General features: G+C 70.2%; 85 protein-coding genes, 2 tRNA genes, 1 pseudogene and 1 riboswitch (1 of these 89 cut by a window edge). Of the genes and pseudogenes, 29 read left to right on the plus strand and 59 right to left on the minus strand.

Translation table 11 applies throughout. The features are described from left to right. On the plus strand, positions 1 to 61 hold the final stretch of the coding sequence (locus tag BL254_RS02510; protein ID WP_076842404.1) for a hypothetical protein. Its footprint begins 3,494 nt before the window's first position; the window shows 61 of its 3,555 coding nt (coding positions 3,495-3,555); its start codon lies beyond the left edge, outside the window; it ends in the stop codon at positions 59 to 61. Between the two features lie 64 nt (positions 62 to 125). On the opposite strand, the gene BL254_RS02515 is transcribed toward BL254_RS02510, so the two are convergent. The 9 genes from BL254_RS02515 to BL254_RS25620 form a co-directional block, all read right to left on the minus strand. Next, complete coding sequence (locus BL254_RS02515; protein WP_139342147.1) at positions 126 to 1,895, minus strand: VWA domain-containing protein; 1,770 nt, start codon at positions 1,893 to 1,895, stop codon at positions 126 to 128. Between the two features lie 107 nt (positions 1,896 to 2,002). After that, on the minus strand, positions 2,003 to 4,432 hold the full coding sequence (locus BL254_RS02520) for a hypothetical protein (protein ID WP_139342148.1): 2,430 nt from the start codon (positions 4,430 to 4,432) through the stop codon (positions 2,003 to 2,005). Positions 4,433 to 4,485: 53 nt separating this feature from the next. Beyond that, positions 4,486 to 5,559, minus strand: a complete 1,074-nt coding sequence (locus BL254_RS02525) for a hypothetical protein (protein WP_047222128.1) — start codon at positions 5,557 to 5,559, stop codon at positions 4,486 to 4,488. Positions 5,560 to 5,888: 329 nt separating this feature from the next. After that, the gene (locus BL254_RS02530) at positions 5,889 to 7,619 is read right to left on the minus strand and encodes a PP2C family serine/threonine-protein phosphatase (protein WP_076842407.1); all 1,731 of its coding nucleotides are present in this window, start codon (positions 7,617 to 7,619) and stop codon (positions 5,889 to 5,891) included. Between the two features lie 503 nt (positions 7,620 to 8,122). After that, positions 8,123 to 9,394, minus strand: a complete 1,272-nt coding sequence (locus BL254_RS02535) for an XRE family transcriptional regulator (RefSeq protein WP_139342149.1) — start codon at positions 9,392 to 9,394, stop codon at positions 8,123 to 8,125. A 925-nt stretch (positions 9,395 to 10,319) separates the two neighbouring features. Further along, a complete protein-coding gene (locus BL254_RS02540) occupies positions 10,320 to 12,020 on the minus strand; it encodes a metallophosphoesterase family protein (protein ID WP_076842409.1) in 1,701 nt (566 codons plus the stop codon). Positions 12,021 to 12,279: 259 nt separating this feature from the next. Continuing rightward, on the minus strand, positions 12,280 to 14,784 hold the full coding sequence (locus tag BL254_RS02545) for an ATP-dependent Clp protease ATP-binding subunit (protein WP_076842461.1): 2,505 nt from the start codon (positions 14,782 to 14,784) through the stop codon (positions 12,280 to 12,282). Between the two features lie 659 nt (positions 14,785 to 15,443). Beyond that, the gene (locus BL254_RS02550; RefSeq protein WP_052914397.1) at positions 15,444 to 16,481 is read right to left on the minus strand and encodes a ferric iron reductase; all 1,038 of its coding nucleotides are present in this window, start codon (positions 16,479 to 16,481) and stop codon (positions 15,444 to 15,446) included. Then, entirely contained in the window at positions 16,478 to 16,858 is a 381-nt protein-coding gene (locus tag BL254_RS25620) for a hypothetical protein (RefSeq protein WP_047222126.1), read from the minus strand. Before BL254_RS25620 ends, BL254_RS02550 begins: the two co-directional genes overlap by 4 nt. Before the next feature lie 57 nt (positions 16,859 to 16,915). On the opposite strand from BL254_RS25620, the gene BL254_RS02560 reads away from it, so the two are divergent. The 8 genes from BL254_RS02560 to BL254_RS02595 all read left to right on the plus strand — a co-directional run bounded on the left by BL254_RS02560 (position 16,916) and on the right by BL254_RS02595 (position 30,184). Then, a complete protein-coding gene (locus tag BL254_RS02560) occupies positions 16,916 to 18,823 on the plus strand; it encodes a pyridoxal-dependent decarboxylase (RefSeq protein WP_083730780.1) in 1,908 nt (635 codons plus the stop codon). A 120-nt stretch (positions 18,824 to 18,943) separates the two neighbouring features. Continuing rightward, positions 18,944 to 20,431: an ethanolamine ammonia-lyase subunit EutB gene (gene eutB / locus BL254_RS02565; protein WP_076842410.1), complete on the plus strand. Its 1,488-nt coding sequence runs from the start codon at positions 18,944 to 18,946 to the stop codon at positions 20,429 to 20,431. A 984-nt stretch (positions 20,432 to 21,415) separates the two neighbouring features. After that, positions 21,416 to 22,714: a glycosyltransferase family 2 protein gene (locus BL254_RS02570; RefSeq protein ID WP_047222125.1), complete on the plus strand. Its 1,299-nt coding sequence runs from the start codon at positions 21,416 to 21,418 to the stop codon at positions 22,712 to 22,714. Further along, positions 22,711 to 24,681 carry a galactose oxidase-like domain-containing protein gene (locus BL254_RS02575; RefSeq protein WP_083730781.1) on the plus strand — a complete coding sequence of 657 codons (1,971 nt, stop codon included), beginning with the start codon at positions 22,711 to 22,713 and terminating at the stop codon, positions 24,679 to 24,681. The genes BL254_RS02570 and BL254_RS02575 overlap by 4 nt, the downstream gene beginning before the upstream one ends. Next, a complete protein-coding gene (locus BL254_RS02580) occupies positions 24,678 to 25,118 on the plus strand; it encodes a hypothetical protein (protein ID WP_076842411.1) in 441 nt (146 codons plus the stop codon). The genes BL254_RS02575 and BL254_RS02580 overlap by 4 nt, the downstream gene beginning before the upstream one ends. A 274-nt stretch (positions 25,119 to 25,392) precedes the next feature. Then, on the plus strand, positions 25,393 to 26,037 hold the full coding sequence (locus BL254_RS02585; protein ID WP_083730799.1) for an SCO family protein: 645 nt from the start codon (positions 25,393 to 25,395) through the stop codon (positions 26,035 to 26,037). A 167-nt stretch (positions 26,038 to 26,204) separates the two neighbouring features. Then, positions 26,205 to 28,343: a glycosyltransferase family 2 protein gene (locus BL254_RS02590; RefSeq protein WP_235433359.1), complete on the plus strand. Its 2,139-nt coding sequence runs from the start codon at positions 26,205 to 26,207 to the stop codon at positions 28,341 to 28,343. After that, complete coding sequence (locus BL254_RS02595; RefSeq protein WP_076842412.1) at positions 28,340 to 30,184, plus strand: glycosyltransferase family 39 protein; 1,845 nt, start codon at positions 28,340 to 28,342, stop codon at positions 30,182 to 30,184. Before BL254_RS02590 ends, BL254_RS02595 begins: the two co-directional genes overlap by 4 nt. Positions 30,185 to 30,243: 59 nt before the next feature. Here the strand turns inward: BL254_RS02595 and BL254_RS02600 are convergent, their stop codons facing one another. The 7 genes from BL254_RS02600 to BL254_RS02630 form a co-directional block, all read right to left on the minus strand. Continuing rightward, complete coding sequence (locus BL254_RS02600) at positions 30,244 to 30,447, minus strand: hypothetical protein (RefSeq protein WP_139342150.1); 204 nt, start codon at positions 30,445 to 30,447, stop codon at positions 30,244 to 30,246. 45 nt (positions 30,448 to 30,492) lie between these two features. Continuing rightward, complete coding sequence (locus BL254_RS02605) at positions 30,493 to 31,245, minus strand: type III pantothenate kinase (protein ID WP_047222122.1); 753 nt, start codon at positions 31,243 to 31,245, stop codon at positions 30,493 to 30,495. Then, positions 31,245 to 32,504 (minus strand): carboxylating nicotinate-nucleotide diphosphorylase, encoded by a 1,260-nt coding sequence (gene nadC, locus BL254_RS02610; RefSeq protein ID WP_254857736.1) that lies wholly within the window; start codon positions 32,502 to 32,504, stop codon positions 31,245 to 31,247. The genes BL254_RS02605 and nadC overlap by 1 nt, the downstream gene beginning before the upstream one ends. 10 nt (positions 32,505 to 32,514) lie before the next feature. Next, positions 32,515 to 34,338, minus strand: coding sequence for an L-aspartate oxidase (locus tag BL254_RS02615; RefSeq protein WP_076842413.1), 1,824 nt, complete (start codon positions 34,336 to 34,338; stop codon positions 32,515 to 32,517). Beyond that, complete coding sequence (panD, locus tag BL254_RS02620) at positions 34,335 to 34,862, minus strand: aspartate 1-decarboxylase (protein WP_013875492.1); 528 nt, start codon at positions 34,860 to 34,862, stop codon at positions 34,335 to 34,337. Before panD ends, BL254_RS02615 begins: the two co-directional genes overlap by 4 nt. A gap of 2 nt (positions 34,863 to 34,864) precedes the next feature. After that, the gene (gene panC, locus BL254_RS02625) at positions 34,865 to 35,764 is read right to left on the minus strand and encodes a pantoate--beta-alanine ligase (RefSeq protein ID WP_047222119.1); all 900 of its coding nucleotides are present in this window, start codon (positions 35,762 to 35,764) and stop codon (positions 34,865 to 34,867) included. A gap of 242 nt (positions 35,765 to 36,006) precedes the next feature. Next, complete coding sequence (locus BL254_RS02630) at positions 36,007 to 36,927, minus strand: phosphoribosylaminoimidazolesuccinocarboxamide synthase (protein ID WP_047222118.1); 921 nt, start codon at positions 36,925 to 36,927, stop codon at positions 36,007 to 36,009. A gap of 191 nt (positions 36,928 to 37,118) precedes the next feature. Between BL254_RS02630 and purB the strand changes: the two genes are divergently transcribed. Beyond that, positions 37,119 to 38,588, plus strand: a complete 1,470-nt coding sequence (gene purB, locus BL254_RS02635) for an adenylosuccinate lyase (protein ID WP_076842414.1) — start codon at positions 37,119 to 37,121, stop codon at positions 38,586 to 38,588. Between the two features lie 214 nt (positions 38,589 to 38,802). On the opposite strand, the gene purE is transcribed toward purB, so the two are convergent. From purE to BL254_RS02650, 3 genes are all read right to left on the minus strand, one after another. Continuing rightward, the gene (gene purE, locus BL254_RS02640; protein ID WP_047222116.1) at positions 38,803 to 39,330 is read right to left on the minus strand and encodes a 5-(carboxyamino)imidazole ribonucleotide mutase; all 528 of its coding nucleotides are present in this window, start codon (positions 39,328 to 39,330) and stop codon (positions 38,803 to 38,805) included. A 296-nt stretch (positions 39,331 to 39,626) separates the two neighbouring features. Then, positions 39,627 to 40,928, minus strand: coding sequence for a phosphoribosylamine--glycine ligase (gene purD / locus BL254_RS02645; protein WP_047222115.1), 1,302 nt, complete (start codon positions 40,926 to 40,928; stop codon positions 39,627 to 39,629). Between the two features lie 542 nt (positions 40,929 to 41,470). Further along, entirely contained in the window at positions 41,471 to 42,961 is a 1,491-nt protein-coding gene (locus BL254_RS02650) for a hypothetical protein (protein ID WP_076842415.1), read from the minus strand. 218 nt (positions 42,962 to 43,179) lie between these two features. Here BL254_RS02650 and BL254_RS02655 point away from each other — a divergent pair, with 218 nt between their 5' ends. Continuing rightward, positions 43,180 to 44,463, plus strand: coding sequence for an adenylosuccinate synthase (locus BL254_RS02655; RefSeq protein ID WP_047222112.1), 1,284 nt, complete (start codon positions 43,180 to 43,182; stop codon positions 44,461 to 44,463). A 1,284-nt stretch (positions 44,464 to 45,747) separates the two neighbouring features. Continuing rightward, on the plus strand, positions 45,748 to 47,133 hold the full coding sequence (locus tag BL254_RS02660; protein ID WP_047222110.1) for an aminotransferase class V-fold PLP-dependent enzyme: 1,386 nt from the start codon (positions 45,748 to 45,750) through the stop codon (positions 47,131 to 47,133). 385 nt (positions 47,134 to 47,518) lie between these two features. Here BL254_RS02660 and BL254_RS02665 read toward each other — a convergent pair. The 3 genes from BL254_RS02665 to BL254_RS02675 form a co-directional block, all read right to left on the minus strand. After that, positions 47,519 to 47,608, minus strand: a tRNA-Ser gene (locus BL254_RS02665). A 228-nt stretch (positions 47,609 to 47,836) separates the two neighbouring features. Then, a complete protein-coding gene (gene tadA, locus BL254_RS02670) occupies positions 47,837 to 48,328 on the minus strand; it encodes a tRNA adenosine(34) deaminase TadA (protein WP_076842416.1) in 492 nt (163 codons plus the stop codon). Between the two features lies 1 nt (position 48,329). Beyond that, positions 48,330 to 48,815, minus strand: coding sequence for a tRNA adenosine deaminase-associated protein (locus BL254_RS02675; RefSeq protein WP_047222109.1), 486 nt, complete (start codon positions 48,813 to 48,815; stop codon positions 48,330 to 48,332). Between the two features lie 533 nt (positions 48,816 to 49,348). On the opposite strand from BL254_RS02675, the gene BL254_RS02680 reads away from it, so the two are divergent. Together BL254_RS02680 and BL254_RS02685 are read left to right on the plus strand one after the other, a co-directional pair. Next, positions 49,349 to 50,614, plus strand: a complete 1,266-nt coding sequence (locus BL254_RS02680) for a Mur ligase family protein (RefSeq protein ID WP_047222108.1) — start codon at positions 49,349 to 49,351, stop codon at positions 50,612 to 50,614. Between the two features lie 43 nt (positions 50,615 to 50,657). After that, positions 50,658 to 51,404, plus strand: a complete 747-nt coding sequence (locus tag BL254_RS02685) for a type 1 glutamine amidotransferase (protein ID WP_047222107.1) — start codon at positions 50,658 to 50,660, stop codon at positions 51,402 to 51,404. A 131-nt stretch (positions 51,405 to 51,535) separates the two neighbouring features. Here the strand turns inward: BL254_RS02685 and BL254_RS02690 are convergent, their stop codons facing one another. Further along, positions 51,536 to 52,063 (minus strand): MarR family winged helix-turn-helix transcriptional regulator, encoded by a 528-nt coding sequence (locus BL254_RS02690; RefSeq protein WP_047222106.1) that lies wholly within the window; start codon positions 52,061 to 52,063, stop codon positions 51,536 to 51,538. A 256-nt stretch (positions 52,064 to 52,319) separates the two neighbouring features. Between BL254_RS02690 and BL254_RS02695 the strand changes: the two genes are divergently transcribed. Continuing rightward, positions 52,320 to 52,970: a PHB depolymerase family esterase gene (locus BL254_RS02695; protein WP_338052697.1), complete on the plus strand. Its 651-nt coding sequence runs from the start codon at positions 52,320 to 52,322 to the stop codon at positions 52,968 to 52,970. 415 nt (positions 52,971 to 53,385) lie between these two features. Here BL254_RS02695 and BL254_RS02700 read toward each other — a convergent pair whose 3' ends face one another. Continuing rightward, the gene (locus BL254_RS02700; RefSeq protein WP_076842417.1) at positions 53,386 to 54,357 is read right to left on the minus strand and encodes a C40 family peptidase; all 972 of its coding nucleotides are present in this window, start codon (positions 54,355 to 54,357) and stop codon (positions 53,386 to 53,388) included. 188 nt (positions 54,358 to 54,545) lie between these two features. Further along, positions 54,546 to 54,716: riboswitch (cyclic di-AMP (ydaO/yuaA leader) on the minus strand. A 651-nt stretch (positions 54,717 to 55,367) separates the two neighbouring features. On the opposite strand from BL254_RS02700, the gene BL254_RS02705 reads away from it, so the two are divergent. After that, positions 55,368 to 56,525, plus strand: a complete 1,158-nt coding sequence (locus BL254_RS02705) for a 4-hydroxybenzoate 3-monooxygenase (RefSeq protein WP_052914383.1) — start codon at positions 55,368 to 55,370, stop codon at positions 56,523 to 56,525. A gap of 9 nt (positions 56,526 to 56,534) precedes the next feature. Here BL254_RS02705 and BL254_RS02710 read toward each other — a convergent pair whose 3' ends face one another. Continuing rightward, entirely contained in the window at positions 56,535 to 56,909 is a 375-nt protein-coding gene (locus BL254_RS02710; RefSeq protein ID WP_047222103.1) for a hypothetical protein, read from the minus strand. A 600-nt stretch (positions 56,910 to 57,509) separates the two neighbouring features. Next, positions 57,510 to 58,727: a magnesium/cobalt transporter CorA gene (gene corA, locus BL254_RS02715; RefSeq protein ID WP_254857739.1), complete on the minus strand. Its 1,218-nt coding sequence runs from the start codon at positions 58,725 to 58,727 to the stop codon at positions 57,510 to 57,512. 471 nt (positions 58,728 to 59,198) lie between these two features. On the opposite strand from corA, the gene BL254_RS02720 reads away from it, so the two are divergent. After that, a complete protein-coding gene (locus tag BL254_RS02720; protein ID WP_076842419.1) occupies positions 59,199 to 60,032 on the plus strand; it encodes a hemerythrin domain-containing protein in 834 nt (277 codons plus the stop codon). Between the two features lie 142 nt (positions 60,033 to 60,174). On the opposite strand, the gene BL254_RS02725 is transcribed toward BL254_RS02720, so the two are convergent. The 7 genes from BL254_RS02725 to BL254_RS02760 form a co-directional block, all read right to left on the minus strand. Beyond that, positions 60,175 to 61,179, minus strand: coding sequence for a beta-ketoacyl-ACP synthase III (locus BL254_RS02725; RefSeq protein ID WP_047222102.1), 1,005 nt, complete (start codon positions 61,177 to 61,179; stop codon positions 60,175 to 60,177). 465 nt (positions 61,180 to 61,644) lie between these two features. After that, positions 61,645 to 62,907, minus strand: a complete 1,263-nt coding sequence (locus BL254_RS02730; protein ID WP_217699220.1) for a DNA polymerase III subunit delta' — start codon at positions 62,905 to 62,907, stop codon at positions 61,645 to 61,647. A 72-nt stretch (positions 62,908 to 62,979) separates the two neighbouring features. Continuing rightward, positions 62,980 to 65,760: a dTMP kinase gene (gene tmk / locus BL254_RS02740; protein WP_254857741.1), complete on the minus strand. Its 2,781-nt coding sequence runs from the start codon at positions 65,758 to 65,760 to the stop codon at positions 62,980 to 62,982. Then, a complete protein-coding gene (topA, locus tag BL254_RS02745; RefSeq protein WP_076842421.1) occupies positions 65,760 to 68,786 on the minus strand; it encodes a type I DNA topoisomerase in 3,027 nt (1,008 codons plus the stop codon). Before topA ends, tmk begins: the two co-directional genes overlap by 1 nt. Before the next feature lie 734 nt (positions 68,787 to 69,520). Next, the gene (locus BL254_RS02750) at positions 69,521 to 71,896 is read right to left on the minus strand and encodes a sodium-translocating pyrophosphatase (protein WP_076842422.1); all 2,376 of its coding nucleotides are present in this window, start codon (positions 71,894 to 71,896) and stop codon (positions 69,521 to 69,523) included. Between the two features lie 639 nt (positions 71,897 to 72,535). Further along, positions 72,536 to 73,234 (minus strand): ATP-binding protein, encoded by a 699-nt coding sequence (locus BL254_RS28915; protein ID WP_047222100.1) that lies wholly within the window; start codon positions 73,232 to 73,234, stop codon positions 72,536 to 72,538. 170 nt (positions 73,235 to 73,404) lie between these two features. Further along, positions 73,405 to 73,746: an anti-sigma factor antagonist gene (locus BL254_RS02760; RefSeq protein WP_076842423.1), complete on the minus strand. Its 342-nt coding sequence runs from the start codon at positions 73,744 to 73,746 to the stop codon at positions 73,405 to 73,407. Positions 73,747 to 74,006: 260 nt separating this feature from the next. Here BL254_RS02760 and BL254_RS02765 point away from each other — a divergent pair, with 260 nt between their 5' ends. Continuing rightward, positions 74,007 to 76,688 carry a DEAD/DEAH box helicase gene (locus BL254_RS02765; protein ID WP_083730784.1) on the plus strand — a complete coding sequence of 894 codons (2,682 nt, stop codon included), beginning with the start codon at positions 74,007 to 74,009 and terminating at the stop codon, positions 76,686 to 76,688. 90 nt (positions 76,689 to 76,778) lie between these two features. Beyond that, on the plus strand, positions 76,779 to 76,901 hold the full coding sequence (locus tag BL254_RS28920) for a hypothetical protein (RefSeq protein WP_256386218.1): 123 nt from the start codon (positions 76,779 to 76,781) through the stop codon (positions 76,899 to 76,901). On the opposite strand, the pseudogene BL254_RS29225 reads toward BL254_RS28920, so the two are convergent. The 8 genes and pseudogenes from BL254_RS29225 to BL254_RS02805 form a co-directional block, all read right to left on the minus strand. Beyond that, positions 76,869 to 77,246 (minus strand): annotated as a pseudogene (locus BL254_RS29225) (Rv3654c family TadE-like protein); the annotation flags it as partial. The gene BL254_RS28920 and the pseudogene BL254_RS29225 sit on opposite strands and share 33 nt — an antisense overlap. A gap of 22 nt (positions 77,247 to 77,268) precedes the next feature. Next, positions 77,269 to 77,706, minus strand: coding sequence for a TadE family type IV pilus minor pilin (locus tag BL254_RS02775; RefSeq protein ID WP_052914380.1), 438 nt, complete (start codon positions 77,704 to 77,706; stop codon positions 77,269 to 77,271). Between the two features lie 16 nt (positions 77,707 to 77,722). Next, positions 77,723 to 78,037, minus strand: a complete 315-nt coding sequence (locus BL254_RS28925; RefSeq protein ID WP_371389861.1) for a DUF4244 domain-containing protein — start codon at positions 78,035 to 78,037, stop codon at positions 77,723 to 77,725. A 346-nt stretch (positions 78,038 to 78,383) separates the two neighbouring features. Then, positions 78,384 to 79,094: a type II secretion system F family protein gene (locus tag BL254_RS02785; RefSeq protein WP_175648270.1), complete on the minus strand. Its 711-nt coding sequence runs from the start codon at positions 79,092 to 79,094 to the stop codon at positions 78,384 to 78,386. A 335-nt stretch (positions 79,095 to 79,429) separates the two neighbouring features. Then, positions 79,430 to 80,236, minus strand: coding sequence for a type II secretion system F family protein (locus tag BL254_RS02790; RefSeq protein ID WP_139342152.1), 807 nt, complete (start codon positions 80,234 to 80,236; stop codon positions 79,430 to 79,432). Positions 80,237 to 80,460: 224 nt separating this feature from the next. Beyond that, positions 80,461 to 81,873: a TadA family conjugal transfer-associated ATPase gene (locus BL254_RS02795; RefSeq protein WP_076842426.1), complete on the minus strand. Its 1,413-nt coding sequence runs from the start codon at positions 81,871 to 81,873 to the stop codon at positions 80,461 to 80,463. Next, positions 81,870 to 82,985 carry a septum site-determining protein Ssd gene (ssd, locus tag BL254_RS02800; protein ID WP_047222097.1) on the minus strand — a complete coding sequence of 372 codons (1,116 nt, stop codon included), beginning with the start codon at positions 82,983 to 82,985 and terminating at the stop codon, positions 81,870 to 81,872. Before ssd ends, BL254_RS02795 begins: the two co-directional genes overlap by 4 nt. Positions 82,986 to 83,514: 529 nt before the next feature. Next, the gene (locus tag BL254_RS02805; RefSeq protein WP_076842427.1) at positions 83,515 to 84,696 is read right to left on the minus strand and encodes a hypothetical protein; all 1,182 of its coding nucleotides are present in this window, start codon (positions 84,694 to 84,696) and stop codon (positions 83,515 to 83,517) included. A gap of 589 nt (positions 84,697 to 85,285) precedes the next feature. Between BL254_RS02805 and BL254_RS02810 the strand changes: the two genes are divergently transcribed. Beyond that, positions 85,286 to 85,780, plus strand: a complete 495-nt coding sequence (locus BL254_RS02810; RefSeq protein ID WP_047222094.1) for a phage holin family protein — start codon at positions 85,286 to 85,288, stop codon at positions 85,778 to 85,780. A gap of 178 nt (positions 85,781 to 85,958) precedes the next feature. Next, positions 85,959 to 86,873 (plus strand): alpha/beta fold hydrolase, encoded by a 915-nt coding sequence (locus BL254_RS02815; protein WP_047222093.1) that lies wholly within the window; start codon positions 85,959 to 85,961, stop codon positions 86,871 to 86,873. A 63-nt stretch (positions 86,874 to 86,936) separates the two neighbouring features. On the opposite strand, the gene BL254_RS02820 is transcribed toward BL254_RS02815, so the two are convergent. The 4 genes from BL254_RS02820 to nth all read right to left on the minus strand — a co-directional run bounded on the left by BL254_RS02820 (position 86,937) and on the right by nth (position 90,622). Next, the gene (locus tag BL254_RS02820; protein WP_076842428.1) at positions 86,937 to 88,121 is read right to left on the minus strand and encodes a MarP family serine protease; all 1,185 of its coding nucleotides are present in this window, start codon (positions 88,119 to 88,121) and stop codon (positions 86,937 to 86,939) included. A 20-nt stretch (positions 88,122 to 88,141) separates the two neighbouring features. Further along, positions 88,142 to 88,636 carry a cupredoxin domain-containing protein gene (locus tag BL254_RS02825; protein ID WP_047222091.1) on the minus strand — a complete coding sequence of 165 codons (495 nt, stop codon included), beginning with the start codon at positions 88,634 to 88,636 and terminating at the stop codon, positions 88,142 to 88,144. A 307-nt stretch (positions 88,637 to 88,943) separates the two neighbouring features. Then, positions 88,944 to 89,900 carry an NUDIX domain-containing protein gene (locus BL254_RS02830; RefSeq protein WP_235433353.1) on the minus strand — a complete coding sequence of 319 codons (957 nt, stop codon included), beginning with the start codon at positions 89,898 to 89,900 and terminating at the stop codon, positions 88,944 to 88,946. After that, positions 89,897 to 90,622, minus strand: a complete 726-nt coding sequence (nth, locus tag BL254_RS02835; RefSeq protein WP_043607334.1) for an endonuclease III — start codon at positions 90,620 to 90,622, stop codon at positions 89,897 to 89,899. The genes BL254_RS02830 and nth overlap by 4 nt, the downstream gene beginning before the upstream one ends. Before the next feature lie 131 nt (positions 90,623 to 90,753). Between nth and BL254_RS02840 the strand changes: the two genes are divergently transcribed. Together BL254_RS02840 and BL254_RS02845 are read left to right on the plus strand one after the other, a co-directional pair. Then, positions 90,754 to 90,990, plus strand: coding sequence for a hypothetical protein (locus BL254_RS02840; RefSeq protein ID WP_076842429.1), 237 nt, complete (start codon positions 90,754 to 90,756; stop codon positions 90,988 to 90,990). Positions 90,991 to 91,259: 269 nt separating this feature from the next. Further along, positions 91,260 to 91,949 (plus strand): Crp/Fnr family transcriptional regulator, encoded by a 690-nt coding sequence (locus BL254_RS02845; RefSeq protein ID WP_076842430.1) that lies wholly within the window; start codon positions 91,260 to 91,262, stop codon positions 91,947 to 91,949. Positions 91,950 to 92,365: 416 nt separating this feature from the next. On the opposite strand, the gene BL254_RS02850 is transcribed toward BL254_RS02845, so the two are convergent. The 4 genes from BL254_RS02850 to BL254_RS25635 form a co-directional block, all read right to left on the minus strand. After that, a complete protein-coding gene (locus BL254_RS02850) occupies positions 92,366 to 96,268 on the minus strand; it encodes a tetratricopeptide repeat protein (RefSeq protein WP_076842431.1) in 3,903 nt (1,300 codons plus the stop codon). Between the two features lie 400 nt (positions 96,269 to 96,668). Further along, positions 96,669 to 97,559, minus strand: a complete 891-nt coding sequence (locus BL254_RS02855; protein WP_047222090.1) for an MBL fold metallo-hydrolase — start codon at positions 97,557 to 97,559, stop codon at positions 96,669 to 96,671. Between the two features lie 369 nt (positions 97,560 to 97,928). Beyond that, positions 97,929 to 98,426, minus strand: a complete 498-nt coding sequence (locus BL254_RS02860) for a RidA family protein (protein WP_047222089.1) — start codon at positions 98,424 to 98,426, stop codon at positions 97,929 to 97,931. After that, entirely contained in the window at positions 98,423 to 98,590 is a 168-nt protein-coding gene (locus BL254_RS25635) for a DUF4177 domain-containing protein (RefSeq protein WP_085948571.1), read from the minus strand. Before BL254_RS25635 ends, BL254_RS02860 begins: the two co-directional genes overlap by 4 nt. A gap of 322 nt (positions 98,591 to 98,912) precedes the next feature. Between BL254_RS25635 and BL254_RS02865 the strand changes: the two genes are divergently transcribed. Next, positions 98,913 to 99,935 carry an ArsA family ATPase gene (locus tag BL254_RS02865; RefSeq protein WP_175648271.1) on the plus strand — a complete coding sequence of 341 codons (1,023 nt, stop codon included), beginning with the start codon at positions 98,913 to 98,915 and terminating at the stop codon, positions 99,933 to 99,935. Next, positions 99,932 to 101,182: an ArsA-related P-loop ATPase gene (locus BL254_RS02870; RefSeq protein WP_083730787.1), complete on the plus strand. Its 1,251-nt coding sequence runs from the start codon at positions 99,932 to 99,934 to the stop codon at positions 101,180 to 101,182. The genes BL254_RS02865 and BL254_RS02870 overlap by 4 nt, the downstream gene beginning before the upstream one ends. Before the next feature lie 451 nt (positions 101,183 to 101,633). Here the strand turns inward: BL254_RS02870 and BL254_RS02875 are convergent, their stop codons facing one another. Further along, a complete protein-coding gene (locus BL254_RS02875) occupies positions 101,634 to 101,990 on the minus strand; it encodes a WhiB family transcriptional regulator (RefSeq protein WP_013875441.1) in 357 nt (118 codons plus the stop codon). A gap of 449 nt (positions 101,991 to 102,439) precedes the next feature. On the opposite strand from BL254_RS02875, the gene BL254_RS02880 reads away from it, so the two are divergent. After that, positions 102,440 to 104,842, plus strand: a complete 2,403-nt coding sequence (locus BL254_RS02880) for a transglycosylase domain-containing protein (protein WP_254857746.1) — start codon at positions 102,440 to 102,442, stop codon at positions 104,840 to 104,842. 124 nt (positions 104,843 to 104,966) lie between these two features. On the opposite strand, the gene BL254_RS02885 is transcribed toward BL254_RS02880, so the two are convergent. Next, positions 104,967 to 105,440, minus strand: a complete 474-nt coding sequence (locus tag BL254_RS02885; protein ID WP_047222087.1) for a GatB/YqeY domain-containing protein — start codon at positions 105,438 to 105,440, stop codon at positions 104,967 to 104,969. 138 nt (positions 105,441 to 105,578) lie between these two features. Here BL254_RS02885 and BL254_RS02890 point away from each other — a divergent pair, with 138 nt between their 5' ends. Together BL254_RS02890 and BL254_RS02895 are read left to right on the plus strand one after the other, a co-directional pair. Beyond that, positions 105,579 to 106,541, plus strand: a complete 963-nt coding sequence (locus tag BL254_RS02890) for a metallophosphoesterase (protein ID WP_076842433.1) — start codon at positions 105,579 to 105,581, stop codon at positions 106,539 to 106,541. A 168-nt stretch (positions 106,542 to 106,709) separates the two neighbouring features. Beyond that, positions 106,710 to 106,783: transfer RNA gene (locus BL254_RS02895), tRNA-Pro, on the plus strand. A gap of 143 nt (positions 106,784 to 106,926) precedes the next feature. Here the strand turns inward: BL254_RS02895 and BL254_RS26755 are convergent. The 6 genes from BL254_RS26755 to BL254_RS02920 form a co-directional block, all read right to left on the minus strand. Then, positions 106,927 to 107,079 (minus strand): hypothetical protein, encoded by a 153-nt coding sequence (locus BL254_RS26755; protein WP_157180407.1) that lies wholly within the window; start codon positions 107,077 to 107,079, stop codon positions 106,927 to 106,929. After that, positions 107,076 to 107,273, minus strand: coding sequence for a hypothetical protein (locus tag BL254_RS02900; protein ID WP_047222085.1), 198 nt, complete (start codon positions 107,271 to 107,273; stop codon positions 107,076 to 107,078). The genes BL254_RS26755 and BL254_RS02900 overlap by 4 nt, the downstream gene beginning before the upstream one ends. Further along, positions 107,270 to 107,872 (minus strand): Panacea domain-containing protein, encoded by a 603-nt coding sequence (locus BL254_RS02905; protein ID WP_052914370.1) that lies wholly within the window; start codon positions 107,870 to 107,872, stop codon positions 107,270 to 107,272. The genes BL254_RS02900 and BL254_RS02905 overlap by 4 nt, the downstream gene beginning before the upstream one ends. Before the next feature lie 320 nt (positions 107,873 to 108,192). Next, positions 108,193 to 109,149, minus strand: coding sequence for an aldo/keto reductase (locus BL254_RS02910; RefSeq protein ID WP_235433350.1), 957 nt, complete (start codon positions 109,147 to 109,149; stop codon positions 108,193 to 108,195). 182 nt (positions 109,150 to 109,331) lie between these two features. After that, complete coding sequence (locus BL254_RS02915) at positions 109,332 to 110,684, minus strand: NtaA/DmoA family FMN-dependent monooxygenase (RefSeq protein ID WP_175648272.1); 1,353 nt, start codon at positions 110,682 to 110,684, stop codon at positions 109,332 to 109,334. 416 nt (positions 110,685 to 111,100) lie between these two features. After that, positions 111,101 to 111,322 (minus strand): hypothetical protein, encoded by a 222-nt coding sequence (locus tag BL254_RS02920; RefSeq protein WP_047222084.1) that lies wholly within the window; start codon positions 111,320 to 111,322, stop codon positions 111,101 to 111,103. Between the two features lie 390 nt (positions 111,323 to 111,712). Here BL254_RS02920 and BL254_RS02925 point away from each other — a divergent pair, with 390 nt between their 5' ends. Continuing rightward, a complete protein-coding gene (locus BL254_RS02925; RefSeq protein ID WP_235433349.1) occupies positions 111,713 to 112,978 on the plus strand; it encodes a class I SAM-dependent methyltransferase in 1,266 nt (421 codons plus the stop codon). Between the two features lie 98 nt (positions 112,979 to 113,076). Here BL254_RS02925 and BL254_RS02930 read toward each other — a convergent pair whose 3' ends face one another. Together BL254_RS02930 and BL254_RS02935 are read right to left on the minus strand one after the other, a co-directional pair. Beyond that, positions 113,077 to 113,889: an SAM-dependent methyltransferase gene (locus tag BL254_RS02930; protein ID WP_047222082.1), complete on the minus strand. Its 813-nt coding sequence runs from the start codon at positions 113,887 to 113,889 to the stop codon at positions 113,077 to 113,079. A gap of 249 nt (positions 113,890 to 114,138) precedes the next feature. Beyond that, positions 114,139 to 115,005: a helix-turn-helix transcriptional regulator gene (locus tag BL254_RS02935; protein WP_076842435.1), complete on the minus strand. Its 867-nt coding sequence runs from the start codon at positions 115,003 to 115,005 to the stop codon at positions 114,139 to 114,141. Positions 115,006 to 115,343 lie beyond the last annotated feature (338 nt).

Below are 115,343 nucleotides of genomic sequence, written 5' to 3' on the forward strand. Positions count from 1 at the left end.
GGACGTCCCCAACAGGCTGCCCGCCAGCGCCGAGGCGAACGACATCCCGGTGGCCGAATGACCGGAACCACACCAGCTGTTTCCCCGGAGACAACAAATGATCTTACGGGCCTGCTCGACGCGCCTTACCACTGGGTGGGGGGCGTCCTGGAGCTGCCGCCCGTGCGGTCGCGGGGGCCTCGACGGCCGCGGAGGAATCTGGGGAACCTGGCGAACGGTCCGGCCTCCCGCTGCCGGCCCTCCGCGTGGGTACTCCCCGCGTGGGTGCCCTCCGGGTAGGTGAAGGTGACGTTCCCGACGATCCGGGACTGGCCCGGGGAGAACCGGACCCGGGGCAGCCTGCCGCTGACCTGCCGTGGCCGGTAACGCACCAGGATGTCGGTCCGAGGGGGTTCGGCGTCCGTCCGCGCGCGCCGGCCACGCACCGATCCGGTGCCGGGAGCGTCGATCCGGTGCCGCGTGCTGATCTGTGCCTTCCGCCCGGACAGCTCCACCTGGACGACCTGGCCGTTCGGCCATTCCACCAACAGAACGCCGGCCAGCCTCGGGCACCACCACAGTCGTCCGAGGATGGCCGTGAGGATGACCGCAGCCACCAGCAGGAGGAGCCGGAGCACCCCCCACAGGTTCCAGCCGTCCGGGTTCGAGCCGTGCAGCACGGTGCTCTCGTMGGCGAAACGCACCCGAAGCGGTAGCTTGAAGTCCTGGTCGGCCACGTCCCGCCACGGCGAGTCGATGGTCGCGCCCAGCCGAAGCTCACCTGTGACGACCTGTGACCTGCGCAGCCAGCCGGCGGAGTGCTGCTGCCAGGTCAGTATGACCGGAATGGTGACGCTCTGCCCCGGTGGCAGGATTATCCGATCTGGGACGCCATCCGCTCGCACGTCCGGACGCGAAGGCGTGATCGAGACATCGGTGAGCTCCACTGGGAGCCACTTCGCCCGCGACGTCAGCTTCACCTGCGTGACCAGATGGGACGCGCCCGGGTTCACATCGGCCAGCCGCGGTTCCCAGGAGACCGTGACCTGCTCCTGCGTGTCGGGCGTGAGCAGGCCGGCGGCGGTGAGCCTGCGGGAGCCCTCCTTGGCACGGTCCAGATAGGCGCGCAGCTGGTCCGGGGGCAGCGCGAGCACCTTGGTGGCGGGCAGCGCCCACTTGAGCAGGCTGGCGCCGGCCATCGCCTGATCATTGTTACGCAGAGCGATGCCGTGGCCATGGACCCTTGCAAGGTCAAGCCGTTGCCGTGTGTGGTCCCGGAGCGCCTGCCACGGCTGGTCGTTACTTTCCGGGTCCGGGAAATCGCTGCTGCGCGGCGGGTTGTGGGCGCCGTCGGTCAGCAGGAAGACCGCGGAGACGGGGGACGCGTCGCGCCGGTCGAGTTCGTTGACCGCATCCCTGATGGCGGCGCCGATGTCGGTGGCTCCCCCGTTGGGGACGAGGGGCAGCTGGTCGATGGCACTRCCCGCGTCGGCCGCGGAACCGGAGTAGAGCAGGGCCGGAACGGCGTCGAAACCGATCAGGATGAAACGGTCGGCGGGCGTGAGGCCGGCGACATAACCTCGCAGGAAGTCACGCACCTGGTCGAAGAGCGCGCCATCCTGCATCGACGCCGACGTGTCGACGAGCACGACATAGTCGGCCGCCACGTCGTTGAGGCGCAGCGCGGTCATGACGGCGTTCAGATCCACCTGCGGGATGCCCAGCTCTGCCTGCGGGGCGCCCGGTGCCGGTGCCTGCGGGGGCGTGGCCGGCGCCGCCGCGACCACGGCCGCTGCCGCCCTCCCATCACCGGCACCGACGGCAAGAGCAACGGTGAGCATCACGGCGACGGCAAGCGCGGCGGCAGCGGTGGGCCGGCGCGTGGGCGCGGTCGACGGCGCCGTGGCATGCAGCATGATCACATCGGATTCGCCCGGGCCCCACGGCGGCAGGTGGTGACGACTCGTGTCGGCGTGTCCGGTCCGCTGTTTCCGCTCCGCCGTTTCCTGATCGGCACAGGTGATCATCTACGATCCCGACCGGTTCGAAAGCCGAGTCTCGGACGCCGTCGGGCCGTTCTGTCCAGGCCGCTGTCCCTGAGCAGGTCTGGACAGTTGCGTTGGATCCAGGTAAGCCAGGCTGCCGCCGAGGTGAGCGTGGTGAGATCCGGCTGGCTGTCGAGAAGTTCCCGGACGGCCTGCGCGGCGGCGATCTGCCCGCTGTTGAGGGTGACGGCGGCCGGTCCGCCGTCGACGTCGTCGCATATCTCGACGACGTCGAGGAGCAGCCCGAGCAGCGGCTCGACCGAATGTGGTGACCGTGGCCAGCCGGTGTGCTCGATGTATGTCACCAGTCGTAGAACAACCTGTTCGGGCAGCTGCCTGTTTCGCCGGCCGCCGAGAGTTTCTCTTCTGTGTAGTTCCGCGAATTTTTCACTGAAGGAGCTGACGTAGGCCTCGGCGGACGCCGTGGATCCCGCCACCCGTAGGTACGGCGGCCTGTGCGGTTGTACGTTGAACATCAGCAGGAGCAGATCCGCGGCGGCCCTGTGAGCAGCCTTGTGGGCGGCATCATGGGCGGTATCGTGAACGGCCCCGTGCTCGTCCGCTTCCAGCGGGTCCCCGGTGGCTCGGTCCAGCGCTCTGATCCACGCAGGGCGGTCCTTCCGCCACAGCAGCCGAGGTGCCGTGCGCAGCAGCCAGGGCARCATGTACGGCAGAAGTCCGCGGGTCGGCTCGGGGCCCGCCCAGCAGGCCAGTTGCAGCAGCGTGAGGACGTACGTGTGYCCCTGCTTGTCGTGCTCGTCGGCCATGGGGATGGTCTTGGGGCCCGGTGTGCCGTCGAGGGCATCGCGAAACGGCCGCAGGACGCCCCGTAGCGGGCTGGAGGTCTCCAGCCATCCCAGCAGGACCCGGACCGGCTTGTCCGTCGTCTCCTCGCTGGATTCGGTCAACTGCCGGATCAGCTCGAGCGGCAGCCGCGTGAACACGTTACGTGTGATCGTCGCCAGTAGCTGTTCGTCGGTGCTGGCGGTCGCGGATCCGGTGAGCAACCGGCCACTGAGGAACCGTTCCACCACGAGGGACGCCGCCGTGGTGTACCGCTGCTGCTCGGACGCCTGGAAGGGCCCCGGGATGTCGGTCAGCGGTTCGGCTCGGCGGGTCTTCTGCCGACGCCTGGGCCGGTGAAGTTCGTTCCGGGCCGCACCGGCGTCCAGCAGGGCCGCGAGTACCTGGCCCGCGAAGCCGCGGTCGTCGGCCAGGTCCAGCAGCCGGTTCAGCGTCGCGAGGTCCGCGGGGCCCGCCCACAGATGCTCCCGGCCGAGAGCGCGCACGGTGTCCGCCAGCCATCCGTCCAGTTCCTCCACGTCCGGATCCACGGCCATCCACTGTGGCCAGACAGCTCTGACCGTCTCCACGTCCTCCGTGTCCGCTGCCTGGAGCAGGAGCCGCACGGCTTCGAGCCGGAGATTCAGATCAGACTGGCTGATCTTGCCCGCCCGTAGCAGCTCGCGTACTTCTTCGGCCCGTGCCGTACCGTCGTGGATGGCCTGGGCGATATGGACTCGTGAGTCCAGCCTGCCGAGGCGGCGTATGGCGTGTTCCGGATCGTTCGTCCGGTGTGGTTCSACCGCCGAGGCGAGATGTTCGACGATCTCGCTGACCGTCCTGCCGCTTTTCTTCATGGTCGTAAGCAGGTCGAAGTAGTCGGCGCACCTGCCGTCGAGGGGCGGGGCGGGGGAGAGCGGTCTGCCCGGGGACGGCCAGTGGACGGCTGCGTGCCCTGGCCGGGGGCGGTTCGTGAACGCCAGCCTGATCCGGTGGGTGCTCCCGCCGTCCGCCCAGGTGCTGGCGACCAGTTTCGACCGCTGGCCGTAGGGGAGCAGCGCGGCCACCGCGTCGAGGAAGCGCAGCCGCAGCATCGTCCGCTCGTTGGGGCTGCCGGTCGGGCCGCCACACACCGACACCCGGTGCGCGAGCAGCAGGGCGGCGGTGGTCGCGACCAACTGGAAGCCGAACCGCTCGATGTGCTCCGCCAGTTCGTCGGGATCCAGCGGGGTGAGAGCGATCCGTAACGGTTCGTCGCCGTCGTTACGTTTAGCGATATTTGCCTTGCTGAGCGTGGAATGCAGCGTCGCATAGGACACCGGAGTTCCCGCCAGATCGGGGAAGGGCACGCAGAGGTAGCTGGTCGTCGCGATCAGCCTGCGCGCGCCGTCACGCTGGTCGGACCAGGTGCGCTCCGCGATCCCGAGCACGCTGCTCCCGCCCCGAGGCGCATAGCTCACCGTCACCCACGGCAGGGCATCGGGCAGCGCCTCCCTGATCGATCCCGATGACGGGGTGCCCGGTGTGAAGCGCYGCAGGATCTCGTCGAAGCCGGCTCGGGAGAAGAAACCGCCGCTCGACCGCAGCACGGCGTAGTCGCTGTCGCTGTCCGGCTCTTTTCCCATCAGCGCCCAACCAGCCGGAACGGTCGGGCCCGGGTCGCGCGGTGCCCGGTTCGTCATGTTCGGGGAAGGGACTGGCGGATCTGTTTCTCCAGCCACAGGAACGGCTCCAGCACGTTGATGGGCGTGACCTGGCCGCGAATACGGAGATCACCGTCCGGAGTCGTCTCGACGTTGGTGAAGTCGCGTCTCTGGAAAACGCCGGTGGCACCGATGTAGAAGCCGACGGCCGAGCTCACGAAATAGTTCACCCGCTGGGTGTGGAAGTACTGCTCGATGCTTCTCATGACGAGCAGGGAGGAGGCACCGTTCGGGCCGCTGCACAGCTTCCGGAAGAACTCACCGGCGAGGTCGTCCGGGACCGTCGGGGTCATGGCGCGGTCGTCCCCGGTCAGCACGACCCCGTAGTTGTGTGCCTTCCGGAAGACCGCCGGGTCGTCGAACTTCGTGACACAGACGGCGAGATGGTGCGGGAGCCGCCCGTCCCGCAGCCGGCCCGTCTCGTAGGACCGGCGGGCCAGTTGCTCCAGCGTCCGCTGGAAGTACTCGTAGGAATCCCGCTCGCGGAAGGGGTCGAAGAGGTAGACGATCCCGTCGCATGTCGCCAGGTGATCGAGAAGACCTTTTGTCTGGTTCTGTGGATCGGCCGTGTCGAACTTGGGCCCGGGCTCGTCAAAGATGTCCAGCTCGTCCTCGTCCTCCGCGAAGAGGGACGCCGCCGGGCCGGCCAGGTCGTTCGGCGTCCGGGTGCTCGCGAACATGTCGCCGCTGACGTCGAGCAGCTGCACCTCGAAGACTGCCTGGCCGGACGTGGCGTGGCCGGGCCTGCGCCACCATGTCCTACCGGTCCCGCCGCGGGTGGGCCGGACGAAACGCCACCGCAGTTCGTGGACGTCGTTTGCCGATGTCGCGTTCGGGAAGATCCGGTCCCGGTTCATGTGGCTGGTACTGGTACTGAGAAAGTCCGAGGCGGCGTCGTCGACGCCGGTGATGAGCCAGCCGTCGTCGTTCGACTGGTTGACGATGGCGATCTGCAGCGCGGCCAGGAAAGTGGTCTTACCGCTCTGCGGAGCGCCCCACAGGCCGATGCGTGTGGCATGCGGCGTCGGTTGTTTCTCCGTTGTCGTCATCGGGGGCGTCCACAATGGATCCGGTTCTCCACGAGCATGTCGCTGGTGCTCATGGAGACTGCTGGCGACCTGTTGTTGATAATTGGATGCTCCCGCATCATGACCACCGCAAGCCCCGCGTCTCGGCGGGATTCGGCGAGACAGCCGACCCGATTACCACCCGACCGATGACCAGATGACCATATGATCAAAAATCGAGCCCGATATCCACAGTACCGATTACCCGTTGGACACGGTCGAGTTTACCGCTGGGCCACGAATCAGGGCAGCTGCGGCAGAAGCCGGTCGGGGCGGGCAGGTCCGCGTGGACCGGRCAGGACGCGGGCCGGTCAGCGCCCGGAGGTGTCGTCGGCGACCAGGTCGGCGACGACGATGGTGGTGTCGTCGCGGGCGCCGGCGATCATGGCCGCGTCCACCAGGGCGTCCGCGGCCCGCTCCGGGCTCAGACTGCCCAGCTCCATCAACAGGCCGTCCAGCTGCTCGGGCGTCATGACCTTGGTGATCCCGTCACTGGCAAGGACGACCCGGTCGCCGGCCCGCACGGGCTCCTCCAGCAGGTCCAGCTCGACCTCCTCGTTGAGGCCGATCGCGTTGAGCAGTGGCCCGTTCTTGATGGCGTGCGGTGTGGTGAGCCGGCGCGGCCGGCCGCGGCCGGGCTGCAGCCACACGGAGCTGTCCCCCACGTGCGCGACGAAAAGGGTCCGGCCGGTGTCCTGTTGGCGGCCCAGCACGACGACGTCGAGGGTGCAGGCCATGCCGTGCCAGGAGGGCTCCTCCAGGGGCTTCTCCCGGACCGTCCGGTTGGCCCGCTCAAGCGCCCCCCGCAGTCCGTCGCGCGGGTCGGCGGCATACTGTGGGCGAAAGCTCGCCACCGTGGTCACCGCCAGGGTGGACGCGATCTGCCCGGCCGCTTCGCCGCCGACTCCGTCGGCGACCGCGAGCAGGCCGTCGACGACGACAAAGGCGTCCTCGTTGGGGCCGCCGCGCTTACCGCGCCTGGTCCGGCCGGCCGCGGCCAGCCGCAGTGGTGCCGACGTGGAGACGTCCGGTTCGTTCGCGACCAGTTGCTCGCCCCCGGGAGCGGACGGGGGGCCTGGCGGGGGGATCGGCGCGGTCGGGGGAAGCGTCCAACCGCCCCCCGCTGGCGTGCCGCGGTCGTCCCGCGGGGTGTCGGACCCGCCATCATGGGGGCCGGCCGCGCCTGGACGGTCGTCGGAGTATCTCCCGGCCTGCGTACCGGCCGAGCTTCCGGCACCGGCGCCAGGTGGGGAGCCGGGCGCGCGGTGCCCCGCGGTGCCGGCGGGCGGGTCCCCGTCCTGGGTGGGTCCACCGGCGGCGAGCTGATCAGCCGCCGGCCTGGCCCGGCCGCTCTCCGGAGCCGGGATGACCGGTGGTGGCGGGCCGACCAACGGTGGCATCCACCCGGTGGCGTCCGGGCCGCGGGACTGCTGCCGGCGGTCGCTCTCGACCCGGACGGTGGTGTCGGCGGTGGCGTTGACCAGCGGGGTCACCCGGGTGGTGGCGGCCGGGTCGACGGAGCTGTCGGGCCGGGTCCCGGAGACCGGCGTGCGGTACGGCGGTGGCGTGGGGTACGCGGTGGTCGGGGCCTCGGCGGGCGAAGCTCTGACGGATGCCGAGGGAACCGGCACGGCGGGTGGCGCCGGGGGAGCCGGTGCCGTGGGAACCGGCTCGGTGGGAGCGGCGGCGTCGCCCGGGAGCGTGGGGCCGTCGACCTGGGCGGGGGCGGCTGGTGGGCTGGTGCTGGCGCGGGGCGGCGGGCCGGCCGGGCCGCCCGGATCGGCTCCACCGGCCTGTTCCCGCGCCGCGGCCGGCCGCCGCAGCGTCGCGAGAATGCCCTGGCGTTGGCGCCGGCGCCGGCGTTGTGGCGGCCGCCGCACGGGCACCGCCGCGTCGGAGGAGGAGCGCCGCGACCGTGACCGTGACCCTGAGCCGGCGCCGGGACCGGGGCGGTCCTGGTTGCGGCTGGATAGCACGATGAAGAGGATGGCGCCGATCAGGAGCACCACGATCAGCGTGATGGGTACCACCGGACTGTCCATGGCCTCCGTCCCCCACGTGCGGGTGTTCCGATCACGCTAGCGGACGTCGACGTCGGCGTCCGCTGTACCCACTCAATGACATCCATGCAGATCAGCCGATGGATGTGTCGTGATATCGACAGCCGTGCCCGCCGTGGCCCGGTCCGTCCTGACCCATGGTGTCGAAAACGCGCCGCAACGGCCACGCCCACCTCGCCTGTGAAGCCTCGTCGCTGACGCCCTCGGCCTCGATACCTCGCGGATACCTCGCGCGGATACGCTCGCGGATACCTCGCGGTCACGGGCTTTTCGGTCACGGGCCTTTCGCCTGTGAGGCCCACTCGGCCACGCGGCCCGCGGCACCCACGGTCGCGCTGCCACGAGGTGGTGGGCATCCCGTTCCCGATGGCCGGCGGCGGGCCTGCCGCCAGCGGCACATGTGACCGGTGCCGGGACCTGGCCGACAACGGGGCTCATGACCGTCGGCCTGGTCCGGGGCCATGAGCCGAGACCATGGCCGACGGTCAGGGCCCCGCCGCGGCCGTGTTCCCGGCGCGCAGGGCGGCACGGGCACGGTCGGTGAGTGCCGTCGCGCCCGGATACCCGGCCATCTCGATCGCGTCGCACAGCGTCAGCGCGTCCACCCTGGCGTTCTCGGAGGCCGTCCGGGCGGCGAGTTCTATCACCTGATAGCCCAGGCACACGGCCTGTTCGACGTTCCCCGCGTCGACTTCGGCGACACCGAGCCACGCGCTGTGGTGCACCAGTTCCCGCGGGTAGGCGGCGGCGTCGAGCTGATYGACCGAACGACTGAGGTACTCGACGGCCGCCGCGACGTCACCGGCGCACAGCAGCGCCTTGCCGGCGTAGTAATCGATCACCGAACGGGAGCACCAGTAGATGTACTCCGGGTCCGCGGCCGGGTCGGCCCGCTCGATCTGGACCAGTGCCTCGGCGATCTCGGCGTGTACCGACCGGACGTCGCCGAGCTGGGCGTACGCGACGGCCAGACAGCCGGCGACGATGGCCCGCTCGGTGGCGGTGAGGGTGTCCGCGGCGCCCGCGCGGGCCGTGCGCAGCAGGGTGACGGCGTCGGCGGGGTCGCCGAAACGTACCGCCTGCTCCGCCATGCAACGCAGGATGTTGGCGCCGATCGCCGGCCGCCCGGCCTCATGGGCGGCGCGTAACGCGACCAGCCAGTACCGCTGGGCCGCCTGGTGCCGGCCGCTGTCGAACGCCGCCCAGCCGGCGAGCCGCGCGAGCTCCGCGGCGACGGCGTACAGCCGGCCGTGCTGCCGCTGGTTGTACGCGCCGGTCCGCAGCAGGCGGACGATCACTCGTAGTTCCGACACGGCGAGCCCGTGGACGTTCTCCCCGCCGAGCAGGTCGTCCATCCGCCGCAGCGAGTCGATGCGCTGCTCGAACTCGGTGACGAGGGTGTCGCGGACCTGCCGGCCGCCCAGCACCGCGACGGGGAGTTGGGCCGGGTCGGCGACGAGCCACTGGTGGGCGGCGGCGGTGAGCACCGCGCCGCCGAGGCCGGGGAGGTCGGAAAGGCCGGGAAGTACCCAGGGCTCCACCTGGCTGGTGGCTTCCTCCAACGCGGCGGCCAGCCCGTCCGCGGCCCACAGGCGTTGCGGGGCCCACCGCCGCGCGGGGCCGGCGGTCGCGGCGGACCTGCCGGACACGAAGCCGGTGGTAGCGGTGGCGGCGGTGGACGCCGCGTGTCGAGGCCGCCGGGACGCCCGTTCCCGGCCCGCGCATGACCACGTGGGTACACCGCTGGGTTCTCTCAACGCCCGGCCTCCTCAAGCGTCGATGCGGGGAAGCGTCTTCCTTCATCCGCCCGGACGGCCCGGCGGGTGACAATGACTGGCCCGACGGGAGCCGGCACATCAGTATTTCGTCCGGACAGAATCACCGGATGCTTGCCGCGCGTGCAGCGTACGACAGGCCCCGTGGCGGAACAAGTACTGCGGATTGCGCCGGCCGCCGGCTATCCTCTGGCCGCGCAATAAAGTCAACGGTCGATCGGGTGTTGATGCTGTTGAGGTTTGTGGTTGTTGTTTTTCGATGGCCGCCGGTGCGGCGTGGACCGCTGGCCGCCGGTTGTYCGATCGTTCGGGACGGTCCTGTCGAACTGTCCCGAACGATCGCGCCCACAGCCTTCCGAGGACTGTCCCAGAGTGTCGTGACCTGCGGGTCTCGGGTGGGGTCGCCATCATCTGACGACGGGGTGGACGGGCGGGTGGACCGGCGGTCGCATCCCGGCGATGACGATCGTCCATGACCATGGATTCGGCCAGATGGCCGATCCGTTGGTGTTACGGAGTGATTTCCGGCGGTAGGGGTAAAGCGCGCGTCCAGGGCGGCGTACGATCAGGACCGCCTCGGCGCCCAGCCGGCAGCGGTCATGAACGTACCGCGGGCACAGACCAGGAGAAATCCAGCCGGTAATTCCGGACGTGCCGGACGAAAGTGTCCGCCGGGCGATCGTTTCGTGAACGATTCACCGCGCGGACGCCGTGCGGCGCGGAGGCCGACAGCGCCCGCCATCGGGGTCCGCCATCAGCGTCCGTCATCGGGGTCCATCAATCAAGGTCCGTCATCGTCCGTCAGACGGGCATCGTGTCCCTCGGACGCGACACCGGCCCTCGGACGCGACACCGGCCCGTGGCCGGCGCGCCTGCCGCGCGTATGTCCGCGCTGGTCCCTGTCGGCCTACGGTTGCGGTGTACACACCGGCGTGAACGGGTCACCCAAGGGGGCGGGAGGGTTTCCGCCCGCGTGCCCGCGGCCGGTGTCGGTGGCCCTGTCGGTGGCCCTGCCAGCGGYCCCGCCAGTGGCTCGGCCGGTGCCGGCCGAGCAGGGCCTGACCAGCGTGAACGTGTCGAAGGGCAGGGGGGTGGAGGTCGTGTGGTCGTACACGGTCACCCGGATGCGGGTCAGACCCGCCTCCACACCCGGATCGACCTCGAAGCCCGCGAACGCGTACGGGTGCTCCGGCGCTCGCAGGGCCAGCCACGGCGCCGGCTCAAGGGCGTGGACCGAGCGGAACCGGGTGGGATCGGACTCCCGCGGCTCCACGCCGACGATCACCCGGCCGGCGGGCGGATCGAGCAGTTTGCCGGCCGACGGCGACGATGAACCCCCCGTGCCCAGGACCATGTGAACCGTCCCGTGCGAGGTGTCCACGACCTCGGTGCCGATGCCGCTGACAGCCCCGCCGCCTCGTTCCTCGCCACCGCTGCCAGCGCTGCTGCCACTGCYGCCCGCCCGCTGCCGTAGCCCGTCCGCCGCGCCATCCCCGTCGAGGTGGCTGTCGGGGCCACCCGTGGCCGAGACGGGCTGCGGGGTGAGCATCGCTGATCCTTCGACCACCCCGCGCAGCGGATGCGTCCGCTCGTAGTGGTGCTCGTGCCCGCACAGGACGAGATCGACACCGAACGCGTCGAACAGCGRCAGCCACTGCTCCCGGATACCGAGATCGGCGCCGTTGTGCTGCGCCGCGCTGGACACCGCCGTCTGGTGCATGCAGACGATGATCCAGTCGATGTCCGGGTCGGCGCGTGCCTGGCGTAGCGTGCGTTCGAGCCAGGCCCGTTGCCGCCCGCCGCTGTAACCGCGGATGTACACCGTGCCGGCGTCCTGATAGCAGATGTCGTCGTTCTGCAGGACGACGAAGCGTACGTTCGCGACGGTGAAGGCGTACCACAGGCCCAGCAGGTCCGTCAGCGGCGCCGTCAGCGGGTCGTTCGTGCCCGTTCCGTCAGGCTCCACGGTGTTGCCGGGCAGCAGGAAGCGGCTCTGGTAGGCGGCCAGGCCCAGCGGCCCGTTCCCGCGTTCGATCTCGTGGTTGCCGGCGGCGGGCATCCACGGGTGGTGCTGCGCGGAGGGACCGATCATGTTGAACCAGTCGGACCACGCCCGCGGTGGGTTGCGCCGCTGGTTCGCGTACGACAGGTCACCGACGATCAGGGTGAACAGCGAGCCGACCCGGTCGACGCCGGTCACGGCGTTCCTGGACGCCGGCGTGCCGAACGGGTCGTAGGACTCCGAGGTGCCGTGATCGCCGAAACAGGTGAAGGTGAACGGCACCCGGCCGCGTGGCGCGGTCCGCAGGGTGCCGCCGCCGGTGCGGCTGATCCGGTCGTGGATCACCTCGTAGAGGTAACGGGAGTCCGGCTCCAGCCCGGTGAGCAGAGCATGATGGTTGATCACATCCTCGCCGGTGACGGCGTCGGTGTAGACGCGGGTGACGGCGTGCACCTCGCGGTCGAGCCTGCCGGGCGTGCTGCCGAACCGCACCCGGGGGCGGCGCACCATCCGCGGCGTCGTCCATGACACGGCCATCGACACGGTCGGGTCCGGCCCGAACGTCAGATGGAGGTGTTCGACGGGCGTACCCGCACGCAGGGCCAACGGATCTCCTCACTGCCGGCCGTGACCACCTGGCCGGACCGTCGTGGACCGCTTGGGACCACTTTGGGACTATTTTGGACCGTTTACATGGACTCCAGAATGCGTTGGATGATTCGGGACGGTCCCGGACTGCGGAGGAGCGGCTTCGCGGGTGCTCCGCCACGGTGCTGGAGGGCAACCGCTTCGCCATGGCGAAGGGGCGGCCCCGCCGCAGCGGAACCGCCCCTTCGTGGCGGACCTGTCGCCCTACCGCTCGCCTCTACTCGCTGGACTTGGCCAGGTCGATCGGAGGGGCGTCGGGGACCTGGGTGGGCTTCGGTTCGCCGCGGAAGACGAACTTCGCCGCCTCGCCCTCGCCCTCGACGTCGCCGACCACGATCTCACCGGGCTTGAGCGTCCCGTACAGGATCTTCTCGGACAGGACGTCCTCGATCTCCCGCTGGATCGTCCGGCGCAGCGGCCGAGCGCCGAGCACCGGGTCGTAGCCCTTCTTGGCCAGCAGCGCCTTCGCCGCCGGGGTGAGCTCGAGCGCCATGTCCTTGTTCTTCAACTGGACGTCCACCCGGGCCAGCATGAGGTCGACGATCTGGATGATCTCGGCCTCGGACAGCTGGTGGAAGACGATGATGTCGTCGATCCGGTTGAGGAACTCGGGCCGGAAGTGCTGCTTGAGCTCGTCCTGGACCTTCGCCTTCATCCGCTCGTAGTCGATGGCGCCCTGACCGGTCGCGAACCCGATGCCCGGGCCCTTGGAGATGTCGCGGGTGCCCAGGTTCGAGGTCATGATCAGAACGGTGTTCTTGAAGTCGACCAGCCGGCCCTGGGAGTCGGTCAGCCGGCCGTCCTCCAGGATCTGCAGGAGGGTGTTGAACACGTCCGGGTGCGCCTTCTCGACCTCGTCGAACAGCACGACCGAGAACGGCTTGCGCCGGACCCGTTCGGTGAGCTGGCCGCCCTCCTCGTAGCCGACGTAGCCGGGCGGGGAGCCCACCAGCCGGGAGACGGTGTGCTTCTCCATGTACTCGGACATGTCGAGCTGGATCAGCGCGTCCTCGTCACCGAAGAGGAACTCCGCCAGCGTCTTGGACAGCTCGGTCTTACCGACACCGGACGGGCCGGCGAAGATGAACGAACCGCCGGGACGCTTCGGGTCCTTCAGACCCGCCCGGGTACGCCGGATCGCCTGGGAGACAGCCCTGATCGCCTGCTCCTGGCCGATGACGCGGCGGTGCAGCTCGTCCTCCATGCGCAGCAGCCGGGCGGTCTCCTCCTCGGTGAGCTTGAACACCGGGATGCCGGTCCAGATCGCCAGGACCTCGGCGATCTCCTCGTCGCCGACCTCGGCGACGACGTCCATGTCGCCGGCCTTCCACTCCTTCTCCCGCTTGGCCTTCTCCGCCAGCAGGGTCTTCTCCCGGTCACGCAGGGAGGCGGCCTTCTCGAAGTCCTGCGCGTCGATCGCGGACTCCTTGTCCCGGCGGACGTTGGCGATGCGCTCGTCGAACTCGCGCAGGTCCGGCGGAGCGGTCATCCGGCGGATGCGCATCCGCGAACCGGCCTCGTCGATGAGGTCGATCGCCTTGTCCGGCAGGAAGCGGTCGGAGATGTAGCGGTCGGCCAGGGACGCGGCCGCGACCAGGGCACCGTCGGTGATCGACACGCGGTGGTGCGCCTCGTAGCGGTCCCGCAGGCCCTTGAGGATCTCGATGGTGTGCGCCACCGACGGCTCCGCGACCTGGATCGGCTGGAACCGCCGCTCGAGCGCGGCGTCCTTCTCCAGGTGCTTGCGGTACTCGTCCAGGGTGGTGGCACCGATCGTCTGCAGCTCGCCGCGGGCCAGCATCGGCTTGAGGATGGACGCGGCGTCGATCGCGCCCTCGGCGGCACCCGCGCCGACGAGCGTGTGCAGCTCGTCGATGAACAGGATGATGTCGCCGCGGGTACGGATCTCCTTGAGGACCTTCTTCAGCCGCTCCTCGAAGTCACCGCGGTAGCGGGACCCGGCGACCAGCGCGCCGAGGTCGAGCGTGTACAGCTGCTTGTCCTTGAGGGTCTCGGGCACCTCGCCCTTGACGATCGCCTGGGCCAGCCCCTCGACCACGGCGGTCTTGCCGACGCCGGGCTCCCCGATCAGGACCGGGTTGTTCTTGGTCCGGCGCGACAGCACCTGCATGACGCGCTCGATCTCCTTCTCGCGCCCGATCACCGGGTCGAGCTTGGACTCGCGCGCGGCCGCGGTGAGGTTGCGGCCGAACTGGTCGAGCACGAGCGAGGTGGACGGAGTGCCCTCCGACGGCGCGCCCGCCGTCGCCGGGTCGCCCTTGCCCTGGTAGCCGGACAGCAGCTGGATGACCTGCTGGCGGACCCGGTTGAGGTCGGCGCCGAGCTTGACCAGGACCTGGGCGGCGACGCCCTCGCCCTCCCGGATCAGCCCGAGCAGGATGTGCTCGGTCCCGATGTAGTTGTGGYCGAGCTGCAGGGCCTCCCGCAGGGACAGCTCCAGCACCTTCTTGGCGCGCGGAGTGAACGGGATGTGCCCGCTCGGGGCCTGTTGCCCCTGCCCGATGATCTCCTCGACCTGTGACCGAACACCCTCGAGGGAGATGCCCAGGGACTCCAGCGCCTTGGCGGCRACACCCTCGCCCTCGTGGATCAGCCCGAGCAGGATGTGTTCGGTCCCGATGTAGTTGTGGTTGAGCATCCTGGCTTCTTCCTGTGCCAGGACGACGACCCGACGTGCCCGGTCGGTGAATCTCTCGAACATGTGCGCTCCTTCGAGCGGTGCGACCGACCACACGGCAGCCGGTATCCGCATGCTAGCTCCGCCGAGGCATGACCCCACGCATCGAACGGAAACCTACCCGCCGGCCCCGCCCTCTTCGTCGTGGACGGCGGACCGACCTGGGTGACCGGTCCACCAGCGAAGACGCCTGAAACAACGGTGGCGGACCGGAGGGGATTCCGTCCCGCTGTTCCGCCGAGAGCAGAACGAAATCTCGTGGTCACCGGGGGAGGTGTCCACCCGGCAGGGGTGAGCGGGCAGCCCCCCGGCCAAYGTTGGCCAACTCCAGCCAACCCAGCCAACCCAGCCAACGTCAGCGGGCGGTGGCTGGCGGCCACCGGGAGGTGGCCCGCCCCACGGTCCTGGCTGCCCGCTCGGATGGTCGCGAAAAGCAATCGCTATAGCGCTCCGGCGTCCAACTGCCGCGCAGGGAATGGAATATTACTCAGGGTAATCGTGCAATCGGTAAGCTATATCATTTGGTGATGCCGTACGGTCGCTGTCTCCCGACGGAATGACAGGGGCGCGCCGGTCGCACCGGGCCGACCAAAGCCGAATGATCATGTTGTCGTCCCGGGTGGACGGACCTACGTGTAACCATGTAATTACTCATGGTATCGAGGGTGCGGATCTGCCGGTGTTTATCCGACCGCCAACCCGTCATCGCCCTGCGTGTCTATCCACTCGCGCAGGCGCACCTCGCGTTCCGAATCGGGTGTGAACGGGCACGTGGTGCAGTACTGCGAGCTCATCCGGTGGGCGAGGCAGCACGAACCCCGACGCATCGCCGTCTGCCGGCGGCCGCGGTGGACGAACTCGAACCACGCCGGACGGGCCCGCATCGGCGGGCTGGCGAGAGCGAAGAAGGCGTCGGCCTCCGCCCGCCCGATGTCCGGATCCCGGGTCGTCCGCTCGGTCAGCAGGAACGTTCGGCCGCACTGCCCGGCCACCATGCCCCACAACGCGGACGGGCCCAGGCGCGCCCGCGCCCGCAGGGCCGTGACCAGCGGCTCGAAGTGCCCGACCAGAGCGGCCGCCAGCCGTTGCCGCAGGACGTCCCGGTCGGCGACCATGTCGATTGCCCGGTCGGCCGTCGGGCCGGTTGCCAGGTCGGTCGCCGCGGCGGCCCGCCGGCCGGCCAGCGGGGTGTGCCGGCGATCGTCCACCGCCGGTGGGGTCGCCGCGGACAGGGCCGGGTCGTCCGCGAGCACGGTCACACGGTCGGAATGAAAAGCCGTGACGTCGAACCACCCGCCGGGCGCGGCGTGCAGGGACATGCCAGCCGCGCACACGTCCGGTACCCGGCTGTGCAGCATGTACGCGGCAATGGCGAACCCGGCCACGCCACCGGCGTAGGCGCTGAGGAAATGGGTGGCCGCGACATCCCGGCTGTACCCGTAGGTGTCGGACATCGTCCGCAGCTCCCGGTCGAGCGCGCCGTCGGCCAGCAGGTCGGCGCAGTACAGCCACCCGGCGGCGTCACGTCCCGGACGACCGATGCGCCCCGACTGCCCGTCGAGCACCCTGGCGGCGGCTTCCAGCGTTTCCGCCAGCGGCGGGCGTGCCTGCGTCGGTACGGTTCGCGACGGCTGGCAGCCCGGTATCCGCCACAGGTGCTCCTCGGCCAGTGGCCACGGGTACTTCTCGGCCAGCGGAGCGTGCCGGTGGCAGGTCCTCACCGGGAGCGTCCGGTGAGCGCCGGCACGGCCACGACGCCGTGTCGGTACGACAGGTCCGGGATGCCGGACTTTATAATGATCATATTTTGGACGGGTGGAACCGGTTCCGACGACGGGTGGACGGTGGACGGGTGGAGGGTGAATGCCGCGGGTTCCCGACCGGGCCGGCTGACCGGCGCCGCACAGGCCCGCCGATGGTCGCCGGGGACGCCACCGAGGACACGGCTGCCGGCGGCACGGCCGTTCGCGGGGCGTCCGCTGGTGCCGCGGTGGCGCGCGGTGCCGCCGGTGCGGGCGTGGCCACGGGTGTGGTTGGGGATCGCGTCGGGGACGGGGATCGCGGTGGGTTTCGCCGGTCCGTCGTTGGAATGGCGCATGTTCTTAGGTAAGCCTAAGTTCATGCGTAGCGTCAACTCGCCGGCGGTGACAGTGGGATGTGTCGCTCCGGCGCAGTTGTGTCACAGCCACGGGACTCCCGGGCACGTGCGGCGCCCCCGGGCCGGTCACCCTGCCGGAGCTGTCCGGGCGGCACGGTGACCGTCCCGCCCGGGGGCGGTCGTCCATCCGCCGCGCGGGCCGACGCCCTGCCAGCCGATGCCGGCCAGGCCGCCGCCGCGCCGGCTGATGCGGCGCCGGCCGGCGCCAACCGGGCGGATGTCGGGTTGGCGGATGTCGGGTTGGCGGATGTCGGGTTGGCAGATGACGGGTTGGCAGGTGGGGCTGGTGGGATCGACCGGCTGCGGTCGCTGCTGGCCGTCGCGCTGGACGGGCTCGCAGCCGGGGCGGCGGCCCGCGGCGGCCCCCTGCCGGCCGGCGGCCCGGCGGATGTGGCCGGCTGGGCCCACGACGCGCTGACGGGTCGGGCCGGCCACGATCATGCCTCGCCCGCCTCCGGGGCCCAGGAGCGTCCCGCCCCGACCCCCTGGACGCTTCCCGCCGAGGGGGTCGGAGCGCCCACCGCTCTGTCCGGGCTCACCCGCATGTTCGCGCGGGGGGCGGCCGATCCGGCCGATCCGGCCTGCGCGGCCCACCTGCACTGCCCGCCGCTCGCCGTCGCCGTCGCCGCCGACCTCGTGGTCTCGGCGCTGAACCCGTCCCTGGACTCGTGGGACCAGGCGCCCGCGGCCACCGCGTTGGAGACCGAGGTCGTCGCCGCGCTCGCCGGGCTGGTCGGGTTCGATCCCGCCGTTGCCACCGGCGCGATCACCACCGGTGGCACGGCGTCCAACCTCACCGCACTGATGCTGGCCCGCGACACCCTTCGCGCGCCGGGCACGGCTCCGTCGGGCCCGCTTCCGTCGGGTACAGCTCCATCGGGTACGGCTCCATCGGGCGCGTCCGCGGCGGCCACCGGCGTGCCGGGCCGTCCGGCCGTGCGGGTGTTCTGCTCGTCCGCCGCGCACTTCTCGATCGGACGGGCCGCGGCGGTGCTCGGTCTGGATCCGGACGCGGTGGTGCCGGTCGCGACCGACGGCGCGCACCGGCTCGACCCGTCCGCTCTGGACGCCGCGGTCTCGCGCGCCCGGCGCGACGCCGACCGTGCCGGGCGCCGGTTGGCCCCGGTGGTCGTCGCGACCGCCGGCACGACCGACATGGGCGCGATCGACCCGCTGCGGGCGGTGGCCGAAGTGGCCCGCGCGCACGGCGCCTGGGTGCACGTGGACGCAGCCTACGGCGGTGGGGCGCTGCTGTCGGACCGGCTCGCCCCCCTGCTCGACGGGATCGCCGAGGCGGACTCGGTCGCCCTCGACCTGCACAAGCTGGGCTGGCAGCCGATAGCGGCCGGGGTCCTGCTCACCCGGGACGCGGGTGGCTGGGTGGCGCTGGAGGACGAGGTCGCCTACCTCAACGCGGCCGACGACACGCTGGCAGGCTATCCGAGCCTGCTCGGGCGCTCGCTGCGCACCAGTCGGCGCGCCGACGCCTTCAAGATCGCTGTGACGCTCCGGGCGCTGGGACGCCACGGGCTCGGCCGGCTGGTGGACGCCTGCCACGACCTGGCCCGCTACGCCGCCGCGCGGATCAGCGCCCATCCGCGTCTGGAGTTGGCCGCGCCGGTGACCCTGAGCACGGTCGTCTTCCGCTATCTGCCAGTAGCTGCCACCGCCGGTGGCGCTGCCGCCGGCCCCGCCGCCGGTAGCGTCGACGCCGACGGGATCAACGCCCGGTTGCGGCGACGGCTGCTGGACTCCGGCCGGGCCGTCGTGGGACGCACCGAGTTCGGAGCGGACCGTTCGGTCCACCTCAAGCTGACTCTGCTGAACCCGGCTGCCACGACGAGTGACGTCGATGCTCTGCTGAGTGCTGTGATCGAGGCCGGTGACGCTGAAGATCGGGGCTGATGTCACGCGCCGTCAGCGCTTCGGCGTACGGCAGTCGTCGTCGACCATCAGCGGTCGTGCGATGCTCCCGAAGCCGGGAGTGGTGGCCGCAACCCGGGGCCGGCATAGAGAGGGTGGACCGTGGGTTTCCATTCGGTCGTGCATGGTGAGCGGTACGTGTTCGCGGATCTGGTGGAACTGCTCGCCAGGGCGGGTGAGGAGAAATCCGGCGACCGGATGGCGGGCCTCGCGGCGTACTCGGCGGCCGAACGGCTGGCGGCCAAGCAGGCGCTCGCCGACGTCCGGTTGTCGGAGATCGTCGCGACACCGCTGATCGACGACGCCGTCACCGACCTGATCGCCGGAGTCCATGACGCGGAGTGCTTCGGCCCCCTGTCGTCCCTGACCGTCGGTGAGTTCCGCGATCTGGTACTGCGGCCGGACTTTCCCGTGCGGTGGCATTCCGGGCTGGCCGGCGGAATAACGCCGGAAGTGGCCGCGGCGGTCGCCAGAATCATGAGTGACAGGGAACTGGTCATTGCCGCGAAACCGCTGCGGACGGTCACCCGTTGCCGAAGCACCATGGGTGAGACCGGTGTGTTCGGCGTGCATGTCCGCCTGAACCATCCGTTGGACGACCTTGAGGGCATCCTGCTGCCGGCGTTGGACGGCCTGATGTCCGGCCGCGGCGACGCCGTGCTCGAGGTGGACACGTCCATGGAGTCGGCCGCGCAGGTGGAGCGGGCCCTGCGTGGGCTCGGCTCGCTCGTCAGGCAGCTCGAGGTACCGACCCAGACCTGCGTTCTCGGGCGGCTCGTCACCCAGCTCGCCGCCATGGATGCGGGTGCGCCCCTCGACCTGCTGTTCAGTCGGCTCGGGGGGACGGAAAGCGCGAACCGGGCCTTCGGGGTGGACCTGGGCCTGCTGGACGCCGGCCGGCGGGCCGTTCTCGAGCATCACCGTGACCGGGCCGGTGACTTCGTCGGCGACCAGGTGACGTATTTCGCGGTCGGGCAGGGCAGCGCGTTCCCGGTGGAGGCACATCACGGCCTGGACCAGCTCACGATTTCCGCCCGGGCATACGGGGTCGCCCGCGCCTTCGATCCTTTTCTGGTGAATTCCGTRGTCGGATTCGGCGGGATGGACCATCTGTCCGACTCTCGACAGGTCATCCGGGCCGGGCTGGAGGATCACTTTGTCGGCAAACTGCTGGGCCTGCCGATGGGCTGCGACGTCTTCTGTGCCGGGCGGGCCGACGACGGCCGGAACACCGGTGACGATCTGCTGATGCTGCTGGCCGCCGCCGGCTGCAACCACGCGGCGGGCGTACCCCCCGGCCATCCCGTGCCCAGGCAGGCGACCGGGCCCGGCCAGGTGGCCGGCCGGGGGGTGACGGGCATCGACGACGCGATCGGGGTGCGGGACCTCTTCGGGCTGCGCCCGGCCCCGGAGTTCGCCGCCTGGCTGGCCGACCGTGGCCTGGCCAGCGGGCATGGCCTGCCCGAGCCGGCCGGTTCGCCGCGGCGCGCCGGCCGGCTCGGCGCGCCGCCGGAGCGCTGGCTCGTCGATCCGGTCAAGCCGATGGCGGCGTTCCTCGAGGACGGTCTGGACTGGGCAAGGCTGTCGTAAATCCGTCATACCGTTGCGCATACCGTTGTGTATGGCGTTGTGCGTGGTGTCGTCTTCCCGCGGGTGTTCCAGGGCGGCCGAGCCCGGTGGACGTCCGGAACAGGCACGGCGAACGTCTACGAAGGGTCTGATGGCGCCTGTTGTGGCACGGTTCATAGCTTGTAATCGGTGCGTGATTATGAGAAACAAGGCCGATTACTGTCGGTAGTTTCCGCACGTCGACTAATAACCGAGAGTAGTTCCGGTGATTTTTACAGCGCGTTCGCCGCTGCTGGGAGCCATCCGATACGCACGTGTCACATCGGCGGCCGCCCCAGGTCTCGATCGTCTCCTGGTACGTTCGCTGCACACCGATCACGATTTGCGTCACCGGAGTGGATCCCGGGGGTTGTATTCCTAGTTCGTTTCGCCGTCGTCGTGCCGTGACCGAACCGACGGGCTGAAGTTCCGCGGGCCTGGCCCACCGTGTTCCGAGCCGCGGTAGTCGGCATGCTTTCCACGTGGGCCGGGCCCGCGTGACCAGTTTTCTTCCGTACCGGTGCGCACGGCGGATTCTTCCGGCCGGCGGAAAGCTCGGGTCCGGGAGAAAAACAATAATCGCGTCATTCTCGGTTCTCCGCCGTTCCGGGTGTCCCGGATCTGCCGAGCCGCCTGGACCGCCCGGAGCCGCCGAGCCGCCCGGACCAGCCGGATCGGCCTTCCGGAGATCCGGGCGGGACCCCGAGCACGAAAAAGAGCACGATCGCACGTTCTTCGGCCGCCCGGACTGCCGGCGGCCACCGAGCGGGCGGAAAAATAGGACCGCGCACTCCGCGGCCGACCGGACAGCAGCTGTCAGGAATTTGTCATGAATCTGTCAGGAATCTGTCGGAAAGAGCCGCGCCAACATTTCATACGCCGTACCGGGAACACCGGTCACGGCAACTCGTGTACGCGGTGGCCGGCCGCGGTGGCCGGCCACCGCGAACCAGGGGAGATCAGCGGATGAGTGTGCCTGACGAGCGTGTCTTCGATGCCTACCTGGCAGACCTGGTGCCACGGCCGCGAGCTTCCTCGGCGGTGCTTTCGACCACGTCCACCACATCCTTTCCCGGTTACCGGCCGGACGAGCAGATGGTCGTCTCGGTCGTGGTGCCGACCCGGAACGAGGCAGCGAACATCGAGCCGCTGCTGCGCCGCCTCGACGCCGCGCTGGCCGGCCTGCCCAGCGAGGTCATCTTCGTGGACGACTCGGACGACGACACGCCTGAGATCGCCATGGGGCTCCGCCGTTCCGTCCGGATGCGGATCCGGGTCCATCACCGGCCCGCGCCTTACCGGACGGGTGGCCTCGGGGGAGCCGTCACCGAAGGCATCCGGCTGTGCCGTGCCGACTATGCCGTCGTCCTCGACGGCGACCTCCAGCATCCGCCCGAGGTCGTTCCCGAACTGCTTGCCGCGGCCGTCAGCGGCGACGTCGACGTCGTCGTCGGCAGCCGGTACGTCACCGGGGGAAGTGCCTCGGGACTTGCCAACGGAGCGCGCCGGCTGGTGTCCTCCAGCGCGAACCTGCTGTCCCGGCTCGTCTTCCCGCTGCGGCTGCGTGGCGTCTCGGACGTGATGAGCGGCTTCTTCCTCGTTCGGGTCGCCGCTCTGGATCTGGACCGGCTCCGCCCGGACGGCTACAAGATTCTGCTCGAGCTGCTGGTGCGGACCGGCCGGCTGCGTGTCGTCGAGGTCGGCTACGTCTTCGGTGAACGGCACGCCGGCGAGTCGAACGCGTCGGTGTCGGAGGGCGTCCGGTTCGCCCGGCGGCTGTTCTCGCTGCGGGTGCCGAGGGCGGCGAGATTCGCCTTGGTGGGCGCCTCCGGAACGCTGCCCAACATTGCCGGGACCGCTCTCCTGCACCATGTCGGAATGCATTACATAGCAGCCGCCGTGCTCGCCACACAGCTCGCCATCCTCTGGAACTTCATCGGCTGCGACCTGCTGGTCTGGGAGCGCGGGAACCAGTCCAGGGCCCGTCGCTACCTGCCTTTCGCGGTGCTGAACAACCTTGACCTCGTCATCCGGCTGCCGCTGCTCGGGCTGTTCGTCGACCGGTGGCACACAAGCGTTCCGGTGGCCACGTTCGTGACGCTGGCGGTCGCTGTTTCCGTTCGTTACGTGCTGGTCGACAGGATGATCTACAGCGAGCGGCAGCGGCCGGCCCGCAGGCATTCCCGGTACGGCCGCGGCGCGGTCGCCAGCGCGATGGGAGCCGGGGCAGCGGGGAGCGGGGCGATGGGGGAGGCCGAGGCGTGACCGGATCCGAAAAACGGCGGCGGATCGGCCGGCGTCGTGCGCTCGCCGCGCTGCTCGCCACCGCCGCCGTCCAACTGGTTGCCGTCGTTGTCGTCACCCCGGAGTCAGCAAGGRCCATCACCTGCGCACCTGAGGAATGGGCCGGCGACTACTTCGCCAACCCGACACTGACGGGGGSGCCGGCCGACTCACGGTGCGACGGCAACATCGGTTTCGACTGGGGGGAGACCGGCCCGGGGATCGGCGGCATCGGTGGGGCGGGATATTCCGTCCGCTGGACCAGGAACGCCCTGTTCCAGGCAGGGGAGTATTCGTTCACGGCCACGGCCGACGACGGCATCCGGGTCTATCTCGACGACGTCCTCGTCATCGACGAGTGGCGGGACCAGGGGGCGAGCACTTTCGCGGCGACCAGGCCCGTTGCCGCCGGAACGCACAAGGTGACCGTCGAGTACTACCAGGGTGTCGGCGGCGGGCTGGTGCGCGCCAGCTACACCGGTGGTGGGGATCCCGGGCCGGTACCTCCGCCGCCACCGGGTGGCTGCACGGGCGACTGCCAGGGCTCCTGGCAGGTCCTGCCCTACGAGTCGCCGGTGCGCTCGGTGCACGCCACCGTGCTGCACACCGGGAACGTGCTGCTCGTCGCCGGCTCCGGCAACGACGGGGCCGCGGCGGCGAACAACCAGTTCGTCTCGAAAGTGTGGAACCCGTCGACCGGTGAGTTCGCCGACGTGCCCACCCAGGAGGACCTGTTCTGCGCCGGGCACACCCAGCTCCCCGACGGGCGGATTCTGCTCGCCGGCGGGACGTTGGAATACCCGACGCCGACCAGCAACTACAAGGGCCTGGCGATCAGCTACATCTTCGACCCGATGACGAACACCTATACAAAGATCGGTGACATGCCGGGCGGTGGGCACTGGTACCCCTCCCTGGTGAACCTCGGCGACGGTTCGGTGTTCGCCACCGGCGGGCTCAACGAGAACGGCTCCGGAAACGTCGCCGTCGAGATGTTCGACTCCCGGAAGAGCCAGTGGAAGCCCTTCAACGAGGTGCCGCAGACGTACTTCTACTGGGGTCTCTACCCGAACATGGTGCTGATGGCGGACGGCCGGCTCTTCTATGCCGGGACGCACACCTTCGGTAACGCGCTGCCGAACACCTCGGGGTCGGAGATCTACGACATCGCCACCGGGACGATCACAGATGTCCCGGGTCTGCGGGACATCGACTTCCGGGATCAGGGCGCGACGGTGCTGCTGCCGCCGGCGCAGGCCCAGAAGGTGGCCGACTTCGGCGGTGGGAACACCTACAGCGACCTCGACCCGACCAGCCACACGGACATCATCGACCTGCGCCAGCAGGATCCGCAGTGGACGGCAGGGCCGGACCTGCCGGCGGCCAAGATGTATGTCAGCGCCGTCATTCTTCCCGACGGGAAGGTGTTCGAGACCGGCGGGGCGAAGCACAACTATCCCGAGTACGCCGTGCACGAGGCGTCGATGTACGACCCGGTCACCAACACGTTCACGCCGATGCCGGCAGATCCGCTGGCGCGGATGTACCACTCGGAGTCCTTCCTCCTCCCGGACGGCCGGGTGGCGTCGATCGGGAACAACCCGGCGACCGGGGCATTCGACCTGGGTATCTCGGTCTACTCCCCCTGGTACATGTCGAGGCCGCGGCCGGCCATCACCGCCGCCGCCGAGCAGTTCGACCTCGGGTCGACGCAGAACCTGACCGTGAGCGGGAACATCGGCCGGGTCACGCTGATCCGTCCGGCGTCGGTGACCCATCAGTCGGACCCGAACCAGCGCAGCGTCGACCTGCCGACAACCGGCACCGGGACGAACATCAGCGTGACCGTCCCGAGTAATCCGAACATCATTCCTGCCGGTTACTACATGATGTTCGCCCAGGATACGAACGGAGTTCCATCCGTGGCGAAGTGGGTGCATGTCGGATGACCCGACGGAAAATCCTTCTCAGCGCGGTGACGGCGGTGTGTGTCACGGTCGGCCTGCTGGTCGGCCTGCTGGTCGGCCTGCGGGCGACCGGTGTCTTCGGCCCGTCGGCCGGCGACAGCGGGGGCACCCGGCCGGTCGCGGCCGAAAACACGCTCGGGGCTGGCAACCGGGATCTCAGCGGCCGGATCCAGCCGCACGGAAACGGCCGACCGTCGCCCGCGACGCTGTGGGTGGACGGCTGCGACCACAACTATGTGAAGGCTAGCGACAACATGAACGTCTGCGTCCCGAAGATCGCCCCCGGTGGTGTTCCGGTCGACTGCGAATTCCTGCGGAAATCCGGCTTCGGGGCGTTGAAGGTGACAGGAACGGACAGCAAGAACCTGGCCGGCACCGGCGGCAACGCCCCGCGTGGCACGACGGTCTGCGCCGACTAGACCCCGCCGGTTCTCCCGGATTCCCGGGATTCCTGGCGGCCAGCCGAGCCGGTCCGCCGGGAATCCCGGGCACGGAAAACCCGTCGTCACGCCGTCCGCACCCGAGGTAACGGTCGGAAACGGGACATGGACCACGGTGCCACGGGTCCGTGGCCAGTGGCACAGCCCTGCCGTTTCGATCCGGTCAGCTGTTCAGAAAGGCCAGGAACATGCCCCCCTGCGATGCACCGGTCGGGCCGACGCCGTGAGGCGGGCCCTGGGCGGAACCGCCGTCATGGCCCTGCTCTGTCTGGCCGGCAGCGCCGGCTGCGCCACGAGCGAGCCCGCACACCCGGCCGACGGCCCGCCGGTACGGCCGTCGGCGGCTGTCGCCACGGCCACCGGCGGCTGGCACGGCACCGTCCCGAAGGTCTCCCGCTCCCGGCCGTCGTTCACCCTGACGGACACCGCCGGGCACAGTTTCGACTTCGCGCGGCAGACCGCCGGCCGAGCCACCCTGCTCTTCTTCGGCTACACGAACTGCCCGGACGTCTGCCCGACGACCATGGCCGACATCGCCGCCGCCAAACGGCTGGCCAGCAGCGATGCCGGGTCGGCGCTCACGGTCGTCTTCGTGACCACGGATCCCGGGCGGGACAGCGCCGAGGCGCTCCGGCGCTGGCTCGGCCAGTTCGACTCCTCGTTCATCGGGCTCACCGGCTCGCCGGCGCAGATCGACGCCGCGCAACAGGCCGTGGGCATACCGCTCGCGCAGACGCAGCAGGCGCCCGGCGGCCAGTACGACGTGGCGCACGCGGCCCAGGTCGCCGCCTACGGCGTCGACGACGTCCAACACGTTCTTTATTTCGCCAGTTCCACGGTTGCCGACTACGCGGCCGATCTGCCGAGGTTGGTGACTGCTTCGGGAGAACGCCCGTGAGAACAGCGGGCCGCCGTGCCCGGTCCTCATGCCCGGTCCCGGGCCATTGCCACCCGGTCGATGCCGGCCGTTCGTACCGACCACTCAGGTAGGGATCAGTGAACCTCAATCAGGCGCTGGCCGCGCCACCGTCGCTTCACGCTTTCCTGACGAGGATGCCAGGGCAGTTGCGTTTCATCACGGCCGGTGGGACGAGTATTGCCGCACGGGTCGCGCTGATGGCTTTCGTCGGCTGTTTCTTCGGGGCCTGGGGACGGGCCGGATACGGATTTTCGGTGGTCGCCGCGACGGGCCTGCTGTGGGGCCTGGACCGTGGCTTCACCTGGCGTGGACACGATGGCGGCCGGCTCAGGAGCGCCATAGCTCGGGTCTCGACCGAATCGGTCGGCTGGCTGCTGTTCACCGCGCTGACGGAGCTGGCGGCGAACTCCTCGCCAACGGGGCAGGCCGGCCCACGTAACCTGTTGGCCGCCGCGGTCTGCGCCCTGGTGGTGGTTTCCGCTCACCTGCTGGTGTGTTCCTGGTTCGTCTTCGGCTCCACCCTGACAGCCGCGTCCGTCCGTGTGCTGCACGGTGTTCTTCTGCTGCCCGCGTGGCCGTTGTTCGTCGAGACGGCACAGGCGCTGTATCGCGGCCGTGGCAACGTGGCGATCGGTATCTGGACGGTGGTGTCGCTGTCGATGCTGCTGATCGCCGGTCTGACGCTGGTGCGGGCCCAGTACGGCTGGCAGCTGCCCGACCGGGTCGACCACGTCGACCTGGAGGACCAGGCGTCCCCCGGATACACCTTCTCGCTGATCGTGCCCGCCCGTCAGGAGCCCGTTCTCGGGCGCACGCTGACCCAGCTGCTCGCCGGTGACTATCCGCCGCATCTTTTCGAACTGGTCGTCGTCGTATCGGACGACGAGCTCGACCGGGAGACCCGCGAGGTGGCACAGGAGTTCGCCGGCCGATACCCCAACGTACGGATCGTCACACCCAGCGGTGCGCAGCGGAGCAAACCGCTCTCCCTCGAGGACGCGCGAAAGCACTGCCACGGCGAGCTGATAGGAATCGTCGACGCGGAGTCCCTGATCGCCCGCGGCCTGCTCGGCTACGTCAACACCCTGGCCGTGCGTCACCCGGAAACCGGGATCTTTCAGGGCGGTGTCCAGCTGATGAACGTTCGCGGCCCCCGCTGGCAGCGGCCGGAATCCGCCGGGATGCTGCGCGCGCTGGTCGACTGGGCCGACAGCGGGACGTCGTGGTGGCGGGCGCGTAACTGCCTGGAGTACTACATCTGGTTCATGTCTCGGCTGCGCTACCAGGCGAAGGCGCGTTTCATCCCGCTCGGCGGCAACACCGTGTTCGTCCGGCGCGAGGTTCTCGACCGGCTCGGTGGTTGGGACGTCTCCTGCCTGACGGAGGACTGCGACCTCGGTGTGCGCGCCTCGGTGGCCGGCGTCACCACCACGGTTTTCTACCATCCCGAGCTGACCACCCAGGAGGAGACGCCGGAAAGCCTGAAGAAACTCGTGGTGCAGCGCACCCGTTGGATGATGGGTTTCATCCAGGTCTTCCGGAAGGGCGACTGGCGCCGGCTGCCGGGCTGGCGGCAGCGGGTGCTCGCCGCCGAGATGCTGTTGATGCCGTTCTTCCAGGCCATGGCCGGCCTGGTCCTGCCGACCTCCATACTGCTCACGTTCTTCCTGAGCGCCCCGGTGGGTATTGTGATCATATTCTGGCTGCCRCTCCTCGCGATGCTGATGCTGACGCTCACCGAGGAGGCCGCCTTCCGGGAGTTCGCCGACGCATACCGGATCAGGGTGACTCCGCTGGACAGCGCCCGGCTGATAGCCAGCGCGCCGGTCTACCAGCTCGTGCTGTCGCTGGCGGCACTGCGGGCCGTTGTGCGGCTGTTCCAGAGAAAACTCGAATGGGAGAAGACGACGCATGTCGGCGCCCACCACGTGGTGATACCGAGCCAGGCCCGGCCGGCGCTGCGAAACCACCGCGATCCTGTTTTCACGCCCGGGACACCTGTCGCCTCCGTGTTCCCTGCCGCCGCTGAAGCGTTCACCGGTTCCGAGATGCTTGCCGGCTCCAGGATTCCTGCCGGATCCGGGGTCGCCACCACTTCCGGGGTTTCCACCGGACTGGCGAAGCCGATCGGAGAGCTTCGCAAGCCGATCGGGGAGGTTCGGCAACCGGTCCGGCAGCTCCGGGAGGCCCAGGTCCCTGAGCAACTGACGGGACAGCGGCGCGGCGACCGCGTCTTCACGCCGCCCGGGGTCCAGTTCCCCGAACCGTTCGAGGGGGTTCTGTGACCACCAGCACGCTCCCGCTTCTCGACCGCGGCGCAGGCACTGGCACCGCACCGGCCGACAACCGGCGTGGCCGCCGGTTCGGCGGATTCACCGACTCGGTCGCGACCGTCCGCGACCGGATGACAGCCTGGCTGTTGGCGCACTGGCAGAGCATCAYCATCCTCGCCGTGCTCATCGTCGTCTGCGGGCTCGTACACGGCATCAACCAGGACGGCTGGCCCGGCCGTGTCAACGACGACGAGGGCACCTACACGGCGCAGGCATACGCCATGGAGTACTGGGGTCAAATCGCCCACTACACCTACTGGTACGACCATCCTTTCGGCGGCTGGCTGCTCATCGCCGTCTACACGACGCTCACACACGCGTTCGAGCGGGCACCGACAGCGGTGGCCGCCGCCCGCGAGTGCATGTTCGTCGTCCATCTGGTGAGCTGTGCGCTGCTTTATCTGCTGGCCCGCCGGCTGGCACTGCGACGGGTGTTCTCGGCCGCCGCGGTCCTGTTGTTCTCCCTGGCACCGCTCGCGGTCTGGTACCAGCGGATGGCCTTCCTCGACAACATCGCCGTGATGTGGGTGCTGGCGGCGCTGGTCTGCGCGGCATCCCCCCGGCGCAGCGCCGGCGCGGCGATCTGGGCCGGTGTCTTCATGGCCTTCGCCTTCTGGTCGAAGGAGACGACCCTCATTCTCCTGCCGGCCGTCTACCTGCTGCTCCGGCAGAACCGTGACCGGCGGAACTGGCGGTTCGTACGCCAGAACTTCCTCGGTTTCCTCACTGTGATCTGTGGCCTCTACGTCCTCTACGCCGTCATCAAGAACGAGCTGTTCGAGGGCGCCGGTCACGTCTCGCTGATCGGCGCGACCAAGTGGCAGCTGTTCGACCGGCCGGCGAGCGGAAGCCTGTTGAACGCGGACAGCAGCACCCGCAGCATGGCGAACCTGTGGCTGGACATCGACCCCTATCTGCTGTGCGCGGGCGTTGTCGCCGCGTTCCCGGCGCTTTTCGTCAGGCGTCTGCGGGTGGTCGCGATACTGCTGCTGATCCAGCTCGCCTTCATGTTCCGGAACGGATACATGCCATACGCGTACGTGACGGCGATGCTGCCGTTCGCGGCGCTGTGTGTGGCGGGCATGCTCGACGYGCTGCTGCCGTACTACCGGCCACCGACCGCCGACGCCGCGCGTGGCCGCTCCGGGGACATGGCTGGCAGCGCGCTCCACGACCCGCCGCGTGATCCGGCGCCTGCCGCGGAAACGCGCTCGCTGTCCCTCCGGCCCCCGATATCGGCCCTGACTCTGGCATCAGCCCCGACGTCGGCTTCGTTCGCGGCCCCGCTCCCGGTCGCGGCCGAGCCTGCCGTGCTCGGTACCTGGATACGCCTGGTGGCGGTGGCCAGCATCGTGACGGCGGGGCTGCTGACGCTCCCGGAGCACTGGGCACCGAAGCTGCACACAGCACTGACCGCCGACGACAGCGCGCCGAGCCGGGACGCGGCACGCTGGTACATCGAGAACATCCCGGACGGCAACATCGTCGTCACCGACGACAACATATGGACGGACCTGGAGCTGGCCGGCAAGAAGCCCGAGCCGGTCTGGTTCTACAAGCTGGACCTCGACCCGGCCGTCCGCGAAAAACTGAAGAACGGCTGGCAGGACGTCGACTACTTCATTCTCGGCGACCTGACCCCCGTCATCCTGAACGACCTCCCCATGGTCGCCGAKGGTCTGCGGAACTCGATAGTCGTGAAATCCTTCGGCGACCACGGCGAGATCGCGGTCCGCAAGGTGATCAGACCCGGTTGCCCGGCAACCCCCACAACCACTGTCCCGGGCTGCTGAACAGTTCCGGTCACAGGCAGCGCCCCGTGCGCTGGCGGGTGGCCCCGGCCGGGTCGACATCAGCCGGGGCCACCCCGCCCACGGATCGACTTCGCGATCGCGAGCACGCGCGGCCGACCGGTCCCGCTCAGGCCGAACCCGAGGCCGTGACGGTAGATCTCCGGAATCCAGTACTGGTCGTTCTCACGAAACAGGACCCCGCTGGTCTCCAGCAGCCTGGCGTCAGCGGGGCTCGAATCCACGGTCTCGAGTGTGAATGACATCTTGCGGGAGTCCTCAGACAGCTCTCGCAAGTCCTCGGTCATCTCTTATGTGTTCTTTTCGAAGATGAGGCGTAGGCCGATGAGGGTCAGGTGGGGTTCGTGGTGCTGGAGGGTTTCGCTCTCGCGGATGACGAGGGAGGCGAGCCCGCCGGTGGCGATGACCACGGGGTCGGCGTCCAACTCGTTGCTGATGCGGCGTACCAGGCCGTCCACCTGGCCCACCACGCCGTAGATCATGCCGGACTGGAGGCACTCGACCGTGTTCTTTCCGATCACCGATCGTGGTGGTATGAGCTCGACGTTGCGCAGTTGCGCCGCCCGCGACGCAAGCGCGTCCAGGGCTATCTCGATACCCGGGGCGAACGCGCCGCCGAGGAACTCGCCGCGGCTGGAGACCACGTCCAGGTTCGTGGACGTCCCGAAGTCGACGATGATCGCTGGGCCGCCGTAGAGGTGGTGGGCGGCCAGCGCGTTCACGATCCGGTCCGCGCCGGCCTCCTTGGGGTTGTCGATGAGGATCGGCACCCCTGTTCTGGTGCCCGGCTCCACCACGACGGCGGGCACCTTGCGGAACGCGCGCACCACCATGCGCCGGATCTCCCGCAGGGCCGCCGGCACGGTCGAGCACACCGAGATGCCGTCGACGTCGTAGTCCAGGAGCAGGCCGCGGAACAGCAGCGACAGCTCGTCCGCGGTCGAGTGCGGGTTGGTGCGTACCCGCCAGGAATCCACCAGGTCCTCGCCGTCGAAGACACCGAGGACGGTGTTGGTGTTGCCGATGTCGATCGTGAGCAGCATCAGGACGCCCCCGATCCGGTGCCCGCCGCGGGCGCGACGTCCGCGGCGGCGGCCGTGCCCGTGCCCGTGCCCAGGCCCGCATCAAAGTGCGGGGAGAGGGCGAGGTCGAGGCCCAGGTCCAGCGCGGACGCCGAGTGGGTCAGCGCTCCGATCGCCAGATAGTCGACGCCGGTCTCGGCCACGCGGCGGGCCACGTCGAGGGTCAGCCCGCCGCTGGCCTCCAGCTCGACGCCGTTCGGACGGGYGATCGCGACCGATTCGCGCAGCTCGTCCAGGCTCATGTTGTCGCAGAGGATCAGGTCCGCGCCGGCTGTCACGGCCTCGGTGACCTGGGTCACCGTGTCGCACTCGACCTCGACCGGCAGGCCGGGGAACCTCGCCCGCACCGCGGCGAACGCCGCCGTCACCCCGCCCGCGGCGACCACGTGGTTGTCCTTCACCAGCGCCGCGTCCGCCAGCGACATCCGGTGGTTGCGCCCACCTCCACAGCGCACCGCGTACTTCTCCAGCGCGCGCAGCCCGGGCAGGGTCTTGCGGGTGTCCCGGATCGCCGCCCCCGTACCGTCCACCGCGTCGACCCACCGCCGGGTCGCCGTGGCCACCCCGGAGAGGTGGCACAGCAGGTTCAGCGCCGTGCGTTCGGCGGTGAGCAGGGCGCGGACCGGGCCCGCGACGGTCAGGACGGCGTCCCCGGGGCTCACCTGGTCACCGTCCGAAGCGACGATCTCGATGTCCAGACCGCCGGTCCAGCCGCTCTCCGCGTCCGCGTGCTCGTCAGTGGCCGCATCCCCACGGTGGACGTCCGACGGATCCCGCGTCGGGCGGACGCCTGTGGGCTCGTGCCGTGCCGGGTACCGGTCGGCGAGGACCACCTCGAAGACGGCTGCGGCCACCGGCAGGCCGGCGACGACTCCCCGGGCCCGCGCGACGACCGCTCCCCGGCCAGCCAGGTCGGGCGGCACGGTCGCGACCGACGTCGTGTCGACCGAGTCCGGATCATAACTACTCACTGTACGGACCGCGGCATCCGCCGTGGCGTCCAGGAGTGCCACCGGATCCGCTGGGAGCGCGGGCAGATCCTCGGCGACGGCGCCGCGGATGAGCGTGACGAGCGCGTCCGGATCGAGCCCGGCTGACACCAGTGCGCCGCGGGTCTCCTGCGACAGCGGTGACAACGACGGTGACGGCGGTGACAACGGCGGCTGCGACGGCGACGGCGACGGCGGCTGCGACAGCGGCGGCGGGGACGGCAGTGGCATCAGGCTGGCATCAGGACCGGCCCGAGGCGTGCCCGGCGGTTGCCGGGTGGCCCGGAAGAGGCGGAGCCTCCGCGACGTCCAACGGCTCGTATGTCACTGAGAGCTCACCTTCCGCGTCCAACTGGGTGAGGATGTGGCCACGCCAGCGTGCGTCGTCAGTGGTACCGAAATCTTCCCGCCAGTGCGAGCCACGGGTTTCCTGACGCATTGTGGCAGCCGCGACCAGCGCGGTGGCGACGGTCCGCAGGTTGGTCATCTCCCAGGCATCCGGGCCGGCGGTGACCGTACCACCGACCCGTGGGTCCCCGAGGGCGGCCAGCGTCTTCGCGGTCGCCCGCAGGCTCTGCTCGCTGCGCAGCACCCCGGCGCCATCGGCCATGGCACGGGCCAGGTCGGCGCGGGCCGCCGGGTCGGCAAGCCCGGCCGAGCCGTGTCCCACCACCGGGTTCACCGGCTTCGTCGGGCTGGGCAGCCCCCGGGCGAGATCGGTGCCGATGCGGGCGGCGAAGACCAGCCCCTCCAGCAGGCTGTTGGACGCCAGCCGGTTCGCTCCGTGCACGCCCGTGCACGCGACCTCGCCGCACGCGTACAGCCCGGGGACGCTGGTACGCCCCCAGACGTCGGTGCGCACACCGCCGCTGGCGTAGTGCGCCGCCGGGGCGACCGGGATCGGCTCGCGGACCGGGTCCACACCGGCGGCCCGGCAGCGGGCCGTGATCGTCGGGAAGCGCCGCAGCAGGGTGGAACTGCCCAGGCCGCGGGCGTCGAGGTAGAGGTGGTCGACGCCCTGGGCGGCCATCACCCGGGACATCTGCTTGGCGACGACGTCCCGCGGGGCCAGATCGGCGAGCGGGTGGACGCCGTCCATCACCCGGTGCCCGGCGGCGTCCACCAGAAGGGCGCCCTCACCGCGCATGGCCTCACTGACCAGCGGCTGCTGGCCGGAGCCGGGCGGCGCACCGGACGGCCCGCCGCCACCGCCGCCGGCCGGTCTGGCCGCGCCGGCCGCCGGGCCCGCCCCCGCCCCCGGTCGCGTGGCCGCTTCCGTTGACGGCGGGACCAGCCACAGCGCGGTCGGATGGAACTGGACGAACTCCAGGTCGGTGACGACCGCGCCGGCGCGCAGCGCCAGCGCCACACCGTCCCCGGTGGACACCGGCGGGTTCGTGGTGGCGGCGAAGACCTGCCCCATCCCGCCGGTGGCGAGGATCACCGCGCGGGCGGCGACCGCGCCCACCCCGTCCTTGCTGCCCTCGCCCAGGACGTGCAGGGTGACCCCGGCGGTGTTGCCGTCGGCGTCCAGCAGCAGGTCGAGGACGAGCGCGTGCTCGATCACCTCGACGCCCGGGTCCGTGCGCACCGCCGCGATGAGAGCCCGTTCGACCTCCAGGCCGGTGGCGTCGCCGCCCGCGTGCACGATCCGGTTGCGCAGGTGGCCGCCCTCGCGGGTCAGCGCGAACCCGCCGGTGGAGCCGTCCCGGTCGAACGCGGCGCCCAGCTCGGCCAGCTCCCGCACCCGCGCCGGCCCCTCGGTGACCAGGATCCGCACGGCGTCGACGTCGCACAGCCCGACCCCGGCTGTCAGGGTGTCGGCCAGGTGATCCTCGGGGGAGTCCTCCGGGGCGAGCGCCGCGGCGATGCCGCCCTGCGCCCAACGGGTCGACCCCTCGTCCAGGCGTGCCTTCGTGACCAGCAGGACCCGGCCGGCGGGCACGGCCGCGCGGGCGTGCAGGACGGCGCTGAGCCCCGCGATCCCCGACCCGATCACCACGATGTCGGCGTCGAGTGCCCAGCCTGGTCGGGATGCCCCGAGCCGGCAGGGCAGGAAGATCATGAACGGATCCGCGTGCCGACCGTGGCCGTCCGCCCGCCGTCCGGCTCGTGCCGGGGCGCCCTCCGCTCGGCTCTTGCCCCGTCGGCGGACAGCGGCGGGACCGACAGCGGCTGGACGATGTCCCCGCGCAGGCTGGACGGGTCGTCCGGGATCGCCGCCGCCGGATCCTGGCCGCGGGCGACGATCCGGTTGGCGGCGTCCACGAACAGCACCCGCGGGGTGAACCGGCGGGCCTCGGCGTCGGCCATGACCGCGTACGCCAGGATGATCACAAGATCTCCGGGGTGGACGAGCCGGGCTGCCGCGCCGTTGATCCCGATGATCCCGCTGCCGGGCGGACCCGCGATCGCGTAGGTCTCCAGCCGGGCACCGTTGTCGATGTCGACGATCGTGACCTGCTCGCCGGGGAGCAGGTCCGCGTCCGCCATCAGGTCGGCGTCGATCGTGACGGAGCCGACGTAGTGCAGATCGGCCTGGGTGACCGTGGCGCGGTGGATCTTCGATTTGAGCATGGTCCGGAACACGGTCAGCCGTCCTCCCCGGGCAGCGTGAGCTCGATGTTGTCGATCAGCCGGGTGGTGCCCACCCGGGCCGCGACCAGCAGTAGCGCCTGGCCGATACGTACCGGTGCCAGATCGTCGGGACTTGCCAGCCTCAGGTAGTCCACCCTGACGCCCGGCTCGGCGGCGAGCACCTCGCTGGCGGCGGCCAGCACCACGTCCGCGCCTTCGTCGGCGACGCTCACCCCGACGGCGAGCGCCCGCGGCAGCGCGAGCGCGCTGCCGCGCTGGTGGGTGGTCAGGTAGGCGTTGCGGCTGGACAGCGCCAGCCCGTCCGGGGCCCGTACCGTCGACACCGCGACGATCTCGGTTGGGAAGGCCAGGTCGTGCACCATCCGCCGGACGAGGACGATCTGCTGGGCGTCCTTCTTGCCGAAGAAGGCCAGGTGCGGCCGGGTCAGGTGAAGCAGGGTCGCGACGATCGTGAGGACGCCGTCGAAGTGCCCGGGGCGGCTGGCACCTTCCARTATCTCGCCGAGCGGGCCGGCGCTGACCCGGACGAGCGGCGGGGTTTCGTGCACGATCGGCGGGGCGAAGACGATGTCCACGCCTTCGCGGCCGCACAGCCGCAGGTCGGCGTCGAGCGTCCGGGGGTAGCGGGAGAGGTCCTCCCGGGGGCCGAACTGCAACGGGTTCACGAAGATCGTTACGATCAGCTGGTCCGCGCGGGCCCGGGCGGTGCGGATCAGCTCGGCATGCCCGGCATGCAACGCGCCCATCGTCATGACGACAGCTCGTGTAGCATTCGCTGCTAAGGGTGACGCATCGAGCAGCGAATCGAGTTCTGCGCGGCTCTGGGCCAGCTCCGGCTCCCCGTCGTCGGGCGATCGGGGGCGTGGCGAAGCCGCGGTTGCGGATGTGGCCATCAATGTCGTTCCAGTCCTCGTAGGGGTACCGGACGTCGCGCGCCAGCCTAACCCGAACGCGATCGCGCGTGCACGCCTGTCACGTACCGCACATGTGTCAGCGGCTGGCGGTCGCGTCCGTCGGCCACCGGCGGAAGGTTCCGACTGACGGCGGCGCGACCCGGAGGGCTGAGAGTACGCCTCCCGGGCCCGAGACGCCGGGCCCGGGACGGACGTTCTGAAACGCCTGCCCGAGACGACGCCTACCGGGCCTGCGCGGCGGCGACGTAGCCGGCGAAGGAGGTGCCGGTGAGGCGTTCGTACGCCTCGACGTAGCGGGCCCGGGTGGCCTCGACCACCTCCGGCGGAAGCTGTGGGCCGGGAGCGGTCCGATCCCAGCCGGTGGACGCCAGGTAGTCGCGGATGAACTGCTTGTCATAGGACGGCTGGGAGCCGCCGGGCCGCCACTGGTCGGCGGGCCAGAACCGGGACGAGTCCGGGGTCAGCACCTCGTCGCCCAGCCGCAGGACGCCGTCGGCGTCGTGGCCGAACTCGAACTTGGTGTCGGCGACGATGATGCCGCGTTCGGCGGCCACGGCGACCGCCCGCTCAAAGATCGCCAGGGTGAGTTTCTCCAGCTCGGCGGCAACCTCGGAGCCCACCTGGGAGGCGGCCTGCGCCCGGCTGATGTTCTCGTCGTGCTCGCCGATCGGCGCCTTCGTCGACGGGGTGTAGATCGTCGCGGGCAGCCGGCTGCCGTCGACGAGGCCGGCGGGCAGCGCGTGGCCGCTGACCTCGCCGGTGCGCTGGTAGTCCTTCAGCCCGCTGCCGGTGAGGTAGCCGCGGGCGACGCACTCGATCGGCACCATGGCCAGCCGCCGGCACAGCATCGACCGGCCGCGCAGCTGCTCGGTGTAGGGGGCGAGCTCGTCGGGGTACTCGGCCACGTCGGTGCTGATCACATGGGACGGTACGAGATCCGCGAGCTGGTCGAACCACCACAGCGACAGGCCGGTGAGGACGGCGCCCTTGTCCGGTATCTCGGTGGGCAGGACCACGTCGAAGGCGGAGATCCGGTCGCTGGCGACCAGGAGCACCGCGTCGTCACCGACCGCGAACATCTCGCGTACCTTGCCCGACCCCAGGTGGGTCAGCCCGGCGAACTCCTCGTGCGTCAGTGGCATGCCTCGACCGTATGCGATGCGCCGGGCCTCTTCGCAGGCAATCAGGACGTCCCAGTCGGTGACGCGGCATAGTGGCCGGTGGCCGGATGCTCCCGTCCCGACGGGATGTTCGGGCCGGTGACGCGACGTCACGGCAGGGTAGGGTTTCCGGGCCGGGGATTCGGGCGCGGTTGTCGGGCACGATGGCCGGTATGGCAACCGAGCACGCGGCCCCCGTACCTCCCACCGCCCCCGAGCCCCCCGAGGTTCCCGACGTCCTGGCCACCCGTTACGCCTCGGCGGAGATCCGGCGGCTGTGGTCGCCGGAGAGCAAGGTGGTCGCGGAGCGCAGGCTGTGGCTGGCGGTGCTGCGCGCCCAGCGGGATCTCGGCCTGGAGCTGCCCGCCGGCGTGATCGAGGACTACGAGCGGGTCCTCACCGAGGTGGACCTGGCCTCGATAGCCCGGCGGGAGCGGCTGCGGCGCCACGACGTCAAGGCCCGCATCGAGGAGTTCAACGCCCTCGCCGGCCACGAGCACGTGCACAAGGGCATGACGTCACGCGATCTCACCGAGAACGTCGAACAGCTGCAGGTGCGCAGCTCACTCGCGCTGATCCGGGGGCGCATGGTCGCGGCGCTGGCCCGGCTGGCCCGGCTGGCCGCCGAGCACGACTCGCTGGTGATCACCGGGCRCAGCCACAACGTCCCCGCTCAGGCAACCACGCTCGGTAAGCGGTTTGCCTCCGCCGGGCAGGAGCTGCTGGCCGCCTTCGAGCGGGTCGAGGACACCCTGGAGCGCTACCCGCTGCGCGGGATCAAGGGCCCGGTCGGGACCGGTCAGGACATGCTCGACCTGCTCGGCGGGGACGAAGCCAGGTTCGCCGAGCTGGAGCGGCGGATCGCCGGCTTCCTCGGCTTCAGCCGGGTGCTGACCAGCGTGGGYCAGGTCTACCCGCGGTCGCTCGACTTCGAGATCGTCACCGCGCTGGTCCAGGCTGTGGCCGGGCCGGCGAGCCTCGCCACGACCATCCGGCTGATGGCCGGCCACGAGCTGGCCACCGAGGGTTTCGCCGCCGGCCAGGTCGGCTCGAGCGCGATGCCGCACAAGATGAACACCCGGTCCTGTGAGCGGGTCGGCGGCCTGTCGGTGGTGCTGCGCGGCTTCGCCGCCATGACCGGCGAGCTCGCCGGGAACCAGTGGAATGAGGGGGATGTGTCCTGCTCGGTCGTGCGCAGGGTGGCGCTGCCCGGCGCGTTCTTCGCCGCCGACGGACTGTACGAGACGTTCCTGACCGTCCTGGACGACTTCGGGGCCTACCCGGCTGTGATCGCCCGGGAGCTGGACCGCAACCTGCCGTTCCTGGCCACGACGAAGATCCTGATGGCCGCCGTGCGCCGGGGCGTCGGGCGGGAGAGAGCCCACGAGGTCATCCGGGAGCACGCGGTCGCGGTCGCCCTCGCCCTGCGGGAGAAGGGGGCGGAGCACAACGACCTGCTGGCCCGGCTGGCCAGCGACGACCGGCTGGGCCTGGACACGGCCGAGCTGTCGTCGGTACTGGCCGAGCCGCTGACGTTCACCGGAGCGGCCCGGGCGCAGGTCGTGGCCTTCTGCGCCCAGGTGGACGGCATCGTCAGCCGCTACCCGGACGCCGCCGCCTACACCCCCGAGCCGATCCTGTGACGGCTGCCGGTGGGACGCCCGCCGGCAGGGACGCGCCGGGCGGGTGAGACGCGCCCGCCCGGCGGGAACCGTCTGACCGGAGCCCGTCCGAAATGATCATCTGATGTGGCGGGCGAACACGGCCGCCTGCCCGGCGCAGGCCATCTGGCAGGGGTACGCCGGGCAGGCGGGTTACGCCGAGGTGCCGGGGACTCGCCGGGAGGTGGCCGGTCGGTCAGCGGTCGGGGGCCAGCGCCTCCTCGAGGCCCGCGGCGGCGGCCTTCTCGAAGTCGTCCTTGAACGCCGTGAGCAGAGCCCGCAGCCCGGGGTCGCTCAGGGCGAGGATCTGGGTGGCCAGCACGGCGGCGTTCGTGGAGTTGTTCAGCCCCACCGTGGCGACCGGCACCCCCGGCGGCATCTGCACGATGGCGAGCAGGGAGTCCATGCCGTCCAGCGCCCCACCCGTGATCGGGACGCCGATCACGGGCAGTGTGGTGAGCGCGGCAACGGATCCGGGCAGGGCGGCGGCGAGCCCGGCGCCGGCGATGACGACCGCGATGCCGCGGGCGGCCAGCTCGCCCACGTATTCCGCGAGGGTGCGGGGGGCGCGGTGGGCCGACACCGACACCTGCTCGTAGGGGACGCCGAAGCGCTCCAGAGTCGCGCCGGCCTTGCTCATCGTCTGGGCGTCCGAGGGGGAGCCGTAGACGATGGCCACCTTTGGTGACCGTGCGTTCGGGTCGTTCCGAGAAATCTCGCTCATACCTGCCTGCTCACTCACCTTCTGAACGACTGGCTGATCGTAGGTGGACGACTGGCGGACCGGCCGCTGGAGCCCGGAGGGGCATCACCCACCCGGGGTCCTACGGCCGTCCCCGGACGGGCGGACACACCGGACGGGGCGGATGCCGGCGACGCGGGCGTCAGCGGTTGCGCCCCCGTGGCTCCCATGGTTCTCCTTGGCCCCCATGGCCGGGATCCGGAATTCGCGCGGATCCGGATCTCCCGCATCCGCCGCGTCTTCCGGATCCCACGGCCCGACTGTGCTGATCTGTCTGGTCAGGAACCTCGCTCCGCCGACCCGCTGGCCCCGCCGCCGGGTGCGGCCTGCCAGGTCGGGACGCCGATGCGGGTCAGGTCGCCGATGTCGGTCCGGTAGTGTGCTCCGGCCAGCGACAGACGGCTGATCGCCTCGTAGGCCGAACCTCTCGCGGCCTCAAGATGTGACCCGATTGCCGTTACGCACAGTACACGTCCACCGGACGACACGATCCTGCCGTCGGCGTCCCGGCGGGTGCCCGCATGCAGGACGTCCACGCCGGTGAGGGCCTGCGCGGCGGCGAGACCACTGATCGGATCACCGACTTTTGGTGACTGCGGGTAGCCGGAAGCGGCAACGACCACCGTGACCGCCGCGCCGGAGCGCCACGCCGGCGCCCGGCGGCCCGACAGCACGTCCGTCAGCGGYGTGGCCAGCAGCGCCAGGATCGCCTGCACCTCGGGGTCGCCGAACCGGACGTTGAACTCCACGACCCGCACCCCGCGGGAGGTCAGCGCGAGACCGGCGTAGAGCAGGCCGGAGAACGGCGTGCCGCGGCGGGCCATCTCGTCCACCACGGGTCTGACCACTGTGTCGACGACCTCGGGGACGAGCCCGGGTGGCACCCACGGCAGCGGCGCGTAGGCACCCATCCCGCCGGTGTTCGGCCCGGTGTCGCCGTCCCCGACCCGTTTGTGGTCCTGCGCGGGCAGCAGCGGCACGACCGTGCCGGCCTCCGTGACGATCGCGAACAGCGAGACCTCGGGGCCGTCCAGGTACTCCTCGATCACGACTCGGTCGTCCTCCCGGCGCAGGCAGGACCGCACGGCCGCCACCGCCTCCGCCCGGTCGGTCGTCACGGTGACGCCCTTGCCGGCGGCCAGCCCGTCGTACTTGACGACGTAGGGCGGGCCGAACTCGTCGAGGTCGGCCAGGGCCGGCTCGATCTCGGTGTGGTCGCGGGCGGCCGCGGTCGGGACGCCCGCGGCGCGCATCACGTCCTTGGCGAACGCCTTGCTGCCCTCCAGGCGCGCAGCCGCGGCGGACGGCCCGAAGCAGGTCAGCCCGCGGGCCCGCAGCTCGTCGGCTGCACCGGCGACCAGGGGAACCTCCGGCCCGATGATGGTCAGATCGGCCTGGACTGTCTGCGCGAGGGCCGCGACGGCGTCCGGGTCGCCGACGTCAAGCGGACGTGGCTCGGCGAGGTCCGCGGTGCCGGCGTTGCCCGGGGCGCAGACGATCGAGCTCACGGCCGGGTCGCGCGACAGCGCCCGGCACAGGGCATGCTCCCGGCCACCGGAGCCGACGACGAGTACCTTCACCGTGTCACCCGTTACCCACTGCCACCGCCGGGCCGGTCACCGTCGCTGAACGAACCATCACCACTGGACGAGCGGCTGCCGCTGAACCAGCCACTGCCGCTGAACGGGCGGCTGTCGCTGAACGGGCGGCTACCGTCGGAGCGGCCGTTGCCGCGGGACGAACTGCCGCTGGACGAACTGCCGCTGGAGCGGTCGCCGCGGCCAGAGCGGCCGTTGCCATCTGTCGGACTGCCACCTGCCCGACCGGTGGTCGGCGGCCGGCCGCGCCCCGGCTGGYTGTGCGCGCGGTCACGGGCCCTGCGTGGGAACCGGTATGGGAGGGCACGCGGTACAGGGTAGCGCTCACCGCGATCAACTTTCCGGTCAGGCCCGGCCCGGCCGCGGACGTGCTCACGGTGTGATACCTGGAAGCGATCTGGATGGAATCGAACACGGTTCGTGACTGACGTCCGGACGCTTGTCGGGGCCCGCACGGACGGTGGTGTGTCCTGACCGGCCGCGGCGCCCGCCCTACGCCCGCGGGCGCGTACGTCTAYGGGTGTCTACAGGAGGACACCAGCACGCCACAGCGTGTGTGCCAGGCCGTACACCACCTGCTGCGCGCATCGCCGGGCGTCCACCTCGGCCATGGCCCCGACGACCGCGTGGATGTCCACCGGCCACACCCGGACATCGCGGCCCAGGGCGTAGAGGGCTCCCGGGTCGTCCCGGCCCTCGAAGGTCCGCCCGTCGCGGTCGACGAAAAGGTGCAGGCAGCGGCCCGTGTACGGGAACTCCTCGTTACGCCAGTACAACACCGGCCAGACCAGCGGTGACGCGGCGTGCCGGCCGCGCCGACGGTCCCTGGCCGGACCGGAACCGCGCCGACCGGCCTTCCCGCCATCGCTCCCGCCATCGCTCCCGCCATCGGTGATCTCCGTCGAGGGCCGCCCGGCTGTGTCGTGCCCGGCCGGGCCGGCCTCGGTGGGAGCCGGGATCGGGAGCGGCACCGGATCCGCGGGCTGCCGTCGGCGCCCACCGCGGGCCACCGGTGGGGGCAGACGTTGCGGGAGCAGACGAACGCTCACGTTAGGTGAGAGGCTCTGGGCTGCGCAGATGGCGAGGAACTCGGCGATCTGCCTGTCCACGTGGGTGGCGACGGCGTCCGCCCGCCTGCGGCGCTGCTCCTCGGCCCGGTTGGCGCTGCGGATGGCGTAGCTGCCGCGAACGACAACCTCCACCAGGCCGGCGGGAGGCACGTCGCCGATGGGTGAGAAGCCGACCGGCCGGGCGTGCGCGCCGACGCTCTGCCGCACCGCCTGCGGCCGGGTGACCAGGCCGGCGGCGTGCGCCACCGGCGTCCGATGGGCCGGCAGGGAACCGACGGGGCCGGCCGGAGCGGCTGGAGCGGACGCGCTGCCTGCCGCTGGCCTGCCAGCGCGCGGCAGGCCAGCCCGTGGGATGTTGGGTTCCAGCCGGCGACCGTCGGGGCCGGGACGGGCGGGGGGCCGCCTGTCGTCCGGCACGTTCGGCTGGGTGCCCTCGGCGGAGCCGGGCGGCGGCACGGAGCCACCACTCGACGCGGCCGCATCGGACGGCCTGCCGTTCACCGGCGCCTCGGACGGCCTGCCGTTCACCGGGCTGCCGCCGTTCACGGTGTTGCCGCGTCCCACCGGGTTGCCGCGTCCCACCGGGTTGTCGCCGTTCGCCGTGTTGTCGCCGTTCAGGGGGCTGCTGTGCTTCACCGGGTAGCCGCGGCGCGGCGGGTCGCCGTCCGCCGGACCGCCGTCCACCGGCTCCTGTTCGGGTGGGCCCGCGACAGCCTGGTCGGTGGCCGATGTAACTGTCGGTGTTGTCACTGTGGGTGTCGACCGTTCTGGCTGCCCGGGTCGGTCGGACTGGGCGGACGGTCGTGCCGGCTCGGACGGCTCGGCCGCGGTCGCGTCGGCGGCGGGCGGCTGGCCGGCTGCCATGTCCCGCGCTGTGCTGGTGTTCTGGCTGGCGTGCGGGTCGGAACCCTCGGCGCCCACGGAGCGGGCGGTGACAGCAGCCACCGTGACACCCCCGTCCCGATCGACTATCCGCCTTACCGAAATACAGACTCCACAGTTACCTTCAGTAATGCAAGTGGACTCCCGGAGGGATGATCGGTGCGGACGGGAGTTTGGTGACGCCTGTGGGCGGGCGTCCGCAATGACCGCTCTGAAGATCTTGCCGTACTCCGTCGGCGATGTGACATCCCTGAGTCGGGTGGGCCAGGTAACCTCACCCGGTGCCTGCGCTCGTGCTGATCGGCGCCCAGTGGGGCGATGAGGGCAAAGGAAAGGCGACCGACCTGCTTGGCGGGGCGGTCGACTTCGTCGTCCGGTATCAGGGGGGTAACAATGCCGGACATACCGTTGTCATCGGCACGGAAAGCTATGCCCTGCACCTGATCCCCAGTGGCGTGCTGCGCGCGGACTGTGTGCCGGTGATCGGCAACGGTGTGGTCGTGGATCCCGGTGTCCTGCTCCAGGAGATGGACGGGCTGCGCGCCCGCGGCATCGACGTCTCCCAGCTGCTGATCAGCGCGAACGCGCATCTGATCATGCCTCATCACCGGGCGCTCGATAAAGTTACCGAGCGTTATCTCGGTAAGGCGCGGATCGGGACCACCGGCCGCGGGATAGGCCCGACCTACGGCGACAAGATCGCCCGGACCGGCATCCGCGTCCAGGACCTGCTCGATCCCGGGATCTTTCGCGCGAAGCTGGAGCTTGCGCTGCGGGAGAAGAACCAGATCCTGACCAAGATTTACAACCGGCGCGCCCTTGAGGTGGACAAGGTCGTCGACGAGTACAGCGTGTACGCGCAGCGGCTCGGGCCGCACATCGCCGACACCGGCCTCGTGCTCGACAGGGCGTTACGGGACGGCAGGGTCGTGCTCCTGGAAGGCTCCCAGGGCACCCTCCTCGACGTCGACCACGGGACCTATCCTTTCGTCACGTCGTCGAACCCGACCGCGGGCGGGGCCGCGGCCGGTTCGGGTATCGGGCCGACAAGGATCACCCGGGTGATCGGCATCTGCAAGGCCTACACGACCAGAGTCGGCTCCGGGCCGTTCCCGACCGAGCTCACCGACAAGGTCGGCGACGAGCTGCGCGCCGCCGGCGGCGAGTTCGGCGTGACCACCGGCCGGGCCCGACGTACCGGCTGGTTCGACGCGGTGATCGCCCGCTACGCGGTGCGCGTGAACGGGCTGACCGACCTCTTCCTGACCAAGCTGGACGTGCTGTCCGGCTTCGACCGGGTACCGGTCTGCGTGGCGTACGACGTCCACGGGGTGCGACACGACGAGATGCCGATGACGCAGACCGAGTTCCACCACGCCAGACCGATCTACGAGGAGCTTCCCGGCTGGGGTGAGGACATCTCGCGGGCGTCATCGTTCGACGATCTGCCGAAGGCCGCCCGCGACTACGTCCGAACGCTTGAGGAGCTGGCCGGCGCGCCGGTGGCGGCCGTCGGGGTCGGCCCCGGCCGGAACCAGACGATCTCCATTCGTGATCTCGTCTGACTGGCCGGTCCGGCCGGATGCGGTACGGCTCCCCGTCAGGGTGGACGTATCGCGCCTCGCGCCTCGCGCCTCGGGCTGAGACCGGCCTGGCCGGAGCTGGCGCGACCACGACAGTTCCCCGCGCGGGCGAGTGAGACGATCTCTTGAAGAGCGAAAAAATTGCTCCGTATGATGACCGACATCCGAGGCTGCCTACCGCCGAAGTGGCTACGGACGTGGCATGCTCAGGCTCGGCAGACAGCCGATCTTCCGTTCGGCTGTCTGCCCGGTGTGCTTCCGCCCGTCCTCCCGCACGGGGCTGAGCCGAGCGGGGACGGCCGTAGGTGTGGGAGTGTTCCGTATACCCTTCGTTCGCATCGTGGAGGTACGCAATGAAGCGTTTCGCTCTGGTCGCCCTGCTGGCCGCAGTTGCCGGTGGCGGTTTCCTCATCCGCAGGCGGAGCAGGCAGGACGTCTGAGCGCAGGCTCGACCACCGCCGCAAACCCATCCGCTGCCGCGAGGGCGATCTTCGTGGCGGCAGATGGGTCTGGCGAGGGGGCGCGGCCGGGGTCGCCATGGCAGCAGGCCGCCATGGCGAGGTAGACCGGCCCCAGGGCTGCCGTGGCGACGGACGCTGTGGGCAGGGGCACCGCGGAAGAGGACGAGGCGGCCGGGTGCACGGCCGGCGTCCGCCGCAGCCGGCTGCGTGACCATGCTGGTGATCTCCAGCGGCCCCGGGACCGCCGGTCCGTGGCAGAGCGGTAAGGACGTCCGCCTGACGTTGACCGCCCCGTGGCCGCGGCTGACCGGCTGGCCGACCGTCGCGTCCCGCCCCGTCGTGAATGCGGCCGTCCTCGGCGGGTGGCTTCGGCCCGTCTCCGGCGGAGACGGGCACCGTCGGCGCGGCCACCCGCACAGACCATGATCTGGACGATTTTGTTGTTGTGTACGCTTTTCGGTCGCGTAAGCGTACACAACGACAAACATGCGACGATCTTCTCCGGGCATCAACAGTCGGTGCCAGCCGTCGATGACACGTGTCATCGACGGCGTACCACGCATGGTCACACGACCGGTGCCTTATGCGCCGGTCCGCGTGCCTGGACTCCGTTGCTGGCCCGGAATCCTCCCGGTGCGGGTGACGGACATATTGATGCGGTCGGCGCCGGTCCCCCTACCGCGCACAACTGTGTGACCCGCACCGGTCGGCATTGTTTTCGATATGTTTCGACCTGTGTATCCGGACGCACCGGCTGCGTACCGTCGCCGTATCGTGATGTCCGTAAACTCGGGCGGGCCCGGGTATGCTCGAGTTCGTGCAACGCTATGATGTTGACAGCGAGATTCTGACCCAGGCCGTCGTCAACTATGCGCGGGAGCGACTACGTCTCAATCCCGTTCCACTGGACGGTACCCGCTCACGCGCGGAGCTGACCGCCGCAGTGGGGGAGACAATAACTCCCGACGGTATCGGCGGCGTCGAAGCGCTCCGGATTTTTGACGAACTGCTCTCCCGAGCGTGCATTTCGGTCGACCATCCCCGCAACCTCTCGTTCATACCGGCGGCGCCCACCAAGGCGGCGATACTTTTCGACCTCGTCGTCGGGGCTTCGTCCGTGTACGCGGGAAGCTGGCTGGAGGGCGCCGGTGCCGTGCACGCGGAAAACCAGGCACTGCGCTGGCTTTCCGATCTCGCCGGTTTTCCGCCCGAGGCCGGTGGGGTCTTCGTCCAGGGCGGGACGATCGGGAACCTCTCCGCGCTCGTCGCGGCCAGATATCGGATGCAGACGCGGGGCGGTGCCGCCCCGGGTGGCGGCCGGCCCACCGTGTGGCGTATCGCCTGCGGCGCCGAGGCGCACTCCTCGGTCGAGGCCGCCGCCCGAGTCATGGGCGCGGAGCTCCTGCTGGTCCCGGCGGACGCCGAGGGCCGTCTCACCGGCCCCGCGCTGGCCCACGCCCTGGACACCGCGGAGCCTGATGTCCGCGACAGCGTGTTCGCCGTCGTGGCGACGGCTGGTACCACCCAGTTCGGTATCGTCGACGACATCCGCGGAATTGTCGACACAGCCCACGAGCGAGGCCTGTGGGTACATGTCGACGGGGCGTACGGACTGGCCGCGCTGGCCGCGGAATCCGTCCGCCACCTCTTTGCCGGGACAGCTGACGCGGATTCTTTCATCGTCGATCCACACAAATGGCTGTTCGCTCCGTTCGACGCCTGCGCGCTGATTTACCGGGAGCCGGCGCTGGCGCGCGCGGCGCACGCCCAGAAAGCGGGCTACCTCGAGGTCCTCGAAACCGCTGACGACTGGAACCCCGCGGACTACGCGATCGGTCTCTCACGGCGTGCGCGCGGCCTGCCCTTCTGGTTCTCGCTTGCCACGCACGGTACCCGCGCCTACGGCGCCGCCGTGGAGAAGTCACTGGCCACCGCCCGGGCCGCGGCTGATCAGATAAGGGCGCTGCCCTATGTGGAGCTCGTGCGTGAGCCGCAGCTTTCCGTAGTTGTTCTGCGCCGCCTGAACTGGACGCCGGAAAATTACTACGAGTGGACGGAGAAACTGTTGCGGACGGGTTTTGCCTTTGTTACCCCGACCGTCCACGAGGGAGAGACGGTGACCCGTTTCGCGATCGTCAACCCGTGCACCGAACCGGCTGACATCGCCGCCATCCTGGGCAGCATGGCCTGACCGGACACGACATGCCCTGACCGAACATGACCGGCCCGCTTCCCATCAGCTCACYGCGTCCACCGACCGTGACACCACCCCCAGCGCCAGGCTCCGAAGACAATTGAGAGCAGAACCGAGACCAGGTTTCCCGTGGGGTCCGCGGGGGCTCGGCCCCCGCGGCTGGCATAGAGCCATCCGCCGATAGGTGCGCAGGCACACAGATCCCCACGGGTGTATGCCTGTGGGTTGCCGGGTGGATTGTGGGTGTCCGGGTGTCCGGGTGTCCGGGTGTCCGGGTGTCCGGGTGTCCGGGGTGTTTCCCGTGGGGTCCGCGGGGGCTCGGCCCCCGCGGCTGGCATAGAGCCATCCGCCGATGGTGCGCAAGCACACAGATCCCCAAGGGTGGCGGTGGAGGTGGGATTTGAACCCACGGAGGGGTTGCCCCCTCACACGCTTTCGAGGCGTGCGCCCTCGGCCACTAGGCGACTCCACCGTTTGTCAGCTTACTGGATGCGGTGGCAGGGGCGAGCGGCGCCTACCCGCCACCTCGGCCCGTACCCACCGGCGGCCCGCCCCGCGCCGCCCCGGCTGTATGTCCTGGCAGCCGCGAGCGGGCTCGGCTCGCATCGCCGGCTCATACTGCTGGCTGGTACTGCCCGGCGCGGCCTGTAGTGCGGGTCCGTATTGTCCGGATCRTGATTCCGCGCCGCCCGGGTCATGATCATGATGGCTGTGGCTTCCGGCGGGCGACGAAGAAGTCCGTCAGYAGGCGCGCGCATTCCTCCTCCCGTACGCCCGTGATCACCTCGGTGTGGTGGTCGAGGCGTGGGTCGCGGACGGTGTCCCACAGCGAGCCGGCGGCGCCGGCCCTGGGGTCGTACGCCCCGTAGACGAGGCGGTCCACCCGGGCCATGATCAGTGCGCCCGCGCACATCGCGCACGGCTCCAGGGTGACGACCAGGGTCGTCCCGGACAGCCGCCACGTGCTGGCACGTGCCGCGGCGGCGCGCAACGCCACGACCTCGGCGTGGGCGGTCGGGTCCCGCTCGGCCTCGCGGGCGTTGCGGCCCCGGCCGATGATCGTTCCGTCGGCGTCGACGACAACGGCGCCGACCGGGACGTCTCCTGTCGCCAGGGCCTGTTCGGCCTCCGCCAGGGCGGCGCCCATCAGCGCGGTGAGGTCGAGCGCGCCCGGATGGGGGAGGCCCCCCATGTCAGCTCCCGATCTCGTCCAGGATGTCGGCGCAGCCTGCACGCTCACTGATCGCCGCCACCACGTCCGCCGGCAGGAGGCCTTCTTCCGTGATCAGTTCGATCAGCGCGTCGGCGTCCGTGCCGAGGTCGGCGAGCAGGTCGATGTCGCCGACGGGCTGTCCGCCGGCCGGTGCGTCGTCGGAGTCGTCGTCGAGGTCCCGCCGGCCCACCGGTGGCAGCGCGCCGGCGAAGAGACGGTCGGCGAGGGCCGAGGTGAACAGCACCCGGTGGTCGGACAGGAACACCCGCGGGTCGCTGATGTCACCTTCCACCCGCACGATGCCCAGGTACTCGTCATCCTCCTCGACGAAGGCGACGGCGAGCTCGGGGGAGACGTCGTGCAACAGATCCGCGAGTGCGTCAAGGTCGTCGATGTCGTCGAGGTCGATCTCCTGCGCGCTCCAGCGTCCGCGGATGCGGCCGATGGCGCTGGCTTTCTGGGTCACCGAGTTCTCCCACGGTCTTGTGTCGCATCCATACCAATTCCGGGTGTCCGCTCAGTGGCCGCTGGCTCCGAGCGTCCGCCTGGTGGCCGGCGGCCCGCGGTCACCGGCCGGGCCGCATCCCCACCCGGGCCACTCGTCACGACGGARCACGGCGGCAGCGGTTCCAACAGATCGGCTGCTCTGTCCATGACGGCCGTCCGCTCACGTCACCCTGCCGCACCCTRCTCTGTCCCGCCCGGACAGTGATGTGACCGCCCGCGGCGCGTCCTTGTCGTATGTCGTACCTGCCCCGATGGGACACGTCCTTGCCGGACATGCCTGGCGGACAGATGTCCGGCGCACGTCATATCACACCTCGTACCACACTCGTACCCCATCGGTTCACCACTGTTCCGAGGATGCCCCGGCACTGCCTCGGGGCTGTCCCGGGGCCGGTCCGACGCTGTGCCCGGGGCAGCGCGGGGATCGACATGCGGCCGGTATGACGGGGTGTCGGTCACCGGCGCGGCGGCCCGTGGCACGCTGGGGAGGCGATGACCACACCCTTCCCGCGCCGGTTCTCCGCCCGCACCCGTGCCGCCCTTGCTGTGGAGAAGCTCGCGTCCTCGGCATCCCGCCAGCTGGGACGCGGATCCGGTGAGATGATCGGCGGCAAACTTGCCCTGCGGGTCTCCCCGGGGATCCTGTCCGAGGTCGTGGCCGAGCAGATGGTCGCCTGCGTCAGCGGGACCAACGGCAAGACCACGACCACCCGGCTGCTGGCCCGCGCGCTGGGCACGCTCGGCCCGGTCCGCAGCAACAGCGGTGGCGCCAACATGGCGGCGGGCGTGCTGGCAGCTCTGTCCAAACCGCCCTACGACGCGGCTGCCGCGCTCGAGGTGGACGAGATCTGGCTGCCCAAGGTGGCCAGGCAGATCCAGCCCCGCGCGGTCATACTGCTCAACATCAGCCGTGACCAGCTCGACCGGTCGAACGAGACCCGGCGGATCGCGAGCCTGTGGCGTGATCTTGGTGCCGAGCTGCCCGGCGCGACCGCGATCGCCAACGCCGACGACCCGCTGGTCGCCTGGGCCGCCGCCGGCTGGTCGAAGCAGACCTGGGTGTCGGCGGGCCAGAACTGGACCGCGGACGCGATGGTGTGCCCGCAGTGTGCCAGCCTGCTGCACCGCAACGCCACGGGCTGGTGGTGTGGCTGCGGGCTGGCTCGGCCCGAGCCCCTCGTCGCGGTCACCGGGCCGCACGAGCTGCTCTGGTTCGGTCGTCACCTCACGGCCTCGATCGACCTGCCCGGCCGGGTGAACCTCGGCAACGCGGCCATGGCCGCCGCGGCGGCGAAGCTCTTTGGGGTCGAGGTCGAGCACGCGCTGGCCGCGATGACCGGCCTCGAGGACGTCCAGGGCCGTTACCAGGAGGTCGAGCTCGGCGAGTCCGGTATCCGCGGGCGGCTGCTGCTCGCCAAGAACCCGGCCGGCTGGGTGGAGATGATGGAGCTGCTCAACACCACGCCCGCCCGGCCGGTGATCGTTGATTTCAACGCGCAGACCGCTGACGGGCGTGACCCGTCCTGGATCTGGGACGTCCCGTTCGAGCGGCTGCGGGGCAGGCAGGTGCTGGTCACCGGTGGGCGCAAGGAGGACATGAGCGTCCGGCTGGCATACGCGGAGATCCCGCACACGGTCCATCCGGATGCCGAGAGCGCGGCGGCGACCCTGGACGAGAAGATCGTCGACGTGGTCGCGAACTACACCGCCTTCCGCGACATCCTGGGGCGGGTCGCCCCGGTGAGGACGAACAGGTGACCAAACAGGTGACCATCCACGGCGACATGATCGGGRCTGTGGCATGAGCCGGGACTCGGCGACCCGGATCGCCCTGATCTACCCGGAGCTGCTCGGGACGTACGGCGACGGTGGCAACGCGACCGTACTGGCGCAGCGGCTGCGCTGGCGTGGCCTGCCGGCCGAGGTGATCGGCGTCCCGGCCGGGGAGCCGGTGCCGGCCGGGTGTGACATCTATCTGCTCGGCGGCGGTGAGGACGAGCCGCAGGTGCTGGCCGCCGAGGGGCTGCGCCAGAACAACGCCATCGCGCACGCGGTGGCCCAGGGTGCTGTTGTTCTCGCGGTGTGTGCCGGATACCAGGTGATCGGTGTGTCCTTCCCCGGTGGTGAGGGCCGGATCCACGACGGCCTGGGCCTGGTGGACGTGGAGACGCGACGCTCGTTCGAGCAGCCGGTGCCGCCGCGCGCGGTCGGTGACATCGTCGTCGAACCCGCCCCCGAGCTCGAGCTGCCGTTGCTGCTCGGCTACGAGAACCACGGGGGACGCACCCGGACCCTGCCCAACGGGCACGGCCGACCGCTCGGGACCGTGCGCAAGGGGGTCGGTAACGGCACCCCGGACCACACCGACGGTGTCGTGAACGGGCGTGTGATCGGTACCTATCTGCACGGTCCGGTCCTCGCGCAGAACCCGGCCCTGGCCGACCTGCTGTTGTCCTGGGTGCACGGCTGGCTGCCGGAACTGGCTGGCCCGCCGGAGACGGAGATGCTGCGTCAGGCGCGCCTGCACGCCCTGGACGTCCATGCCTGACGCCTGACCCGGGGCCACGCCGGGGCCCTTGTGATCTGGGGCCCCTGTGACCTGGGGTCGTGCCCGACTCGGGGTGAGGAGTCGCGAGGAATCTTCCGTGGGCGCGGGGAGAGGCATCCTACCGTTCGGTGTCAGTCCGTCCCGGCGGTCGGCGGGGTGGCGGGTGCGGGACACGGCTCGTTGTGCTGCGGTGGCAGGTAGCTGCGGTCGTGTTCGGCGATCGCCACGTTCAGCCGGCCCAGCAGCGCGCCGAAGACGCTGAGCTCTTCCTGGCCCCAGGTCCGTACCAGGATGTTGATCTTTTCTACCCGTGCGGAGCGGGTGGCGAGGTAGCGTTGCTGGCCGCGGGTGCTGAGCTTCACCAGCGTCGCCCGCCGGTCRCTGGGATCGGTGGTGCGTTCCACCAGCCCGGCCGTGGCAAGCGCGGCAACCTGGCGGCTCACCGTGGAGATGTCCAGGGCGAACACCGTGCCCAGGGTGGTCAGCCGTACGGCGCCGTGTTCGTGGATGTGGCTGAGCAGCAGGTAGGCGGAGCGGTCCAGAACCGTCCCGGAGTCGTCGGCGATGGCCATCCGGAAGCGTTCGGCGCGCCGGCCGAACACCGACAGCTCGTGTTCGATCTTGATCAGTCGATGGTCGAGTTCCTGACCACTGTCCACTTCGGCCTCACCCCTGTTCCGGCAGCCGTATGCCCCGCAATCCGATGTTGTCGAGATTCTGGTGGATACACCACGTCAACGAACGAGCTGTGCCGTGGTTGCCATACCGGCCATGCTTGTTTGACTACTTTTAGTGATCATTCGGTGTCGCAAGCTGGTCGGGTGTGAGGCAGCACACTCCGGGTAGGTCCCGACTTGCCCACGACGCGAGGCGAATCTGCCGAATCGACGGCTCCTGGTGTGGTTCGGTTGTCTCGTGGTGTCGAATCCGCTGAAAGCCGGGAAACAGCTATGGGCCAAGAACCGCAAGCGGGTACTGATCATCGGTGCCGTGCTCGTGGTCGCCTGGATCTACGTGTCCCGTTCGGGTAACCCGGACACCGAGCGGGCAAAGATACCGGCGGGGTACCTCTCCGCCGAACGCGAGCTCGCCGTTCATGCCGACGCCGACCCCGGCAAGCCGCTGCCGCTGGTCCTCGTCCTGCATGATGACAACAGCGACGCGGGCGCGATCGAAAAGATCACCGAGGCCTCGACGCTCGCCGACCGACGGGACTTCGCCGTGGTCTACCCGGAAGCCGTGGACGGCGAATGGAGGTTGGACGATCCCCAGGGCGCGGACGTGCAGTACCTGCGTGACGTCGTGCGCTACGTGTCGCAGGAGCGGTCGAAGATCGACCAGTCCCGGATCTACATCTGGGGCCTTGGCGAAGGTGGGCGTGCCGCCCTCGCGGTTGCCTGCGCGGCGCCCGGCAACGGGCTGAAGTTTGTCGCCGTCGCGACGGTGGGGCCGGTCGGGCAGAGCCCGAGCTGCTCGCCAGAAACCCATGTCCAGCATGTCGATGGGGCGTGGAACGAACGGGTCACGCGCGCTCTGTGGGACTTCTCCAGGCAGTTCAAGGCGTAGGAGCGGGCGGTCCCGGTGGTCGTCCGCCATGGCTTGGGGAACTCGCGGAGGAGGCGCCTGCGGGGAGCTTCGGTCTCGGCCGGGCATCCGGTCGGTGGGAGGGGGCGGCTCCCGCCGACCGACCGGACTGTGGGGGGGGTCCAGTACGACCGGCCGGCGGAAGCCTCTTGTTCCGCCGGGCTTTCCGAGCTGGGGGGGTTGGCTCGGTCCGACCAGCGGAAGTCATCATCGCGGGATGCCGCCCGCGGAGTGCCGCCAGGTCGGTGTCGACATCGACCTGGCGGCAAGGTTCACGCACAACCGGAGGGGGAGGCTGTGTGGGAACCCGCCTGTGAATTGTGTTTATAAGGTTTGGTTATCAGTACACGAAGCCGTGTACTGATAACCAGCTGCGGACGCGGGCTGATCGGTTCAGTCAGAGAACCCGGCCGACAGAATACGACGTGGTGTAGATGKACCTCAGCGAGACGACGTCGCCTGACTTGGGCGCCACCCACATCTTACCATCGCCCGCATAAATACCAACATGGTAGATATTACCTGGCGTGCCGTAGAAAATCAGATCACCCGGCTGCTTGTTGTACTGCGATATCCGGGTGGTCGCCTCGTACTGTCCCTCGGCGGTGCGGGGGAGGTTGCGTCCCAACTGCTTGAAGACGTACTGGACCAGCCCCGAGCAGTCGAAGGTGTAGGGGCCCTCCGCGCCGTAGACGTAGGGCTTGCCGGCCTGCTGGGCCGCAAGATACACCGACCGTTCGCCGAACGAGCTGGCGGCTGCGAGTGCGCCCGAGATGGCGCTGCTCACGGCCGAGCCACTGACGCGGGCAGTCTGGAAAGGCCGGGGCGCCGGGGTATTGGGGATCACGGTCAACGTGCCGACGTTGGTCGACCGTGTCGACCGCAGAGCGTCGGTTCCGTCGAAAATCGCGGTGACCTGCGTGGTGGTGAGGACCTTGGCAGTGTAACTGGTGAAGCCCTGCTCGTTGGTGTAAAGGTGCTTGAAGGTCGCCCATCCCTCCGGCAGCTTCACCTGGACCTTGACGAGCTGGTTGGCCAGCGGCGCGTGGGTGACCGCGTCCTCAAGATGGAATCCCACCTCCACCGGCTGGTCTGCCTTCACGGAGACGTCCGGATTCGTGACTTTGAGCACGACACCGGTCTTGGGATGCAGGTCGGTCTGGTCGAGCACCTGACTGGTGACCGATCCGGAACCGTCCGTGGACAGCGGATTGATGGTGGAGGTGCGCAGGCTGGCCAGCGATGCCTGGCTGCCGAACTGTGATCCGAGCGTTATGGGCGAGGTGACGGAAGCATCGTCGGAATTTGAGTCGGCCGTGGCACATCCGGCCAGGGCGACACCGGACACCGCGACGGTACCGGTGGTCATCACGGCGACAGCGGCCCGAGCTCGCGAGCGGCCCGTTCCGGACTGCTGCGTGGGCGCGCGATGTCGGCCACGTGTCGGGCGGTCGACGTGCCGGTCGATCTGCTGCCGGCGGGGTGACGACGAAGCCGTCTGCGACGAACGCGATCGTAGTGCCGGATCAGGCTGCACATCATGCGYAGACAAAGTTGTGATCCTTCCCGTTCGCCTGCGAGGTGAGCTGTCGGGTTCGGGCTGGGCTGCCCGGTGGGTCGCGCGACCATCGCGCTGCGCACTTCACCCCGAGGACGACACCGCGGTTCGGTGCCGCCCGGTGGAGGATGGGTCCCCCGCTCCTGCCCTGGTGACGACTCGGAGGGAACACCGGGACCGCGGGCAGGATTCGGCAGTTCGGCCCGGTGTGTCGTGACGTCGGCGCGAGACTAGTTCATAYGGATGGCGCTAGTAAACACTAGTCCCTCACAACTACCCCAAGTAGTTGTATGAAGTGTCATAGCCGGCTGTTCTACCCCATCCTCCTTCGCCGGCCGGGGCGGCGTCGGGTGCGACCAGCTGGCTTGTGACCTTCGGTCGCCCGGCTGACGTGCCGCTTTCCGTGACTTGCGGGATGCGGAGGATGACAATACGCCATAGCGGCGGCAGATGGTCGGCTGGGGGCCTTCGGGCACGGATAGTCAGCAATATCGCTACTTTGAGTAGCGATCAGCACTATCCGCCAACAGCACTCTGCTCCTTTTGCGAAAATTATCCGGTTTGTTGGTGTCGGGTTGTCGGCCTCCTGACGCGTGTCGGAATGTGACGTCGTACTCTGGCAGTGCCTCGCCCGGATCGGTTCGTCCGGGTCAGTCATGTGATCAGGGCAGCATGACGGGTGATCAGGAATCGTGTCGATGCTCCCGGGGGAGGCGCTCGCCGTGACGCGCTCCGCTCCGGGGTCCGCACCGGACGGGCACGGCGCGCTCCAGCCGGGCGCGTCTGCCTCGCGGCCGCGTCCTCGCCGGGTGGGCRTCGTTGTGATTGGCGCGGGTGTCGCGGGCCTGGTGGCGGCGGTCGTACTGGCTCGTCGGGGTATCGACACGCTCGTGCTCGAGGCCGCCAGCCGGGCCAGGGTGGAAAGCCGTCCACGTGCCGGGCTGCTCGGGCCGGCGGCGGTGGACGCCCTGGAGCGCAACGGGCTTGCCGACGGCCTGCGGGCCGAAGGTGCGCCACACCACAACTGTGAGTTCCGGCATCGTCGCAGAGCGTTTGTCGTCGAGTATGCTCGCCACGCGGGCGGACACCATCACGTCGTCTACCCGCAGCAGAAGCTCGTCGCCGACCTGGTTGCCGCCTACCTTGCCGCGGGTGGCGTCATCGAGTTCGGCGTCACTGACGTGATGCTGGACGCGCTGACCTCCGACCATCCCGCCGTCTCGTTCGTCACGGCCGACGGGCAGCGGCAGACAGTGGAAAGCCGTTTCATCGCGGGCTGCGATGGTCATCACGGCGTTTCCCGCGGATCGATCCCCGAGGGCGCGTTGCGCCACATCCGACAGCGTGACAGCGCATGGGCCTGGCTCGCCGTCCTGGCCGCGGTCACCCCGTCCACGGATAAGATCATTTATGGGGTCAGCCCGCGGGGATTCGCCGGCCACATGCTGCGTGACCACCGGACAAGCCGCTTCTACCTACAGGTGGAGGCCACGGCCGACGCCGCGGACTGGCCGGCCGAGCGGATCTGGGAGGAACTGCACGCCCGGCTCGCCGTGGACGCCGACTGGCAACTGGCGGAAGGGCCGTTGCTGGAGCCGCCGAACGTCATCACGATGGACTCGGTCTTCTACGAACCGATGCGGTTCGGACGTCTCATACTCGCCGGGGACGCCGCGCGCCGGGTACCACCGGCGGCGGCCAAGGGCGCCGGGCTCGCCATCGTCGACGGTGAGACGCTCGCGCTCGCGGTGGCGGCAGCCCTGCACGACGCGGACGAACGTCCGCTGAACGCCTACTCCGAGGTGTGCCTGGGCCGGGCCTGGCTGGCGCAGGAAGCATCGACGAAACTTCTGCAGCTGGTCAACGTCGAACTCGCCGACCCGTTCGCCCGGCGCCTGCAGGACGTTCGCCTGGACCGGCTCCGAACCTCACCGGTCGCCGCCGCCGAATTCGCGGACCACTATCTCTCCCCTCGTTAGGGCGTGTCGTTACTGGTGGCGGGTGCGGGGGGGCGGCCGGCGGGAGAGCAGACCGGAGGTCTGTAGGACCTGGAGTTCGATCGCGAGTTCGTGGACCTCCGGCGGCAGCGAGCGATGGCTGGCGGCCAGAGCGGCCAGGGCGGTCTGTGTCCGGTCCGCGAGGCTGTCCAGAGCACGCTGGTGCGTACGCATCTGGGCGCGCTCGTCCTGAATCGCGCGCAGCGTCTCCTCCTGCCAGCGCCGGGCACGCATCAGGTCCTCGCTGGCGCTCGCGGCCTGCCGCTCGGCGTCTTCCAGGCGTCCGAGCAGGTGGTCGAGCTGCTCCAGCCTTGCCGCGAGCTCTGCGACAAGGTCGTTGCGGACGGTGTTCATCGATGGGGTCATCGGCCCGCGCCGCCCTCGTCGTGGATGTGCGGGACGACGGCGCGCTGGCTGCCGGCGCCAAAGGTACGGCCGAGGATCGGGAGCCGCCGCCTGCCGCCGAGCGAGGATCGGGAGAACCGAGTAGGGAACGGCCCCCTGTGAAAGCCCGACACGATCCATTACGGTAGCTGACAGCGTGGTCCTCGTGAATCCCGACGGGGAGGTCGCGCCATGGGACAACCGGTACAATACGATCGAATCGTACAATTGGTCGTATGGCTGGCCACATGTCATGAGGCCAAGTTGGCCACATGACACGGCTGGTCGCGCGGATTGCCCGCCGGACGCGGCGGCTGGTCGGGCCGTCCTGCATTACCTCTTCTTCTCTGTCTTCTCTTCGGATGCCGCTGGACGGCCGCTCATGGTCCGGGCGGGATCGGGCGGGCCGTGAGCGGCCCACCGGGAAGGATTCCGGATTCGGCGGGAGCCCGGCCCGGCCGCCGATCCGCATGGCCGCCGATCCGCATGGCCGCCGATCCGCATGGCTGGCGATTCAGCACCGGAGCCGGTGGGCGGCGGGGCCGTCCCGATCCGCGCGGCCGAGGGCCCGGCGGGTTCGGCTCAGAGCCATCCGTTCCGTTTGAACGCCCGGTACAGGAAAAAACAGACCGTCGCCATCAGGCAGAGGACCGCCGGGTATCCCCAGACCTGGCGCAGTTCGGGCATGTGCTCGAAGTTCATACCGTAGATACCGGCTATCGCGGTGGGTACCGCGGCGATGGCGACCCAGGCGCTGATACGGCGCATGTCCTCGTTCTGCGCGATGGTGACCTGCGTCAGGGTCGCCTGCAGTATCGAGGAGAGCAGTTCGTCGAACCGGGCGATTCGCGCGGTGACCTCCTCAAGGTGGTCGGCGACGTCCCGGAAGTACGCCCGGATTCGTGGGTCGATCCCGATGACGCCGGGCTCGGCCAGCGCGCGCAGCGGTGCGTACAGCGGCATTATGGCGTGCTTGAACTCGAGGACTTCCCGTTTGAGCTGGTAGACCTTGCCGGTGTCGGGCCGCAGCGACCGCTGGAAGACCGACGCCTCGATGGCGTCGATGTCGACCTCTATTTTTTCGGTGACGGCCAGGTAGTCGTCGACGATCTGGTCGCAGATGGCATGCAGGACGGCTGACGGCCCGTGCCGGAGCACCTGCGGCTGCGCCTCCAGCCGGCTGCGGAGGCTCTGTAGCCCGCCGTGTTCGCCGTGCCGCACGGTGACGACGAAGTCGTGGCTGAGGAAGACCATGACCTCTCCCGTGTGCACGATCTCCGATGTCGCCGTCAGTTCCTCGTGATCCACATAGCAGACGGTCTTGAGGACGACGAAAAGTGTCTCCGCGTACTGCTCCATCTTCKGGCGCTGGTGCGCGTTGACGGCATCCTCGACCGCGAGCGGATGCAGCCCGTACACGTCTGCGATGGCGGTCAGTTCGGGCGCGGTCGGCTGGTAGAGGCCGAGCCAGACGAAGCTGTTGCGCTGTTCGCGGGCTGCCCGTAGCGCGTCGACATGGTCGACGGGGTGTGGATCACGATGGCCGTCCCGGTAGACCTCGCAGGCGACCACCCGTCCCGAGGGGGCCGAGGGAGTTTCCTGACGCTGCCGGCGTCCCTTCGGGTGCAGCCGGACCAGGGAAACCCGCCTGGTAACGGCTTCCGTCAGCCAGGCGGTCGCGGTCCCACGGTCGGCGTGGCCCCGGGAGAAAAGGTGATGCTCGCTGTGACGGTCGTCGGAATTGTCACCGAATTTCTGGTCGGTCACATTCAGCTCCTCCTGTTCTTCGGTACCGGTCATGCCCGTGTCCGGACGTCATCGCGGTCCGCGTGGCCGGGAATGCTGGTGGTGTCGGCGAGGAGAGTTCTGTCGCCAGGCGTGGTCATCCGATTTCTTTCTGTTGGACACTGTGCTGCCCGGGCAGTTGGGGCTCAGCAGCCCTGAGGACGCTACCGGGGGCGTCTCGTGCCTGTCCGGATCACCGTCGAAAGTCCGCGTTACCCGCCCTGCCACGTCCGCCGCCGATATATCCGGTGTATCCGGTGGGGCTGTGTCCGACTGGGCATGGACCATCCTCGCAAGCACAGCTTGACCAGTGGACATGATGCGCCGATTCTGTTGTTTCCGGCTCATGAGTCGGCAGGCACGAGGTCGGCGGGTGGTTCGGCCGACCCGGGGGCCAACAGTGGCGCGATCATCTTTTCGCGCCCGGGTTCCTCCCGGATCGGCAGCGCCGGGGAGGCCTGGTCTCCAGGGTGTTAGGGGGCGGCGATGACGACCGCGGCAGGTTCGGGAGGAGCCCGGCCGGAGGACCCGGCGGGAGCCCGGCCGGAGAGAACGGAGAAAGAAACCGGATCCGGCGAGCGGGCTCAGCCAGCGGCATCCCTGCTCGGCCTGGTCAGGGCCGYCCACGATCACATCGATGACCTTGTCGCTCGGACGTTCTCCGCCGTGGCGACATCCGAGGACCCCAGGCGCCCGCTGCGGGCGGCCGACACGGCGGTCGCGGCGATCAGCGCTCACATGTACGCGGTGCAGACCGCCGTCTACCCGGTGGCACGCCGTCACCTTCCGCCGGCTGGCCAGGCATGCGCCACCGAGCTGCGCATGGTGGCACGGGAAACCGAGTCCGTGACGCGTGGTATTTCTCAGTATATTCAGGGTGACATGCACCARCCGAACGAGTCGATGCGGATGTTGCGTGAGCGTCTCGCCGAGCTCGGGGAACGGCATGTGGCTCTCGAGGAGTCCATGCTCGCCGACTTGGACGAGGTGCTGTCCGGCCCGGAGYGGCGCCGGGCGGCAAGCGCGTTCGAACGGTCGGTGCGGCGGGCGCCCACCCGCTCGCATCCGCATCTTCCCCGGACGATCGGCATCGGTGGTCTGATGCTGCGGGTCGCGGGAAGCTGGGATCATGTCCTGGACGCCATGGACGCGCGCGTCGCCGCGGAGACTCCGCCGCGAACCCCGGTACCCGTGGGGCTGTGGGGATGGTATCTGCTCGGCGGCCCCGCTCCCGCGTCGCAGCCCGAGCAGGCGATGAGCGGCGAGCGGGGGAACGGCCAGCGGGAAGTGGCCCAGCAGATCCAGCAGAAGGGCGCGTAATAGTTTTTTGCCGCCTACCCGAAGGATTCGTGGACTGGTGTACCAGAAGGGCACCCGACAGCTGTTGTCGGGTGCCCTTCTGGTACACATTTTGAATCGTACCTCTGACTGGTGCGGCCGGTGACGGATCCCGGAAAGGTGTTCAGGGGAGCTGGACAACCTGGGCGGCGTAGACCAGGCCCGCGCCGAAACCTATGAGCAGAGCGAGCCCACCGGACGGTACCTGCCCGCTGGCGAGAATGTCGTCCATCGCGAGCGGAATAGATGCCCCGGAGGTGTTCCCGTGCACTTCGATGTCCCGGGCGACGGTCACCGTCCCGGGCAGGGCGAGCACCCTGCACAACACGTTGATAATACGGATGTTGGCCTGGTGCGGAACGAACGCGACGAGATCGTTCGCCGTGATGCCGGCCTCGTCGAGCGCCGCCCGCGCGACGGGCGCCATCTGCCAGGACGCCCAGCGGAAGACCCGCTGGCCCGCCATCCGCATCGTCGGCCAGGGCAGCTCGGGGTTGTCGCGCCAGTCCAGATAGGAGCGGTCGTGCGCGATGGCATCCCGGGCCGAGGGATCCGACCCCCACACCACCGGCCCGATACCCGTCGTCTCGGACGGCCCGACGACAATCGCTCCGGCGCCGTCCCCGAACAGAAAAGCTGTGCTCCGGTCATGCGGGTCGATGATGTCCGACATGCGCTCGGCACCGATTACCAGCACATGTCGGGCGCTGCCGGCGAGCACCATGTCGCTGGCGATCGCGAGCGCGTGGCAGAAACCGGCGCAGGCGGCCGATATGTCGAATGCCGCGGCCTTCTCGGCGCCGAGCCTGGCAGCCACGTCCGTGGCCACCGATGGTGACTGGGTGACATGGGACATCGTTGCCACCAGGATGCATCCGACGTCGGCGACCTCGACACCGGCGCTGGCCAGCGCCTTGCCGGCGGCTGTCGCGGCCATCGCCCCGAGGGATTCCTCGGCATTCGCGAACCGACGGCTGCGGATACCGGAACGGGATTCGATCCACTCCGGTGTGGAGTCCAGCCGTTGGCAGATGTCGGCGTTCGACACCACTGCCATCGGGCGATAGGCGCCGACGCCGAGAATACGGCTCCCGGCCGGCCCGGTTCGTTTCCGAATGATTCCGCTCATCGCCGCTCTTCCCGTTCCCCCATGGGAGCTGACTTCTCGGACGATCGCCGTTCCCGGTGAGACGCTTTCCATGGAGCTGGCCCTTCGGAGCCACCGGGCCGGGTAATCCGGCTGGTCCGGCGACTATTGTCACAGCTGGTCGGGCCGTCCGACGCGGAGACAACGATCATTTTTTGATGAACATGTGGCAACTATGTGTCGAACTCTGCCGTCCGACTGCTCTGTCATTCAGTTTCTTTGTCGCTACTCTCTGTTCTGGAGTATCTGTGGTGTCGTTTCGGGCATCGTATCGTATCGCTCTGTTGGCACGTATCGGACGCGATCGGAAGATGCAACAACATATCGGATCTTCCCTACGGTGAGGGGAGAATCACAGGGAAGGTCGCGGCCGGGTCGAGCCGGAACCCGCCCGGCCGGCCGACCGGCCGGAGAACAGATGATCGTCGTGCTCGGCGAGCGTTGCGCTCAGCCGGCACGCAGGGCGAGAGCGAGAGCCTCAACCGTCAGCAGCGGGACCAGCCCGGGGTTGTCGGCCAGCCGGCGGCGGCATGCCAGGACGGCTTCCAGCCGGCGCAGCGTCTGTTCGGGGGTGGAGCCCCGGGCCAGTTGCCCGGCCAGCTCGTGATGAYCGGGGTGAATGGCGTCCACCGGCGCGCCGAGCTGCAGGACGAGCACGTCCCGATACCAGCCTGCGAGGTCGAGCAGCGCCCGGTCGAGAGAGTCCAGCACCGTCCGCCGGCCGCGGCTTTTCTGCGTCTTCTCCAGCTCCTTGAGCGCGCCGGCAGCTCCCCGGACCGTCATCGCCCGGCCCTTCGCGCCCGGCTTGACGGCTCTGGCACGTTTCGCGGTGCTGCCGGCGGACGTTGCGCCGACCCCGAGCGCGGTCTTCAGAGCCTCGGTCTCAACTTCGTCACGGATGGTGTTCGCCGCACCGGCGTCCGCGTTCGCCGCGCTCACCAGATCCGCCGCGGCGCCGAGGCAGTCACCCGTCCGGCGCAGGCGGGTGGGGATGCGCAGCACCTCGGCTCGCCGAGCCCGAGCCGCCTCGTCGGTGGCAAGCAGGCGGGCCCGGTCGAGATCCCCCTGGCTCGCCGCGGCGGCGAGCCGCGCGGCCGCGTCCTCGACGCCCGCGCGTGCCAGCGCGTCGGCGACGTCCGACGGCCGGGGCAGCCGCAGCGCGACCACCCGGCAGCGGGACCGGATGGTGGGCAGGACGTCGTCCACCGACGGCGCGCACAGCAGGAACACCGACCGCTGCGCGGGCTCCTCCAGGGCTTTGAGCAGGGCGTTCGCCGCCTGGTCGGTGAGCCGGTCGGCGTCTTCCAGCAGCAGGATTCGCCAGCGGCCCGACGTCGGCGCGCTGGCCGCGTCCCGCACCAGCTCTCGGACGTCCTTCACGCCGAGAGACAGGCCCTCCGGGCGGACCGTGCGCAGGTCGGCTGCGGTGTCGGTCAGCACCGTGTGGCAGCCCGCGCACTCACCGCAGCCAGGGGGGATGCTCTCGCAGTTCAGCGCGGCGGCGAACGCCCGTGCCGCCGTCGTACGGCCGGCGCCGGTGGGGCCGGTGAACAGCCACGAGTGGGTCATGGCGGTGCGGGCTGCCACCAGCCCGCCGGCCTCGTTCACCCCCGCCGCCGTCGCGGCGGCGGCGAGAGCCTCGACGACCGGTGCCTGGCCGACCAGGACGTCCCACACGCTCACCGCGCCATTGTCCGCCCCGCCCACCATCCCACCCACGGTGGGTCGACACCGGGGCACGACAGCGGCGGGGCAGCCGGGAAGCGGCGGAGAGGGCTTTGATCACCTTGCGGATCGTCCGGAGGCCGTGGGCAGGTTGTCCGGTACCCAGGCTGCCTCGGGATCGTCCGTCGGGCCGGTGGCCTCGGTCCCGGTTCTGGTTCCGGACACGGGCGGCTCGCTTCTCTCCGTCCCCCTGGCCAGATCGCTCGGAGCGGCGTGATCAGCGGAGCCGACCGGGCCGGCGGGGTCGACCGGGCCGGCGGGGTCGACCGGGCCGGCGGGGTCGACCGGGCTGACTGAGTCGGCCGGGCCAGGTGCCGGCGAGATCGTGGCACTGTCCGGGGACGCGCGCGTGTGCGTGGGGCGATCGGGCGATGCGGGACGGTCGGGCGGTGCGGGACGGTCAGGCGGCGTGGGACGCACGGGCACCGCGGCGGGTGGCTCCTCGGACGCGCTGTCGGACGTCGCCTGCGGACGGGGAGCGCCCGGGCCGTCGTCCTCGCCCCGGCGTAGATACCCGGTGACGACGTTACGGATCTGGTTGTGCACGGCGTCCGGCGAGCGGTCCGCGTCGAGGACGACGTACCGGTCCGGTGTGCGCTCGGCGAGCTGGCGGAAGCCGTCCCGGACGCGCTCGTGGAACGACAGCTCCTCGGCCTCGATCCGGTCGATGCCGGGCGCCTTGGCACCGGGCGTACTGGYACCGGACGCCTTGGCGCCGGAGACGTCGACGCCGGGGGTCGAGCCGTCGCGGTCCTTGCCGGCCGCCTGCCGGGAGGGAACCGCATCGTGACGGGAGGAAGGCGAGGAGCCGTCACGGCCTGGCGCGCCGCCACGATCGCGATCCGTGGGGCGCTCGCGGTGGGAACCGTTCCCGCTCGCGCGGGCCCGCGCCCGGGCGAGCCCGGTCCGCGCGGGGATGTCGAGCAGGATCGTGACGTCCGGGAGCAGCGACCGGGTGGCCCACCGCGACAGCATGGCGATGTCGTCCGCGCCGAGCTGGCGCCCGGAGCCCTGGTAGGCGATGGAGGAGTCGATGAACCGGTCGCTGACGACGATCGCGCCGCGGGCCAGCGCTGGCTCGATCACCCGGGAGACGTGTTCGGCGCGGTCCGCGGCGTACAACAGCGCCTCGGTACGGGGGTGCAGCCGCGCGGCCGGGTCCAGCAGCAGCTCCCGCAGTTTCACGCCCAGCGCCGTCCCGCCGGGCTCCCTGGTCACGACGACCTCACGGCCGGACGACGCCAGCCACGATCGCAGCCGCTCCACCTGGGTGGACTTGCCGGAGCCCTCACCGCCCTCGAGCGCGATGAACAGGCCGGCGTGGCGAGGCCGTTCGGGTGCCGCGCGCCGCCCCAGCAGGGCGTTCCACAGCTCCGGCAGAACCGCGACACCCTTGCGCTCGTCCATCTGCCGGTAGGCGAACAGGCCGACGGCCACCGCGAGCAGACCGCCGCTGAGCAGGACGATCGTGACACCGTCGGTGCGCACCCGCAGGTGACCCCACAGATCAAGGTGATGCGAGCCGATGAGCCCGACCAGACCGGGCGCCACGGCCAGCACCAGGAGCAGATCGACGCGGACCAGGGACTGCACCAGCGCGAAGGTCCGTCCGCGCAGCTCGTCGCTCACCCCTGCCTGCAACAGCGTGTAACCGGTGACCCAGGCGATGCCGGCGAACGCGCCCACGAAAACGACCAGGACGCAGGCCAGCACGAGGTTGGGGACGACGGCGACCAGCAGCATGGTCACGCCGGCGGCGGTGACGCTCAGGCCGAACAGACGGGAACGGCTGTAGTCGCCGAGCACCCGCGGCCCGAGTGCCATGCCGGCGGCGAGCCCGACGAACACCGCGCYGAACAGGACACCGTAGGCGGAGTCCCCGCCGCCGAGAATCTGGACGTAGAGCCGGCCGAGCGCCACCACGCACCCCGCACCGGCGAAACCGCCAAGGATCCCGACGACCAGGCCGCGGACCATCCTGTCCCGGCCGACGAACCGCAGGCCTTCGGCGATCGACGACCAGAGGCCCGGGTTCGCCTCGGCGTCGAGGCGGTTGGCCCGGCCGATACCGCGCAACCCGAAGATCACCACCGCTGACACCAGGAACGTCCCGGCGTTGAAGTACAACGCGAGATCGAGCGGGGAGGTCCTGAAGAACGACACGCTGGAGCCGAGCGCGCGCGACAGGGTGGCCAACAGCGAGAAGATCGCGGCGCCCAGCGGCGCCGAACCGTACGTGGTGATCAGACTCAGGGTGTTCGCCGTCGCGAGCCGCTGCACGGGCACCAGGTTCGGCACGCTGGCGTCCTTGGCCGGGTTCCAGAACAGGCTGACGCACTCGATCAGCAGAGACGCGATCAGCAGCCACGCCAGCGTCCCTACCAGGGGGATGGAGACGAACAGCCCGAACCGCAGGACGTCCGCGACGACCATCGTCAGCCTGCGGTCGAGCCGGTCGGCGACGACCCCGGCGAACGGCCCGAAGATCAGCGCTGGCAGCAGCCGGACGATCAGGACGGAGCCGATCGCGTACGCCTTCTCCGAGAAACCGGCCTGCAGGGAGCTGGCCAGCGCGGTCGTGGCGAGCAGGCCCATCCAGTCGCCGAGGCTGGACAGCGTCAGCGCCAGCCACAGCCGCCGGAACTGCGGTATCCGCAGGACCGCGCGGATGTCCCCCTCGGTACTGCGGTGGGAGTCGGCGGAGCCAGCCGGTGGCGACGGGACCGTCACGACCGGTGGACTACCAGGGGGCCGGTTGGACCACGCCCGCCCGCCCGCCGACGCCGTCGAGGCCGGTGGCCGCGGCGGGTTGTGAGCGTCATCCCCCGGAAGACCCATCAGCCCGTCCGTCGTGGGCGCGGCGACGAGGTGCCCGGCGTACCGCCGCCGTCCGTCCCCGTCGCCGTCCCTGTCCCTGTCGCCGTGGCCGGCTGCGCGGACGTCTTCCTGGTCGTCGTCTTCTTGGCCGTGGACTGCCTGGTGGTCTTGGCGGCCGCCGGCTGCTTGGCCGGCTGCGCCGCCCGCCGCCTGGGTGTTGCCGGGCCGCGGGCCCGCTTCTCCGCGAGCATCTCGGCCGCCCGTTCCACGGTGAGGGACGCGACGTCGTCGCCCTTGCGCAGGCTCGCGTTGGTCGTGCCGTCGGTGACGTAGGGTCCGAACCGGCCTTCCCGCAGCACCATGGGGGCGCCCGTGGCGGGATCGGGGCCGAGCTCACGCAGCGGTGGGGTCTCGGCGGCCCGCCGACGGCCTCGCGTCTTGGGCTGCGCGATCAGCGCCAGCGCCTCGTCCAGCGTCACCGTGAACAGTCGCTCCTCCGACTCCAGCGAGCGGCTTTCCGAACCCTTCTTGACGTAGGGCCCGTACCGGCCGTTCTGGGCGGTCACCTCCTCCCCATCCTCGGCGACTCCCAGCGATCGGGGAAGGGTGAGCAGTTTGAGGGCGTCGGCGAGGGTGAGGGTCTCCGGTGTCATTGTGCCCAGCAGGCTCGCCCGGCGCGGCGGATCGTCGTCGGTCGACACGTACGGGCCGAAACGCCCCACCTTGAGGGCGATCGTCGCGCCGCTGTCCGGGTCGGTGCCCAGCGACCGTTCCTCGCTGGGCGCGCCGACCAGCGCCAGCGCCCTGTCCACGGTGAGCTCGTCGGGCGGCAGGTCCTCCGGGACGCTCGCCCGTTCGTCACCGTGCTGGACGTACGGGCCGTAGCGGCCGACCCGGATCACCACGGGCTGGTCGTCCGGCGCCGCCCCCAGCGGGATCGAGTTGACCTCGCGGGCGTCGATCTCGCCGAGCCGCTCGTTGACCAGGTGCTTGAGCCCGCCGGCGCGGGCGACCCCGCCCTCCTGGCCGGCGTCCGAGCCGAAGTAGAACCGGGTGAGCCAGTCGATCGAYGCCGCCGTGCCTGCGGCGATGTCGTCCAGGTCGTCCTCCATCGACGCGGTGAACCGGTAGTCGACCAGCCGTCCGAAGTGCTCCTCGAGGAGACCGACCACGGCGAACGCGACAAAACTGGGGATCAGCGCGCTGCCCTTCTTCCACACGTACCCGCGGGCCTGGATCGTCCCGATGATCGACGCGTAGGTGGACGGGCGGCCGATGCCGAGTTCCTCCAGCGTCTTGACCAGGCTCGCCTCGGTGAAGCGCGGCGGCGGGTTGGTCGTGTGCCCGCGCGGGTTGAGCTCCCGGGTGGTCAGGGCGTCGCCTTCGCGGACGTCCGGCAGCCGTCGCTCCCGGTCGTCCAGTTCGGCGTCGGGATCGTCCGCGCCCTCGACGTAGGCACGCAGGAAACCGGGGAAGGTGATCACCTTTCCCGAGGCCGAGAACTCGGCGTCCTCCCCGGCGCTGGAGACGCCGCCGATCCGGATGGTCGCGGACGTGCCGCGGGCGTCGGCCATCTGGCTGGCGACCGTGCGCCGCCAGATCAGCTCGTACAGGCGGTAGCCGTCGGCGTCGGCCAGCGTCTCGCGTACCTCGCCCGGCGTGCGGAACTGCTCCCCGGCCGGGCGGATCGCCTCGTGCGCCTCCTGGGCGTTCTTGACCTTCTTCGTGTAGATGCGGGGGCGGTCGGGGACGTACTCGGCCCCGTAGAGGGCGCGGGCCTGCTCGCGGGCGGCTGCGAGCGCGGTCTCGGACAGGTTCGTCGAGTCCGTCCGCATATAGGTGATGTAGCCGTTCTCGTACAGCTTCTGCGCCACCTGCATCGTCCGCTGGCTGGAGAAGTGCAGCTTGCGGCTGGCCTCCTGCTGCAGGGTGGAGGTCATGAACGGCGCGTAGGGGGAGCGGCGGTACGGCTTGGTCTCCACCGAGCGGACCGCGAACGCGCTGTCGGCGAGCCGGCCGGCCAGGGCGTGCGCGGCATCCTCGTCGAGCCGGACGGCGTCGGCGGAGGTGAGCTGCCCCGAGGAGTCGAAGTCGCGTCCGGTGGCCAGCCGCCGGCCGTCGAGCGCGACCAGGTTCGCCGGCAGCGGTGTGGCGTCGGCCCGGCCGTCGCTGGCGTCCCGGCCGGCCAGCAGACCGAAGACGCCTTCGATGTTCCAGTACTCGGCCGAGGTGAAACGCATCCGGGCACGTTCGCGCTCCACCAGGATACGGGTCGCCACGCTCTGTACCCGGCCCGCCGACAGCTTCGGCATGACCTTCTTCCACAGCACGGGGCTGACCTCGTAGCCGTAGAGCCGGTCGAGGATGCGCCGGGTCTCCTGCGCGTCGACAAGGTGCTCGTCGATCTCACGGGTGTTGTCCACCGCCCGCCGGATCGCCTGCTCGGTGATCTCGTGGAAGACCATCCGCCTCACCGGCACCGTCGGCTTCAGCGTCTGCAGCAGATGCCAGGCGATGGCCTCGCCCTCGCGGTCCTCGTCTGTCGCCAGGTAGAGCTCGCTGGCTTCCTTCGCCAGCGCCTTGAGCTTGCTGACCTGGGACTTCTTGTCGGGAGTGACCACGTAGAGCGGCTTGAAGCCGTTGTCGACGTCCACTCCCAGACGGGCCCACGGCTTGCCCTTGTGGGCGTCGGGAACGTCGGCGGCGCTCTGCGGCAGATCCCGGATGTGTCCGATGCTGGACTCGACCCGCCAGCCGGAGCCGAGATACCCGGCAATGGTCTTCGCCTTGGCCGGCGACTCGACGATCACGAGTCGGACGCCGGTACCGCTCGCGGCCGGCGCTGACGTGCCGGTACGGCTACCACGGGTGGCGGCGCGCGCGGTACGCGTGGTGCGCCCGCGGGGCACGGCGCCGTTGCCGGCCGTGACGGCATCCGTATCGGGCCCGGCAGCGACGTCACCGGCTGTGGGCTCGACGACCGGCGTCGATGGCCCGGCGCTTGACCGGCGCGTCCCGCTGTTTGTCGACTTCGTGCGCSGGGGCACTTCTCTCCTCGTTGCAGGGGGCAGTTCGGTTTCGGCGTTGCGGCCTACGTGCGTTGCAGCCTGTATATGTTTGCAGCCCGTATATCCCGTATATGTTGCGCCCGGTGTGGGTTGTGGCGTGCGTGGCGGGTGGTGAACGGTGCGGATGGGCCGGCCGCCGGTGCGAGAACCTCCCCCCGGGACACCCGTCGCGGCGCGCCTCGGGCGGTGGTCCTCCTGCCGACAGTAGGTCGGCGCGTACCGGTGTGTCAGCTCCCGGTCCGCGATCCATCCGGTGTCCGCTCACGGACACCGGAGCAGACCGTACGCCGTGTCGCGCCCGCGGGCGCACCCACGCCCGGCCGGCCGGGGCCGGGAGAAGCGGCCGTGCGTCAGATCAGGCACTCTGCGTCACCAGCATCGTGTCAGCGTCGTCGTGCCACCGGCGTTGTGTCACCAGTGTCGTGTCACCAGCGTCATGTCACTGGCGTCGTGTCACTGGCGTCGTGTCACTGGCGTCGTGTCACTGGCAGCGCGTCTCCGACAGCACCATGACCGGCACGGACGTCATCGGCGGCCGGTGGCGTCGGCATGCCGACGCCGTCACCGTAGAGCGAAAGGGATCGCTGACGCTGTTTGTTCCTTCCGGCGCTCCTTCCGGGTCTCCTCGTGGGCGGCTCCGGCCCCGGGCAGCCGAGCCCGCCTGCCCGGGGCCGGACGGGTAGCGGCAGGGTGACCGGTCATCGGCAGCGCTGTCACACGCCGGCCTTCGTCCTGCCGGCCGGGCGCTGTTCGGCTACCGGAGGCGCGACGGTGAGCGCGGAGGCCCGCCGCCTGGAGTAGACGATCACGGCGATGATCGCCGCGACGGCCACAAGTGCTATCGCTATCCGTAGCGGTGTGTTTTCGTCGTCACCGACCGAGTACTTCACCACCGAAGGCGCGATCAAGAGGCTGACCAGGTTCATCACCTTGATCAAAGGGTTGATCGACGGCCCGGCGGTGTCCTTGAAGGGGTCACCGACGGTGTCCCCGATGACGGTCGCCGCATGTGTGTCCGACCCTTTGCCGCCGTAGTTGCCGTCCTCGACGAGTTTCTTCGCGTTGTCCCAGGCGCCACCGGAGTTGGCGAGGAAGACCGCCATGAGGACGCCGCCGGCGATCGCCCCGGCAAGGTAGGCACCCAGCGGCGGGTAGCCCAGCCCGAAACCGACCGCGATCGGAGCGAGAACCGCCAGCGTCCCCGGGGTGATCAGTTCCCGCAGTGAGTCACGGGTGCAGATGTCGACGACGGCGCCGTAGTCGGGTCGTTCCGTCCCATCCATGATGCCGGGCTTCGTCCGGAACTGGTTGCGTACCTCGAGCACGACCCGACCGGCGGCGCGACCGACCGCGTTGATCGCGAGCCCGGAGAACAGGAACACGACCGCCGCGCCGATGACCAGCCCGACCAGGGCGTCGGGATAGGCGATGTCGAGCGTGCGCGACGACGCCACGGTTCGGCCGGCGTCGACGAGCGCCTCGTTCACCGCGTCCGTGAACGACCCGAACAGGGCGGTGGCGGCCAGCACCGCGGTGGCGATCGCGATACCCTTCGTGATCGCCTTGGTGGTGTTCCCGACGGCGTCGAGGGAGGTGAGGATCGCGGCCCCGGTCTTGGCGCCGGTCGCTTCCGCACCGCCTGCCACGTCGGTCGTTCCGGTGTCGCCGGACATCTCGGCGATGCCCTGGGCGTTGTCGCTGACCGGCCCGAAAGTGTCCATCGAGACGATGACGCCGACCGTCGTCAGCAGACCGGTGCMGGCCAGCGCCACGGCGAACAGCGCGACGGTGACGCTCCCGGACCCGAGCAGGTACGCGCCGAAGACGGCCGCGCTGATGAGCAACGCCGAGTAGACAGCCGATTCCAGGCCGACCCCGATGCCGGAGAGGATGTTGGTTGCGGGGCCGGTGGTGGACGCTTTCACGATGTCCTGGACCGGCCTGCGGCTGGTCTCGGTGAAGTAGCCGGTGAGCAGCTGGATCGCCGCGGCCAGCACGATGCCGATCAGAACCGCGGTGATCGCGATGAACCGTGGGTCACCGCTCTGGGTACTGTCCGCCATCCCGGGGAATCCGGAGAAACTGCTGGGAAGGTAGACGAGCGAGACGATGACGACCCMGACGGCAGAGATCACCGCGGACAGGAAGAACCCCCGGTTGATCGCTGCCATGYCGTTGCGGTCACCGGTGCGCGGCGCGACCGAGAGAATACCGACAATCGCGGTGAGCACGCCGACGGCCGGGATCAGCAGCGGGAAGATCAGCCCGTTCTCGCCGAACGCCTTCACGCCGAGGATCAGCGCGGCCACCAGCGTCACGGCATAGGACTCGAACAGGTCCGCGGCCATCCCGGCGCAGTCTCCGACATTGTCCCCGACGTTGTCGGCGATGGTGGCCGCATTGCGCGGATCGTCCTCGGGAATACCCTGTTCGATCTTGCCGACGAGGTCGGCGCCGACGTCCGCGGCCTTGGTGAAGATGCCGCCGCCGACTCGCATGAACATCGCAAGCAGCGCAGCGCCGAACCCGAACCCCTCCAGGACCTGCGGGGCTGTGTCCCGGAAGGCGAGTACCACGACCGCCGCGCCGAGCAGGCCCAGGCCGACGGTGAACATTCCCACCACACCCCCGGTGCGGAAGGCGATCCGCATGGCGGCGCGTTCCCCGACCCGGATGGCCGCGGCTGCGGTCCGGGAGTTCGCCCGGGTGGCCAGCGACATGCCGACGAAGCCCACCAGCGCGGAGAAGACGGCTCCGAGGACGAAGAAGAGCGACCGGCCGACCCGGGAGGCGGTGGACTCCGCGGGCAGCAGCAGCAGAACGAACGGGATCACTAGCACGAAACCGGCCACCGTGGTGAACTGCCGGCGTAGGTAGGCTGYGGCTCCTTCCTGGACGGCGCGGGCGACCTCGACCATTCGTGGGCTTCCCTGGTCGGCCGCGAGCACCTCGCGGACCAGATAGCCGGCCACCACCAGCGCCAGCGCCGCCACGGCCGCCACCCCGGCGACCAACCCGATCTGACCTGCGCCAAGTTCGATGGCAGCGCCGCCGGGATTCGTACCCGCCGCGGCTTGGATCAGGACCATGGGCCCTCCCGGTCAGGTCTGTGCACCCTCCGCGTCCACCCCGTGCCGGTTGCGGGAGCCGGCGGGCGAGCACGGCCGGACATCGCATCTGACGACGTCGTCGAGGTTGCCGCTGCGGCGTGGGAGGACGYCAAGTCGGCGCGGGCCGGCGAAGCGGGTGCGACGCCGGCATGACTGCCGGCTGGGACGGATCCGGGCTACCGCCCGTCCCGCCGTCGCGCCATCGTGCGGCGACCAACGCGTTGGCCCGCGTTCTCCCGATTCTCCGTTCGGTACCACGGGGAGCACTCCAGACATCGCGCACGCGGTCTGATCGACCGAGTGATGCGGCAGTCTATCCACACGGCCGTAACATGCGCTCGTTCTTTCGTTGACAAGGTCCGGTAAAAATTGTGCTTTGAGGGATTTACCGTGGATGCTCGGTGTCCTTGTTCATCTCGATGGCCGGCTTTCGRCCCATTCCGTCCGTGTCGTCCTGTCCGGGCTGGCGTACAGGTGTCGACACATCGGTGTTGACGCGGCGGCTGACGTGTTCGGTACCGACGCGTCAGCGGCGACGTGCCGGCTGCGATGGCCCGCGTGCGGCCGCCGCCGGGCGACCGGGACGGCATCGGCGCCAGCGTGCTGGCTGCGTGCTGTCTAGAGAGCCATGACCGGTGCGGCTGGTTTCCCCTCCAACGGCTCCGTCGCCCAGCGCATCGTGACGATCATGCCGGTCCGGTCGGTCCGCGTGGTGATGGTGAAGTCGTCGACCAGGCCTTCGATCAGGGCGAGACCGAGTCCCGGGGCTGCCGGGGAGCACGGCTCCTCCTCGTCCGGCCGCCAGATGCCGTTTCCGGATGCGACCGGGCTGACAACCGTGGGCTCGGCGACGACCGGCTGGGCGGCCAGCGGCTGGGCAGCCAGTGGGTCGGCAACCATCGGCTCGGCTGCCGCCGGCCCGGCGACGGTGGGTGGGGAGAGGGAGAGGGAAGGGGAAGCCGCGTTGGTCAGCGTGTGACGACTGTCGGGTGATCCGGGCGTGTCGGCCCGCCCACGGCCGTTCAGGGGTGAGACGTCGCGTCTTGTGGGCGGAACATCGCGTTCCCGCGGCCCGCGGTCGGCCACCGACACCGTGAACGCACCATCGCCGTCACTGACCCGGACGATCACGGGAGCCTGTGGGTCGAACCGGCGGTTGACGCTGACGGCTCGGGCACATGCCTCGCCGACCGCAAGTTTGATCTCGTCAAGGATCTCCTCCGGCACGCCCGAACGCCGGCTGACCGCGGCTGCGATCATCCGGGCCGTTCGGACGTGTCCGGGAAGAGCCGCGAAGCGCAACTCGACGGTGGACATACGTCGATGACCTGTCTCTCGATGGAACTGACCATCCGGCGACCCATGGGCCTGAGCCTGTCGGATCCTCCGGATCGGCTTCCAGGCCCTCCGCGCCGATCCGGTGGGAACCTCGGATACGGCAGGAGCCCTGGGCGTGATCGAATCACGATCGCGCTGCCTTTGGTCCTTCAGTCCTTGGCTGCGAGTGCTTCTTCGACGGACGCGTGGATCGGGAAGACCTTCGTCAGACCGGTGATCYGGAAGATTTTCAGTATCCGTTCCTGGGTGCAGACTAGCCGCAGCGTCCCCTCGTGCGCCCGGACTCGCTTGAGGCCGCCGACAAGTACCCCGAGGCCGGTCGAGTCGAGGAACTCGACCCCTTCCATGTCGACGACGAGATGGTACGAACCGCCTGATACGAGATCGATCAGTTGTTCCCGCAGCTTCGGGGCGGTGTAGACGTCAATCTCGCCGCCTACGACGACGATCGTGAAGTCCCCTTCCGTGCGGGTAGTGAGGGACAGGTCCACAGGTCCTCCTTGCGTCTGCTTCACAGCCGTCCGGCCGGACGGCCGACATCACGGCGGCACTACCCTCCCACGCCCGGATCAATCCGGCTCGCCGCGACACAGCAGGCTACCCATGCGCCGCAGGGGTTCGTAGCCACGGCCCCGGTGGCGCCCGGTTCGTGCCTCGCCGGCCGCCGCACCCCGCGACCGCCCGTCGGAGGCGGGCGAATCCTGCGGGGACCAGGGCATCCGTCCGGCATCCTCGCCTACGCTGGGCCACCGTGGGCACAACCTCGGTCCGGGCCAGCGCACCAGAGCCGGGTGCGCCGGATCGTGGTGCGGCTGTTCTCGACCGGCTGCGGGCAGACGCCCGTCGTAGCTGTTGCATCACACATGTGCAGCGTGTCCCCGCCAGAGCCGGCAGCCGGGAGCCCTGGCCCGCCTGGGCGGATTCCGTACTCGTTTCCCGGCTGCGCGCCGCCGGTATCGACGCACCGTGGACACACCAGGCGCGTGCCGCCGAACATGCTCACGCCGGCCGCAGCGTGGTGCTCGCGACAGGCACGGCGTCGGGTAAGTCGCTGGGATACCTCATGCCGGTGCTCAGCGTCCTGCTGGCCGAACCGCCCGCTCGCGCGCTCTATCTCGCTCCCACCAAGGCACTGGCCAACGACCAGCTCCGCGCGGTTCGCGCGCTCACGCTGACAGGGGTGCGCGCCGCCACGTACGACGGCGACACGCCGGCGTACGAACGCGACTGGGTCCGTGCCCACGCCACGTTCGTGCTGACCAACCCCGACATGCTGCATCGGGGCATACTGCCTTCTCATCGGCGGTGGACCACCTTTCTCCGGGGCCTTCGGTACGTGGTGGTCGACGAGTGCCACGGTTATCGGGGTGTCTTTGGTTCCCACGTCGCGCACGTCCTGCGGAGGCTAYGGCGGGTGTGCGCCCGGTACGGTTCGGCGCCGGTGTTCATCCTGGCCTCGGCAACGGTGTCGGAGCCGGCGAATGCCGCCGGCCGCCTGACCGGGCTCGACGTGCGGGCGGTCGAGGAGGACGCCTCCCCGAGAGGCGCGATGAGCTTCGCACTGTACGAACCACCCCTGTCGTATCCATGGCAGGCACATGCGTGGCAGACGTCCTCCTCGTTCGGCTCCTCGCCCGAACCATCGGTCCCGCCATCCGAACCATCGGCCCGGCCACCGTCGGCTCCGCCGTATCCCGGCCCGGCCGTTTCCAGGCCGCTCTCCGCCGGAGCGGCCGTATCCGACCCGTTCCCCGCCGATCCGACCACCTCTGACCCGGTTTCCGCCGACCTGGTTTCCGCCGGGCCTGCCGCCCGCGCGGAAACGGAGCCCACATCGCTCCAACCGGCGAAGTCCCAACCAGCGGAAACATCGACTGGATGGGCATCGGGGGCGCCCGTGGCCGTCGAGGCGCAGCCACCGGACCCCCCGGTTCACGGCCCTGGCGGCACACCGGTCCGTCGCTCGGCGACCGCCGAGGCAGCGGACCTGCTCGCGGATCTTGTGGCCGATGGCGTGCGCACGCTCGTGTTCGTGCGGTCGCGCAGGGGCGCGGAAGTGATCGCGCAGTCGGCGCGCAGGGCGTTGTCCGAGGTGTCGGCGGACCTCGTGGAGCGGGTTGCGGCCTACCGCGCGGGCTACCTGCCCGAAGAACGCCGGGCGTTGGAAGCGGACCTGAGGTCGGGGCGGCTGCTCGGCGTCGCCGCGACGAACGCGCTCGAACTGGGTGTCGACATCACCGGGCTGGACGTGACCGTGATCACCGGCTATCCGGGCACGCTGGCCTCGCTCTGGCAGCAGGCCGGCCGGGCCGGTCGAGACGGCGCGGGAGCTCTCGCCGTCATGGTCGCCCGGGACGATCCTCTCGACACGTATCTCGTGCATCATCCCGAGGCCGTGTTCGGCCGGCCGGTCGAGGCGACCGTGCTCGATCCCGACAATCCCTACGTGCTTGGCCCGCATCTGGAGTGCGCGGCCGCGGAACTGCCGCTGACCGAGGACGATCTCGATCTTTTCGGGCCGCTGGCTCGTCCCACGGTCGACGACCTGGTACGCCGCGGCCGGCTGAGGCGACGGCCCGCGGGCTGGTACTGGACGCACCGCCACCGCCCGGAGGTGGACATCCGCGGTGTCGGCGGACCGCCGGTACGGATCGTCGAGGCGTCCACTGGCCGTCTGCTCGGCACGGTGGACGCCGCCACGTCGCACTCGACGGTGCACCGCGGCGCCGTCTACCTGCATCAGGGCGGCTCCTACCTGGTCCTCGAGTTCGATCTGGACGCGGCGGTCGCGCTCGTGGAGGCAGCCACACCGGACTGGACGACGGTGGCCCGGGAGGACACCGACATCCGGGTGGTGGAGTCGATCCGCTCCCGTATCGCCGGCGATGTCGAGCTCCACCTGGGAACGGTCGAAGTCAGCAGCCAGGTGGTGTCCTACCAGCGGCGTCAGACCGGCAGCGGACGAGTGATCGGTGATGAGGCGCTGGATCTTCCCGCGCGGCATCTGCGCACGCGGGCGGTCTGGTACACGGTGGCCGAGGGGCTGCTGGCCGAGGCGGAGATCGACGATGACGCCGTCCCCGGTGCCGTCCACGCGGCCGAGCACGCGGCGATCGGCATCCTCCCGTTGTTCGCGACCTGCGACCGGTGGGACATCGGGGGAGTGTCGACCGCGCTGCATCCGGACACCTCCCTCACCACGGTGTTCGTCTATGACGGCTATCCGGGCGGCGCGGGTTTCGCCGAGCGCGGCTTTCTGCGTGGCGGGCCGTGGCTGCGTGCGACCCGGGACGTGATAGCGGCCTGCGAGTGCGTGGCCGGCTGCCCGTCGTGCGTGCAGTCGCCGAAGTGCGGGAACGGCAACGAGCCCCTGGACAAGCCGGCCGCCCGCCGGCTGCTCGACGCCGTTCTGTGCCGGCTCGATCCGAGCTGATCGAACAGCCGGTGAGCGCATCGGCACCGTGGGGATGGCGGCCGCCGACGGGACCCACGATGCGCCTTCCGTACCGTGGCTTCCTTCRTCGTGGCTTCCCCCGCTGGAGACGCTGTTCGTCGGGCCGGCGCGGGCCCTGGCGACGAGCGGCCCGAGGGCGGCGAGCGCTCCCGGGAGTTCGACGGCCACCGCGACCTCGACGGTGTCCTCTGAGATCGTGCACGACAGGAGGCGGCCGTGGTTCGCAAGCCCGATGGCGCGCGCCCGCCCGCACATGACGGCCGGATCGCCAGAGGAATCACCCGCGGCCGCGAGCGCCGCCATGTCTGCCGCGCCCGCGGCCCGCCCGCGGCAGACAGCGGTTGCCGAGACCGCCAGAACAACGCCGGTGAACGTCCCCAGAACCAGAAACGTGGAAAGTGTGAGTATGGTGGCCGAACCTGCGTCCGTAATACCGGAGGCGTGCTGTGCGTCTATGCTGCCAGACAGCCGAAGAGTGCTTCCGGAGGGCTTGTTGGCTTGGTGTGAAAATATTTTCTGCAACCATTTGTGACGCATATTCAAAATTTCTTTTCTGTGTTCACTGACTGCTGGTTGTGAAGTCCTGTGTGATGTTTTCCGCTGCCTCCGCGGGTGCGGTGGAGGACATGGTGATCTCGATCGGAGGAGCAAGTCCTGCCAGTACCCCGGTGGCCCGGGCCTGAAATCTGACCTGGACGATGACGGAATCCATGGCATGGCTGACGGAAATCGTGGAGCCCTGGGGAGCAGCCCGCCCGGCCCAGGTGCGGACCATTTCGTCGGTTTCTCCGCGGGCGGCGGCCCGGGCGCCGATGCGCGCCGCTTCCGCACACCGCGCCTGCACCGACACGGCGCTGACGACCCAGATCGCGATCAGCAGGACAAGGATCAGGGACGGTATCGCGACCGCCAGTTCGGCTGTTGCCTGGCCGCCGTCGGAGGTTCTTCGCCCTCGGTCGCGGCTCGTGCCACGACCGAGGATCCGCAGGCCACACACTGGCTCGGCCCGCCTGTCAGAAGGGGACGGACAGCGCCTGCTTGACCAGGTTGGCAAGCATCGTCCTGGTCGCCGAACTGTTGATCACCGCATACAGGACGGCGGCGAACCCGACCGCGGCGACCRTGCCGACCGCGTACTCGGCGGTCGACATTCCCGCGTCGTTCYTTCTGTCGGACCGGGCCGTGGCCGACACCGCCCGGGTGCTGGTCAGCTGCCGGCGCGAGGTATCGGTCGTCGACCGCGTGAACGCTACGATCAGCAGTATCGTCCACCGGATGACGAGAGAATGTATGACGGGAGGCATTCTCGATGATCGGGGCGGGGTCATGGCAGGCGGCCTCCAGTTCGGTTACCGGCATGCGGTGGATGCCAGCTCGTAGGCGGGGCAGGGAGCTTCGCTTTCCTTGATGATGGGGCGTTGACAGCGATTCTGGCGAGAGCGGATGCCGTCCTGTGGAAAACCCGCTGTTGTCCACAGGCCAGCCGGCTGCCACTTGCCTGATACGAGAGCAGTAGTGTTCTGGGGTCGGACAGGAGCGGGTTGGTTGCGGCAGTCGTCTCTTCGGCTTCGTTCCTGCCCTTTCTTGTGGTTGGCCTCGGAAGTTTTTCGAGGCCCGGGCGGCCTGCGCGAGCGGAGCAGCGGCGGCCTGGTGACACGGCCATCGGAGCAATGGTCATGGCAGTGTCAGGGCCGAGCCGGCTCCCATCACGACCGGTACGACCCCGAGCGCGACGAAGGCGGGCAGGAAACACAGGCCGAGTGGTGCCACGGCGGTGACTCCCGCCCGGCGAGCCGCGGTCAACGCGCGTTCCTGCCGTCTGGCGCGGGTCTGGTCCGCCAGCCGTCCCAGGGCCGCGGCCAGGCGGGCGCCGGACTCCTCGCTGCGGTGCAGCGCCCGTGCGAACGCCGCGATCTCGTGGGCCTCCGCCGTGGCCGTCGGTCGGCCGAAACCGCCCGGGGCGGGCCCGGCCGGGACGAGCCTGGTYCACCGTTTCGCCGCAGGCCTCGAGGAACTCGGCTCGGGGYCGAGCAGCCGGCCGCAGGCTTCCGCCATGGACGCACCGAGACGCAGGCTGCGGCTGACCATGCCCAGTTCCGCTCCGAGCGGGCCGCCGACAGCGCTGGCCACGATGTCCAGAGCTGCCACGATGGGCGCACCAGCAGTCAGGCAGGCCGCGATCAGGTCGAGAGCCAGCGGCAGATCCTCGACGAGACGTGCCTGCCGGCGCTGGGCGTCCCGATCCGGTATGGAGGCCAGCAGACGGGCCGCGATCATGCCCACGATGATCCCGACGGTCACGCCCACCGGGACGGGCAGGATCACAGCGGGCCCGAGGCCGGCTGCCGCGCTGAAAGCGGCTCGTCGCAGAGTCGATCCGCTCACGTTCGGACGCCATCCACCGGTCATGTGCCCACCGGCTGTCAGACCTGTGGACGTACGGCCGGTGYCCACCGCCCCCGCGTCCGCTGCCCGCTGTTCGAGGGAGCACCGCATCGATACGGCGGTCGTACCGGAAAGCGGGCGGAAGGTGGCGACACGACGTCGTACATGGTCACGTGGTGTCGTTGTTCCTGTCAGCCAGGATGCTGACGCCATACACAGTGTGGCAACGGTGAGCAGGATCTCACGGTGGGAGAAGGCCAGCGTTCCGGCGGTGAGCGCGAGMGAGGTGTGCGGCGGCCCGTCGACGATCGACGGCTGCCGCGGCGGTTGGACAGTCATCGGGACGGCCCTTGTGGTGGTTGGGAGTAAGCGGCTTCCTTGCGATCGCGCATTCCTGCGTCGCGGTTATCGGCCACCTCGGTGAGCCGGTTGATCCAGGCCAGACCGGCGAGGTCGAGCGCCAGACCGACGACCAGACAGAGCGCCCCGGCCCGAGTACCCAGAAGAACCGTCAGCGGCGAGACACCGAGCAGCACGCCAAGCGCGATCCCGGCGACGGGCAGGGACGCGACCAGCCGCCCGGAGGCCCGCGGCCCGGCGAGCGCCGTGGCGACCTCGCCGTCCCGCTCACGCTCGGCACGCACGACGGCGGCGAGCCTGTTCGCCAGCGGAGCCAACGGGATACCGGCGTGCTGGCTCACCCGCCATGCGGCCGCAAGCTGACGCAACGTCGACGCTTCACACGCCGCGAGCGCGACGGCCGGGTCCGTCCGGCGGGCGAGCGCGATGCGCAGCGCCAGCGGGTCGTGCATGCGTCCGCCCCTGCCGGCCGCACTCCGGCGGCCGTGACCAGGCGCGACAGGTTCGCCGGATGCGCCGGGTTCGCAGGGTCTGCCCGCCTCGCTGGCAGCGTCGTCGACGGCCGCCCGCAGGGCTTCGTCGGGCCGCCGGCCGGCCTCGAGCTCGGTGGCGAGCGCAGCGATGATCTCCTCCGCGCCTGCCCGCTGCCTACCGCGCCACCGTCGGTCCGCGGCGCGCCGCAGAGCCCGTCGGAACGTCACGGCGCAGACGACGCCCGTGCCGGCGGCCACCGGGCCCACAAGCACACCGACAACGGCCGTCCCCACCAGCGCGACCGCCACGGACAGCCAGGATCGGCCGGCCAGCCGGGTAACCGATCGTGTCAGTCGGTGACCCGGCGCGTTCGGGGCGCGGCCTGACGTATCACCGGTTCCGCGGCCCTGCCGGGTCCGCTCCGGCCGTGTCGTGGCCGCCACACGGACCCGGGGCAGGCGTCGCCCGATCGGCCCGGCGGCCAGTGCCGCGGCACCGGCGCAGCAGCCGGCGGCAAGTGCCACGGCCAGCATCACCGACCGCCGGTGGCGGCGCGGAGCAGGTCGGGGCGCGGCCCGCCACGCTCGGCGAGCATCCGGTCGAGAATCTGCGCCCCGGCCCCGCCCACGACGACCTGGGAAGCGTCCAGGTAACTGCCTTCGTCTCCGCGGCCGTGGCCGTTCCCAGCCTCTCGAGGGCCACGTGACGGCGGACGCCGACGTAGGCGCAGAGCGTCCAGGACATGCACAAGCCCGCTCTGGTCGCGGAAGAGCACGCCGATCTCGCTCAACCGGCGAATTCCGTCATGATCCCGCCTGATGTGGACGATGGCCTGCACCGCCGAGGCGAGCTGGCTGTGCAGGGCCGCCCGGTCCAGGCCCGCGAGCGCGGCAAGCGCCTCCATCCGGGCCGGCAGATCGGCCGCCGCGTTTGCGTGCACCGTGCTCAGCCCGCCCTCGTGGCCGGTGTTGAGCGCGACCAGGAGATCCACGACCTCGGCGCCACGGACCTCACCGACGACGATCCGATCAGGCCGCATCCGCAGTGCCTGACGTACCAGATCCCGCAGGTCGATACCGCCCGCACCCTCGATGTTCGGCGGCCGGGACTCCAGACGGACGGCGTGCGCCAGGTCCACGACGAGCTCGGCGGTGTCCTCCACGATCACGACTCGGTCGGCGGGGTCGACCCGCCCCAGCAGCGCGCCCATCATGGTCGTCTTGCCCGAACCGGTGCCGCCGGTGACCAGGGTGGCCAGCCGGCCCCGCACGAGCGCGTCCAGCACCTCGGCCATAGCGGGGGCGGCCGTACCGGTCGATACGAGATCTTCCAGGGTGAACGGACGCGGTCGCGGGATCCGCAGGGACAGGCAGGTACCTGTGACCGCGACAGGCGCGAGCACGGCGTGCAGGCGGGTGCCGTCGCCGAGGCGCGCGTCGGTGAACGGGGTCGCGGCGTCCAGGCGCCGGCCGGTCGCGGCGGCCAGCCGGACGGCGAGCCGGCGTACCGCGTCGTCGTCGGGGAAGGTGATCCCGCACCGTTGGAGGCCGCTGCCGCGGTCCACCCAGACCTCCGCCGGCCCGTTGACCAGGACGTCGGTGACGAAGGGGTCGGCCAGCAGCGGCTCGAGCGGGCCGGCGCCGACAAGCTCGGACTCCAGCGACCGGTAGAGATCCAGCGAGTCACCGTCGGCGGGGCCGGTTTCGGCTCGGACAGCCGCCGCGATGCGTGCGGGCGTCATCGCGCCATCGGAGTCGACCAGCCGCCGACGGATCCCGGCCAGCAGATCTTCGTCGGGGCGCGGGGTGTCCGCGGCGCCGGCGGGGATGGCGGCCGGTGGTGCTGAGGAGTGTTCCGGTCCCCTCCGCTGGCCGGTGGCGTGATCGTGGGAGCGGTGCGGCTCGGCCCCGGGCGCGGAGCGCTCGGCGGCGGAACGCCCGTTCACGCTGCCACGTCCGAACGGGCCAGGCCGAGGTCGTCGAGGATCTGGCCGCTGACCCGGGCCAGCGAGCTGCGGCGCCGGCCGCCCGGCGGTTCGCCCCGTTCCAGCCCGGAGGCGAGACCCTGGTCGTGTCGCAGAATCCCGGCCACCGGCAGCCCGAGCGCGTCGGAGACGACGTCGGCCTGCAGTCTGGCCGGACCTGGCAGCCGCACGACCACGCGAACGTCGGCGCAGTACCGGTTGACCGTGTCGCACACCCGGCCGGCGGCGGCGACCGCGCGGACCTCGGCCGGCACGACCACGAGGATGAGCTCGGCCATCTGCATGGCCACGGCAGCGGTCAGGTCGGGAAACCGGGGAAGGTCGACCACCAGGAGATCGTTCCCGCGTCGGGCGCCGGTCAGGGCCGAGGTCATGACGGATGGTGTGATCGTCGTCTGGCTTGTCCTGTCCCAGGAGAGCACGGGGAGCTCTCCGAGGGAGGGCAGGGTCCCGGTCAGTGCCCGGCGTGGCAGCCGGCCGTGGGCGGACACCAGATCCGGCCAGCGCATCCCGGGCCGCTCCTCGATGCCGAGGGCGAGGTCGATGCCGCCGCCGAGCGGGTCGGCGTCCACCAGGACCGTGTCGCAGCCACGGCGCAGGGACGCGAGAGTCAGCGCGATCGCGAGACTGGTGGCCCCCGCGCCGCCACGGCCGCCCACCACGCCGACCACGGTGCCGTACCGCTGGTCCGGCTCGGTGGCGTCGACGAAGATGCCGATCAGCCAGTCCTCCGCGTCGGGCAGGAAGGCGACGTGCTCGGCGCCGAGCCGGACGGCGGCCTCCCACACCCCGCCGTCGTCGAGGTCGGAGCTGACCAGCACGATGCCCGGCCGTCGGGGGAGCCCGAGCGCGACGCAGGACGGCACCCGGTCGGCCCCGACGAGGATGAGCGGGGCGCTGTTCCAGTACCGGCGGGCGAGGTCGGCGTCGGCGACGGCGTCCACGGTCACTCCGGCCGTCGCGGCGAGCCGTAGGAGATCGTCGAGCAGCGGCGGTTCGTCGGTGACGACCAGCGGCCGGGTGGTCGGCCCGGATTCGGGGGCGGGAATGGGAACGGGCGGTGCGGATGTCATGGCAGGGCCCTTCCGTCGTCGGGTGGCGGGAGCCGTCGGATAGCGGGAACGGACGTCCACCATGACGCACATCGGGCCTGTGGATACTTCGTTCTCCACAGGCCCTGGATATGTTTTAATAAAGGGTTTTTCGGATCGGAAATGATCGATCCACGCCCGAGGGCATCGGCAGCCCGCCGATGCCGATCCGCTAGTTTGTTGAGGCGGGCTGTCGGCTCGGTGGCCGGATCGTAGTAGGATTGTCACCGAGGCGAAGGCGTGGCTCGGGTACGACTTGGTGGCCCGAGTGCGGAAGAGCGAGCACGATGCCGCCGGCCTGGGAGTCGTCCGTAGCAGATGTCGCCTGATGCTGGGTGACCGTCCGGGCGCGGGGCCGTGTGATCGAACGTCTGGCAGGGGCGACCCGAGCTACGTAACTGTATGTAATTTACATTACTTTAAGCTATTTATGCTGGTCGCATGGTTGACCCAGGATTGATCATATTTTTCGATCAGGTAAGGAGGGCGCGGCCACGAGGCTCCGAGACTCTTAGTTCGCCCGGGCGACGGCCTCGCAGATGGCCAGGGATTCGCGGGCACCCAGCTCCAACGCGCGGGCATAATAAATGATCCACTGGCCGACGCCTTCGGCGCCCGCTCCGGCGTAAGCGCGGGCGGCTTCGGCRTAGGCGCCGGTGGGCGCATTACCGGAGGTCATATTACTGGTGGTTGTATCAGCGGTGGTCACGTCGCTGGTAGCTGTCGCGCTGGTGATGATCCTGCCGGATTCGACGTGGCCCACCTCCGTCGCGGTCACGGCTTTCGGGTCGAGACCACGGCTGATGAGTACCAGTCGTCCGGCGGCCCGGGCGATGATCCCGTCGAACGTGCCGAACGGGCGGATGGTCAGTAGTTCGCCTTCCACGATCGCGGCCACGATGATCGCCGGCGCGGAAGTCCGGGCCAACAACAGCTCGGTGAGTCCGCCCAGCCGCGCGGCGGTCTCGGCAGGCGAGGGTACTGGCCCCAGGCCGAGGGGGTCCGCCGGATCCACGGCGGTCGCGACACCCGTTCCCACGACGGGCGCTGCGGCGGGCGAGCCGCCGGAAATCACCTGGCCGGCGGAACCGGAAGCAGCCGGTCGACCGGCGCGGTCGACGTCCGTGGGTGAAGCGCCCGCGGGTGAGAGGTCCGCGGACGAGACGGGGCGCTCCCGTCCTCTTGGCCGTCCAAGATCGATGTCCGCGACGAGGCCGCGGGCGACAAGCACGTGCATCCGGGCGAGTGCCTGTCGCGGGGCTCGTTCCCAGGCGCCGCGCAGCGTCCCCAACTCGGCGTAAAGCCGGATCGCGCCGAGCGTGGCGTCGATGTCGAAAGTCCCGGTGGTGCCCGCCATGCCGCGGGAGGGTTCGTCGCCCGGCTGCCCGCCGGTCGCCTCGTTCCCGTCGTCGGCGGCGGCGGAGCCCTCAGCCGAAGCAGATCCGGACGCCGCTGGAAGAGCGCGATTCAGGTGCGCGCGCAGGGCCTCCAGCCCGACGTCGTGACCTTCCAGGGCCGCTGACGCCCGCGCGGCCCGCAGCGACACCTCGGTCGTCACCGCGGCGCTGCCGCGACGCATGACCCGGTGGCGCAGCAGGGCGTCGACGGACGACCGGGCCGCGGTGACCGCGTCGTGAACGCCCGGTAGGGCGGTGAGCAGGGCGAACGGATCCGACCCGAYGGCTGCGGTCATTGTCCGTACGCTACCGGGTCACCTCCGGACGGACATCCGGTCACGTACGGGCATGCTGCCGACCTACCGCGGGTCGCCAGCATGAGGCCGGTCCCGGCCAGGGGACGGATGGGGACGGGGACACAGGGCAGACGGAAACATCCGCCGGCCGGTTCCGGCCAGGGACGGATGGGCATGATCGTCGTCCGGTCGTCATGCCCGCCGGTGTCCATCAGGCCCGGTCGGGACGGCCCGAACCGGCCGGGTACGGGCATCACAACATATCCGGGCCGCGCGCTGACGCCGGACGCGGCAGACTGCGCAGAGAACGCTTCTGAAGCGAACGCTTCGGAAGCCCGGAGGCGGTACTGATCCCGGATGTCGCCGGCTCGGGAACCGCGGACCACAGGGAGGCCGACAGCCGTCTCGGATGTTCCGCAACCGTGCTTGACGACCATGGATGAGCGGTGGATGTGTTGGGCTGTTGCCATCGGGCACCATGTGGTGACCTGGACGCTGTCAGGCGGCCCGTGACGCTGTGCCCAGCGCCAAGCGGTAGCCGCGTCCATGTTCGGTGGAGGACAGCCCGTGCCCAGAAGGAGGATCAACGGTGCCGACCCCTACACAGGACCGCTCAACCGGTCGGGAGGCGACGCTCGGTGAGCTTGTCGCCGTCGCGACACGGGACATATCCCTACTCGTCCGACAGGAGATCAACCTGGCGAAGGCGGAGCTGTCGAAACAGGCCGTGTCCGCCGGGCTCGGTGCCGGGCTCCTGGCCGGCGCGGCCGGCCTCGGGTTCGGCGCGCTGATCGCGATCACGATCGGGCTTGGTGAGCTGTTCACCTGGGCCGGGGTGGAGCGTTTCTGGTCGTACTTCCTCACGGCCCTGCTCTTTGTGCTCATCGCATCCCTGTTGGCCCTGCTCGCGGCCACCCGTCTGAAGAAGCTGTCGCCCCCGGAGCGCACGCTGCAGACGGTCAGGGACGACATCGCGTGGCTGAAGCATCCGACGGCGATCACCCCCGGTGCGAACCACGCCAGCGCGCACCGCTCCGACGGGCACCCGCTCAGCCACCGGGAGGACACCGTCCCCGTTCGCTGAACCGCTCGTCGAGCCGGCTTGTCGGTCGAGCCGGTGAGTCGGCTCGTCAAAGGCGGACCGGTCGAAGGTGGGCCGGCCCGTCGAACCGGTCCGCTGACGCGTTCCAGCGGACATCCTGGGCCCACCTGGCACGGCGGGCATGCTGCCCCGAACCGGTCGTCTGTCATGCTGACGTGTGATGGAGGCTGCCGTTCCCGAACCCGGCGTCGTCCTTGTGGATGGCCCGTGGCGTCACCGTGACGTGTCCGCGAACGGCACCCGGCTGCACGTGGCCGAACTCGGCGAGGGCCCGCTGGTGCTGCTGCTGCACGGATTCCCCCAGTTCTGGTGGGGCTGGCGCCATCAGCTCACCGGGATCGCCGCCGCCGGCTACCGGGTGGTCGCCGCCGACCTGCGCGGCTACGGGGCCAGCGACAAGCCTCCGCGAGGCTACGACGCCTTCACCCTGTCCGACGACGTCGCCGGGCTGGTACGGGCCCTCGGTGAACGGGATGCTGTGATCGTCGGGCACGACTGGGGCGGCCTGGCCGGCTGGACGACCGCGGCGCTGTGCCCCCGGCTCGTGCGCGGGCTGGTGGTGCTGTCCATGCCGCATCCGCTGCGGACCCGGCACGAGATGCTGGCGGACCTGCGTGGGCAGGGTGTCGCCGGCCGGCATCTGATCACCTTCCAGCTGCCGTGGCGCCCGGAGCGGCTGCTGGTCGCCGACGACGCGGCCTATGTCGGTGAGGTGCTGCGGGCATGGGGCGGCCCGGGCTACCCCGACGCCGAGACGGAGGCCCGCTATCGGGAGGCGATCCGAATTCCAGGGGTCGCGCACAGCTCACTGGAGTACCACCGGTGGGTTTTCCGGTCGCTGTTCCGGCCGGACGGGGCCCGTTTCGCCGCCGCGTTGCGCCGCTCGGTGGCCGCCCCCACCCTGCAGCTGCACGGGCGCCTCGACAGGTTCATGCTCCCGTCCACCGCGCAGGGCTCAGGACGCTACGTCAGCGGTCGCTACGAGTGGAAGCTGCTGGACGGAGTCGGTCACTTCCTCCCGGAGGAGGCCCCGGACGTCGTCACCAACGAGATCCTCTCCTGGCTGACGCAGTGACGGGCTCTCCGTCCGGCCACAGCTTCGGGTCGGCCACAGCTTCGGGTCGGTCGCGGTTCCTGGTCAGTCACAGCTGCGGGTGCTGACGGCGGTGCTCGTGGCCTGACCGGCGGCGGCCAGGTCGTCCACCTCGGCGCTGGTCAGCACGTACCCGGTGTCCGAGTCGTTCGTGGCGGCGGCGAACACCACGCCGTAGACGGTGCCCTGTTCGGACAGCAACGGCCCACCGGAGTTGCCCGGCAGCACCTGCCCACGGACAGCGTAAATGTCACGCAGCACCGTGCCCTGGGAGTAGATGTTCGGGGCCCTGGCGGTCTGGCGGTTGCGGATGCGGGCCGGCGCGGTCGTGTACGGGCCGTCCTGGGGATATCCGGCGACGATCGCGTCGTCTCCAGCCCGGCCGGGCGGGTCGTTCTGGAAGGACAGCGGTGTCTGGCGCAGCCCGGGCACGTAGAGGACGGCGATGTCGGTGTCGGGGTCGAACACCACGACCCTGGCCGGCAGGGTGCTGTTGCCGACCTCGACCTGGGGTCGGGTCACCCCGGCGACAACGTGGGCGTTCGTCATCACCCGTTCCGTCGCGTAGACGAAACCGGTGCCTTCGACCCGCTTGGAACACGACGGCGCGATCCCGCGGATCTTCAGGATGCTGGCTGCCGCGGTCTGCACGGCCTGGGTGTTGTCGGCCGTGGTGTCGGGCGGTTCGATCGGCACGATCTGCCCCCCGCCGAGGCCGGCGAAGACCTCGGGGAAGCCGTTCTGGTCGACGAGTCTGCGCAGGTCGGCGAAGGCGTCGCGCACGGTGTTCGGCATGGCCGCGTCAACGGTCCGCAGGACTTCGGAGCGGCGGACGTGCTCGGCGAGGGTGGTGAACGGGGACCGGTCGACCGCCGTTGCCAGCAGCCATGCCACGAGCAGCACCGAGATACCGGAGAGCACCGCGCCGGCCACCGCGTCGACGGTCTGACCCGGCCGCCAGGTGAGCCTGTCGCGCAGGGCCGCGCCGAGCGCGGTGGCGGCGATCTGCCCGATCAGGGCGAGGCCGAGGACGACGAGAATGCCGACGATGGGGCCCTGCGACTCCGCATTGATCATTTCCGCGAACGGTGTCGCGATGTGCGCGCCGAGGACACYGCCGCCGAGGAACCCGATGAAGGACAGCGCCCCGACCACGAAGCCCTGCCGGTAGCCGGACACAGCAAAAATGATCACAGCGATGACCAGGACGAGGTCAAGAATGTCGAACATCTTCGGCTGCCCGGTATCCGCTAGCCGACCGTCAGCGTGCCGTGCATGTTCGGATGGATCGTGCAGAGGAACGAGTAACTGCCCGGTTTGTCGATGGTGAACGTGACCGACTGTGATGTGCCCGCCGAAGCGACGCTGGTACGGGCCTCGGGGATCTCCGGGATCACGAAGTTGTGCGGGGCGGAGCCCGCCGGCACCGTCAGATTTACCCTGATCTTCCCGGGCCGGGCTGTCAGGGTCGAGGGCGAGAACTCAAGAGAGGCGGTGCCGACCACGTCGAAGACCTGAACGTCATTTTCGATCTTTGGTGTGGCGGTGGCGGCGGCCGAGGGTGAACTGGCCGGCGTGTCGCTTCCGCAGCCGCTGAGCCCGAGCCCGAGGACGAGGAGGACGAGGGCGAGAGAGAACGTGAGGGTGGCGGTCGGCGTGGCCGGGCGGGCCGTTCGACGGCGACACGGCCTGTCGGCGCTGGGCGCCAGGCCCGGGAGGGTACCCGGGCCGGTCATTACGCTCATTGCTGCCTCCGGTCCTTGTCGCCCTTCGCCGACGAGCGTCTGTTCAGGACACTGTCGTCCCTGGTGTCCGGGCCGGGCGCGGATCTGTCATCGATCTGTCCGTGGAGCTGGGTGGATCGCGGGGAGCACCGGGGACTTCGGCCCGCAAAGCCCGTCCGGCGGGCCGAAGTCCGTCGAGCGGGCCGAGGTCCCGACGGGTCACCGGCCGGGCTGACGGTACCGCCCGCAGGGTGACTCGCCCGGAGCCACCCTGCGCTTCCGGCGCTCTCCACGGGCGGTTGTAACGCTGCGTGTGTGTCCGCCTGACTCATCCCGGGCCGCCCGTCGACCCCGGCGTCCGGCCGAGGCCGGTGGACGCCGGCAGGGTGTCCGCCGCGGGTGCCGGCGGGGTGCCCGTCACCGGTGACTCKACCTGTTCGGTGGGCAGCCAGGGGCGCTCCCAGCCGCCCAGCCGCAGCAGCGCGTCGATCAGCCCACCGGTGAAGCCCCAGACGAACATCTCCTGGACGCGGAAGGCCGGCCCCAGCACACCCGTCCTGCGATGGCGGACCTGCAGCCGGTTCGCCGGGTCGGCCAGGTGGGTGATCGGTACTCGGACGACCGTGGACGTCTCGCTCGGGTCCACCGGCGCGACCGGGCACGGCGTGTGCCACCATCCCAGCACCGGCGTCACCAGGAAGTGGCTCGGCGGTATGTAGAGGGCGGGTCCGGTGGCCAGGATCCGCACGCCGGCAGGGTCGAGGCCAACCTCCTCCCTGGCCTCCCGCAGCGCGGTCGTGGCCGGGGAGGTGTCGGTGGGGTCGGTCGCCCCGCCCGGGAAGGCCGACTGGCCGGCATGGCTGCGCAGGCTCGCCGCGCGTTCGATGAGCAGGATGTCAGGCCCCTGCGGGCCGTCGCCGATCAGCATGAGGACGGCCGCGGGACGCCCGTCGGCCGCGTGCAGCCTGGTCCAGGAAAGCTGGTCGGGACGGGCGGTGCGCAGGGCTGCCGCCAGGCCCGTGAGCCAGGTGGGCACGCCGGCCTCGACCGGGTTGGCCGCTTCAGCCTGGCTACCTGTTCCGGCTGGACTGCCCGTTCGGGCCGGGCCAGCCGGGCCGACCAGGCTGCCGACCCCAGCCGGGCCGCGGGCCCCCGCCAGACCGTGGTCTCCGGCCGGGCTGTGCTCTCCCGGCTCTCCCGCCAGGACGGGGGACTGCGCCGGACTGTCGGCTTCGGCCAGCCCGTCGAGATCGTCCGGGCTGTCGGGCTGCGTGGCTGTGCTCACCTGGCCGCTTCGGCGTCGGCGCGGACCAGCCGGGCGGCCTGTGCCGGCGTGGTCACGCCGAGGCCGAACGACGGGCACAGGCGGGCGATGCCGCACACGCCGCACGCCGGCCGCCGGGCGTGGCAGACCCTCCGGCCGTGGAAGATGAGCCGGTCGGAGGCGATCGTGTAGTCGCGCCGTTCGAGCAGCTTGGCGAGGTCGCTCTCGACCCTGACCGGGTCGGTGTTGGTGGTGAGCCCGAGCCGGCGCGAGAGCCGTCCGACGTGTGTGTCGACCGTGATGCCAGGCTGGTCGAAGATGTGCCCGAGCACGACGTTGGCGGTCTTGCGGCCGACCCCGGGCAGGGTGACCAGGTCGTCGAGGCGCGGGGGTACGTTCCCGTCGAAACGGTCGGCCAGGGCGGCGCCGATCCCGATGAGCGAGTTCGCCTTGGCCCGGAAGAAACCGGTCGGCCGCAGGATGGCCTCGAGTTCCGCCCGGTCGGCGGCGGCGTAGTCGTCGGCGGTGCGGTACTTCGCGAACAGCGTCGGGGTTACCTCGTTGACCTTCTTGTCGGTGCACTGGGCGGACAGGACGGTGGCGGCGAGAAGCTCGAGGGGATTGCCGAAGTTGAGCGCGATCCGTGCGTCCGGGTGGAGCTCGCCGAGTATGCGGACGATCTTCCGGGCTCGCCGTGTCCGCGCCAGCGGGCTTTCGGTGGCGGCGTCGGCGAGGGTGGACACGTTCACAGGGTATCCGGTGACCGGATCATCGCGTTCTYCAGCCGGGATGCCGGATGTGTCCAACGTCGCATCACCTAATCCTGACCCCGCGTGTTAGTTACACAGAGTTGTCCCTCACCATGGTGCCCGCCATGTTTCTGATTGCCGCGATCTCGTTCCCGCTCCTGCTTCTCGGCCTGTTGCTCGCCATGGAGCGGGTGGAGCGTCCCCTGCGCATGGCCGACTCGGGCCAGGGCCTGGAGGGCTTCCTTGACAACGCCCGCCCCGACGAGGTGAACACGTTCGTCTCCCAGGGCTTTCCGGCCGCCCTGGAGCGTTACCGCCGCCGTCTGCGGCGGTCGGCCCCGGGTAAACACCGGGCAACATGACGKCCGGGTTGGGGTGGCCCGCGACGGCCGGGCCCAGGTGCGGGCCCGCGGGTGTCCTCTCGTGCTTGTGACTACGCAGAGTTATTAATCGCTTCGATCCGTATGTGGCCTTCTGTCCACAGGCTCGGGCCGGGGGTTGACGGGAGCTCTCCCGAGCCGGTCGGCCGGGCCGGAAATACCCGGATTCGCCCGACCTGTTCAAGACCCGACAGYCTCTTTCGGCTTCCAGGTCGTGCCCTTTGGCGCTACTCCTGRCATGCTCGGACGCCGTGGACGATCTGCTTGCCCGTGTTCCCATGTTTGCCGGCCTGTCCGAACAGGACCGGCAGGCTCTTAACGATCACTTGGAACGTCAGAATGTTACCCGAGGCGACGTTCTGTTTCGGGAAGGTGAAACCGGAGACCGCGTCTTCGTGATCCTTGCTGGAAAGGTCAAGATTGGCCGTGCCGCCTCGGACGGACGCGAGAACCTCCTCATGGTGATGGGGCCCGGAGACCTCTTCGGGGAACTCTCGCTGTTCGATCCGGGGCCCCGCACGGCCAGCGCGACCGCGGTGACCGACGCGTCACTGGTGTCCCTGGAGCACACCGCGTTGCGCCCGTGGCTGGCGACCCGACCCGAAGCGGCGTCGCTGCTGCTGCGGGTGCTGGCCCAACGCCTGCGGCGGACCAACGACTCCATGGCCGACATGGTGTTCACCGACGTGCCGGGACGGGTGGCCAAGGCCCTTCTCGACCTCGCCGAGCGCTTCGGTGAGCCGGCCCAGCCGGGCAACGATGCGGCCGGGGTCCGAGTCGAGCACGGCCTGACCCAGGAGGAACTCGCCCAGCTGGTCGGGGCCTCCCGGGAGACGGTCAACAAGGCGCTCGCGGACTTCGCGACCCGCGGTTGGCTGCGGCTGGACTCCCGCGCGGTGGTGCTGCTCGATCGGGAGCGGCTCGCCCGCCGCGCCCGGTAGGGCGTAGCCGGCGGACGCCGGTCGACGCGGGCGCGTTCGGCCCACGCGACCGGGGATCCGCCGGGAGACGCCCCTTGGTTCCGGCCTGAGGGGGCACAGGCTGGCTGACTCCCGTCCCAGCAGGTCCTGACCGGCACTCCAGGTACGCCTGGCGTGCCGGTCAGGACCTGCCTTCACGTCATGAGGATTTTTCTTCGCCGGGCCGGCTCCACGCCGCCGGATCCCGGCCGCTGTCACGCGTGCCGCCACGCCCGCGCATCCGCCGCCACGCCCGCGCGACCGTGCCTGTGCCACACCCGTGGCGACATACCTGACCCGCCGCGCCGTACCCGCGCGGCTACCTGGCCCCTCGACTACCGGCTACCCCTGCACCCGGTAGCTGCGCGCGGTTGTCGCGCGCTGTCACACCCGTGCGCTCACGCCTGTGTGGTCGGCTCCGCCAGGGACGGCACGGTTGGCGCGCCCGCCGACGATGCGGTGGAGGACCCCGCCGCGGACGGCGCGGTCGACGCCACCGTCGAAGGCGTGGCGCCCGGCGCCGGCAGGCCGCCCGTCGCCGGGCGGGTCACCCGGACGTCGGCGACACCCGGCAGGTTCACCGGTTTCGGGCCCACCGGTTTCGGGCCGTCGGGAATCGCGGACAGCAGCCGGCGGGTCTGCGCGGCCTCGCTCACCGCCTCCGTCGCGGTCGCGGCGGCCAGTGCCTTCTCGTACGCGGCCCGGCCCTCGGCCGGTTTGCCGCTCGCGACCAGCACGGTACCCAGTGCCCGCCACGCCAGTACCTGGGCGCGGACGTCCTCGGCGCCCACCTCGACCGCGCGCCGGGCCACCGCCAGCGCCTCGGCCGGCCGGCCGGCATCGAGGAGGGTGCCGGCCAGATGCGCGTACGCCTGGCGACGCGGGAAGAGCAGGGTGGCCGGCTCACCGGCGGCCAGTGCCGTCTCCAGCAGCTGGATCGCCTCCTGCAGACGGCCTCTGGCCCGCGCGACCTGGGCGGCCAGCACCTTGGCGCCGAGCTGGGCGTGGGGCTGCAGCTCGAGGCTGTCCAGCGCCCGCATGGCCAGGTCCGCGGCCTGCTCGGCCTCGTCGAGAAGCCCGGCGTCGAGCCGGGTGAGCCCCAGCAGCACCATGGCGAGCGCGCCGACGACGGCATGGCCGCCCTGGTCGGCGGCGGCCTGGGCGTTGTGCAGGTGAGCCGCTCCGCGCTCGGGATCGCCGGCGCCGCGCGCGGCCAGACCCCGGGCCACGAGGGTGAGCGCGACACCCCAGGTGTCCCCGGTCGCCTCGAACAGCTCCGCAGCCCGTTCTGCCTCTGCCTCGGCCTCGGCGATGTCCCCGAGTTCGGCGGCGGCGACCGCGTCGATCGTCAGGCACACGGCCAGGCCCCACACCTCGCCCAGCGACCCGGCCATCTCGATCAGGTCGCGGGCGAGCCGGCGGGCCCGGCTGAGCTGGCCGGACAGCAGCCAGACCAGCGCCTCGGTTCCCGCGCACCAGCCCAGCCCGCCGGTGTCGTCCAGCCGTCTGAAGACCTCGGAGGCGTCCCGGAGGTACTCCTGGGCACGTGGGTAGTCCCCCCGGGTGGTCGCGCTCCAGGCAAGGTGCTGGAGGGCCCAGCCGACCCCTCTGGGATCACCGACCCGGCGGGCGAGGGCCAGCGCGTCGGTGAACCGCTTCTCGGCGTGGCGCACCCGGCCGGCGGCGTACTCCAGCAGGCCGAGCTGGCGCAGGGTGGCGGCGACCACCCGGTCGCTGCCGGCGCGCTGGGCCTCCTCGAGCGCGGTGACGAGCGCGGTCGAGGCCTCGTCGTCCCGGCCCTGCTTGTGCCGCAGGTCGCCGAGGATGCGGTACGCCGCCGCCCGCAGCTCAGGTGTGGTGACCCGCAGCGCGGGCCGCAGGACGCGCTCGGCCTCGTCCAGCCGGCGCAGCGACGCCAGGGCCTCGGCGTGCAGCACGACCGCGCCCAGATCGTCGAGTTCGCTCACGACCCCCCGGCCGAGCCGGCGGGCACTGGTGATCAGATCGCTGGCGCTGCGGTGGTCGTCGCGGGCGAGCGCCGAGCGGGCGACCCGGACCAGGGCGTGGAACCCGGGCTCCCGCGCCGACCAGGCGGGATCGGTGGGCGCGAGCGCCATCGATGCCGCGAGGTCGTGGGCCCGTTCGGCATGGTGGCCGACGAAGGCCGCGACCTCCGCCTCGGAGCCGCTGAGGAACTCCACCCCCCACTGGGCCGCCGCGGCATGCCGGCGGGCCCGCTCCACCTTGGGCAGGCCGGCGTAGGCGACGTCCCGGGCCATCGGGTGCACGAACGTCCACATCGGCTCCCCGGGATGCGGGGCCCGCAGGAGTTGGCGTTCGGTGAGGGTTGCCAGCGCCCGGTGCACCTGCTCCCCCCGACGGTCCTCCAGCGCGGGCAGCGCGTCCGCGGGGAACCGGCTGCCGAGCACCGACGCCGAACGCAGGACGGCCTTCGCGATCGGGTCGAGATCGTCGATACGGGCGGCCAGCACCGACTGCACACCGGCCGGCAGCGTGGTCTCGGGCAGGGATCCCTCAAGCACCCAACTGCACTGCTGGGTGCCGGCCGGGTAGCGCAGTATCTCCGAGGCCAGGTCCGTGCCCGGGGCGGCGCCGTTCGGCGTGGCGCCGGGCACCGGCTCCGTTCCCGCCGCGCCGGTGCCGGTATCTGTGCCGGCTCCGGCGGCTGTTGCGCCGGCCGCGTCGCCGCGGTGCAGGTCGCCGCGGTGCAGGATGCCCCGGTCCACCAGCAGGTTCAGCAGCTCGGTGAGGAAGAACGGGTTGCCGTGGACCCGCGCGAGCAGGGCGGCCCGGGCGGTCTCGTCCAGTTCGGCGCCGCCGAGATAGTCGCGCAGCAGGCTGGCCGAGGCGGCCTCCGCCAGCGGGGCGAGCGCGAGCGACTCGGCGTTGGGCAGCCCGGCCAGCGACGGGACCTCGCGGTCAAGCATGATCAGAAGTACCGGCCCGCGCAGCCTGCTGGCGAAACGCCGCAGCCCCTGCCACAGCGCGGTCGTCGCCCATTCCAGGTCGTCCAGGACGATGACCAGCGGCCCGTCGTTGGACAGGCCGCCAAGCAGCACGGCCACGTCGTCGACGATCGCGTCGACGGCCCGGACGGCGGGATCGTCGGCCGGGTTCTCCCGCCCGGCCGGGTCTCCCGGCGGGATGTCCGGAGCCACCGTCGAGCGGCCCTCCGGCGGCACGCCCAGCAGGGCGAGCAGCTTGTCGGCCACCCCGCCGGGGATGCGGGTGCGCGCCGCCGGGTGCTCCAGCCGGCTGACCGTGCGCCGTACCCGTTCGGCGACCCGGTCCGGACTGTCACCCTCCCCGACCCCGCAGGCGGTCCGCACGATGTCCATGAGCGGGGCGAGGTCCCGGCCGTCACCGTGGCGGACCGTGCGGCCCCACAGCACCCTCGCGTCCTGCTGCGCGCCCGCCCGGCGGGCCAGTTCCACCGCTATCCGGGTCTTGCCGATGCCGGCCTCACCGGTGATGACGACCGTCCGTGGCTGACTGTGYGCGACGACGTCCCGGAAGGCGGATTCGAGCACCGCGAGGTCCTGGTCGCGCCCGGTGAACGGCGCGTCGTCGCCGTGTCCAGGCCGGGCGACGTTGGACGGCCGCAGGCTGACCAGCTCGTAGGTGGGGACCGGCTCGCGTTTGCCCTTGAGCTTCAGCGGGGCCAGCCGGCGCCAGGTCGCCACCGAGGTCGTGGCGATCATGGTGTCGTGGCCCGCGTACACGGCGCCCACCGCGGCGGCGTCCGACAGCCGGGCGGCGGTGTTCACCGTGTCGCCGATCACCGTGTAGGTCAGTGACGCCTGGACGCCGGCCAGCACCTCCCCGGTGTTGATCCCGACGCGCAGGCCGAGGTGGCGTCCGCCGCCGGCTTCGTCGGTGACGAGGCGGCGGACGGTCTCCTGCATGGCGGCGGCGGCGCGCACGGCTCGTTCCGGGTCGTCCTCGTGCGCGGTCGGCGCGCCGAACACGGCCATGATGCCGTCACCGGTGAGGTTGTCGACCCGGCCGCCGACCTCGGCGACGTCACGGGCCAGGGCGGCGAGCACCCGGTCGGTGACCTCGCCGACCCGTTCGGGATCCAGATCCTCCGCCCATGCGGTGAAGTCCGAGAGGTCGCCGAACAGGACGGTGACGACCCGGCGTTCGGCGCCCTCGTCGGCGCCCATGCCGTTTTCGGTCTGCAACGGCAGCCCGCAGTGGAAACAGAACCGTCCGCCGGGAACGGCGGGAGTGCCGCAGCGCGGACAACGCAGCGTTCCACCGAGGGGTGATGTGATCATTTGGGCGCCCTGAAGCCGGAGTCAGGGCCGGGCCATGACGGCTGGCCGGCCCGCCCGGTGTATCGGGCCTGCCGGCACGGCATCCAGGACTGGACCCTTTTGACGTGGTCGGATATATCCGGAGCGTTGCGCACGGGTGGTCGCCTCCCGGCCGCGAGCATAAGCCAACCGTACGAGATCTTCTGTTCGTGCTGATCTTAACGGTTTCCAGGAAGGAAGAGGGCTGTGTGGGATGTCCAGAATCCGGCCTCCTCCCCCGGTCGTAAGGTGAAGCGATCATGTTTTTGCGCCGCCGGTGGCCTGCTGAAGGTGGGGCCGAAGGCAATGTGATCATGTTTTCGCGTTCGTGAGGTTCCCGCCGTCTACGCGATCATGATTTGTGGACGTGTCGGAAGGCGGCCTATGCGAGCAGGAGCTCRATCGGCGTGGTCCGCAGTTCCCGCCGCTGGTGCAGGTGCTCGATCTGGGCACGGACGGACATCTCCGCGGCCGGCCACAGGGCGCGGTCGACGTCCGTGTAGATTCGTTGAACGATCTGACGGACCGTGCTGTCGCCGGCGGCGAGGGCCGCCCGTACCTGGTCGAGCCGGGCCTCTCGGTGGGCGAGGTACGCCTCCGCGGCGCGGCCCGCGGCCGGCAGATGCGGCCCGTGTCCGGGGAGCACCACGCAGTCACCCAGCTCGCGCAGGCGCCGCAGGCTCGTCAGATAGTCGCCGAGTTGCCCGTCGGGGTGCGCCACCACGGTCGTGCCCCGGCCGAGGATCGTGTCGCCGGTGAGAACCGAGCTTCCCGCGGTGGGCGCCGAAATGTTGTGACTGTCGGTGCTGTCGGTGTCGGCCCGCCGGTCGTCGGTGAGGACGAACGACAGCGAGTCGCTGCTGTGGCCGGGGGTGGCCAGCACCCGGATCTCCACCCCGGCGGCGGCGATCACGTCGCCCTCGGTCAGCCCTTCGTCGCCGAGCCGGTGGGCGACATCGAGGGCGCGCACCGGCGCGGAGGTCAGCTCGTGCAGCGGCGCGGCACCCTCGCTGTGATCAATATGACCATGGGTGAGCAGGATGACATCGACCGGCCCGGCCGCGACGATCGCCGCGAGATGGCCGGGGTCGGGCGGGCCGGGGTCGACCACGACGCAGCCGGTGGCGCCCGGGGCGCGCAGGATCCAGGTGTTCGTACCGTCCAGGGTCATCGGGCTGGGGTTGGGCGCGAGCAGCAGCGAGGCCAGCAGGGTCACCTGCCGGGGCGTGGGCCGGCCGCCCGCCGCGGGGGCCGCCGCGCGTGGATCGGGCACGCCGTCCGTAACGCTCGTATGCCCCACGGATCACTCACCAGATTCCGAAGCGGACGATGCTYTGTTGCGCAGGTGTCCTGCTGGGTCACCTGCCGGTTGCGTGGACGGCCCACCAGGCTGTCTGTCGACCCGAACTGTCTGTCGACCCGATCGTCAGATCGGCTACTTCTGTCATAGACAGTAGGTTGTTCGCCCCGGCTCGCGCACCATGTCAGCGGCGGGGGTCGGCTKTGAGCTGCGTCTCGTCCGGATATCCGCACCCAGACGCCTTTTAATTGCTATTTGTCGATATCTGGTTACTATTCGGATATATCCATAGCTGGACGGCAACTCATGTGCCGCAGCCTGTCCGCGGTTCTCCAGCGAACGCTAACTGACGGTGACAACGATCTCCACCTCGACCGGAGCGTTCAGCGGCAGGACGCTCACCCCGACCGCGGACCTGGCATGCCGTCCGGCATCACCGAACACCGCCACGAACAGGTCGCTCGCGCCATTGATCACCGCCGGCTGGCCGGTGAACGCGGGCACGCTCGCGACGAACCCGACGACCTTGACAACACCGGTGATCGCATCCAGGCTGCCGGCCACCGCGGCCGCGGCCGCCAGCGCGTTCAGGGCGGAGATCCGGGCCAGGTCGGCCGCGCGCTCCGCCGGCACCGAGCCGCCGTCGGCAGCCTCACCGACCGGCCCGGTCGCGGCGAGGACGCCGTCCACCAGGGGGAGCTGTCCGGCTGTCCACACCAGTTCGCCGTGCCGCCGGGCGGGCACGTACGCACCCGCTGGCGACGGGACGGTGGGCAGTGCCAGGCCGAGCGCGGCCAGGCGCTGTGACGGGGTCGCCGCGTCGGCTGTCACGGCGGTCACCGCGCCGATTCGCCCTTGGGGCGCTTGAAGTAGGCGACCAGGCTCTCCGGGTTCGGCCCCGGGACGATCTGGACCAGTTCCCAGCCGTCCGCCCCCCAGTTGTCGAGGATCTGTTTGGTCGCGTGGATCAGCACCGGCGCTGTCGCGTACTCCCAGGTCTGCATGACTTGTGACCATAGTGCGTCGCGGCCGGGGGGCACGCGACAGCCGTCCCCGCGCGCCCCCCGCCGCGCATGCCGAGAGCGCACGGAAGACCGGCCTCGCGGGGAGGTCCACCTGGAGGGCCCCAGGCTCGCCTGGGGGCGTCCGGAGGGCGTCTGGGAGGTGTACGCCGGGAGGAGGGGGCCGGGGCCTGGCAAGCTGCCCGTGCCCGGGCCGGGGCGGGGTCTGGCAAGGGGTACGGGCAGGGGTCGCATCGGTGGACACCGCGCCCGCTGCCTGTTCATCGACCGGAACGGCCGGGGCCGGCCGGGTACGGTCGTTGATGTGACGCCGCAGGAGACTCCATCGCGGGACGCCGCGGACGGGCCATGGCACTGCCGCCTGCACGTGGTGAGCGGCAAGGGCGGCACCGGCAAGACGACCGCCGCCGGCGCGCTCGCGGTGGCGCTGGCCACCGGTGGTAGGCGCGTCCTGCTCACCGAGGTCGAGGGACGCCAGCAGATCGCCCAGCTCTTCGACACCCCGCCGCTGCCCTACGCGGAACGCAAGGTCGCGAGCGCTCCTGGTGGCGGGGAGGTCTTCGCGCTCGCCATCGACGCGGAGGAGGCGCTGCTGGAGTACCTGGAGATGTTCTACAACCTCCGCCGCGCGGGCCGGGCGCTGGAGCGGATCGGCGCCGTCGACTTCGCCACCACGATCGCGCCCGGCGTCCGTGACGTCCTGCTCACCGGCAAGGTGAAGGAGGCGGTCAACCGCCCGGACGGGACCCGGCCCGGGGGCAGGGCCTATGACGCGGTGGTCCTCGACGCGCCACCTACTGGGCGGATCACCCGGTTCCTCAACGTCAGCGCCGAGGTCGCCGGGCTGGCCAGGATGGGCCCGATCCGCACTCAGGCCGACAGCGTGATGGCGGTGATGCGCTCCGAGCAGACGGCTGTGCACCTGGTCACCCTCCTGGAGGAGATGCCGGTCCAGGAGACGGTGGACGGTGTCGCCGAGCTGCGTGCCGCCGGGCTGCGGGTCGGTGGTGTGATCGTGAACATGGTCCGGACGCCGTTGCTCGCCGACGAGGACCTCGCGCGGGCCGGCGCGGGCCGGCTGGACGTCGAGGAGCTGGCCGCGGGCGTGAAGGCGGCCGGCATCGCCCCCGCGGCCGGGCTGGTGGACGCCCTGGTGGCGGAGGCCGCCCAGCATGCCCGCCGGGTGGCTCTGGAGAGGGCCGAACGCGGCGAGATCGACGCGTTGGGACGTCCCGTGTACGAGCTGCCCCTGGTCGCCGACGGCGTGGACATTGGCGTGATCTATCAGTTCGCGGAGTTGTTGCGGATGCAACGGATGGTCGGATGAGCAACGGTCGGACGAGCGGGCTCGCAACCGTGGGGGCGCGGGTGCCCCCGTCCGCGTCCACGGTGTCCGCGCCCACGGTGCCGGTGCTGGACGTCGACGCCATGCTCGGCAGCGAGAAGATCATCGTGTGCTGCGGGTCGGGCGGGGTCGGGAAGACCACGGTCGCCGCCGCGCTCGCGCTGCGCGCGGCCGAGCGGGGACGCCGGACGGTCGTCCTCACGATCGACCCGGCCCGCCGGCTGGCGCAGTCCATGGGCCTGACCGAGCTGGACAACAACCCCCGGGAGGTCGTCGGGGTGGACTGTTCCGCCGGCGGTCATCTCGACGCGATGATGCTCGACATGAAGCGGACGTTCGACGAGATCGTCCTTGCGCACGCAACCCCGGAACGCGCCCAGCAGTTACTCGACAACCCCTTCTACCAGTCGTTGTCGTCGTCCTTCGCCGGTACCCAGGAGTACATGGCGATGGAGAAGCTCGGCCAGCTGGACGCGACGGGCGAGTGGGACCTCATCGTCGTCGACACCCCGCCGACCCGGTCGGCCCTGGACTTCCTGGACGCGCCCAACCGCCTGAGCGCCTTTCTCGACGGCCGGCTGCTGCGACTGCTGCTCGCCCCGGCGAAGGCCGGCGGGAAGATGTACCTGAAGGTCGTGAACGTCGGGCTGGGCGTGTTCGGCAGGATACTGACGAAGATCATCGGCGCGCAGCTACTCGCCGACGTCAGCCAGTTCGTGGCCGCCCTGGAGACGATGTTCGGGGGGTTCCGGCAGCGCGCCGACCAGACGTACCAGCTGCTGGGYGCGCCCGGGACGTCCTTTGTCGTGGTGGCGGCGCCGGAGGCCGCCGCGTTGCGGGAGGCGTCGTACTTCGTCGACCGGCTCGACGCGGACGGGATGCCGTTGGCGGGCCTGGTCGTCAACCGGGTCCACTCGGTCGGGCCGGCCGCCCGTGGGCTGACCGTGGAACGCAGCCTGGCGGCGGCCGAGACGCTCGGTGAGCATGCCGAACATCCGCTGGCGACGGCGGTGCTGCGCATCCACGCGGAACGGGTACGGCTGGCCACCCGGGAGCAGCGTCTGCGGGACCGCTTCACCAGCGCGCATCCCGACACACCCCTGGTCGAGGTCGACGCGTTCGCCGGCGATGTTCACGATCTTGACGGCCTGCGCGCCGTCGGCGCCGTACTGGCCGGCGACGACATCCCCGAACACGCCCATGACGCCGCCCTGGGGCAGACCGACTAGCGCGCGAGTGGGGCGGTTACGTGGTTTTCGTCTCCTGTCACTCCGCGTCCGCCATGTCGCGGCTCCGCTCGCCGACGCCATGTACCGCCTGGCGTGGTGGGGCTGTCGGCAGTTGGCCGGGCTCGTGGGGGACGCGGGTGCGCGTGGGCAGCGATGTCAGATGTCCCGCGGGGGTTACCGGCTGGCCGAGCCTGCGGGTGCGCGAACAGCTGTGATCGCRCACCCGTCGGGGAGATCGGGCACCTGGGCCCGTCTGATCGTCCGGCCAGCCCGGATCATCGCTGGCCGCGGCACCGTCGTCGAGTGGTTGTCCCGTTAGTGACGTCGATGTCCGCAATGCCCTGTGTGCGTGTGATGATGAGCCGCGCGGGGGAACCGGACAGCAAATTCGTCAACAAACGACCAACAGGGCACCGGTAGGTGACCAGTGGGGGACGAGGTGCGGACGGTCCTAACCGGCGGAGGCGGCGCCGTGATGGGCGCGCGCGTCCGCGAGCAGCTTCCGCCACGATGTGACGTCCGGTCGCCGGCGCAGCAGCGCCCGGCGTTCCCGTTCGGTCATACCGCCCCAGACTCCGAACTCCACTCGGTTGTCAAGGGCGTCAGCGAGGCACTCGGTGCGGACGAGGCATCCGAAGCACCGGGTCTTCACCCGGTTCTGCGCCGCTCCCTGGACGAAGAGGTCGTCCGGGTCCAGGTCACGACAGGCCGCGTTCGCGGTCCAGTCGCCGTCGACGGTCGAGCCGATCAACTGTGTCGAGCTGGCACGTCGGGCGGCACTGGTGCGGGTTGCCAGGCTGCTGGTCATGCCACCTGCCTTTMTTCTCGAGACCGGGTCAGGGGGCCCGTGCGGGTGGTGACGTGGCTTCGCCCGAAACCGTATGGAGCGTCTCCGCCACGGCACAGACCCCACACGGGTGGTTGTCTAAATGACCCGTCCGGGCCATTGATCCGAATGACGACAGTGGCGCTATCTGTAACCAGATCATGTCGTGTGCGTGACATTCGTATGTCCGTTCCGTGCGGTCGTAGGCTGGTGCGGGAGGTACGGCCGAGCGGCCGTGCGAGGGGGCCGTTTGGAGGTTCCCGAACGTGACCAGCGCGACAGGGTCGGGCCACGGGTCCCCGCGGCCGCCCGCCGGTTCCGGCCGTGCCGGCTACGGCAAAGGCGTCGCGTCGGGCGCCGGCCCAATGCCGGACGGTCCACATCGTGGCTATCCGCGAGCATGGACGGCGGTCGAATGGATCGGGCAGGCCATGGTCATCAGCGGGCTCGCGGGTGTCCTGCTCGCGCTGGTCCTGTTGCCGGTCGTGGCGCTGGCGGGCCTCACGGTGAAGGGCAGCGCCGACGCCTTCCTCGACCTGCCGGCGAACCTCACCGTCCCACCGCTGCCGCAGGCGTCCCGCATCCTGGATGCCAAGGGCAACGTCATCGGATATCTGCGCGGTGAGCAGGACCGGCAGATCATCCCCCTCGACCGCATTCCGACGGTACTGCGCCAGGCGGTCATAGACATCGAGGACTCCCGCTTCTACGAGCACACCGGACTCGACTACCGGGGGCTGCTGCGGGCCTATGTCTCCAACCAGGAGTCCGGGGCGGTCACGCAAGGCGGATCCACTCTCACTCAGCAGTACGTGAAGAACGTCCTTCTGCAGGCCGCGACGTCCAGGGAGGAAAAAGAGGCCGCGACCGAGCAGACCGTCAGACGTAAACTCCGGGAAGCACGCTACGCACTTTACCTCGAGGAGCACCTGAGCAAGGACCAGATTCTTGAAAGGTATCTGAACATAGCCTACTTCGGGGACGGCGCCTACGGCGTGGAAACCGCGGCGAAACACTATTTCAACGTCGAGGTCGACCAGCTCACCCTCCCGCAGGCGGCGATGCTGGCCGGTCTGGTCAAGAACCCGACCGCCTACAACCCGGTGCTGCACCCGCAGGCGGCGATGTCGCGACGGGACGTCGTCCTGGAGCGCATGCACGAACTCGGCCACATCAGCGACGAGCAGCTGCGACAGATTCGGGGGACCCCGGTGGTGCTCAACCGCCCACCGCAGGCTGCGGACCCCTGTCAGCTGTCGTCGGTGCCGTTCTTCTGCGCCTACGTCCGCCGCACGCTGCTCGCCGACGAGCGTTTCGGGGCGACCCAGGCGGACCGGGAACGGCTGCTGTTCGAGGGCGGCCTGACGATCCGGACCACACTCGACCCGGTCGCCCAGGCCGCCGCGCAGAACGCGGCGAACACCGTCGTGCCGCCCGGCAACCGGGTGGCGGTGGGGGTGGCAATGCTCCAGCCGGGCACCGGGAACGTGCTGGCGCTGGCGGTGAACCGGGAATACGGCCCGTCCGCGGACGGCCAGCCGCCGGAGCGGACCACCGACTTCGTACACACCAAGCRGATAATCCCGCTGGAGGAGGCCTCGTTCTCACCGGGATCCACCTTCAAGGTGTTCACACTCGCCGCGGCCCTGGAAAAAGGACTGCCGCTGAACACCACGTACTATTCCCCGGCGTGCTACCACTCGGATGTCTTCCACAATCCGGATACCGACGACAACGGGCACCAGAGCCAGGGGGACTGCTACGGCAACGCCGACCCGAACGAGGCCGGCTTATATTCCATGACCACGGCGACCTGGGACTCGGTCAACACCTACTACATCCAGCTCGCGGAGAAGGTCGGGCTGCGGAACACCGCTGAGATGGYACGTCGGCTGGGGGTGTCCTCCTGCCGGGTGCAGGACCAGTCCGAGTCCCTGCGCTGCCCCGGCGGCGGCATCGGGCCGGTCGACGGAGCGGCTGTGCTCGGCACCAACGAGATCTCCACCATGGATCTGGCGACCGCCTACGCCACGCTGGCCAACCACGGTGTCCGATGCGATCCGCGACCCTTTGAATCGATCACCCAGCGGGTCGGCAGCACCGACCGGCCGGTGCCCTACAGCGCGCCCGAGCCGTGCCGCCAGGTGCTCGGGACGCAGATCGCGGACACGGTCACCTCGGTCCTCGAAGGTGTCATCCTGCACGGGACCGGGGTCCCCAACGCGCAGATCGGCCGGCCGGCCGCGGGCAAGACCGRCACCGCCGAGGGGTTCAGCACCGCGTCGTTCGCCGGTTACATCCCCCAACTGGCCACCGCCGTGACCCTCGCCGACCCGCGCTCGCCCACGACATATCCGTTGCGCAACGTCCTGGGCAACCAGGTCGTCTACGGTGGTGGCCTGCCCGCCCAGGTGTGGGCGAGGGCGATGCGCGGCACTGCCGACGGACTCGGGCTGCCGGTCGCGCCGATGCCGTCCCCGGACGACACCCAGCCCCACCCGGCGAAGAAGACGCTGCCGGACGTCGTCGGCCTGGACCTGTCCCTGGCACAGCAGCGGCTGACCTCCCAGGGCTTCCGGGTGACGGTGCAGGAGATCTGGAGCCCGTTCTCGAAGGGGACGGTGCTGGCGATGAATCCCGGCGGCAATCAGGAGGTGGACGAGGGCTCGGAGGTCGTGCTGATGGTCTCCCAGGGCTTCGTCCTGCGGTCCGCCGAATCCGACGAGGGTGGGACGCCCACCCGGCTCGGCGACGGAAGAAGGTCCGCTCGCGCCGATCCCGGCACCGCGGGGTCCGGGCGGGTTCGGGGCAGTGGCAGGTCCGGAGCGGGCTGACGGGCCTGTCAGCTCCCGCCGGCCGCCGGCGGATCGTCCCGTCCACCGTCCCCTGGTCGCGGGTCGACCGGTCACGCCCCGACAGGCCGTGTGCCGCCCGATCGGGCGTACCGATAGGCCGTGCTCACGCCTGGGCGGGCGGGGAGGAAGCCAGCCGGGCGCGGACCAGGGCGGAGACGCGGGCCCCGTCCGCACGCCCGGCCACCTCGGGCTGGACCGCCTTCATCGCGGCGCCCATGGCCTTCGGCCCGGCCAGGCCGTGCTCGGCGATCACCTTGTCGATGATCGCGGCGAGTTCGTCGTCGCCAAGCTGCTGAGGGAGGTAGGCGGCCAGGATCTCACCCTCGTCGTTTTCCTTGCTGGCCTGTTCCGCGCGGCCCGCCGCGGCGAAGGCGTCGGCGGCCTCCCGTCGCTTGCGAACCTCCCGGGTGAGCACCTTCCGCACCTCGGCGTCGGACAGTTCGCGGGCGCTCTTGCCGGCGACCTCCTCGTCCTTCAACGCCGCCAGGGCCATCCGCAGGGTGGACGTCCGCAGCGCGTCCCGCGCCTTCATCGCCGTGGTGAGATCCACCCGCAGACGATCCTTGAGTTCGCTCACACGGGTGACCTTAGTTGACCTGGCCGGCCGCCGGCCGCCGGACCAGCGGCCGGCGGGGCGGATGTCCACTGGGTCACGACGTGCGCGACGCGCCCCGCGAGCCGCCCACCATGGCGCAACCTGGGCCACACTTGTCCGATGACGAGTGGGCGACGGTTGCAACAGTCACCTTCACGGGCGTGGGGACGCCCCGTCGGGCGGGCGGCCACCGGGCTCGGCGTGGCAGGAGCCCTTGCCGTGGCATATGCCGCCGGCTATGAGCGCACCGCCTACACCCTGCGTCGTGTGGTGCTGCCGATGCTCGCGCGGGACGCGCAGCCGCTGCGCATCCTGCACATCTCCGACCTGCACATAACCCCGAACCAGAAGCGCAAGCTGGCGTGGATCGGGGATCTCGCCCGCCTGGTGCCCGACCTGGTGGCGCTGACTGGTGACGTCCTGGCACACCCGGACGCCGACGAGCCGACGCTGCTGGCGCTGTCGTCCCTGTTCGRCTTCCCGGGGGTTTTCGTGCCGGGCAACAACGACTACTACGTGCCGACGCTGAAGAGCCCGCACCGCTACCTGCTGCCCGGGGACGTCCCCACCCCGAAGGGGGCTCCGCTGGACTGGGCCGGTTTCGCCAAGAGCCTGGCCGCCGACAGCGGCTGGCTGGACCTGACCAACACCCGGACGGTGCTGCGCGTCGCCGGGCTGCGGATCGACGTCCGCGGCGTCGACGACGCCAGGCTCAGGCGGGACGATCTCTCCGCGGTGCTCGGCCCGCGCGACGACGGCAACGGCGACGTCGACCTGGTGCTGGGGCTGTCGCACACCCCGGAGCCCCGGGTGCTGGACGCCTACACCGCGGACGGGGTGGCGCTGACGCTCTCCGGCCACACACACGGCGGGCAGATCCGGGTGCCGTTCGTCGGGGCGCTGGTCGCCAACTGTGGCCTCGACCGCGGCCGGGTCCGCGGCCTGTCCCGTTACGAGGCCGGTGGACGCTCGTCGTGGCTGCACGTCTCCGCGGGCCTTGGGACGTCCCCGTTCGCACCGGTCCGGTTCGCCTGCCGGCCGGAGGCCACCCTGATCACCCTCGCGCCGGCCGCGTGGACCTGACGCCTCGCGCGGACCTGGCGCCGTGGCCCTGGGTGTGAGCACCGTCGCGGCCTCTGTGCCGGTGGCGGGGGCTGGAGCCGCTCCCCGTGGACCTGTCCGGTCACCCCGTGCCGAGAGTGGCCGGCGGATCAGGTAGACTTCCGGATCAGGTAAGCTTTGCAGTGGTCGCGGGGTGTGGCGCAGCTTGGTAGCGCGCTTCGTTCGGGACGAAGAGGTCGTGGGTTCAAATCCCGCCACCCCGACCCAGGTCAAGGACATGATTCGCAATTCGGATCATGTCCTTGACGCATGTACAGCAGCAAAGTACAGCAACCTCCTTACCAATCAAGGCTTTCGTCCAGCCAGTTCAGCGCCTCCACGCGACCGAACATCCGTCAGGCACGGCTCAGTCGTCCGGGTCGTCCGGGTCGATGAAGGTGTCCCAGTGGGCTCGGTCTTCCTCGAAGTCCGCGATTTCCACTGTCGGCCCGGTTGGCCGGGCGACAAGGATCGCGTAGAAGACGATCGGCCCGAACGCTCCGCTCGGCTCAAGGATCACAGTCGAGCCGTGCCACCCATCGTCGAGGGCAGATTGTCCCAGTTGTGGGTGAAAGCGAACCTTGCTGACCGCACCGGCAACGCCATGAACTCGTGGAACGTCGGCCCCGAGTAGCGTGCGCTTCGGCTGTCCGGGTAGGTGGCCTGAGCGGTGGCGAGGAAGTCGGCTCCGTAGGTGACCGTGTGTCTGGTCACTGGGCGAGGCGCCCCTGGCGGGCGTACTCCTCACCGATCTGTCGCAGGCGGTCCATCATCCGCGATGATGGCTGATGCTGCGGTAGGAGGGCCGCTACGTATGGGATGTCCTCGCCGTTGTCGACGAGTTGCCAGCCGGGCTCGCGGTGGGACCGTTCGCTGGCGTCCGCGTTGGTGTGGCCGCGGAGCAGGTTGACGGCGTCCTGGACGGCTTTCAGTTCGGTGGCGCTGAACAGTTCCCGGCGGGCTGGCCGAGTCGGCCGGAGCCGGTGCTGCTCGTAGCCGAGAACCCGCTCTTTGATCAGTACCGCGTCGCCGTTGTCGATCAGACGGCCCCGGATCGCTCGGAGATGGCGCGGTGCGGGTCCTCGTTCGAGCTTGCGATACCGGACACCGGTGATTGGAAGGCCGGTCTCGCGGACGTGGGCGAACTCGGCGAAGTACAGGACCTTGTTGGCCTTGGTGGCACCCCCGTAGGGGTCATTGGCCAGTTCCTCGGCGACCAGGAGCAGTAGCTCGGCGAACTTGGCTTCGTCCGGCTGTACGTCGAGGTCGTCATGCGGGAGACTCTCCGTAACGATTCGATCATGTTCGTCCACGATGTTGGGCCTCCCTTCCCGTAGCCTTACAAACGTACCGGCGGTGCCGCAAGCATGGCGTAACGGCTCGCCCACCGGAAGAACTCGCGCTCGTCCACATTCTAATCGAACTGTTGTTCGTGGCAAAGTCGTCGGCCCGGATTGACGGGCCGGCTTCGTTCGGCGATCCGGCCCAGCCGCTCCCAGGTGGTCAGGTCCAGGAAGTCGGGCGGCTGGTTCGCCGCCCGCCACCCGGCGTCGTGCCGTCCCAGGCCGTTGGAGTTGACGTTCAGGTGCAGCCTGCGCGCCTCAGGTGTCCGTGCCGGCGATTTCGCGCGTGGTCACGATGTCGTTCCGGCGGGCAGCGGCGGGGCCTCGGTCCCGATGTTCTCCGGCCGCACGGAGCGCTCGCCGGCGACGCGCGCGGCGATCGGCTCCAACCTGGCCAGATGCTCCTCACCGAGAGTGACGTTGGTAGCACCGGCCTTCTCGCGCAGGTAGCCGAGGTGATGGGTGCCGGGGATGGGCACCACGTCCTCGCCGCGGGAGAGCAGCCAGGCCAGCGCCACCTGCCCGGGGCGGACGCCGAGTTCGGTCGCGATCCCGGCGACATCGTCGGCCAGGCGCAGGTTGATGTCGAAGACGTCCGCGGCGAAGCGTGGGTGCCGGCTTCGACGGCCGGTCACGTCCTGCGGCCTGCGCAGGGCGCCCGTCAGCCAGCCGCGCCCGAGCGGCGAGTACGGGACCAGCCCGATGCCCAGCTCGCGGGCTGTCGGGACGGTCTGTTCCTCGATCTGGCGGCTGAAGACCGACCACTCGTTCTGGATGGCGGTGACCGGATGCGTGGCGTGGGCGCGGCGGATCGTCCGCGGGCCCGGCTCGGAGAGCCCGATGTAGCGGATCTTGCCTGCCGCCACCAGCTCCTTGAGCACCCCGACGGCCTCCTCGATCGGCACTGTCGGGTCGACCCGGTGCTGGTAGTAGAGGTCCACGTGGTCGATGCCCAGGCGCCGCAGCGAGCCCTCGACCGCGGTCCGGACGTACTCCGGCCGGCCGTCGATGCGCCGTGCGTCGGGGTTCGTGTCGCGGTCCAGCGCGTTGCCGAAGCCGATGGCGAAGGCGCAGAGGAACACCTGCCACAGCCGCACCGTGTGCGTCAGCACCAGCAGGCTGAGCGCCAGCGCGCCAAGGCCCAGCAGCGCCTGCGCCACGAACTGGATGTTCCGCTTCGGCAGCCGGTCGGCCAGCGCCCCGGCGTAGGGCGAGACCAGCAGCAGGGGCACGAACTGCAGGCCCACCGTCACGCCTGTCGCGGCCCCCCGAATGGTCCGTCAGCTCGGTGAGGACGAGCCAGTCCTGTGCCGTCCGCTGCATCCAGGTGCCGGTGTTCGACACCAGGGATCCCGCCAGCCACAGCCGGAAGTTCCGCGACCGCAGCGCGCGAAATCTGGTCGTCATGTTCGGTGCGGCGCCGGCGGGGTCAGGCCGCGGCCAGGCCGAGGTGCTCGCGGAAGGTGGTCCCCTCGTACTCGCGCCGGAACAGCCCGCGGTCCTGTAGACGCGGCACGACGTTCTCGACGAAGCTGTACACCGCGTCGGCGGTCTCCAGGAAGCTGAGGACGAAGCCGTCCGCCGCCCCCTTGCCGGACCAGCGCTCGAACTCGTCGACGACCTGGTCGTAGCTGCCGACGAAGCGGTAGTGGGCGTGCCCCTGCAGGTGTACGACGATCAGTTCGCGGACGGTGAGGCCCTTCAACGCGAGGTCGCGATACAGCTGCGGCCGGCTGCGCCGCCGCCCCAGCGTGGCCGTGGCCGGCAGGCGAAGAATGCGCTCGGGCGGTATCGGATCGTCGAGATCCAGGTCGGAGAGGTCGACCTCGGCGCCGGCGCCACGCTCCTTCGCGACGATCGCTCCGAAGGYCAGCGACAGGCTCTGCCGGCCGAGCTCGAAGTCCAAGGAGTCGACCAGCGCCCGTTCCCGCTCCTTGGCCTCACTCTCGGTGACACCGAGGATGACGTTGAAGCCGGGGAGGATGAGCGGCTTCGGGGCGCCGGGGCCCTTTTCGGCGGCGACCGCGGCGGCGAGCTTCGCGCTGAACGAGACGCCGTGCTCCAGGTCCGGGGACGCGGAGAAGATCGCCTCGGCATACCCGGCGGCGAACCGCAGCCCCGCGTCGGACCCGCCGGCCTGGAACTGCACCGGCCAGCCCTGCGGCGACCGCGGGACGCCGATCGCACCCGCGGAGCGCAGGAACTCCCCACTGAAGATGATCTTGTTGACTTTTGCCGGGTCGATCCGCGGTGTCCCGGTGCCGTCGACGTAGACCGCGTCCCACGCCCAGCCGCGCCACAGGCCCTGGACGATCTCGACGAACTCGTACGCGCGGCGGTACCGGGTGTCCTGGTCGGGCATGTCGGTGAAGCCGAACCGCCGTTCCCCTCCGAAGGAGGTCACGGCGTTCCCGCCGACACGGCCACCGCTGAGATGGTCGAGGGTCTGGAGCTGGCGCGCGAGCGCGGCCGGCACGTTGAACGCCGTCGTCGCCGTCGATACCAGCCCGATCCGTTCGGTCACGCTCGCCAGGGCCGCGACGACGGTCGTCGCGTCCGCGTGGAACCGCGCCCCGCCGTGCAGGGTGTTGACGGCGTCGACGTCGAACAGCAGGGCGTCGGCTTCGAAGACCGCGTCGAACTTCGCCTCCTCGAGCAACCTGGCCGCGCTGACAAGGGCGGGGATGTCGTATGTCCGGCGTACCGGGTCCGTGCGCGACGACAGGGTCGCGCCCAGAGCCGACGCGTGYGCCGCCAGCTTCAGCTGTCTTTTCCCGACCATCGCCACACCACCCGTCGTGAGACGTCCACCTTCATCCGGCTTCACTCCATTCCCCGCGATCCTGTGATCCCGCGTTTCCTGTGATTCCGTGCGCTCCCGCGATTGYGCGCCGGAGCGCCGGTTCCATCCCAGCGGCGGGCGCAGCGTCCGTAAAGTACCCCGGTTCATCGCGACCACAGTGTCACAAGCTAATTAGCTTGGCAAATAATCTCGATGAGTCATCGGCCGCGGGACATTCGGTCACGATATGGAGGGCGACTTCCAAGTTTCGCTAACGAATTACTTAAGCGTTACTGCCAAATCCCGGTGGATGCGGGTCCGCTGATCGCCGTCCGGCCTGCCGAACCCGGTTGGAATGATGAACGGATGGCATGTCCTGATATCTACTGACCAGGACGGGAGAACGCCGGTTTCCGTCACGCGGAGCCCGGGTGGTATGGCTCCACCGGTGGCTCCTGTGGCAGCGCCGCGACGTCCGCGATGAACACGGAGTCGAACGTCCCGCGTTCCGCCACCCGCGCGATGTGCCGGAAGAAGTCGATGTTCACGAACAGTGTCGGGTCGTCCTGGGCCCGCCAGCCGCCGGCGTGCCGGCCGCTCCCGGTGACGTTGACATTCAGGTGCAGTTCGCGTGCCATCGCCTGTTCCCTTCTGGCTGCCGGCATGCCGCTGGCTGGCCCGAATTCGCACCATTCGCATGGCTGTGGCTCCACCGGGTGAAAACCGGCGCCTGGGCGGTCGACGCTTTCGCGGGCGGAGATTCTGTGGGCCGGTTCGCACATCGTGTCCCGGGAGCGGGCCTGCACGGCACGGCGTCAGCGGAGCCCGCGGCGCCATGTACGAAGAGCAACGATTCGGGGACTTCCGGGGTGGCGGACGGTGACGCGTTTGTTGGTGAAACCGGCTGTGTGGAAGAGTGCGTCCTGGGCCGTCGTGGCTGCTGCCGGCTGAGCCCTGACTGCCTTGTGGCACGGGCGGCTGATGATCCGGCTGGTGATCCAGCTGGTGATCGAGGTGGGGGAACCAAGTTGACCGCAGCCGCGGGATCGCGGGTGGAGCGCTTCGAGGCGTTGCTGACCTCCGCCGGGAGCGAACTGCTCGACCGGCTTGCCAGTGGAGCTGGCGGGGGCGCGGGAACCGGCGGGGCCGGCGCGGCGGTCGGCCCACGACAGGCGTTACGCCTCGGGACGCGGCTGCGCGCCGAGTATCCGACGGATCTCGTGGTCGAGGCGCTGGGCCAGCACGAGCTGCGGGCGGCGGCCGGGTCGAAGTTCAGCCGGGCGATGGAGATGTTCTTCACCCGTGCCGGCCTGGAACAGGCGTCGCCGCAGGTCGTGGCCGAGCACACGGCTTCGCGGTACGCGGCCGGGGACATCGTCGCCGACCTGTGCTGCGGTATCGGCGGGGACATGCTCGCGCTCGCCAGGCAGCACCAGGTGATCGCCGTGGACGCCGACCCGCTTCATCTGCGTGTCGCGCGGGCCAACGCCGACGTCCTGGGCGTCGGGGGCAACGTGACGACCGTTCTCTCCGACGTCCGCGACGTCGGCCTGGCAGGGGCGGACGCGGTGTTCGTCGACCCGGCCCGGCGTGCCGGCCAACGGCGGCTGCGTACCGGTGACAGCGAGCCACCGTTGTCCTGGTGCCTGGAGCTCGCCGGACGTGTCGCGAAGGTGGGGATCAAGGCCGCTCCAGGCCTCCCACGCGAGGCCGTGCCCGCCGGCTGGGAGCTGGAGTTCATTGCCGTGGGCAGGGACCTCAAGGAGGCGGTGGCCTGGTCCCCGGCGCTGGCCACCACGGGCACCCGCGCGACCCTCCTGCCCGGCGGGCACACGCTCACCTCCACACCGGCTGGTCGGGGGGCATGTCGTCGGGATGTACATCAGGGGGCATACGGCGTGGAGACCCCGGTGCCGGTACGGGCACCGGGCGAATATCTCCTCGACCCGAATCCGGCTGTCACCCGCGCCGGGCTCGTCGCGGAGCTGGCCCGGGAACTCGGCGCCTGGAAGATCGACGGAAGAATCGCGTTCCTGTCGGCGGACACGCCGATACGTACGCCGTTCGGCCGCTCGTTGCGCGTCATCGATTCCGCGCCGTGGAACCAGAAGCAGTTGCCGGCCCGCCTGCGCGCGCTGGACGTCGGGTCGGTCGACATCCGGCGGCGCGGCCTGGCGGGTGACGTCGACGAGTTGCGTAAACGCCTGAAGCTCTCCGGTACCCGCCGGGCCACTCTCGTCATGACCCGTGTCGATAATCGCCCCTGGGGTCTGCTCTGCCTCGCTGACGAATGACGGCGATCAGTACCGTCCCATGCGAGGGAACCGCATCTCACGACGGATCCGGACAGCCGATGTGACCGGGGCGGGCGGCTCCGGGGCCGTCGGCGTTCTTATGGTTTTCTGGCGAGGCCGGCCCAGACGGGCATCGGGGTGGTGTCGGCCCCGGGTTCGGGGCGCCACTGTGTGGTCGGTACCAGGCCTGGTTCCAGCAGTTCCAGGCCGTCGAAGAACCGTAGGACCTGCTTGTGCGAGCGGAGCGTGACATTTTCGCTTTCCGACTCGTTCACGCTCTTCTCGAGTCCACGCATCTCTTCGGGGATGATGTCGCTGGCCAGGTGGGAAAGTATCAGGTGGCTGCCGGGGGGGATGGCGTTCAGCAGGGTGGTGACGATTTCGTAGGGGTTGTCCTCGTCGGTGACGCAGTGCAGGATCGCGACCAGCATGAGTCCTACTGGTTGGGTGAGGTCGAGGGTGGTGGCGGCTTTTTTCAGGATGATGTCGGGGTTGCGGAGGTCGGCTTCGATGTAGGTGGTGGTGCCCTGGGGGGAGCTGGTGAGGAGTGCTTTGGCGTGGACGAGGACGATGGGGTCGTTGTCGACGTAGACGACGCGGGTGGTGGGGGCGGCTCGTTGGGCGACTTCGTGGGTGTTGTTGGCGGATGGTAAGCCGGTGCCGATGTCGAGGAACTGGCGGATGCCGGCTTCGGCGGCGAGGTGGTGTACGGATCGGCTCAGGAAGGCGCGGTTCGCCAGCACGCTGGCACGAGCGTCCGGTACCGCCGCTATGATCTGCTCGCCCACCGCGCGGTCGGCGGCATAGTTGTTCCTGCCGCCGAGCAGGTAGTCGTAGATCCGGGCGACGTGCGGTATGTCCGGGTTGAGGTTGGCGGGTGGCTGTTCCTCGTCCGCTGCGTCAAGTCCCATGTCAGATCCTTTCGTCCGGCGACCGCTGCGCCGGGTCTCAGCCCAGGAGATCCTAGTACTTCTCTGTCGAATTCCGAAAAATTTCGGGGACGCCAGGAGGCGCCAGTACACAGCGGCATATCGGGGAGCCGGCCGCGGCGCCGGTCTGGTCGGCTGTGGCCGCGGTTGACGATCGCGTTCCGTGATATCGAATCTGCAATATTTACTAAACGTGATCGATGTGCCGGTCGGTTCCGCGGCGCGGCAGCTTCAGATCTCGTTGATGATCTTGTTGATCGTGCTGGCGGCGCGTTCCGGTGACACGCTGTCGACGCACAGGCGGTTCATCGCGGCCAGATAGCGGTCCACGTCCTCCAGCTTGTCCAGATAGGCCGCGCCGGCAAGCTGCTCGAGGTAGACCACGTAGGGCAGGTCCGCCTCGGGGAACTGCAGGATGCTGAACGCGCCGCCTTCGGCGATGTGRCCGCCGAAAGCGAACGGCATGACCTGGAGCGTGATGTTCGGCTGCTCCGCCAGGGCGATCAGATGCTCGAGCTGGGCGCGCATCACCTTGGCTCCACCGATCGAGCGGCGCAGAGCGGCCTCGTCCAGCACCATCCACAGGTGTGGCGGGTCGGGGCGGGCCAGGATTCGCTGCCGCTGCATCCGGACGTTCACCCGGCGTTCGACGTCGTCACACGGGGAGCCCCGGCCGCCCTGAGCGATAACGGCGCGAGCGTAGTCCTCGGTCTGGAGCAGGCCCGGGACGAACTGGRCCTCATAGGACCGGATCAGCGTTGCCGACTCCTCCAGCCCGATGTACGGCTGAAACCAGTTCGGCAGGACATCGCTGTAGTTCTGCCACCAGCTCGGCCGGTTGGCGTCCCGGGCCAGGGACAGCAATGGTTCCCGTTCGGCTTCGTTCGTGACGCCGTAGAGGGTGAGCAGATCGGCRACATCGCGTTCCTTGAAGCTGACGCGGCCGAGTTCCAGGCGGCTGATCTTCGATTCGGAAGCCCGGATGCTGTATCCGGCGGCTTCCCGACTGATGCCCTTGTCTTCACGTAATCGACGCAGCTGGGAGCCCAGGACGATACGGCGCACCGTGGGGCCACGGTGTAGGTCACCTGTTGTCACGACGGCTCACCTGTCGTCACATCCTGGCCCTTTCGCAGACATAATTCTGGCAGCGTCCCGGTTGGTATCTTCGGTCGTTGGGGTCCCTTCGGATATGTGCAGGGATTCTATCGTCGCGTGTCACGGGTACGGTGTGCTGTCCGGAGTTTGGCGGCGTACCTGTCTGTTTCATCCGCTTCGCTCGTTTCGTTCATGTTGTCTTCGCCGGCTGTCACGCCCGCTGGGCAGCCGATCATGCCGTCTGTCCGGGGCTCCGACCGGGTCTGTCGGGTTCGGCCAGGGAGGCCCTGCTGGCCAGGGTGATCGGCGGGTCGGTTGGCTGATCGGTGGCCAGACCG

The organism is Protofrankia sp. BMG5.30 (genome assembly GCF_001983005.1).
GTDB classification, from domain to species: Bacteria; Actinomycetota; Actinomycetes; order Frankiales; family Frankiaceae; genus Protofrankia; species Protofrankia coriariae.

Excerpts from the sequence above, each read along its gene's own strand:
- BL254_RS02525 (WP_047222128.1), bottom strand. The coding sequence starts at position 5,559 with ATGACGACAACGGAGAAACAACCGACGCCGCATGCCACACGCATCGGC.
- BL254_RS02530 (WP_076842407.1), bottom strand. The coding sequence starts at position 7,619 with ATGGACAGTCCGGTGGTACCCATCACGCTGATCGTGGTGCTCCTGATC.
- BL254_RS25620 (WP_047222126.1), bottom strand. The coding sequence starts at position 16,858 with ATGCGCCATTCCAACGACGGACCGGCGAAACCCACCGCGATCCCCGTC.
- BL254_RS02560 (WP_083730780.1), top strand. The coding sequence starts at position 16,916 with ATGTGTCGCTCCGGCGCAGTTGTGTCACAGCCACGGGACTCCCGGGCA.
- BL254_RS02570 (WP_047222125.1), top strand. The coding sequence starts at position 21,416 with ATGAGTGTGCCTGACGAGCGTGTCTTCGATGCCTACCTGGCAGACCTG.
- BL254_RS02580 (WP_076842411.1), top strand. The coding sequence starts at position 24,678 with ATGACCCGACGGAAAATCCTTCTCAGCGCGGTGACGGCGGTGTGTGTC.
- BL254_RS02585 (WP_083730799.1), top strand. The coding sequence starts at position 25,393 with ATGGCCCTGCTCTGTCTGGCCGGCAGCGCCGGCTGCGCCACGAGCGAG.
- BL254_RS02600 (WP_139342150.1), bottom strand. The coding sequence starts at position 30,447 with ATGTCATTCACACTCGAGACCGTGGATTCGAGCCCCGCTGACGCCAGG.
- BL254_RS02605 (WP_047222122.1), bottom strand. The coding sequence starts at position 31,245 with ATGCTGCTCACGATCGACATCGGCAACACCAACACCGTCCTCGGTGTC.
- BL254_RS02615 (WP_076842413.1), bottom strand. The coding sequence starts at position 34,338 with ATGATCTTCCTGCCCTGCCGGCTCGGGGCATCCCGACCAGGCTGGGCA.
- BL254_RS02630 (WP_047222118.1), bottom strand. The coding sequence starts at position 36,927 with ATGCCACTGACGCACGAGGAGTTCGCCGGGCTGACCCACCTGGGGTCG.
- purE (WP_047222116.1), bottom strand. The coding sequence starts at position 39,330 with ATGAGCGAGATTTCTCGGAACGACCCGAACGCACGGTCACCAAAGGTG.
- BL254_RS02660 (WP_047222110.1), top strand. The coding sequence starts at position 45,748 with ATGCTCGAGTTCGTGCAACGCTATGATGTTGACAGCGAGATTCTGACC.
- BL254_RS02680 (WP_047222108.1), top strand. The coding sequence starts at position 49,349 with ATGACCACACCCTTCCCGCGCCGGTTCTCCGCCCGCACCCGTGCCGCC.
- BL254_RS02685 (WP_047222107.1), top strand. The coding sequence starts at position 50,658 with ATGAGCCGGGACTCGGCGACCCGGATCGCCCTGATCTACCCGGAGCTG.
- BL254_RS02710 (WP_047222103.1), bottom strand. The coding sequence starts at position 56,909 with ATGACCCCATCGATGAACACCGTCCGCAACGACCTTGTCGCAGAGCTC.
- BL254_RS02725 (WP_047222102.1), bottom strand. The coding sequence starts at position 61,179 with ATGAGCGGAATCATTCGGAAACGAACCGGGCCGGCCGGGAGCCGTATT.
- BL254_RS28915 (WP_047222100.1), bottom strand. The coding sequence starts at position 73,234 with ATGTCCACCGTCGAGTTGCGCTTCGCGGCTCTTCCCGGACACGTCCGA.
- ssd (WP_047222097.1), bottom strand. The coding sequence starts at position 82,985 with ATGACATCCGCACCGCCCGTTCCCATTCCCGCCCCCGAATCCGGGCCG.
- BL254_RS02815 (WP_047222093.1), top strand. The coding sequence starts at position 85,959 with ATGGAGGCTGCCGTTCCCGAACCCGGCGTCGTCCTTGTGGATGGCCCG.
- BL254_RS02825 (WP_047222091.1), bottom strand. The coding sequence starts at position 88,636 with ATGAGCGTAATGACCGGCCCGGGTACCCTCCCGGGCCTGGCGCCCAGC.
- BL254_RS02840 (WP_076842429.1), top strand. The coding sequence starts at position 90,754 with ATGTTTCTGATTGCCGCGATCTCGTTCCCGCTCCTGCTTCTCGGCCTG.
- BL254_RS25635 (WP_085948571.1), bottom strand. The coding sequence starts at position 98,590 with ATGCAGACCTGGGAGTACGCGACAGCGCCGGTGCTGATCCACGCGACC.
- BL254_RS02875 (WP_013875441.1), bottom strand. The coding sequence starts at position 101,990 with ATGACCAGCAGCCTGGCAACCCGCACCAGTGCCGCCCGACGTGCCAGC.
- BL254_RS02920 (WP_047222084.1), bottom strand. The coding sequence starts at position 111,322 with ATGGCACGCGAACTGCACCTGAATGTCAACGTCACCGGGAGCGGCCGG.
- BL254_RS02930 (WP_047222082.1), bottom strand. The coding sequence starts at position 113,889 with ATGGGACTTGACGCAGCGGACGAGGAACAGCCACCCGCCAACCTCAAC.